The 98,149-nt window shown below is 64.9% G+C and carries 90 protein-coding genes, 2 pseudogenes and 1 riboswitch (1 of these 93 cut by a window edge); of the genes and pseudogenes, 63 read left to right on the top strand and 29 right to left on the bottom strand.

Going from position 1 to position 98,149, the window contains the following annotated elements; translation table 11 throughout:
• Positions 1–11: 11 nt before the first annotated feature.
• The 8 genes from eccCa (at position 12) to glmM (ending at position 9,380) form a co-directional block, all read left to right on the top strand.
• On the top strand, positions 12–4,010 hold the full coding sequence (gene eccCa, locus J1M87_RS21565) for a type VII secretion protein EccCa (protein ID WP_206491845.1): 3,999 nt from the start codon (positions 12–14) through the stop codon (positions 4,008–4,010).
• The gene (locus J1M87_RS21560) at positions 4,007–5,464 is read left to right on the top strand and encodes a type VII secretion-associated protein (RefSeq protein ID WP_206491844.1); all 1,458 of its coding nucleotides are present in this window, start codon (positions 4,007–4,009) and stop codon (positions 5,462–5,464) included. Before eccCa ends, J1M87_RS21560 begins: the two co-directional genes overlap by 4 nt.
• Before the next feature lie 159 nt (positions 5,465–5,623).
• Positions 5,624–5,989, top strand: a complete 366-nt coding sequence (locus J1M87_RS29090) for a WXG100 family type VII secretion target (protein ID WP_206491843.1) — start codon at positions 5,624–5,626, stop codon at positions 5,987–5,989.
• A 63-nt stretch (positions 5,990–6,052) separates the two neighbouring features.
• Positions 6,053–6,334, top strand: a complete 282-nt coding sequence (locus J1M87_RS21550; protein WP_206491842.1) for a WXG100 family type VII secretion target — start codon at positions 6,053–6,055, stop codon at positions 6,332–6,334.
• A 106-nt stretch (positions 6,335–6,440) separates the two neighbouring features.
• Positions 6,441–6,782 carry a TraR/DksA C4-type zinc finger protein gene (locus J1M87_RS21545; protein ID WP_206491841.1) on the top strand — a complete coding sequence of 114 codons (342 nt, stop codon included), beginning with the start codon at positions 6,441–6,443 and terminating at the stop codon, positions 6,780–6,782.
• A 167-nt stretch (positions 6,783–6,949) separates the two neighbouring features.
• On the top strand, positions 6,950–7,393 hold the full coding sequence (gene rplM, locus J1M87_RS21540; protein ID WP_027496344.1) for a 50S ribosomal protein L13: 444 nt from the start codon (positions 6,950–6,952) through the stop codon (positions 7,391–7,393).
• The gene (rpsI, locus tag J1M87_RS29085; protein WP_206491839.1) at positions 7,390–7,917 is read left to right on the top strand and encodes a 30S ribosomal protein S9; all 528 of its coding nucleotides are present in this window, start codon (positions 7,390–7,392) and stop codon (positions 7,915–7,917) included. The genes rplM and rpsI overlap by 4 nt, the downstream gene beginning before the upstream one ends.
• Before the next feature lie 107 nt (positions 7,918–8,024).
• The gene (gene glmM / locus J1M87_RS21530) at positions 8,025–9,380 is read left to right on the top strand and encodes a phosphoglucosamine mutase (protein WP_206491837.1); all 1,356 of its coding nucleotides are present in this window, start codon (positions 8,025–8,027) and stop codon (positions 9,378–9,380) included.
• A 4-nt stretch (positions 9,381–9,384) separates the two neighbouring features.
• Here the strand turns inward: glmM and J1M87_RS21525 are convergent, their stop codons facing one another.
• Complete coding sequence (locus J1M87_RS21525; RefSeq protein ID WP_206491834.1) at positions 9,385–10,425, bottom strand: LLM class F420-dependent oxidoreductase; 1,041 nt, start codon at positions 10,423–10,425, stop codon at positions 9,385–9,387.
• Between the two features lie 148 nt (positions 10,426–10,573).
• Between J1M87_RS21525 and J1M87_RS21520 the strand changes: the two genes are divergently transcribed.
• Genes J1M87_RS21520 through J1M87_RS21510 form a run of 3 tightly spaced genes read left to right on the top strand, consistent with a single transcriptional unit; the run spans position 10,574 to position 13,043 of the window.
• On the top strand, positions 10,574–10,879 hold the full coding sequence (locus J1M87_RS21520) for a hypothetical protein (protein WP_206491832.1): 306 nt from the start codon (positions 10,574–10,576) through the stop codon (positions 10,877–10,879).
• Positions 10,876–12,777 (top strand): hypothetical protein, encoded by a 1,902-nt coding sequence (locus J1M87_RS21515; protein ID WP_206491831.1) that lies wholly within the window; start codon positions 10,876–10,878, stop codon positions 12,775–12,777. The genes J1M87_RS21520 and J1M87_RS21515 overlap by 4 nt, the downstream gene beginning before the upstream one ends.
• Complete coding sequence (locus tag J1M87_RS21510) at positions 12,774–13,043, top strand: hypothetical protein (protein ID WP_206491830.1); 270 nt, start codon at positions 12,774–12,776, stop codon at positions 13,041–13,043. Before J1M87_RS21515 ends, J1M87_RS21510 begins: the two co-directional genes overlap by 4 nt.
• Before the next feature lie 10 nt (positions 13,044–13,053).
• Here J1M87_RS21510 and J1M87_RS21505 read toward each other — a convergent pair whose 3' ends face one another.
• A complete protein-coding gene (locus J1M87_RS21505; RefSeq protein WP_206491828.1) occupies positions 13,054–13,914 on the bottom strand; it encodes a hypothetical protein in 861 nt (286 codons plus the stop codon).
• 100 nt (positions 13,915–14,014) lie between these two features.
• On the opposite strand from J1M87_RS21505, the gene glmS reads away from it, so the two are divergent.
• The 8 genes from glmS to tsaD all read left to right on the top strand — a co-directional run bounded on the left by glmS (position 14,015) and on the right by tsaD (position 22,468).
• A complete protein-coding gene (glmS, locus tag J1M87_RS21500; RefSeq protein ID WP_206491825.1) occupies positions 14,015–15,877 on the top strand; it encodes a glutamine--fructose-6-phosphate transaminase (isomerizing) in 1,863 nt (620 codons plus the stop codon).
• Positions 15,878–15,955: 78 nt separating this feature from the next.
• A complete protein-coding gene (locus J1M87_RS21495) occupies positions 15,956–17,398 on the top strand; it encodes an NAD(P)H-hydrate dehydratase (RefSeq protein ID WP_206491967.1) in 1,443 nt (480 codons plus the stop codon).
• Between the two features lie 89 nt (positions 17,399–17,487).
• On the top strand, positions 17,488–18,660 hold the full coding sequence (alr, locus tag J1M87_RS21490) for an alanine racemase (RefSeq protein ID WP_307830898.1): 1,173 nt from the start codon (positions 17,488–17,490) through the stop codon (positions 18,658–18,660).
• Positions 18,661–18,663: 3 nt separating this feature from the next.
• A complete protein-coding gene (locus tag J1M87_RS21485; RefSeq protein WP_206491823.1) occupies positions 18,664–19,683 on the top strand; it encodes an alpha/beta fold hydrolase in 1,020 nt (339 codons plus the stop codon).
• A complete protein-coding gene (tsaE, locus tag J1M87_RS21480; protein ID WP_206491821.1) occupies positions 19,676–20,170 on the top strand; it encodes a tRNA (adenosine(37)-N6)-threonylcarbamoyltransferase complex ATPase subunit type 1 TsaE in 495 nt (164 codons plus the stop codon). Before J1M87_RS21485 ends, tsaE begins: the two co-directional genes overlap by 8 nt.
• 101 nt (positions 20,171–20,271) lie before the next feature.
• The gene (tsaB, locus tag J1M87_RS21475) at positions 20,272–20,946 is read left to right on the top strand and encodes a tRNA (adenosine(37)-N6)-threonylcarbamoyltransferase complex dimerization subunit type 1 TsaB (protein WP_206491818.1); all 675 of its coding nucleotides are present in this window, start codon (positions 20,272–20,274) and stop codon (positions 20,944–20,946) included.
• Positions 20,943–21,434, top strand: a complete 492-nt coding sequence (gene rimI / locus J1M87_RS21470; protein WP_206491816.1) for a ribosomal protein S18-alanine N-acetyltransferase — start codon at positions 20,943–20,945, stop codon at positions 21,432–21,434. The genes tsaB and rimI overlap by 4 nt, the downstream gene beginning before the upstream one ends.
• Positions 21,431–22,468, top strand: coding sequence for a tRNA (adenosine(37)-N6)-threonylcarbamoyltransferase complex transferase subunit TsaD (gene tsaD, locus J1M87_RS21465; protein ID WP_206491814.1), 1,038 nt, complete (start codon positions 21,431–21,433; stop codon positions 22,466–22,468). Before rimI ends, tsaD begins: the two co-directional genes overlap by 4 nt.
• Here tsaD and J1M87_RS21460 read toward each other — a convergent pair.
• Positions 22,453–24,105: an Hsp70 family protein gene (locus J1M87_RS21460; RefSeq protein ID WP_206491812.1), complete on the bottom strand. Its 1,653-nt coding sequence runs from the start codon at positions 24,103–24,105 to the stop codon at positions 22,453–22,455. The genes tsaD and J1M87_RS21460 overlap by 16 nt on opposite strands.
• A 532-nt stretch (positions 24,106–24,637) precedes the next feature.
• Between J1M87_RS21460 and groES the strand changes: the two genes are divergently transcribed.
• Complete coding sequence (groES, locus tag J1M87_RS21455; protein WP_008718149.1) at positions 24,638–24,937, top strand: co-chaperone GroES; 300 nt, start codon at positions 24,638–24,640, stop codon at positions 24,935–24,937.
• Between the two features lie 97 nt (positions 24,938–25,034).
• Positions 25,035–26,648 (top strand): chaperonin GroEL, encoded by a 1,614-nt coding sequence (groL, locus tag J1M87_RS21450; RefSeq protein WP_206491810.1) that lies wholly within the window; start codon positions 25,035–25,037, stop codon positions 26,646–26,648.
• A gap of 69 nt (positions 26,649–26,717) precedes the next feature.
• Here groL and J1M87_RS21445 read toward each other — a convergent pair whose 3' ends face one another.
• Positions 26,718–27,011: a WhiB family transcriptional regulator gene (locus J1M87_RS21445; protein ID WP_027496361.1), complete on the bottom strand. Its 294-nt coding sequence runs from the start codon at positions 27,009–27,011 to the stop codon at positions 26,718–26,720.
• A 745-nt stretch (positions 27,012–27,756) separates the two neighbouring features.
• On the opposite strand from J1M87_RS21445, the gene J1M87_RS21440 reads away from it, so the two are divergent.
• The 3 genes from J1M87_RS21440 to J1M87_RS21430 all read left to right on the top strand — a co-directional run bounded on the left by J1M87_RS21440 (position 27,757) and on the right by J1M87_RS21430 (position 30,308).
• Positions 27,757–28,584 carry a hypothetical protein gene (locus tag J1M87_RS21440; RefSeq protein ID WP_307830897.1) on the top strand — a complete coding sequence of 276 codons (828 nt, stop codon included), beginning with the start codon at positions 27,757–27,759 and terminating at the stop codon, positions 28,582–28,584.
• A 136-nt stretch (positions 28,585–28,720) separates the two neighbouring features.
• Positions 28,721–29,299, top strand: a complete 579-nt coding sequence (locus J1M87_RS21435) for a sigma-70 family RNA polymerase sigma factor (RefSeq protein ID WP_206491807.1) — start codon at positions 28,721–28,723, stop codon at positions 29,297–29,299.
• On the top strand, positions 29,292–30,308 hold the full coding sequence (locus J1M87_RS21430; protein WP_241257307.1) for an anti-sigma-D factor RsdA: 1,017 nt from the start codon (positions 29,292–29,294) through the stop codon (positions 30,306–30,308). Before J1M87_RS21435 ends, J1M87_RS21430 begins: the two co-directional genes overlap by 8 nt.
• 156 nt (positions 30,309–30,464) lie before the next feature.
• Here J1M87_RS21430 and J1M87_RS21425 read toward each other — a convergent pair whose 3' ends face one another.
• Positions 30,465–30,869: a DUF5319 domain-containing protein gene (locus J1M87_RS21425; RefSeq protein WP_206491805.1), complete on the bottom strand. Its 405-nt coding sequence runs from the start codon at positions 30,867–30,869 to the stop codon at positions 30,465–30,467.
• A gap of 300 nt (positions 30,870–31,169) precedes the next feature.
• On the opposite strand from J1M87_RS21425, the gene guaB reads away from it, so the two are divergent.
• The 4 genes from guaB (at position 31,170) to guaA (ending at position 37,449) form a co-directional block, all read left to right on the top strand.
• Positions 31,170–32,693 (top strand): IMP dehydrogenase, encoded by a 1,524-nt coding sequence (gene guaB / locus J1M87_RS21420; protein WP_206491803.1) that lies wholly within the window; start codon positions 31,170–31,172, stop codon positions 32,691–32,693.
• Between the two features lie 58 nt (positions 32,694–32,751).
• Positions 32,752–33,891, top strand: a complete 1,140-nt coding sequence (locus tag J1M87_RS21415; protein WP_206491801.1) for a GuaB3 family IMP dehydrogenase-related protein — start codon at positions 32,752–32,754, stop codon at positions 33,889–33,891.
• Between the two features lie 186 nt (positions 33,892–34,077).
• Positions 34,078–35,832, top strand: coding sequence for an FAD-dependent oxidoreductase (locus tag J1M87_RS21410; RefSeq protein ID WP_206491798.1), 1,755 nt, complete (start codon positions 34,078–34,080; stop codon positions 35,830–35,832).
• Positions 35,833–35,862: 30 nt separating this feature from the next.
• Positions 35,863–37,449, top strand: coding sequence for a glutamine-hydrolyzing GMP synthase (gene guaA, locus J1M87_RS21405; protein WP_307830896.1), 1,587 nt, complete (start codon positions 35,863–35,865; stop codon positions 37,447–37,449).
• A 5-nt stretch (positions 37,450–37,454) separates the two neighbouring features.
• Here the strand turns inward: guaA and J1M87_RS21400 are convergent, their stop codons facing one another.
• Positions 37,455–37,715: a hypothetical protein gene (locus J1M87_RS21400; protein ID WP_206491796.1), complete on the bottom strand. Its 261-nt coding sequence runs from the start codon at positions 37,713–37,715 to the stop codon at positions 37,455–37,457.
• On the bottom strand, positions 37,712–39,076 hold the full coding sequence (locus J1M87_RS21395) for a PspC domain-containing protein (RefSeq protein ID WP_206491794.1): 1,365 nt from the start codon (positions 39,074–39,076) through the stop codon (positions 37,712–37,714). The genes J1M87_RS21400 and J1M87_RS21395 overlap by 4 nt, the downstream gene beginning before the upstream one ends.
• Positions 39,077–39,213: 137 nt before the next feature.
• On the opposite strand from J1M87_RS21395, the gene J1M87_RS21390 reads away from it, so the two are divergent.
• The 4 genes and pseudogenes from J1M87_RS21390 to J1M87_RS21375 all read left to right on the top strand — a co-directional run.
• Positions 39,214–40,590, top strand: a complete 1,377-nt coding sequence (locus J1M87_RS21390) for a PspC domain-containing protein (RefSeq protein WP_206491792.1) — start codon at positions 39,214–39,216, stop codon at positions 40,588–40,590.
• Positions 40,587–41,234 carry a response regulator transcription factor gene (locus J1M87_RS21385; protein ID WP_206491790.1) on the top strand — a complete coding sequence of 216 codons (648 nt, stop codon included), beginning with the start codon at positions 40,587–40,589 and terminating at the stop codon, positions 41,232–41,234. Before J1M87_RS21390 ends, J1M87_RS21385 begins: the two co-directional genes overlap by 4 nt.
• 52 nt (positions 41,235–41,286) lie before the next feature.
• Positions 41,287–42,291 (top strand): MerR family transcriptional regulator, encoded by a 1,005-nt coding sequence (locus tag J1M87_RS21380; RefSeq protein WP_206491788.1) that lies wholly within the window; start codon positions 41,287–41,289, stop codon positions 42,289–42,291.
• Positions 42,292–42,315: 24 nt separating this feature from the next.
• Positions 42,316–42,435 (top strand): annotated as a pseudogene (locus J1M87_RS21375) (LuxR C-terminal-related transcriptional regulator); the annotation flags it as partial.
• Between the two features lie 8 nt (positions 42,436–42,443).
• Here J1M87_RS21375 and J1M87_RS21370 read toward each other — a convergent pair.
• Entirely contained in the window at positions 42,444–43,673 is a 1,230-nt protein-coding gene (locus J1M87_RS21370; RefSeq protein WP_206491784.1) for a serine/threonine-protein kinase, read from the bottom strand.
• 200 nt (positions 43,674–43,873) lie between these two features.
• Between J1M87_RS21370 and J1M87_RS21365 the strand changes: the two genes are divergently transcribed.
• Genes J1M87_RS21365 through J1M87_RS21350 form a run of 4 tightly spaced genes read left to right on the top strand, consistent with a single transcriptional unit; the run spans position 43,874 to position 47,583 of the window.
• Entirely contained in the window at positions 43,874–44,704 is an 831-nt protein-coding gene (locus J1M87_RS21365) for a hypothetical protein (protein WP_206491782.1), read from the top strand.
• The gene (locus tag J1M87_RS21360) at positions 44,701–46,275 is read left to right on the top strand and encodes a DNA polymerase Y family protein (protein WP_206491780.1); all 1,575 of its coding nucleotides are present in this window, start codon (positions 44,701–44,703) and stop codon (positions 46,273–46,275) included. The genes J1M87_RS21365 and J1M87_RS21360 overlap by 4 nt, the downstream gene beginning before the upstream one ends.
• Before the next feature lie 22 nt (positions 46,276–46,297).
• Positions 46,298–47,062 carry an alpha/beta fold hydrolase gene (locus J1M87_RS21355; RefSeq protein ID WP_374222411.1) on the top strand — a complete coding sequence of 255 codons (765 nt, stop codon included), beginning with the start codon at positions 46,298–46,300 and terminating at the stop codon, positions 47,060–47,062.
• Positions 47,063–47,073: 11 nt separating this feature from the next.
• Complete coding sequence (locus tag J1M87_RS21350) at positions 47,074–47,583, top strand: hypothetical protein (RefSeq protein WP_206491779.1); 510 nt, start codon at positions 47,074–47,076, stop codon at positions 47,581–47,583.
• Between the two features lie 14 nt (positions 47,584–47,597).
• On the opposite strand, the gene J1M87_RS21345 is transcribed toward J1M87_RS21350, so the two are convergent.
• Positions 47,598–48,557 (bottom strand): helix-turn-helix transcriptional regulator, encoded by a 960-nt coding sequence (locus J1M87_RS21345; RefSeq protein WP_206491777.1) that lies wholly within the window; start codon positions 48,555–48,557, stop codon positions 47,598–47,600.
• A gap of 55 nt (positions 48,558–48,612) precedes the next feature.
• Here J1M87_RS21345 and J1M87_RS21340 point away from each other — a divergent pair, with 55 nt between their 5' ends.
• A complete protein-coding gene (locus J1M87_RS21340; protein ID WP_206491775.1) occupies positions 48,613–49,377 on the top strand; it encodes a class I SAM-dependent methyltransferase in 765 nt (254 codons plus the stop codon).
• 8 nt (positions 49,378–49,385) lie between these two features.
• On the opposite strand, the gene J1M87_RS21335 is transcribed toward J1M87_RS21340, so the two are convergent.
• Together J1M87_RS21335 and J1M87_RS21330 are read right to left on the bottom strand one after the other, a co-directional pair.
• Positions 49,386–51,386, bottom strand: coding sequence for an SDR family oxidoreductase (locus J1M87_RS21335; RefSeq protein WP_206491773.1), 2,001 nt, complete (start codon positions 51,384–51,386; stop codon positions 49,386–49,388).
• A gap of 34 nt (positions 51,387–51,420) precedes the next feature.
• Positions 51,421–53,550 carry an MMPL family transporter gene (locus J1M87_RS21330; RefSeq protein ID WP_206491772.1) on the bottom strand — a complete coding sequence of 710 codons (2,130 nt, stop codon included), beginning with the start codon at positions 53,548–53,550 and terminating at the stop codon, positions 51,421–51,423.
• A 125-nt stretch (positions 53,551–53,675) separates the two neighbouring features.
• Between J1M87_RS21330 and J1M87_RS21325 the strand changes: the two genes are divergently transcribed.
• Together J1M87_RS21325 and J1M87_RS21320 are read left to right on the top strand one after the other, a co-directional pair.
• Positions 53,676–56,951 carry an error-prone DNA polymerase gene (locus tag J1M87_RS21325; RefSeq protein WP_206491771.1) on the top strand — a complete coding sequence of 1,092 codons (3,276 nt, stop codon included), beginning with the start codon at positions 53,676–53,678 and terminating at the stop codon, positions 56,949–56,951.
• A 34-nt stretch (positions 56,952–56,985) separates the two neighbouring features.
• On the top strand, positions 56,986–57,486 hold the full coding sequence (locus J1M87_RS21320) for a metallophosphoesterase (protein ID WP_206491769.1): 501 nt from the start codon (positions 56,986–56,988) through the stop codon (positions 57,484–57,486).
• Positions 57,487–57,501: 15 nt separating this feature from the next.
• Here J1M87_RS21320 and J1M87_RS21315 read toward each other — a convergent pair whose 3' ends face one another.
• Positions 57,502–57,792: an SDR family NAD(P)-dependent oxidoreductase gene (locus tag J1M87_RS21315; protein ID WP_241257305.1), complete on the bottom strand. Its 291-nt coding sequence runs from the start codon at positions 57,790–57,792 to the stop codon at positions 57,502–57,504.
• Between the two features lie 58 nt (positions 57,793–57,850).
• Here J1M87_RS21315 and J1M87_RS21310 point away from each other — a divergent pair, with 58 nt between their 5' ends.
• Together J1M87_RS21310 and J1M87_RS21305 are read left to right on the top strand one after the other, a co-directional pair.
• On the top strand, positions 57,851–58,690 hold the full coding sequence (locus J1M87_RS21310; RefSeq protein WP_206491767.1) for a helix-turn-helix domain-containing protein: 840 nt from the start codon (positions 57,851–57,853) through the stop codon (positions 58,688–58,690).
• 113 nt (positions 58,691–58,803) lie between these two features.
• The gene (locus tag J1M87_RS21305) at positions 58,804–59,733 is read left to right on the top strand and encodes an SDR family oxidoreductase (protein WP_206491765.1); all 930 of its coding nucleotides are present in this window, start codon (positions 58,804–58,806) and stop codon (positions 59,731–59,733) included.
• Positions 59,734–59,776: 43 nt separating this feature from the next.
• On the opposite strand, the gene J1M87_RS21300 is transcribed toward J1M87_RS21305, so the two are convergent.
• A complete protein-coding gene (locus J1M87_RS21300) occupies positions 59,777–60,721 on the bottom strand; it encodes a HAMP domain-containing protein (protein WP_206491763.1) in 945 nt (314 codons plus the stop codon).
• Between the two features lie 61 nt (positions 60,722–60,782).
• Between J1M87_RS21300 and J1M87_RS21295 the strand changes: the two genes are divergently transcribed.
• The gene (locus J1M87_RS21295) at positions 60,783–61,709 is read left to right on the top strand and encodes an amidohydrolase family protein (protein ID WP_206491761.1); all 927 of its coding nucleotides are present in this window, start codon (positions 60,783–60,785) and stop codon (positions 61,707–61,709) included.
• A 128-nt stretch (positions 61,710–61,837) separates the two neighbouring features.
• Here J1M87_RS21295 and J1M87_RS21290 read toward each other — a convergent pair whose 3' ends face one another.
• Complete coding sequence (locus J1M87_RS21290) at positions 61,838–64,141, bottom strand: HNH endonuclease signature motif containing protein (RefSeq protein ID WP_206491759.1); 2,304 nt, start codon at positions 64,139–64,141, stop codon at positions 61,838–61,840.
• Between the two features lie 113 nt (positions 64,142–64,254).
• Positions 64,255–64,545, bottom strand: coding sequence for a helix-turn-helix domain-containing protein (locus J1M87_RS21285; RefSeq protein WP_274611031.1), 291 nt, complete (start codon positions 64,543–64,545; stop codon positions 64,255–64,257).
• A 98-nt stretch (positions 64,546–64,643) separates the two neighbouring features.
• On the opposite strand from J1M87_RS21285, the gene J1M87_RS21280 reads away from it, so the two are divergent.
• Positions 64,644–65,390 carry an SDR family oxidoreductase gene (locus tag J1M87_RS21280; protein WP_206491757.1) on the top strand — a complete coding sequence of 249 codons (747 nt, stop codon included), beginning with the start codon at positions 64,644–64,646 and terminating at the stop codon, positions 65,388–65,390.
• 53 nt (positions 65,391–65,443) lie between these two features.
• Here J1M87_RS21280 and J1M87_RS21275 read toward each other — a convergent pair whose 3' ends face one another.
• The 3 genes from J1M87_RS21275 to J1M87_RS21265 all read right to left on the bottom strand — a co-directional run bounded on the left by J1M87_RS21275 (position 65,444) and on the right by J1M87_RS21265 (position 67,584).
• Positions 65,444–65,998, bottom strand: a complete 555-nt coding sequence (locus J1M87_RS21275; protein WP_206491755.1) for a DUF6764 family protein — start codon at positions 65,996–65,998, stop codon at positions 65,444–65,446.
• Positions 65,999–66,582: 584 nt separating this feature from the next.
• A complete protein-coding gene (locus J1M87_RS21270; RefSeq protein ID WP_206491753.1) occupies positions 66,583–67,050 on the bottom strand; it encodes a MerR family transcriptional regulator in 468 nt (155 codons plus the stop codon).
• 69 nt (positions 67,051–67,119) lie between these two features.
• The gene (locus J1M87_RS21265; protein WP_206491751.1) at positions 67,120–67,584 is read right to left on the bottom strand and encodes a tRNA (cytidine(34)-2'-O)-methyltransferase; all 465 of its coding nucleotides are present in this window, start codon (positions 67,582–67,584) and stop codon (positions 67,120–67,122) included.
• 33 nt (positions 67,585–67,617) lie between these two features.
• Here J1M87_RS21265 and J1M87_RS21260 point away from each other — a divergent pair, with 33 nt between their 5' ends.
• The 3 genes from J1M87_RS21260 to J1M87_RS21250 are packed head-to-tail and all read left to right on the top strand — an operon-like array spanning position 67,618 to position 69,469.
• Complete coding sequence (locus J1M87_RS21260) at positions 67,618–68,226, top strand: pentapeptide repeat-containing protein (protein WP_206491749.1); 609 nt, start codon at positions 67,618–67,620, stop codon at positions 68,224–68,226.
• Positions 68,227–68,282: 56 nt separating this feature from the next.
• A complete protein-coding gene (locus tag J1M87_RS21255; protein WP_206491747.1) occupies positions 68,283–69,140 on the top strand; it encodes a bifunctional methylenetetrahydrofolate dehydrogenase/methenyltetrahydrofolate cyclohydrolase in 858 nt (285 codons plus the stop codon).
• A gap of 11 nt (positions 69,141–69,151) precedes the next feature.
• On the top strand, positions 69,152–69,469 hold the full coding sequence (locus J1M87_RS21250; protein WP_206491745.1) for a DUF3017 domain-containing protein: 318 nt from the start codon (positions 69,152–69,154) through the stop codon (positions 69,467–69,469).
• Positions 69,470–69,518: 49 nt separating this feature from the next.
• Here J1M87_RS21250 and J1M87_RS21245 read toward each other — a convergent pair whose 3' ends face one another.
• On the bottom strand, positions 69,519–70,667 hold the full coding sequence (locus tag J1M87_RS21245; protein WP_374222413.1) for a homoserine O-acetyltransferase: 1,149 nt from the start codon (positions 70,665–70,667) through the stop codon (positions 69,519–69,521).
• Complete coding sequence (locus tag J1M87_RS21240; RefSeq protein WP_206491741.1) at positions 70,661–72,010, bottom strand: bifunctional o-acetylhomoserine/o-acetylserine sulfhydrylase; 1,350 nt, start codon at positions 72,008–72,010, stop codon at positions 70,661–70,663. The genes J1M87_RS21245 and J1M87_RS21240 overlap by 7 nt, the downstream gene beginning before the upstream one ends.
• Before the next feature lie 158 nt (positions 72,011–72,168).
• A riboswitch (SAM riboswitch) is annotated at positions 72,169–72,292 on the bottom strand.
• A gap of 355 nt (positions 72,293–72,647) precedes the next feature.
• On the opposite strand from J1M87_RS21240, the gene J1M87_RS21235 reads away from it, so the two are divergent.
• The 10 genes and pseudogenes from J1M87_RS21235 to yhjD all read left to right on the top strand — a co-directional run bounded on the left by J1M87_RS21235 (position 72,648) and on the right by yhjD (position 81,894).
• The gene (locus J1M87_RS21235; RefSeq protein WP_206491960.1) at positions 72,648–73,787 is read left to right on the top strand and encodes an MFS transporter; all 1,140 of its coding nucleotides are present in this window, start codon (positions 72,648–72,650) and stop codon (positions 73,785–73,787) included.
• Positions 73,788–73,937: 150 nt separating this feature from the next.
• Positions 73,938–74,612: a response regulator transcription factor gene (locus J1M87_RS21230; protein ID WP_206491739.1), complete on the top strand. Its 675-nt coding sequence runs from the start codon at positions 73,938–73,940 to the stop codon at positions 74,610–74,612.
• On the top strand, positions 74,609–75,583 hold the full coding sequence (locus J1M87_RS21225; RefSeq protein ID WP_206491737.1) for a HAMP domain-containing sensor histidine kinase: 975 nt from the start codon (positions 74,609–74,611) through the stop codon (positions 75,581–75,583). The genes J1M87_RS21230 and J1M87_RS21225 overlap by 4 nt, the downstream gene beginning before the upstream one ends.
• Before the next feature lie 88 nt (positions 75,584–75,671).
• The gene (locus J1M87_RS21220; RefSeq protein ID WP_206491736.1) at positions 75,672–77,102 is read left to right on the top strand and encodes a DUF4153 domain-containing protein; all 1,431 of its coding nucleotides are present in this window, start codon (positions 75,672–75,674) and stop codon (positions 77,100–77,102) included.
• 46 nt (positions 77,103–77,148) lie between these two features.
• Positions 77,149–77,433, top strand: coding sequence for a DUF6412 domain-containing protein (locus J1M87_RS21215; RefSeq protein WP_206491735.1), 285 nt, complete (start codon positions 77,149–77,151; stop codon positions 77,431–77,433).
• A gap of 61 nt (positions 77,434–77,494) precedes the next feature.
• The gene (locus J1M87_RS21210; RefSeq protein ID WP_206491975.1) at positions 77,495–77,833 is read left to right on the top strand and encodes a DUF6412 domain-containing protein; all 339 of its coding nucleotides are present in this window, start codon (positions 77,495–77,497) and stop codon (positions 77,831–77,833) included.
• A 63-nt stretch (positions 77,834–77,896) separates the two neighbouring features.
• Positions 77,897–78,787, top strand: a pseudogene (gene yidC, locus J1M87_RS21205) (membrane protein insertase YidC); the annotation flags it as partial.
• Positions 78,788–78,863: 76 nt separating this feature from the next.
• Positions 78,864–79,670: an exodeoxyribonuclease III gene (locus tag J1M87_RS21200; protein ID WP_206491732.1), complete on the top strand. Its 807-nt coding sequence runs from the start codon at positions 78,864–78,866 to the stop codon at positions 79,668–79,670.
• An 80-nt stretch (positions 79,671–79,750) separates the two neighbouring features.
• The gene (gene trpS / locus J1M87_RS21195) at positions 79,751–80,791 is read left to right on the top strand and encodes a tryptophan--tRNA ligase (protein ID WP_206491730.1); all 1,041 of its coding nucleotides are present in this window, start codon (positions 79,751–79,753) and stop codon (positions 80,789–80,791) included.
• Positions 80,792–80,874: 83 nt separating this feature from the next.
• The gene (yhjD, locus tag J1M87_RS21190) at positions 80,875–81,894 is read left to right on the top strand and encodes an inner membrane protein YhjD (protein ID WP_206491728.1); all 1,020 of its coding nucleotides are present in this window, start codon (positions 80,875–80,877) and stop codon (positions 81,892–81,894) included.
• Positions 81,895–81,922: 28 nt separating this feature from the next.
• Here yhjD and J1M87_RS21185 read toward each other — a convergent pair whose 3' ends face one another.
• The gene (locus J1M87_RS21185) at positions 81,923–83,239 is read right to left on the bottom strand and encodes a D-alanyl-D-alanine carboxypeptidase family protein (RefSeq protein WP_206491725.1); all 1,317 of its coding nucleotides are present in this window, start codon (positions 83,237–83,239) and stop codon (positions 81,923–81,925) included.
• 224 nt (positions 83,240–83,463) lie between these two features.
• Between J1M87_RS21185 and J1M87_RS21180 the strand changes: the two genes are divergently transcribed.
• Genes J1M87_RS21180 through J1M87_RS21170 form a run of 3 tightly spaced genes read left to right on the top strand, consistent with a single transcriptional unit; the run spans position 83,464 to position 86,417 of the window.
• The gene (locus J1M87_RS21180) at positions 83,464–84,510 is read left to right on the top strand and encodes a sugar ABC transporter substrate-binding protein (RefSeq protein WP_241257302.1); all 1,047 of its coding nucleotides are present in this window, start codon (positions 83,464–83,466) and stop codon (positions 84,508–84,510) included.
• A 29-nt stretch (positions 84,511–84,539) separates the two neighbouring features.
• Positions 84,540–85,598: an ABC transporter permease gene (locus tag J1M87_RS21175; protein WP_206491723.1), complete on the top strand. Its 1,059-nt coding sequence runs from the start codon at positions 84,540–84,542 to the stop codon at positions 85,596–85,598.
• 3 nt (positions 85,599–85,601) lie between these two features.
• A complete protein-coding gene (locus J1M87_RS21170) occupies positions 85,602–86,417 on the top strand; it encodes an ATP-binding cassette domain-containing protein (protein ID WP_206491721.1) in 816 nt (271 codons plus the stop codon).
• A 223-nt stretch (positions 86,418–86,640) separates the two neighbouring features.
• On the opposite strand, the gene J1M87_RS21165 is transcribed toward J1M87_RS21170, so the two are convergent.
• The 4 genes from J1M87_RS21165 to sdhC are packed head-to-tail and all read right to left on the bottom strand — an operon-like array spanning position 86,641 to position 90,052.
• The gene (locus tag J1M87_RS21165) at positions 86,641–87,420 is read right to left on the bottom strand and encodes a succinate dehydrogenase iron-sulfur subunit (protein ID WP_206491719.1); all 780 of its coding nucleotides are present in this window, start codon (positions 87,418–87,420) and stop codon (positions 86,641–86,643) included.
• 1 nt (position 87,421) lies between these two features.
• Entirely contained in the window at positions 87,422–89,173 is a 1,752-nt protein-coding gene (sdhA, locus tag J1M87_RS21160) for a succinate dehydrogenase flavoprotein subunit (RefSeq protein WP_206491717.1), read from the bottom strand.
• A 16-nt stretch (positions 89,174–89,189) separates the two neighbouring features.
• A complete protein-coding gene (locus J1M87_RS21155; RefSeq protein ID WP_206491716.1) occupies positions 89,190–89,642 on the bottom strand; it encodes a succinate dehydrogenase hydrophobic membrane anchor subunit in 453 nt (150 codons plus the stop codon).
• Positions 89,642–90,052 carry a succinate dehydrogenase, cytochrome b556 subunit gene (sdhC, locus tag J1M87_RS21150; protein ID WP_206491715.1) on the bottom strand — a complete coding sequence of 137 codons (411 nt, stop codon included), beginning with the start codon at positions 90,050–90,052 and terminating at the stop codon, positions 89,642–89,644. Before sdhC ends, J1M87_RS21155 begins: the two co-directional genes overlap by 1 nt.
• A 265-nt stretch (positions 90,053–90,317) precedes the next feature.
• On the opposite strand from sdhC, the gene J1M87_RS21145 reads away from it, so the two are divergent.
• Both J1M87_RS21145 and J1M87_RS21140 read left to right on the top strand, forming a co-directional pair.
• The gene (locus tag J1M87_RS21145; RefSeq protein WP_206491714.1) at positions 90,318–90,731 is read left to right on the top strand and encodes a cytidine deaminase; all 414 of its coding nucleotides are present in this window, start codon (positions 90,318–90,320) and stop codon (positions 90,729–90,731) included.
• Positions 90,724–92,007 (top strand): thymidine phosphorylase, encoded by a 1,284-nt coding sequence (locus tag J1M87_RS21140; RefSeq protein ID WP_206491712.1) that lies wholly within the window; start codon positions 90,724–90,726, stop codon positions 92,005–92,007. The genes J1M87_RS21145 and J1M87_RS21140 overlap by 8 nt, the downstream gene beginning before the upstream one ends.
• A gap of 4 nt (positions 92,008–92,011) precedes the next feature.
• On the opposite strand, the gene J1M87_RS21135 is transcribed toward J1M87_RS21140, so the two are convergent.
• Together J1M87_RS21135 and J1M87_RS21130 are read right to left on the bottom strand one after the other, a co-directional pair.
• Positions 92,012–93,379, bottom strand: coding sequence for an aspartate aminotransferase family protein (locus J1M87_RS21135; RefSeq protein WP_206491710.1), 1,368 nt, complete (start codon positions 93,377–93,379; stop codon positions 92,012–92,014).
• Positions 93,376–93,840: an Lrp/AsnC family transcriptional regulator gene (locus J1M87_RS21130; protein ID WP_206491708.1), complete on the bottom strand. Its 465-nt coding sequence runs from the start codon at positions 93,838–93,840 to the stop codon at positions 93,376–93,378. The genes J1M87_RS21135 and J1M87_RS21130 overlap by 4 nt, the downstream gene beginning before the upstream one ends.
• A gap of 142 nt (positions 93,841–93,982) precedes the next feature.
• Here J1M87_RS21130 and J1M87_RS21125 point away from each other — a divergent pair, with 142 nt between their 5' ends.
• Both J1M87_RS21125 and J1M87_RS21120 read left to right on the top strand, forming a co-directional pair.
• A complete protein-coding gene (locus tag J1M87_RS21125; protein WP_206491706.1) occupies positions 93,983–95,488 on the top strand; it encodes a gamma-aminobutyraldehyde dehydrogenase in 1,506 nt (501 codons plus the stop codon).
• Positions 95,485–96,906 carry an FAD-binding oxidoreductase gene (locus J1M87_RS21120; RefSeq protein WP_206491703.1) on the top strand — a complete coding sequence of 474 codons (1,422 nt, stop codon included), beginning with the start codon at positions 95,485–95,487 and terminating at the stop codon, positions 96,904–96,906. Before J1M87_RS21125 ends, J1M87_RS21120 begins: the two co-directional genes overlap by 4 nt.
• Before the next feature lie 72 nt (positions 96,907–96,978).
• Here J1M87_RS21120 and J1M87_RS21115 read toward each other — a convergent pair whose 3' ends face one another.
• Both J1M87_RS21115 and J1M87_RS21110 read right to left on the bottom strand, forming a co-directional pair.
• Positions 96,979–97,833, bottom strand: coding sequence for a universal stress protein (locus J1M87_RS21115; protein WP_206491701.1), 855 nt, complete (start codon positions 97,831–97,833; stop codon positions 96,979–96,981).
• Between the two features lie 19 nt (positions 97,834–97,852).
• Positions 97,853–98,149, bottom strand: the end of a protein-coding gene (locus tag J1M87_RS21110) for an APC family permease (RefSeq protein WP_206491699.1). Its footprint extends 1,206 nt past the window's final position; the window shows 297 of its 1,503 coding nt (coding positions 1,207–1,503); the start codon falls outside the window, past its right edge; it ends in the stop codon at positions 97,853–97,855.

Here is a 98,149-nt window from a genome sequence, read left to right as displayed (position 1 = left end):
GGGGCGGATCGATGAGTACTGTGCGCTTCGTTCGAGGCGCGCGGCGTGAAGTGCCCCGATCGCCGGGCGGCGAGGTCAACCTGCAGCCACCACCGGAAATTCCACGGGCCGTTCCCGGCAATCTGCTGATGAAGCTGATGCCGTTGGTGATGGTTGCAGCGATGGTCGGGATGGTCGCGCTGATGTTCACATCGGGTGCGGCGGCCAACCCGATGATGTTGATGTTCCCCGCGATGATGCTGATGTCGATGGTGGGAATGCTCGCCGGCGGCGGAAAGTCCGGCGGGGCACGCACGGCGGAGGCAAACGAGGATCGCAAGGACTACCTGCGGTATCTCGATCAGCTCCGCCGTGACGTCGCCGAAACCGAACGGGCGCAGCGCAAGGCTCTCGAATGGAGTCACCCGGATCCCGAAACTCTGTGGTCGGTCGCCGGAACCGAGCGAATGTGGGAGCGACGTCTATCGGATCCCGATTTCGCTCACGTGCGCGTCGGATGCGGGGATCAGCGACTGGCCACCCGTCTGGTACCGCCCGAGACCGGGCCGGTGGAGGAGCTCGAACCGGTCTCGGCCGTCTCACTGCGCCGATTCGTACGGGCGCATTCGGTGGTCGCCGCATTGCCCACTGCCGTGTCGCTGCGCGGATTCGCTGCGCTCTCGATAGCGGGGGATCGCGATTGCGCCCGGGCCATGACCCGGGCGATGTTGGCTTCGCTGTGCAGCTTTCACGGCCCCGACCACCTCGCGGTCGCGATCGTCTGCGGTCCGGACACCGTGGAACAGTGGGAGTGGACGAAATGGCTTCCGCACACACAGCACGAGAGCCTGCGCGACGGGGCCGGATCGGCACGGATGATCTTCGGAAGCTTCCTCGAACTCGACAGCGCTCTGGGGGAGGTGCTCGGCCTGCGCGCTCGATTCGCCCGCGGCGCAGTGCCGGTCGCCGGTGTCGTGCAGTTGGTGATCGTGGTGGACGGTGGGCTCCTCGACAACCGGTCGACCGATCTCACCGACACCGGACTCGATTCCGTCACGATCATCGACCTGTCCGGACTGTGCCCCAGACTCGCGGCCTCACGTGGTCTTCAGTTGCTCGCCGAGAACGGGACGATCGGCGCAGTCAGCGGAACGACGGTCGAGGTGTTCGCCGTCGCGGACTCGATGAGTACCACCCAGGCGGACGCCGTTGCCAGGCGCCTGTCGCCGTTTCGTGCTCCGGCGGCCTCGTCGGCAGTCGAGGTCGTCGACGACGACGGGGTCCGAGTCTCTGGATGGAACAGTCTGGTCGGGATCGCCGATGTCGGTACCCTCGACACCGACCGCGCCTGGACGATGCGTCGCGGACGCGACAGGCTGCGGGTACCGATCGGCGTCGCGCCCGATGGCAGTGCGGTGGAAATCGACCTGAAGGAATCCGCCGAGAACGGCATGGGGCCACACGGGTTGTGCATCGGCGCAACAGGTTCGGGAAAATCCGAGTTTCTCCGCACGCTCGTTCTTGGATTGGTGTCGACGCATGCACCGGAACAGCTGAACCTGGTGCTCGTCGATTTCAAAGGCGGTGCCACGTTCGCGGGCCTCGAGTCCGCACCACATGTCGCCGCGGTGATCACCAACCTGTCCGAGGACTTGGCCTTGGTCGATCGGATGCGCGACGCCTTGGCCGGGGAGATGAACCGTCGCCAGGAGCTGCTGCGCTCGGCCGGAAACTTCGCCAACGTCTCCGACTACGAGCGGGCACGCGCCGCGGGAGCAGATCTGGTGCCGATGCCTGCCCTGTTCGTGGTAGTCGACGAGTTCTCGGAACTGCTCAGTCAGCAGCCGGAATTCGCCGAGCTGTTCGTCGCGATCGGTCGGCTCGGACGTTCTCTGCACATGCATCTACTGCTGGCCAGTCAGCGCCTCGAAGAGGGCAAGCTGCGTGGGCTGGACAGTCACCTGTCCTACCGAATCGGCCTGAAGACATTCTCCGCGAACGAGTCTCGTTCGGTTCTCGGCGTTCCGGATGCCTATCACCTGCCTGCTCAGCCCGGCGCTGGCTACCTCAAATGCGATTCCGCTGAAATCGTCAGGTTTGCTGCGGCCTACGTGTCCGGTCCTTACGAGCCTCCGCGGGTGACCACCGGAGCGAGAACCGCGCTGGGAGTCGACATCCGCCCGAAGCCCTTCACGGCCTACGCGGTACCGCTCGACCCGCTCGACCTCCCTCGCGTCGATCCGGCCGAGGTACCCGTGGAGGAACCGCGTTCGGTGGACCCCGATGGCACGGGTGTCTCGGTTCTCGATGTCGTCGTCGGACGAATCCGTGGTCGCGGGACGCCGGCTCACGAGGTGTGGCTGCCCCCGTTGGACGCCGCTCCCACGTTGGCCCAGTTGTTACCGGGATCTGTCGTGCCCCAGCGCATCGATCCGCTCAGCAGACTGCGTGCCTCGATCGGCATCGTGGACCGACCGTTCGATCAGCGCCGCGATCTGTTGACTGTCGATCTGTCCGGTGCCGCCGGGCACGTCGCCATCGTCGGAGCTCCGCAATCGGGGAAGTCGACGGCTCTTCGATCGTTGATCCTGGCATTGGCGCTGACTCATACGCCTGCGCAGATCCAGTTCTACTGCCTGGATTTCGGCGGCGGAACGCTGGCCGGTCTGGCAGATCTACCGCACGTGGGCTCGGTGGCCAACAGGCTCGACGTCGACCGAGTTCGGCGGACGGTGGCCGAGGTCGCCGCTGTCGTTCGGCAGCGGGAGAAGACGTTTCGTGAGCGCGGGATCGACTCGATGGCAGAGTTTCGACGTCGACGTGCCGGGCAACCGGTCGATCCCGACGATCGATTCGGCGATGTCTTCCTGGTGATCGACGGATGGCCGTCCATCCGATCGGATTTCGAGAGCCTCGAACAGCAGATCGCAACGTTGACCACGCAAGGACTCGCTTTCGGACTGCATTTGATCCTCACTGCATCGCGCTGGGCCGAAGTCAGGCCCGCGACCAAGGACCTGATCGGTACCCGGTTGGAACTTAGGCTCGGGGATCCCTCCGATTCGGATATGGGGCGAGCCAAGGCGGCGAGCGTCCCGGAGGGACGACCGGGGCGAGGGATGACCAGGGACGGCTTGCACCTGTTGATCGCGCTACCGCGGGTGGACGAGCTGAACTCGGTCGAGGACCTGTCGTCCGCGGTGGGCGATGCGGTTGCGGCTGCCGCGGCGGCGTCGCCAGGACTGTCTGCACCTCCGGTTCGGATGTTGCCGGAATTGCTCGATCGATCCGACATTCTCGGGCGGCTCGGTGATACGTGGCCCCGATCGCGTGGGTCGATTCCCGAACTCGGGATTCCGATCGGCATCGACGAAGCCGAGCTGGCACCGGTACTGGTGGATTTCTCGGAGAATCCACATTTCGTGGTGTTCGGCGACAGTGAATGTGGGAAGACCTCGCTACTGCGGGGAATGTGCCGGTCGCTCGTCGCCGCGAATTCCGCCGATCGGGTCAAGATCATCATCGCGGACTATCGCCGAACCCTGCTCGGGACAATCGATTCCGGCCATCTTGCGGGATACGCAGCCTCCCAGCCTGCGCTGACCGCCATGATCGTCGACCTGGCCGGTCGCATGAGCGACCGCATGCCCGGTTCGGATGTGACGCAACAACAGCTTCGTGAGCGGTCCTGGTGGGACGGTCCCGAGGTATTCGTCATCGTCGACGATTACGATCTGGTGGCCACATCGTCGGGAAACCCGTTGGCACCGTTGGTAGAACATCTTCCGCATGCCCGAGACATCGGGCTTCACCTCATCGTGGCCCGACGCTCGGGCGGTGCTGGCCGGGCGCTGTTCGACCCGGTGATCGGGCGCTTGCGCGATCTCGTGACGCCGGGGTTGGTGATGAGCGGGAGCCGCGACGAAGGGAATCTGCTGGGGACGGTGCGGCCGAGTGCCATGCCGCCCGGACGCGGTGTGTTCGTCGACCGCTCCGGGCAGGTCCTCGTTCAGCTGGGGCATTCGAGTTGAGTACGTCGTGGCGTTATGCCGCAGTGCATCTGGGATACACCGAGATCTCCGTCGTCGCTACAAGCGGTCTGCTCGAGGGACCGAGGGAGAGCGTCGGCTCGGCGTTCGCTTCGGCCGAGGGCGGAGATCTGGTCTTCGGGTCCGCCGATGCGGGAGGGGAGATATCTCCTCTGCTGTGTATCGACGATCCGGCGATGGCGGTGGGTACCTCGGTATGGGACAGCGCGGATGTGCTGCTCGGAATCGTGTCCTCGGCGCTGCAGGGTGCCGGGGTGTCCGATCGACTCGACGTGTTGGAGATCGCGTATCCGTCGATCTGGGGTGAGCAGCGGTCGAGTTCGATACGTGCCGTCTTCGCAGGCACGGCGAGCGAGGTGGTGCTGGTGGAGACGGCCGAGGCCGCGGTGGCGTCATGGGGTGAACGGGCCCCGTCCGCGGCGATGGTCGTCGAAGTGGGGCCCTTGGACACGTCCGTGCTGGTCATCGATGAGACGGGGGACTGCGGCGGGGACACCGGTGCCGTTCTCGCCTTCGGTATCGATGACGAGTGGCGGCGAGCGGTCGACGAGTACGTTCGGTCGTCGGTGGACCCCTGTCCCGACGAGGTGTTCGTGGTGGCACCGTCGCGCGGCCGCCCAGAGCCCATTGCCGATCGCAGCACGCACTGGCTGACCGGACTCGATATTGCCCGGTCGCTGTATCGGCGAGCCGGTGCCGAGATCCACTCGGTGCCGCCGGTTCGAGCCGCGACGACGCGATCAGCTGCGTGGCTCGACGACGTCACATCATCGTCTACGAACCGTCGATCGAACCGGCGCACGGTGGGGCCTGCGGTTGCGGCCGTCACGGCGGTGGTCATCGCATCGGCTTGTGCGGCCCTGTATTTCGCATCCGCAGGTGCCGAGACCATCGGTGCTGCAGCAGTGCAACCGTCGTCGACGACCGAGGTTGCAGACGCACCGTCGTCGTCCGCGGCCGAGCCGCCGGCGCTTCCGACAGCCTCGCCCGAGGCATCCGGGCCGGCCGAATCGGTGACGTTCGTATCGGGGCGGGCCTCGGTGCGTCTTCCGGCCGGCTGGACGAGGCTCGACGACCCGGCCCGCATGGTGTTGATTCCGCCGACCCCGCCCGAACGGCGCATCGTGGTCACGGTGGCAGACCTGAACCCGGGTTCGACGCAGGCTCAGGTGGCCGCCGACCTCCGAGTGGCTGTCGATGCCCGTGGCCCGGACTCGACAATCGGATCCCTCGAACTCACCAAGGACTTCGGTTCTCGCATCGGGATCGCCTATCTGGAGTCGCCCGCCGACGACTCGACAGTGCTCTGGCGGGTCTTCGTCGAGTCCGATCTTCAGGTCAGTATCGGTTGCCAGTTCGAGGGGGACGATTCGGCCGTGATCGACACCGAATGCGGACAGGCCACCCAGACGCTCGAGATCGTCCCCTCGTCATGAGCAGCCGAGTCGGAGTATTTCCGGCCCGGTCGGAACCGAACCGAGGGGTCGCTGCGTCCAAGGAGATGTAGGGGAGTGAGAGGGCCGAACACGGCTACTCGGTCGAGCATCACGTGTACCGCGGGTGCACGGAATCGAACAACGAAACAAGGAGTCGAAGTGGGATATCCAGGGGGACCGGAATCTACGGGTTCGTCGAACGGCGTCACAGTCACACCACAGGAGCTGATGGCTGCCGGTGCCACGATCGAGGGCCTGAGCGTGTCGATCAACGCCTCCAATTCGGCGGTTCGCTCCATCGTCGAGCAGACCGCCCAGGCCTGGGTCGGTAAGGCGGGCAAGTCGTTTCAGGATGTCATGGCGCAATGGGATACCAGTGCGCAGAAGATGCGCAGTGCGTTGGAGCAGATCTCGGCGGATATCAAGACCAACGGCCACGGCTACTCGGACGCCGACGACGACAATGTCGCGGCCGTCAACCAGGTAGCCGGATCCCTGAACTCGGGACTGTCCAGCTTCAAATAGACCCTCGTATCCGGTGACCACACGTACCACCCGACCAAGCCCGACCTAGGAGACCGAACCGACATGAAATACGACTTCGCGCAGATCGCGGCGTTGACCGAGGCGATGAACAAGCAGGCGAACGTGACCAAGGACCTGCTGGCAGACGTGGACAGCACCGCTAAGCGGCTCTATCAGTCGTGGGAGGGCGACGCGATGACGTCGTACTTCGAGCTGCAGCGCCAGTGGAATTCTGCATCCGACGAGCTCAACCTCATCCTGTCGAGCCTCGTGGCGGCCGCCCGCACCGGTGGCGAGACCATGCACGGCGTCGAAATGGCCAACAAAGCGCGGATGGCGCGCTGACTTTTCTCTCTCGACGTTCTGAAACTGCCTGTGCCCCGGCCGAGGAATCGGTCGGGGCACAGGCAGTTTCACTCGATCCGACAGCTGTTCGGTGTCTACTGGTGTGATGATGGATTTCGGAACCGTCCTCGAGGGGGAACGGTCGCGTTCCGAACACCGGCTCGAGTCCCTTCGGGAGGAACTGGCGTCGGTGATCGAAGGATCGCGCTGGACCACCGACGATGACGAGCACGACCCGGAGGGGTCGACGATCGCTTTCGAGCGCGCGAAGATCGCCGCTCTGATCGACGACACCGAGTCCGAGCTCCGCGAGATCGACGCGGCCCGAGCGCGGCTCGCCGCCGGCACGTACGGTTCCTGCGAGCGGTGTGGCCGCGAGATTCCGCTGATGCGGCTCGAAGCGCTTCCCGCCGCTCGGCGGTGCGTGCTGTGCGTCCGACTGCGCTGAGGCGTTTTGACCTGGGCGAGCACTCCCGGTATCGTCTCCCGTTGGCGTGTATGGGCTCGCCGCGCATTGTCGATGCGTATCGAGCTCTTGTCCTCGGGTCTCAACTGGCCGCCGAGGGCACTCACTCGTCTTGGCCAGCAGCGACATCATGAAGACAGGAATTTTCTGTGTCTACTTACGCCCCGAAGGCCGGGGACACCACCCGGACGTGGCATGTGATCGACGCCACGGACGTCGTGCTCGGACGCCTCGCCGTCCAGGCTGCGACTCTGCTCCGTGGCAAGCACAAGCCCACCTACGCACCCAACGTCGACGGTGGCGACTTCGTCGTCATCATCAATGCCGAGAAGGTTGCCATCAGTGGCAACAAGCTCGACGGCAAGTTCCATCACCACCACTCCGGCCATCCGGGCGGTCTGAAGTCGCGCTCGACTCGCCAGGTGCTCGAGAACAACCCCGATCGTCTCGTGGAGAAGGCCGTCGTCGGCATGATCCCCAAGAACAAGCTCGGTAATGCCATCGCGAGCAAGCTGAAGGTCTACGCGGGTCCGAACCACCCGCACGCCGCTCAGCAGCCCGTACCGTTCGAGATCAAGCAGGTGTCCCAGTGACGGCGCCGGAGGGAAATGACGTGACGTCGCAGGAGAACATCGAAGAGATCGCCGCCGACGAGTTCGTGGCAGTCGAAGAGCCCGAGGTGACCTCGGACATCGAGGCTGCTGCCGCGGCTCCGGCTCCGATCGTGTTCGATCGCCCGATCCAGACCGTCGGTCGTCGTAAGGAAGCTGTCGCTCGCGTCCGGCTGTCCTCGGGTGGCGGTGGCTTCAAGCTCAACGGTCGCACCCTGGAGGACTACTTCCCCAACAAGGTGCACCAGCAGCTCATCAAGGCTCCGCTGGTGCTCGTCGACCGCGCAGAGTCCTTCGAGATCACCGCACTGCTGCATGGTGGCGGACCGTCGGGACAGGCAGGCGCGTTGCGTCTGGCCATCTCGCGAGCCCTCATCGAGGTCACGCCCGATGATCGCCCGGCACTCAAGGCTGCCGGCTACCTCACGCGTGACGCTCGTGCAGTCGAGCGCAAGAAGTACGGCCTGAAGAAGGCCCGTAAGGCGTCGCAGTACTCCAAGCGCTGACGCGTCTTACCCGTTTCATCCTCGAGGGCAGGCATCCAGCAGTATCGGACGCCTGCCCTCGAGGCGTTTCTCACGACTTTCTCTCCGCTCGAAGGAGTTCTTGGTTCATGGCGCGATTGTTCGGTACCGACGGGGTTCGGGGACTCGCAGGCGGGGTTCTGACCGCAGAACTGGCGATGAAGATCGCGCGAGCCGCAGCCAGCGTATTGGCACCGAACACCGACGCAGGCAGGTGCGTGGCAGTGGTCGGCCGAGATCCGCGCATCAGTGGTGCGATGCTCGGTGCCGCGGTATCGGCCGGTCTCACTGCCTCGGGTGTCGACGTGATCGACGTCGGTGTGCTGCCCACGCCCGCGGTCGCATACCTGACGGCCGAATACGGTGCGGCACTCGGTGTGATGATCTCTGCATCCCACAACGCGATGCCCGACAACGGGATCAAGATCTTTGCCGCAGGTGGCCACAAACTCGACGACGACGTGGAAGACCGAATAGAGGCGGCCCTCGATTCGACTGGCCCCTCCCGCGGAGACGGGCTCCCGCTCGACGTCACCGGTGCCTCGATCGGCCGTATCGAACTCGCGCAGGACGCGGGAGGCCGCTACACCGAGCATCTCGTGGCCTCGGTCTCCCATCGACTCGACGGCCTGCGCGTCGTGGTGGACTGCTCGCACGGTGCCGCCTCCGTCGTCGGACCGGAGATCTATCGACGGGCCGGTGCCACGGTCGTAGCGATCAATGCCGAGCCCGATGGCATCAACATCAACGACGGGTGCGGTTCGACGCACCTCGAGGGGTTGCAGAAGGCCGTCGTGGAGCACGGAGCCGACCTCGGCATCGCGCACGACGGAGATGCCGATCGATGCCTCGCCGTCGACGCATCGGGTGCAGTGGTGGACGGGGACGCGATCATGGCGGTGCTGGCCATCGCGATGCGCGATGCGGGTCAGTTGACCGACAACACGTTGGTCGCCACGGTCATGAGCAATCTCGGGCTCCACATCGCGATGCGTGAGGCTCGAATCACGCTGCGCACCACCGCCGTCGGGGACCGCTATGTGCTCGAGGAACTGCGTCGCGGGGGATTCGCGCTCGGCGGCGAGCAGAGCGGGCACCTCGTGCTTCCCGCGGTCGGAACTACGGGCGACGGAATCGCGACCGCGCTGCGGCTGATGGAACGGATTGCGCAGACCGGAAGTACTCTCGCCGATCTCGCGTCGGTGATGCGGACTTTGCCGCAGGTGCTGATCAACGTGCGCGTATCGGACAAGGCAGCCGTGGCATCGGCCCCGTCCGTCTCCGACGCGGTGGCCGTGGCCGAGCGTGAGCTCGGGGAGACGGGTCGAGTCCTGTTGCGTCCCAGCGGTACCGAACAGTTGGTGCGAGTGATGGTCGAAGCGTCCGAACTCGACCTGGCGACCCGGCTCGCCGAGGAGCTGGCGGGCCGGGTCGCGTCGGTCTGATCTTTCAGTCGGTGAGTTCGCGCAGTGCAGTCAACTGCGCGACGCGGCCCGCGGTGTTCTCGGCCAGCGGCGCGACATTGAGCGTGGTGACTCCCGCTTCGGCGAACGCGGCGACCCGCTCCTTGACGTAGCTTTCCGGCCCGATGAGATTGACCGAGCGGGCGAGCTCGTCGGGGACGGCGGCTGCAGCTTCTTCCTTCTTGCCGGCAAGGTAGAGGTCCTGGATCTTCGCGGCCTCGGCCTCGTAGCCGTACCGCTGAGCCAGCGAATTGTAGAAGTTCTTCCCCTTGGCTCCCATGCCGCCGATGTAGAGCGCCAGATGCGGCTTGACCCAGGGAAGGTACTTCTCCGCATCCTCGCCGATGGCCAGCGTGGGGCTTGCAAACACCTCGAGTTCGCCCAGTGAAGGATCACGCTTGGCCTTGCCTGCCTCGAGGGAATCGCCCCACACGTCGGCAGCTTTCTCGGGGAAGTAGAAGATGGGCTGCCAGCCTTCGGCGATCTCGGCGGTGAGCTCGACGTTCTTGGGGCCCAGAGCAGCAATCACAACCGGAATGCGGTCGCGCACGGGATGATTGATCAGCTTGAGGGGCTTGCCGAGCCCGGTGCCTCGGTCGGCGGGCAGCGGAATCTGGTAGTACTTGCCCTGATGTTGCACCTTTTCGCGTCGCCAGACCTGCCTGCAGATCTCGATGACCTCACGGGTTCTCGCGATGGGTGCGTCGTACTTGACCCCGTGGAAGCCTTCGACCACCTGCGGTCCCGAGGCCCCGAGCCCGAGGACGAATCGACCCTCCGAGACGTAGTCGAGCCCCGCCGCGGTCATGGCGGTCAATGACGGTGTCCTGGTGTAGATCTGGAAGATGCCCGACGCGATCTTGATGGTGCTCGTCTTGGCTGCGAGGAATCCCAGTTGGCTGACCGCGTCGAACGAGTAGGCCTCGGGCACGAAGATGATGTCGAGACCTGCCTTCTCGAGCTCGGCGACCTCGGCAACGGTCTCGTTGAAACCACCGCTGTAATTCAGCATCGTTCCGATGTGCATGGGACTCCTCGGTCGTTGAGCAGCTGGTGAAGCTACTTCAGGTACCTGTTACTGACATTTCACATCGGGACGTTACCGCTCCGTGCGGAACCGATGTGCGTCGGCGCACGTCATAGTCGGAAAGGGGCACGTGAAGGGGGCGGGACGTATGAGCGATGGATTCGTGGTGGACGTGGTCCGCGTCAGAGGAGTTGCGGATGCCCTGGCGGCATCGGCCGATGTCCTCGGCGGCGCTGCAGACAGCGTGGCCGATCCAGGCTTCGGTGCGGCGGGGGCCGGGCGGAACTACGGTGATCTCGGAGCCGCCTACACCCGCGCTCACCTGGGGCTCGGCCGCGCAGTCGGGGCGTGGAAATCCTCGGTCGACGACATTTCCGACGCCCTCACCGCGTCGATGAACGAGTACGAAAGCCAGGACGAGGCCACCGTCCGTGCGATCGAGTTTCCTCGATGACGCCTCCGCGCGACTCGTTGACGCCGGGCTCGTCGGTCGAGGACATTCTCGACGCGCACGCGATCGGTCTGCTGCATTTCGAGCGCTTCCTGCCTCTGGTCGGTCGAGTGCCCGGTAGGGGCGGTTGCCCGGAGTACGAGCAGGTGTGTGCGAGATACGACGAGCAGCGGGGCCTGAACCTGGCGGCGCTCGATGCCGATGCAGACGCGGTCGAGGCGATGTCTGCAGTACTCGCCGAACAACTCGAAGAACACATTCAATTGCGCCGAGTTCTGAGGTTGCGATGGCACGGCGACGCAGGCGATGCCGTGCAGAGCTACCTCGCAGCGGAGCAGCAGACCGCGGCGGACTTTCTCCTTGCGATCGAGGATTCCCATCAAACGATGTGCGCCGCCGTCGACGTTCTGCGCGAGGCTGTCACCGACAAGGCGGAACTGGTCGGAGGTCTGGATATCGAGACCGTCGATGGTAAAAACACCGATCAGATCGACGCGATTTTGCTGGCGTCCGGAATCGAATGCCTTCCGGTCGATCGGGAGACGGTGTTCCCCCGATTGGGTTCGGTATTTCCCGACCTCGCCGAGCGAGCGGGCAGCCCCGATCTCTCCGACGAGTTCGCGGCCGAGGTGGCGGCGCGTTGTCGGAGCTGGATCGACACCGAGTTCGTGCCACGGATGAAGGGCACATGCGACGCCGTCATGCATGCCTGCAGCTGCACCGATACCGCCGTGCGCGACTGTCTGGCGTTGGTCGTGAAGGCGCTGGACAGCGTGCACGAGCCCTCGTTCGCCGAGCTGGACGACCGAGGATGGACGATCACCCCCGGTGCGGCGGCACCAGCCGATCCATGGCCGGTGTTCGACGGGCCTGCGTCGCCCCCGGCAATACCTGCGGGATCTGCGGCACCGGAACCAGCGGGGCCGACGACGACAGGGTCGGCGAACGACCCCGCCACAGTCGCCACAGTCGGCGGTGGCGGCGCGGAACCCGGCGCACTGTTCGACGGGACGGCGCCCGGTGCCGTGCTCGGCCATGCACTGGACGGGCTGGTGGATCGGGTGGTGACCGAGATCGTCGGGCGGGTCGAGGACGCCTTGGATACCGGCGGCCCTGACAACAGTGCCGACCAGGACAACAGTGCCGACCGCGAGCCCAGTGGCAGTGCAGACCGAGCCCGTACCGAGGGTCCATCGGCACCAGGTCCTCGGGAGACGGACGGCGGGGCGTCGATGCCGGACGGCATCTCCGGTGCTGGATCGCCGTCGCGGCCTGTAGCTGTCGACGCGGATGAGCGCGGCCATCTCGAGGCGGAGCTCGATGGCCATCGGGCACGTATCGCGCTCGAGCACGATGGTGCGGTCTCGCTGGAACTCGACACCCCGGGGCTCGGGATTCGCTCGTTCGAGCTACGAATCGGTCCGTTGGGACTGCCCGAGGTCGTCGAGGTTCCCGGCAGTGACGCGAACTCACAGCAGGCTGCGGCGGCCGAACCAGTACCGGCCCCCGAAACTACCGACCCGATGACCCCGGACCCGGTAGCGCCGGGCCCGGTAGCGCCGCAACCGATGGCCCCGGACCCGATATCTCGGGACCACATGGTGCCGGAACCAGCGCCGACGGAACCAGTGCCGGCCGAACCAGCGCCGACGGAATCGGGTCTCGGCGATGTCTCGTCCGATCCGGGGGAGGACGCGCAGGAGCAGTGCCGGTCCGAGCCGGGCGGGGATGCCCCGCCCATCGGTGAGGACTCGGCGGGCGCACCTGCCGTGGACGCACCGCTCGCCGCTGCACATTCGGTATCGGCGGATCGCCCTGCATCCGACGATCAGCCCCACCTCGATGGACCGCAGCCAGGGCCGGGCACCGGTGCCGGCCTGAGCGAGGCGGGGACACTGTGAGCTCGGACGGCTGGTGGCGGCGAGAGCTGCATCGGATACGCGACGAACATCGACGGGGGCTGGCGGATGCAGCCGAGGTGATTCGTCGGGCCCGAACTCCGACCGCTGTTCGAGACCACCTCGACTCGGACATCGCGATCAGTCCCGATCACGACATCGATCCCCATCGCGGTTCGGTACTGCGGCCCGCTCATCTGGATCGTCGAGAGCCGTCATCGCATGTCGAGACCGAACCCGAACAGCGGCCCCGATCGTGGTTGGTCTGAAGGCCGGCGTTCAGCCGCGTCCGAGCAGAGCCTTGATCGACGCAGAGGCCTTCGGCTTGGGCTGCGCGTCGAGCGGCGAGTGTGGATCGACAGCCCTGGTGCCGTCGATCTCGCCGGTCGATCCGGCCAGCTCCTCGTAGTCGGAGTCACCGGTCAGGTGGAACAACAGGAACGCGGTCAGTACGGCTCGGGTGCGCTGCTGCGTCTTGCGATCGGGTTTGTTGATGCCGAGGGCACCGAGAATCCGCCGACCCTCGACGAATCCATCCGCTGACGAGCCGTCTACCCGTCGCAGGACGGGGTTTCCGGGCCAGGCCTGGGCAAGTGCGAGCGAGTTGTCGGTGAGCGAATCCGCGTTCGAGTTGTCGCCGACGACGAGCCCGGGCACGGTCAGACCGGCTGCGGCGTGCTCGGACGAGGGGGCAGTCGGTGCCGGGAACAGTGCTGCGACGGCTTTGATGTCGGACCGGGTCGAGGCGGCGAGGACAGCGGCTCCGGCACCCATCGCGTGACCGGCTGTGGCGAGTTTCTCCGGATGCACGCTGATGTTGCCCGGCCCGAGCCGCACTCCGGTCATGATGTCGAGCACAGTGCCCAGGTCGGTGGCGAGGCCCCGGTGCGAGGGAACGAGCCCGCGCTCGGAATCAGGTGCTGCAACGACGATGCCCCAGGACGCCAAGTGCTTCAAGGTGTCGGTGTAATGGCCAGGTCGGAGCATCCAGCCGTGTGCGAAGGCCACGCCGGGCAGGCCGAAGCCCTCGGCCGGGGTGTAGACGACGCCGGGTTGCCCGGCCAAGGCCAGGTTGCCTCGGAGTACCTTGTGCGGGCCGCGCTTGGAGAGAGCAGATGCCAGCTTCTTGGGTTTCGCCACGAGAGATGACGGTACCGAACCTTGGCTCGTGAGGGGGACACCGGACACGTTCACCTGAGCGAATGGGTCGTGCGGGTCGTGCCGAGTACCCTCAATCACCATGTGCGGAATCGTGGGTTACGTCGGCCACCGCCCAGCTCTGGGTGTGGTGGTCGAAGCGCTTCGGCGTATGGAATATCGGGGCTACGACTCGGCGGGGATCGCGATACTCGATGGTGCGGGCGCAAGCGCGATCGAGCGTAAGGCGGGTCGGCTGGCGAATTTGGAAGCCGAGCTCGACGACGTCGGCACCGACAAGTTCGTGGGCACCACCGGGATGGGCCACACTCGGTGGGCGACTCACGGACGGCCGACCGACCGCAATGCCCATCCACATCGTGATGCGTCGGGCACGGTCGCAGTGGTGCACAACGGCATCATCGAGAACTTTGCTCCGCTGCGCGCCGAGCTCGAAGCGGTAGGGGTGGAGTTCCTCTCCGATACCGACACCGAGGTCGCGGTGCACCTGGTCGCTCGTGCCTACGCAGACGGCCCGACCGCAGGCGACTTCGTTGCCAGCGCGAAAGCAGTACTGCGGCGACTCGAAGGTGCATTCACCCTGGTGTTCACCCATTCCGATCATGCGGACACGATCGTCGCGGCGCGCCGCTCCACGCCGCTGGTGCTCGGTGTCGGCGACGGCGAGATGTTCCTCGGATCCGATGTCGCTGCGTTCATCGAGCACACCCGCGATGCCGTCGAACTCGGCCAGGATCAGGTCGTCGTCATCACCGCCGACGGATACGACATCAGTGACTTCGAAGGAAACGAAGTACAGGGGCGTCCGTTCCGCATCGACTGGGATTTGGCAGCTGCCGAGAAGGGCGGCCACGACTACTTCATGCTCAAGGAGATCCAGGAGCAGCCTGCCGCAGTGGCGGATACGCTGCTCGGGCATTTCGCCAACGGTCGAATCGTGCTCGACGAGCAGCGCCTGTCCGATCAGGAACTGCGCGACGTGGACAAGGTGTTCGTCGTGGCCTGCGGCAGTGCGTACCACTCGGGTCTGCTCGCCAAGTACGCCATCGAGCACTGGACCAGGCTCCCGGTCGAGGTCGAACTGGCCAGCGAATTCCGCTACCGCGATCCGGTCCTGGATCGATCGACCCTGGTGGTCGCCATCTCACAGTCCGGCGAAACCGCGGACACGCTCGAAGCTGTGCGGCATGCCAAGGATCAGAAGGCGCGCGTTCTCGCGGTCTGCAACACCAACGGCTCGCAGATTCCTCGCGAGGCCGACGCTGTTCTGTACACCCGGGCGGGTCCGGAGATCGGCGTGGCCTCCACCAAGGCATTTCTCGCTCAGGTGACGGCCAATTATCTGGTCGGTCTGGCGTTGGCCCAGGCACGCGGCACCAAGTACCCCGACGAGGTCGCCCGCGAGTTCGCCGAACTCGAAGCCATGCCCGAGTTGGTGCAGCGGGTTCTCGAAACGGTGGAACCGGTGCGAGCGCTCGCGCGTGAATTGTCGACGGCCACGACAATTCTGTTCCTCGGCCGCCACGTGGGGTACCCGGTTGCGCTCGAAGGCGCGCTCAAGCTCAAGGAACTCGCGTACATGCACGCGGAGGGCTTTGCGGCGGGCGAGCTCAAGCACGGACCCATCGCGCTCATCGAGGACGGTGTGCCGGTGATCATCGTGATGCCGTCACCGAAGGGTCGCGCGGTGTTGCATTCGAAGATGCTGAGCAACATTCGCGAGATTCAGGCCCGTGGTGCGTGGACGGTCGTCATTGCCGAGGAAGGCGACGAGGCCGTCCGGCCTTTCGCGGACAATCTGATCGAGATTCCGGCCGCATCCACGTTGTTGCAGCCGCTGTTGTCGACGATCCCGTTGCAGGTGTTCGCCGCCGAGGTCGCGCAGGCGCGTGGCTACGACGTGGACAAGCCGAGAAATCTGGCCAAGTCCGTCACCGTCGAGTAGTAGTCGACCTGCCGGCGGCGGCACCCGGTCGTCTCGGGACGTAAGGGTGCAGCGGTGTTGCAACGAGAGGACGTGAACATGCGTGGCTACTACACACCCGAGCAGATTCGGAACGCGGAAGCGCCGCTGCTGAAGTCGTTGCCGAACGGTGTGCTGATGCGCCGCGCTGCGTACGGTGTGGCGACGATCGTGGCCCGCGAGCTGGCCGAGCGCACGGGCGGCGTCGCCGGTCGACGAGTGACGATTCTGGTGGGCACGGGCGACAACGGCGGCGACGGTCTGTGGGCCGGGGCGTTTCTGCGTCGGCGTGGCGTGGCGGTGTCTGCGCTGCTACTCGACCCGGCGAGGGCACATGCCGCGGGGCTGGAGGCGTTACGCGCGTCGGGCGGACGAGTGGTGAGCAGGTGCGGACCGGCCGATATCGTCATCGACGCCATCGTGGGAATTTCGGGAAAGGGCCCGCTGCGACCCGACGCCGCTGCGGTTCTCGGGCAGGTCACCGCACCGATCGTGGCTGTCGATGTACCCAGCGGAGTCGATCCCGAGACCGGTGCGGCACCGGGGCCTGCCGTGACGGCCGATGTGACGGTGACGTTCGGTGCCCGCAAACCGGTGCATGTCCTCGCCGTGCCTCGTTGTGGCCGCATCGATCTGGTCGATATCGGACTGGAGCTCCCGGCTCCGGCGATGACATCGTTCGAGCCGGCCGAGGTCGGGCGAATCTGGCCTGTTCCTACTGCCTCGGACGACAAGTACTCGCAGGGTGTCGTAGGTGTCCTCGCGGGCAGTGCGGAGTTCGCCGGTGCGGCGCTGCTGTGTGTCGGAGCCGCTGTCTCGGCGACCTCCGGCATGGTCCGTTACGTGGGCAGTGCAGGTAACGACGTTGTCTCGCACCATCCTGAGGTCGTCGTCGCCCCGGATCTCGAGGCGGCCGGGAGAGTGCAGGCGTGGGCGGTCGGTCCTGGCTTCGGAACCGGCGAGGATTCGGCAGAGATCGTGCGGACCGTGTTGGAGACAGATCTACCGGTGGTCGTCGATGCGGACGCGCTGACGATTCTCGCTCGCAACGAAAGTTGGGTCGCCGGGCGCACTGCACCGACTCTGCTGACCCCGCACGCCGGAGAATTCGCCCGTCTGACCGGAGCGGACCCCGGTCCCGACCGCGTGGGTGCTGTGCGGGATCTCGCCTCCCGGTGGGGTGTGACCGTGCTGCTCAAGGGGCGCGCAACGATCATCGCCGATCCGGACGGCACCACCGTGGTGAGCGACGCGGGTGGATCGGCCGCATCGACGGCAGGGTCCGGTGATGTGCTGTCGGGCATTGTCGGATCCTTGCTGGCATCGGGAATGACACCGTCGACGGCGGCGGCCTGTGGGGCGCGAGTTCACGCATTGGCCGCAGCGCGCGCTGCGCAGGGGTCAGGGGGAGAACTCGCGGCACCGGTGTCGGCGAGTCGTTTGTGCGCGGCCATCCCGGAGGCGATTCGCATCGTGCGCTCACTCACAGTGGGGTCCGGATAGTTTCTGCGTCGCTCGAGAGACCGAGTGTGTCATGTGTCGTGCCACCCTGGTCCGTCGTACGCGTGGCTCGGGTGGCACTATCGAACGTTGTGACTACCGGCTGCGGCATTGCGAGAACCGATTCGGGCGCGGTGGCGTCGATCGGTCTCGATGCGGTGGCCCACAACGTTCGCGTATTGCAGCAGTTCGCCGGACATGCCTCCGTGATGGCGGTCGTGAAGGCCGACGGATACAACCACGGCGGCGTCGAGGTGGCGCGTGCTGCGGTCGCGGCGGGCGCGCAGGAACTCGGCGTCACAACCATCGGCGAGGCCCTCGAACTGCGCGCAGCGGGGATCGACGTGCCGGTGCTGACGTGGTTGCACCGTGTGGATTCGGATTTCGCTGCTGCCATCACCGAGCGGGTGGGAATCGGCGTATCCACTTCGCGGCAACTCGACGCAGTGGTGGATGCAGCGGAGCGTGTCGGGGATACCGCCGACGTCTCGCTCAAGATCGATACAGGTCTGAACCGCAACGGGGTCGCGGAGGCAGATCTCGATGCCGTGCTCGATACGACGGCAGCGGCCGTCGCGTCGGGCAGTGTGCGGTTGACCGGAATGTTCTCGCACTTGGCCTGCGCCGATGAACCCGATCACCCGGCCAACGATGCTCAGGCCGAGCGTCTCCGCGATGCGGTCGCTCGCGCCACCAGGCGCGGAACGCCTCCGGCGGCTGTGCACCTGTCAAACTCGGCAGCCACCCTGACCCGGCCCGATCTCGGTTTCGACATGGTCCGTCCGGGTATCGCTCTGTACGGTTTGTCGCCCGTGCCGTCGTTGGGAATGTTCGGCTTGCGGCCGGTGATGACCCTGTCGGCGCAGGTTGTGAACATCAAGACGGTGAGCGAAGGTGAATCGGTGTCGTACGGCTATACCTGGACCGCGCCGACCGACACCGTGGTCGCCCTCGTCGCGCTCGGATATGCCGACGGTGTCGTCCGGAGACTCAGTGGTCGGTTCGAGGTGACGATCGCAGGTCGGCGCTATCCCTCGGTGGGACGAGTATGTATGGACCAGTTCGTCGTCGACCTCGGCGGTGACGGCTCGGGTGTCGCGCTCGGCGACGAGGCGTTATTGTTCGGCACAGGGGACAGGGGCGAGGCGAACGCTCAGGATTGGGCAGACGCGCTCGACACGATCAGCTACGAAGTCGTCACCGGCATTCGTGGACGTGTTCGACGACGGTTCGTCGACGCGCGCTCAGGGGAGGCGACACATTAGATCATGCTCGGATTTCTGGAGAGTCTTTCAATCGTAGTGCGCGAGACGGTGTTTCGGTCCAACAAGGATCCACTGGCAACCGAGAATCTCGACCTCATGGATGCCGACCGCGGCAGCATCGTCACCGCGGACGACGGTGTACCACTGGCGATTCGCGAGGTCGGCCCGTCGGATGCAGATCTGACCGTCGTCTTCGTGCACGGCTACTGCCTGCGCACCTCCTCGTGGCATTTTCAGCGCCGCGGGCTCGAACAGCAGTGGGGCGGGACGGTGCGCATGGTGTTCTACGACCAGCGCGGGCACGGACGCTCGGGTGTGCCCACCCCGGAGAGCTGCACTATCGGCCAGCTCGGTCTCGATCTCGACGCGGTGATCCGCGCGGTGGTACCCGAGGGACGCATCATCCTGGTGGGACACTCGATGGGCGGGATGTCGATACTGTCCATGGCACGGCAACGAGCGGATGTGCTGCGTCAGCGAGTGATCGGGGCGGTGCTGATCTCGACGACCGCAGCGGGTCTGGCTCGGTCCGGAGTGGGCCGGAGTTTGCAGAACCCGGCGGTCGACGCATTCCGGCTCGCGGTCCGTACGTCGCCGGGTCTCGTGCAATTCGGGCGTGGCGCGGTGCGCGCGCTCATCTCACCTGTGCTGCGCGCGGCCTCCTACGGCACCAGGGTCTCGCCTCGATTGGTGGAGTTCTCCCAATCGATGATCGACGACACCTCCGTCGTCACCATCGTCAACTTTCTCGAGACGCTCGAGCTGCACGACGAATCGGAGGCGCTGGCGGAATTCGAGAACATTCCGGTGGCGGTGGTGTGCGGCGACGAGGACTGGATCATTCCGTTCAGTAGTTCGCAGGCACTGGCCGAGTCCTTGCCGCGATCGGAGATGGTGCGTGTTCGCCAGGGTGGGCACCTGGTCCAGCTCGAATTTCCGGATCAGGTCAACGCCGCGATCGTGCGTCTGGTGGCTCGGGCGGTCGAGGCCGCAGGCAAGAAACGTCGGTGGGGCATTGTCTGAGGAGTCACTGACCTTGCCGGTGGAAGCCGACTTGGCCACCGCCGCAGAGACCGCCGAGTTCGGTGCGCGACTGGCGAACGTTCTGGTTGCGGGAGATCTGGTGATTCTCGACGGTCCGTTGGGTGCCGGTAAGACCGCCATGACCAAAGGCATCGCGGCGGGCCTCGGTGTGCAGGGGCGCGTGACCTCGCCCACCTTCGTCATTGCCCGTGAGCATCGGCCCGGGCCGAGGCCTCGTGGATTGCCGCCGGTGGCACTGGTGCACGTGGACGCTTATCGGCTCGGCCTGACGGGACAGTCCGCCCTCGACGAGCTCGATGCTCTCGATCTCGACACCGATCTCACCGATGCGATCGTCGTCGTCGAATGGGGCGAGGGGCTGGTGGAGAAACTCGCGGAGCGGCACGTGTCGGTCCGGTTGACGCGAGACCCGGATTCCGAGATCCGACGCGTGGTGGCGAGCCGAGTGGAATCTGTCGTCACGTAGGCGATGGTCGACGCGACCGACGATGTCACCGCCGCATTCCAACGGATCCATGCGCCACGGGAGTGACTCTGCTCGTCGGTGGGCGGGTACCCTGAAACCTCGTGCTGGTACTTGCCGTCGATACGTCGACTCCCGCCGTCACCGCAGGTGTGGTGCGCTTGACCGAGTCCGCCGACTCCGATGCCGCAGTGACGACTGTGGCCATGCGGGTTCGGGTGGACGCAAGGTCGCATGCGGAGATTCTGACCCCCAACATTCTCGAGTGCCTCACCGAATCCGGTATCACTGCTGCCGACCTCGATGCCGTTGTCGTCGGTCTCGGGCCCGGCCCGTACACCGGGTTGCGGGTGGGAATGGCGACGGCGGCGGCGTTCGGTGACGCGCTCGGTGCGCCGGTCTACGGCGTCTGCAGCCTCGATGCCATCGCTGCAGATGTCGCCGAACCTGGCTGCCTGCTGGTGGTGACCGATGCGCGTCGACGCGAAATCTATTGGGCACGTTACGAAGCCGGCGTTCGGGTGGGCGGCCCCGATGTCATTGCTCCGGCGGAGTTGGAGTACGGCGGAGTCGATGCGGTCGCCGGGTCCGCCCCGCATGCGGCGGCGTTCGGGCTTGCTGTTCGCGACGTGCAGGCACCGTCTCCGGCGGGTCTGGTCGCGGTCGCCGCCGCTGATGTCGAGGGCCGGGCAGTCCCGGGTCCGCTCGTTCCTCTGTACCTCCGCCGCCCCGACGCCAAGACGCTCGACGAGCGGGCGGCAGCGAAGGCACGGCAGTGACAGCATCCATCGAGCCGATGACGGTGCAGGACGCCCCGCGTTGTGCGTATCTCGAGACGGTGCTGTTCGAGGGCGACAGTCCATGGCCCGAGGATGCGTTCATCGCGGAACTGGCTGCGCCGCACAATCATTACGTCACGGCACGCGAGAACGGCGAGGTGGTCGGCTACGCCGGGGTTGCGTTGCTCGGGCAGCCCACCCGCGGCGCGTTCGCCGTCGGTGAGGCCGAGGTGCACACCATCGGCGTCGATCCGAATCATCACCGCAGAGGGATCGGGGGGCAATTGCTCGGGGAACTGCTTCGGGTGTCGGACGAACACGGTGGCCCGGTCTTTCTCGAGGTCCGCACCGACAACGAACCTGCCATCGAGTTGTACCGACGCGAGGGGTTCGAGATCGTGGGTACCAGGGCCAAGTACTACCAGCCGAGCGGAGCCGATGCCTTCACCATGCGTCGGCCGGAGAACACGGAAGGATCATCCCGATGATCGTCTTGGGTATCGAAAGTTCCTGCGACGAAACGGGAGTCGGAATCGTTCGGTGGGCCGATGCGGGTCACTGCGAGCTGTTGGCCGACGAGGTCGCATCGAGCGTCGACGAGCATGCGCGCTACGGCGGGGTGGTGCCGGAGGTCGCATCACGGGCACACCTCGAGGCCATCGTGCCGACCATGCGGCGGGCGCTGGCGGCCGCCGATATCGAGCGCCCCGATGCCGTCGCGGTGACGATCGGTCCCGGGTTGGCCGGGGCATTGTTGGTCGGAGTTGCCGCAGCCAAGGCGTATGCCGCCGCGTGGGGAGTGCCGTTCTATGCGGTCAATCACCTCGGTGGTCACGTTGCGGTCGACACGCTCGAACACGGTCCGATGCCGTCGTGCGTGGCGCTGTTGGTCTCCGGTGGGCACACTCATCTGCTGCACGTCGATGATTTGTCACGACCGATCGTCGAGCTCGGGACTACCGTCGACGACGCCGCCGGGGAGGCGTTCGACAAAGTCGCGCGATTGCTCGGATTGGGTTATCCCGGCGGGCCGGCTCTGGATGCGGCTGCGCGCGAGGGTGATCCGGCCGCGATTGCGTTTCCGCGTGGTATGACCGGACCGCGGGATGCGCGCTACGATTTCTCGTTCTCCGGAGTCAAGACCGCCGTGGCTCGGTTCGTCGAGGCCAGGCAACGCGCCGGTGATCCGATTCCCGTTGCGGACATCGCGGCGTCGTTCCAGGAGTCCGTCGCCGATGTGTTGACGATGAAAGCGGTCCGAGCGGCAACCGATGTCGATGTCGATACTATCGTTCTGGGTGGAGGTGCCACTGCCAACTCGCGGATTCGATCGTTGATCGAAAGTCGTTGTGCTGAGCAGGGTTTGACTCTGAGAATTCCGAAGCCGCGATTGTGTACCGATAACGGCGTCATGATCGCGGCCCTGGGCGCTCATCTCGTTGCGGGCGGCGCCGAGCCGTCCGCTCTCACCGCGGTGACCGATCCGGGGCTGTCGGTGGCGACCAGTCAGGTGCCTGGCTGACTGCCTCGGGTGGTGGAGCCGGAGGGTGTGCTCGGCGTCGATGATTCCGAGGTGCGCGGCTCGCTCGTCTGCGGGGACGCCTCGGGCGTCGTCACCGGGGGAGACCACACGGTCGGTGGCGGAGTCAGTTCCGGCGTCGATTCCGACGCGCTCGCGTCGGTGGTCGGCACGACGATCGATTCCGTCGGCACCTCGGTGTACTCATCGGTGGCGTCGGGTGTGTTTTCCGGCGTCGGCTCGGGGCTGACCGGGCTCGACCGGCTCGGTTCGGTGGCGTCGGCCGTGTCCGAGGGGTCGGCCGGAGCGGTGGTGATCGTAGGCCGAGGTCGGGTCGATTCCTCGCTGGTGGCTTCCAGGGACGTGCGTTCCGGTGCGGAGTCGACCGGCCATTCGATCGACGGCAGATCGGGGCCAGGACGCAGCGTCGGGGTCGTGGTGAGAGGTGCCGACGTGGTCGGCGTCGCCGAGAATTCCGAGGAGTCGATCGTGGTTGCGCTCGGACCGGGACGCTCGCCGGGGGTGCTGCCGGGTGTCGTCCGACCGTCGAGTGACGAATCCTGCGCGACCGGTCCGCCGTTGTCCGATCGAGCAGCTGATTGGGCGGCGCTTCCGGCAGGCGAGACATTGGGATCATCGGCCGGATTCATCGTCTGCACGCCGTAGGCGAGAACCAGACCGCCTGCGACGACGGCTGCGGCGATCGCACCGGCGTATCGGCTCACTTTTCCAGTGGCGTTCCGGGCTGCCGTCACCAGTTGGTACTCGCCGCAGACGGAAGATGCGGCAACGGTGGCTGCGCCGATGGCGAGAACGGCGTCGGGTTCGGGGAGTCGAATCACCGGAACGCGGAACTTCTCGGTGAGCGTTGCGGCGAGCAGAGGTATGTGTGCGCCGCCACCGATCGACACGATCGCCTCGGGTTCACGGGCACTGTTGTCGAACACCTCGCGCACGTACTGAGCGGCGGTGTCGAAGATCGGGGAGGCAGCGGCGTCGAACGCGTCCCGGGTCACGGTCAGCGGTACCCCGCTGTAGCGCTCTATCCGGACCTCGTCCACGCGGGAGAGCTGCTCCTTGATCGACCGGTACCGGGCCGAGCCGATTCCGCGGTCGTCGCGGATATCGTCTCGGAGGTTGTCGCGGGTCATGTCCTGGACGAGATTTTTGACCAGCGCGTTCAGTGCGTTGCCGTGGACGGTCTCCGAGCGGCCGTGGGAGAGCACTGTGCCGGTGGCTCGGTCGGTCACGGTGACCGACAGGCCCGATGCTCCGAGATCCACCAGGGAAATCGTGGCGTATCGGTCGATCAGACCGGTGGTCGTCAGGTGTGCTGTCGCGGCCGCAGATTCGGGAACCAGTCGAACGTCCCGGGTGGTGTGCGCGAGCGCGGCTCGGATACCTGCAGCGTGCTCCTCGGTACGGTAGGTCACGGCTATGGCGTCGGGTTCTCGGTGGCCGGGAATGAGCGAGGCCATGAGTTCGATGGCGGAAACGACCAGATCGCCCATGTCGGTATTGGCTTGGCGATCGGCCGAGACCGTGCGGTAGTCGACCTCGCGGCTGCCGTCGCTGTCGACGGAGACGAGAGCGGCGCACACGACCTCGGAGCCGGTGGAGATGCCCACGCCAATTCTCATCGTGAACCTCCCACCCTGTATGTGCGCGCTGAATCGACTGCTTCAGGTGCCTTGTCGCGGCACAGTTGTCGATCGTTATCGTTCGGACAGCTCCGTTATCGTAACGTTACTTCCAGCGTCGATGCGAGTCCGCGGCTTCGTTCGGTTGCTTGTCTTGCGGAATATCGAGATGTTCTACCTGGGGTTTCGGTGCAATTTCGGGTCCTCGAAAAAAACAAGAAAAAGGCGTCTGCTTTCGGCGATTCGGCTCCGAATCAGCACATCGCCTCCCGCGGCTGCCATGGAAATTCCGTGCGTTGTCCTCGACTCGGAATCGTTCGAGCGGGCCTCGATCCGAACCTGGCGAACCCAGCCCTTGAGTGCTGGCACTCTCGTGTATAGAGTGCTAGTTGGCACCGAGCGAAGTCCCGGCACCCGCGACGACGGGAACGAGTTCGTGCCGTGTTTGTCAGGACCGTACGAGAAGTACCTACACACAGCTGCCCGGGGATCCGACCTCGGGCGCGTACCCCATAACTTTGGAGGGCTCAACGTGGCGAGCGTGAAAATCAAGCCGCTCGAGGACAAGATCCTCGTCCAGGCCAACGAGGCCGAGACGACGACCGCCTCCGGTCTGGTCATCCCCGACACAGCCAAGGAGAAGCCCCAGGAGGGCACCGTCGTCGCCGTGGGCGAAGGCCGGGTCACCGAAAAGGGCAACCGCATTCCGGTCGACGTCAAAGAAGGTGACACCGTCATCTACAGCAAGTACGGCGGCACCGAGATCAAGTACGCCGGCGAGGAGTACCTGATTCTGTCGGCACGCGACGTGCTGGCAGTCATCGCCAAGTAGGCCACAACGCATCCCGCCCCGGTAGCCGATCTCGTGTCGGTCCCGGGGCGGTGTGCGTTCGATCGAGTTTCTTTACTCGAAGGAGTAACACCGAAACATGGCAAAGCAAATTCAGTTCAACGAGGAAGCTCGCCGAGCACTCGAACGCGGCGTCGACAAGCTGGCCGACGCAGTCAAGGTCACGCTCGGACCGCGTGGACGCCACGTCGTCCTGTCGAAGGCTTTCGGTGGTCCCACGATCACCAACGACGGTGTATCCATCGCTCGTGAGATCGACCTGGAAGATCCGTTCGAGAACCTCGGCGCGCAGCTGGTCAAGAGTGTCGCCACCAAGACCAACGACGTCGCAGGCGACGGAACCACCACCGCGACGGTTCTCGCGCAGGCGCTCGTGCGCGGGGGTCTGAAGAACATCGCGGCGGGTGCAAACCCGATCGCGCTCGGATCGGGCATCTCCAAGGCCGCCGACAAGGTTGCCGAGGCACTGCTCGCGGCCGCCACCCCAGTAGAGGGCAAGCAGGCCATCGCCCAGGTCGCCACCGTGTCCTCTCGTGACCCCGAGATCGGCGAGCTCGTCGGCGAGGCCCTCACCCGTGTCGGTGCAGACGGCGTCGTCACCGTCGAGGAGTCCTCGACTCTGCACACCGAACTCTCGGTCACCGAGGGCGTGCAGTTCGACAAGGGCTACCTCTCGCCGTACTTCGTCACCGACGTCGATACGCAAGAGGCCGTCCTCGAGGACGCGTACATCCTGCTCTACCGCGAGAAGATCACCTCGCTTCCCGACTTCCTTCCGCTGTTGGAGAAGGTTGCCGAGAGCGGTAAGCCGTTGCTCATCATCGCCGAGGACACCGAAGGCGAGGTGCTCTCGACGTTGGTCGTCAACTCCATCCGCAAGACGATCAAGGCCGTCGCCGTCAAGGCACCGTTCTTCGGAGATCGCCGCAAGGCGTTCCTCGATGACCTCGCGGTTGTGACGGCCGGTCAGGTCATCACCGCCGATGTCGGTCTCAGTCTGAAGGAAGCAGGCCTCGAGCTGCTCGGACGCGCCCGCCGCGTGGTCGTCACCAAGGACGAGACGACCATCGTCGACGGAGCCGGCACCCAGGACGACATCGATGCGCGTGTGGGGCAACTCCGCCGCGAGATCGACAACACCGACTCCGAGTGGGATCGCGAGAAGCTCGAAGAGCGACTGGCGAAGCTCTCGGGCGGTATCGCTGTCATCAAGGTCGGTGCCGCCACCGAGACCGAGCTCAAGGAACGCAAGTTCCGCGTCGACGATGCTGTCGCAGCGGCCAAGGCCGCCATCGAAGAGGGCATCGTTCCCGGCGGTGGTTCGGCTCTGACCCAGGCAGCGTTGGCTCTGGCCGACGATCTCGGACTGACCGGAGACGAGGCCACCGGAGTGGGCGTCGTACGCACAGCACTCAACGCTCCGCTGTTCTGGATCGCCTCCAACGCGGGCATCGACGGTTCGGTTGTCGTCAACAAGGTTGCCGAGCTGTCGAAGGGTCACGGATTCAATGCTGCGACTCTGACGTACGGCGACCTGCTGGCCGACGGCGTCGTCGATCCGGTGAAGGTGACGCGCTCCGCAGTGGTCAACGCGGCATCTGTGGCGCGCATGATCCTGACGACGGAGAGCGCGATCGTGGAGAAGCCGGAAGAGGATCCCGAGCCTGCGGCCGGACACGGACACGCTCACTGACCGTTCGGTGACAAGGGAGAAGCCCCCAACCCGCCCAGGGTTGGGGGCTTCTTTCTTTTGTCTGTCCGGCTACACCGCGATGCGGCGACGATTGTGCCGGGCGTGCAGTTCCCGTTCGGTCTCCGACATCCCGCCCCAGATGCCGTACGGCTCGCTGACGTTCAAGGCGTGCGTGCGGCACTGTGCGAGAACGGGGCAGCTTCGGCACATTTCCTTGGCGCGCATCTCGCGCTGTGCTCGGGCCCGGCCGCGCTCTCCGTCCGGATGGAAGAACATGGACGAGTCGACGCCACGGCACAAGCCGTGCATCTGCCAATCCCAGATGTCGGCATTCGGCCCAGGGAGGTGGTTCGGCTGCGGCATGAGAACTCCTAGGGTGGTGTGGCTTCTCGGATTCGTGATCCGAATGCCGACAACGTTATGTGGACCGACGAAAACGAGTCAACACTTCTCTGTCGTGGGCAAATGCATAGTTGTGGGGCGAAGAATTAACACTGGCGATATTTACTTGGAACCCCCGGCGTGCGTGCTCTTCCTGTTGAAGAAAGTGGAACGGCGGGAGAGTATGGGGAGGTAGCGGCGGTGCCTCTCGTGCCGTTCGGCTGCACTGCAACGCCCGTCGCCTGCCGATTCGCAGTACAGGAATGCACCACGTTCGCGTGTGTTCATGCAGGTCAAGGGTGGTTCAGTCAAGGTCGGTCGCGGTGCGGGACGCTGGAAAGAGTCCGATCGTTCCGATCCTCGACCCGACGCGCGGCCGCCGGCCGTGCATGCGCAGACCAGTCGGTACGAGTGAAGACCTCACCCGAAGGTGCGCCGCGCGCCTGCGTGCGATTCGAGTTCTCGTGATGGCAATTAACCTATTCGCCACACGGCGTTCAGATTCCTGTTTCCTGATCGCCCTTGGTCGACATTGTTAATTCCTTGAAAACTGCATTCGGACGGGAAAGTCACGGACGCATTCGCCAGTGGTGGTCGAAGGAGAACCGGCCCGAAACAATGATTGTCTGCTCGCCGATGATTGCCCGCTGTGCGAGGGCCATGGCTGATTCGAGCGGGGGCGGCAGCTACCGAAGACGAGCCTGTTCGAAGGTCCTACCCTTGCGTCGTGTCCTCGGAACAGAGCTCGTTGTTCGCCGCGTCGCAGTCCGCACTCTTCGATGCGGCATTCGGTGCGAACCCCGGCCGATTCCCGCTTCCTCCGGCGACCGATGCGCACGAGAGCTGGCACCGCAGTGTCGCGTTGGCAGGCCAGGGTAGATACAGCGCGGCGGAGATCGAACTGCAGCGGTATCGACCGCACAGCCCGGAACTGGCGTCGCTGCACGCCTCGACCAGAGCATCGTGGTTACGCCAGCAGGGCCGGCACGTGCGGGCGCGCCGTTTCGACGGGAGGGCTGTGTTCCTTGTCGGCCTCGTAGGGCCACCGAGGTCGAATGATGCGAGTCAGGCTCGCAGTGACGCGTTGACCGGACTGGCCGCGGATGCACTCGGCAGCGGCCGATTCCGGTTGGCGCAGACCCTGCTGGACCGTAGTGCAGAGCAGCGGCTGTTCCCGGTGGCTCGTGGCTCGTGGCGTCCGGCGTTGAGAGCAGCGTGGGTAGCGGCAGAGTTGGCGATGGTGCGCGGTGACGGCCCCGCGGCCGTCCGACACGCCGAATCCGCTCGAGCTCTTGCCGACGATGCAGATTCGTTACGCCACAGCATCAAGACGGATCTCGTTCTGGCCGCCGCGCTCAGCTGTGTCGGCGAGACCGCACGCGCTCGCGACTCGGCCGTGCACGTGGCCTGTACTGCGGCGATGCACGGTCTGCTGCCGTTGAGATGGGCCGCGACCATGCTGTGCGAAGGAACCGGAGGTACCGACACCGGGATGGTCTCGTCCGTCGATCTGGCTGCATCGATCCGTGCCAGAGGTGCGCTTTCGGTCGACTGACCAGGATCGCGATCGGACACGGACCGAGCGGTTCGGTTGCGCATGGGGGGTATCGCTATCCTTGGTCTCGTTCCACCACCACGTGGAAGCGCTCCCTGGCGGGTGCGTACCTGTAACGCGGGGAAATTTGTCGACGATGAACACAGCGGGTGAGGAGTTGGACTCTTTCGTCGTTGCCGCAGCGCAAGGCGATCGGCTGGCTCTGTCCCGGGTCTTGGAATTCATCCGTCCACTCGTCGTCCGGTACTGCCGGGCGCGAGTCGGTTCGGCTGAGCGCGGTCAGTTGTCGGCCGACGACGTGGCGCAGGAGGTCTGTTTGGCAGTCATGACCGCCTTGCCGCGTTACCAGGACCAAGGTCGTCCGTTCATGGCATTCGTGTACGGCATCGCGGCGCACAAGGTCGCCGATGCCCATCGCAGCGCCTCGCGTAACAAATCGGACCCGGCCGCCGAAGTACCAGATGTCGTGTCGATGGAACACGGACCGGAGCAACGTGCTCTCGAGTCCGAGTCGAGTCGGCAGATGGCTGCACTGCTGGACACCTTGCCCGCCAAGCACCGCGAGATTCTGGTGCTCCGACTCATCGTCGGATTGTCGGCCGAGGAGACAGCAGCAGCGGTCGGCAGCACTGCAGGCGCTATCCGCGTGGCTCAGCACCGAGCTATCGCAAAACTGAAGAACGAAGTTGTGAGAGCAGGTGAAATGTATGGCTAGGGACAATGGTCAGGGTGGCCCCGATGAGACGCCGCGTCGCGGCATCTCGCGTATCGGCGACCACATGAGCTCCACTGAACCGAAGCGGAACGATCCCTACGCCGACATCGGTGCGGACGGTGGTCCGGTGGACCTCGCCGCCGTACGTCGCGACGATGCCTTCATCGACGCGATAAGCGGAGACGGACCGATCGCCACCGATGATGCGGACGAGTATCAGCTCGCGCTTCTGCTGGCCAATTGGCGAACAGAGGTGATCACGCCGGCTATGCCTGCCGGTCCGCCCCTCGAGGTCGTGGTCGCCTCGGTCGAGCGCGAGAAGCTCGCCGCCGACATGGCTCGGTCGAACTCGGCGAAAACGGGTGGACGGATGCGATTGCTGCGTCCCATCGCCGGTGCCGCCGCCGCGATCGCCGTGGTGATGGGTGGCCTTGTTGTCATCTCCTACAACTCGACACCCGACGATCCGTTGTGGAGCGTCAAGTCCGTCGTCTTCTCCGACCAGGCCGATTCGACCGTCGCGCAGATCGACACGACGTCGAAGCTGAAAGAAGCAGAGACCCTGCTGTCCTCGGGAAATGCCGACGCCGCTCGCACTGTTCTCGACGGGGCATCGAACCTCAGCTCTGCCGTGCTCGACGACGGCCAGCGTGCCGAGCTCGATCAGTGGCTCGAGCGCCTGCTGCAGCAATTGCAGGCCCTGACCATGCCCCCGCCGCCGCCCCCGGCTCCGGCTCCGAGTGCGCCGGACGCTGCTTCGAGCCCCGACGTGTCCGCGGCTCCCACCACGGTGGACACGGTGGCACCGGAGACGAGTGCTCCGCCCGTGTCGCCGAGTCCGGTCACATCGACGCCGGAACAGCCGACGGCCACGACGAGCCCGGACCCGACGACCACCGCGGTGCAACCGACGGTATTGCAAGAGCCGGATCAGCCGACGGCAACTGCCAGCGGCAGCACCTCGCCTGAAATTCGGGATCGCACGTCGGTTCCGGCCGGCGGTAGCTGAGCGAGCATCGGACCGCGGCCTTCCGGACCGCAGTCACAGGATGCGACAGTCACTGCGAACGACAGTCACTCCGAACGACAGTCACTCCATACGACAGAAGAAGCCCGACACGATCATCGTGTCGGGCTTCTTCTGTCGTCGAGGTGTTTTCGCAGATCAGCTGTCGAATCCGTCACCATGCATGGCGTCGTTCATCGATGCATCCGCGAAGCCGCGGCAGTAATCCCAGGTCACGTACGCGTCGGGAACAGGGTCGTACGCAGGTTCGTGTGGCCGAACCGTTCCGTCGACCAGCAGCTGCAACAGGTTCGCCCGAAGCATGTCCCAGTCGTGGTAGTGATCCTGCTGGCAGTCCTCGCAGCACACGACCAGGCCGCGAATGCCGCGGTGTCCCAGCAATGCTTCGTAGACGGCCAGATCCGCCAGGTCCTCCTCGACAGCCAGTCTTTCCTGGGGATCGAGGGGCTGGCCTGGCTCGATAGCGTCGAGGGCGGCCGACGGGTCGGCTGGGTCTCCGGCGAAGGGATCCGGGGGTAAACCGGGAGGCAGTTGATCGCGCACGCCTCCACGGTACGCAGGATTGGTGGGTCTGCGCCAGCTGTTCGAAACCGACATGCCGGACGCACTCGCTCCGGGCCGTCGATTCGGGCCGGATTTCGGTGCCGCAGGTGAGCCGTAGTGGGAGGCGTTCGCACTGGTTGCGCACTAGCCGATACCATGGTTCACGGCGCTGAACAGATGAGTGCAGGTGCCGAAACTCCATCCGTTCTCCAAACACCGCACTGCGGTGCGCTTGCGAGGCTTTCTCCGCTCACAGGCCGCGCCCAGGTGCAACCAGGCTCTAGGGAGGGCCAGATTCGCATGAGTAGTCCCGGAGCCCACGTCCGCACTGGCGGCGACGATCCCAACAAGGTCGCGATGCTCGGCCTCACGTTCGACGACGTCCTGCTGCTGCCGGCCGCTTCGGACCTGATACCCAGCTCGGTCGACACGTCCAGTCAGATCACTCGTGAGATCCGGTTGCGGGTGCCTCTGGTCAGTTCGGCCATGGACACCGTGACCGAGGCGCGGATGGCGATCGCGATGGCCCGGGCAGGCGGAATGGGTGTGCTGCACCGCAATCTGTCGCTGCAGGATCAGGCGTCCCAGGTCGAAACCGTCAAGCGCTCCGAAGCCGGGATGGTCACCGATCCGGTCACCTGCAAGCCCACCGATTCTCTGGCCGAGGTCGACGCCATGTGCGCCCGGTTCCGTATCTCGGGGCTACCGGTCACCGACGAGACGGGCGCGCTCGTGGGCATCATCACCAACCGCGACATGCGTTTCGAGGTCGATCAGAACCGCCGCGTCGCCGATGTCATGACCAAGGCACCGTTGATCACCGCGCAGGAGGGCGTCACCGCGGAGGCGGCCCTGGGCTTGCTGCGTCGCCACAAGATCGAGAAGCTGCCGATCGTGGACGGCAAGGGTGCGCTCACCGGTCTGATCACAGTGAAGGACTTCGTCAAGACCGAGCAGCACCCCGACGCCACCAAGGATCGAGACGGTCGTCTGCTCGTCGGTGCCGCGGTGGGCGTCGGACAGGATGCGTGGGCCCGGTCGATGGCACTGACCGACGCGGGTGTCGATGTGGTCATCGTCGACACCGCGCACGGCCACAATTCGCAGGTGCTCGAGATGGTCAGCAAGCTCAAGGCCGAGGTCGGTGACCGGGTGCAGGTGGTCGGTGGCAATGTCGCGACTCGCGCTGGTGCGCTCGCTCTCGTCGAGGCGGGCGCGGACGCGGTCAAGGTGGGCGTCGGTCCGGGATCGATCTGCACGACCCGTGTGGTTGCCGGTGTCGGTGCCCCGCAGATCACCGCCATACTCGAAGCCGTGGCCGCGTGCAAGCCGCACGGTGTCCCGGTCATCGCTGACGGCGGGTTGCAGTTCTCCGGCGACATAGCCAAGGCACTCGCTGCCGGTGCGTCGACCGCGATGCTCGGATCGCTGCTGGCAGGCACCGCCGAATCTCCCGGTGAGTTGATTCTGGTGGGCGGCAAGCAGTTCAAGAGCTACCGCGGCATGGGATCGCTGGGGGCGATGCAGGGGCGTGGGGGAGCGAAGTCGTTCTCCAAGGACCGCTATTTCCAGGACGACGTCCTCGCCGAGGACAAGCTCGTGCCCGAAGGTATCGAAGGGCGGGTGCCGTATCGGGGCCCGCTGAATCAGGTGATCCATCAGCTCACCGGCGGTCTGCGGGCGGCGATGGGTTACACCGGTGCCACCTCGATCGAGGAACTCCAGCAGGCCCAGTTTGTGCAGATCACTGCGGCCGGACTCAAGGAGAGCCATCCGCACGACATCACGATGACTGCAGAAGCTCCCAACTACACCACCCGATAGTGGAGTCGGCCGGTATTCGGCCGACCCCGATTCGCCCTCGAAGTAGAAAGGTGCGCGCGTGCGCGACCTCGTTGAAATCGGCATGGGCAGAGAAGCTCGCCGCACCTACCAGCTGGACGACGTGGACATCGTGCCGTCGCGTCGTACCCGGTCGTCGAAGGAGGTGTCGACCGCCTGGCAGCTCGACGCCTATCGATTCGACATCCCGGTGCTCGCGCATCCGACCGATGCATTGGTCTCCCCCGAGTTCGCGATCGAACTGGGCCGCCAAGGTGGGCTCGGCGTCATCAACGGTGAAGGACTGTGGGCGCGCCATGCGGATGTGCAGTCCAAGTTGGAGCAGCTGATCGAGATTGCCGAGACCGATCTCGACCCGGACGCGCCGATCGCCTTTCTGCAGAAACTGCACGCCGCTCCGCTGCAACCCGATCTGTTGGCTGCTGCAGTCGGCCAGATTCGCGATTCCGGGGTGACCGTTGCCGTGCGGGTGAGCCCGCAGAGTGCTCGCTCGCTGACGCCTGCTCTGGTCGCCGCCGGCCTGGATCTGCTCGTCATCCAGGGCACCATCATTTCCGCCGAGCATGTTGCACACGGTGTCGACGAACCGCTCAACCTCAAGACGTTCATCGCCGAGCTCGACGTCCCGGTCATCGCCGGTGGCGTCAGCGATCACCGCACTGCGCTGCACCTGATGCGCACCGGCGCGGCTGGGGTCATCGTCGGTTACGGCTCGGTCGAGGGCGGCACGACCACAGGTGAGGTGCTCGGTATCGGCGTGCCGATGGCCACCGCGATCGCCGACGCGGCCGCGGCACGTCGGGACTACCTGGACGAAACGGGTGGACGCTACGTGCATGTCATCGCCGACGGCGACATCACCACGTCCGGTGCGCTGGCGAAGGCCATCGCGTGCGGGGCCGATGCCGCTGTTCTCGGTGCCCCGCTCGCGGTCGCGGCCGAGGCTCCCGGCGGCGGCTGGTACTGGCCGTCGGCCGCGGCGCATCCATCGATGCCGCGTGGTGCCTTGCTGCCGATGTCGGCGGGAGAGCGTCCCAGCCTCGATCAGGTGCTGCACGGACCGTCGCGCGAGCCGTTCGGCTCGATCAATCTCGTCGGTGGGCTGCGTCGGTCGATGGCGAAGTCGGGATACTCCGATCTCAAGGAATTCCAGAAGGTGGGTCTGAACGTCAGGGCTTGATCTGGTCTGTTTCAGCAGGGCGCGTACTCCTTTCGCTCGGGGGTACGCGCCCTTTCTGCTGCATGTCGTCCAGATAAGCCCACCCTGGGTTGGTGATACTTCTCGTAACAGCTAGAATCGCTTGTGGCGGTAGTCACACCCCGGTGTGCATACTGTTCGACAGCATCGGATGTAGCGGAGGTCACCATGGGTTCAGCTGTTCGCGCAACGGATTACGACGTCCTGATCGTCGGTTCGGGCTTCGGTGGAAGTGTCACCGCGCTCCGGCTCGTCGAGAAGGGGTACCGCGTCGGAATCCTCGAAGCCGGACAGCGCTTCGAGGACAAGGACTTCGCGAAGAACAGCTGGGATCTCAAGCGTTTCCTGTGGGCACCGAAGCTGGGTCTGTTCGGTATTCAGCGCGTACACCTGTTGCGTGACTGCCTGATCCTCGCCGGAGCGGGGGTGGGCGGGGGTTCACTCAACTACGCGAACACCCTGTACAAGCCTCAGGCGCCGTTCTTCGAAGACAAGCAGTGGGCACACATCACCGACTGGAGCAGTGAGCTCTCCCCGTTCTACGATCAGGCCAGCCGCATGCTCGGTGTCGTTCGCAATCCGCACATGACGCCGGCCGACGACGTGATGAAGTCGGTTGCCGAGGACATGGGCGTTGCCGACACCTTCATCCAGACGCCGGTAGGTGTGTTCTTCGGAGACGAACCAGGGAAAACCGTCGCGGATCCGTACTTCGGTGGCGCGGGACCCGAGCGCACCGGATGCATCGAGTGCGGTGAATGCATGACCGGATGCCGTCACGGTGCCAAGAACACACTGCTGAAGAACTATCTCGGCCTGGCCGAGCGAGCAGGAGCCGAGATCGTGCCGATGACGACGGTGACCGGTCTTCGGCCCCGGTTCGACGGCTCCTGGGACGTGGACACCGAGCGCACCGGTGCCCGACTTCGCAAGGGACGCAAGACCTACAGCGCAGCCAATGTCGTGCTGGCCGCGGGGACCTGGGGCACCCAGAATTTGCTGCACAAGATGAAGGACACCGGCGCGTTGCCTCGGTTGTCGGACACTCTCGGCGAGCTGACCCGCACCAACTCCGAGTCGATCGTCGGTGCCGCCAAGTTGGCGGTCGATCCGAACATGGATCTCACGCACGGAGTTGCGATCACGTCGTCGTTTCACCCCACCCCCAACACGCACATCGAACCCGTTCGATACGGCAAGGGGTCGAATGCGATGGGTATGCTCCAGACCCTGATGACCGACGGCGGCGGCCGAATTCCGCGGTGGGTCAAGTTCTTTCTCGCGGCGATCGCGCATCCGATCCAGTTCGTTCGCGTGGTCAACGTGCGGCACTGGAGCGAGCGAACCATCATCGCTCTGGTGATGCAGAACCTCGACAATTCGATCACCACCTTCACCAAGAAGGGCCCGTTCGGCCGCAAGATCTCCAGCAGGCAGGGACACGGCGAGCCCAACCCGACGTGGATACCCGAGGGCAACGACGCCACCCGACGCATTGCGAAGAAGATCGACGGCGTGGCAGGCGGAACCTGGGGAGAGTTGTTCAACATCCCGCTCACCGCCCACTTTCTCGGTGGCTGCGCGATTGCCTCGGACTCCGAGCACGGCGTCATCGATCCGTACCACCGCGTCCACGGTTACCCGACGCTCAGTGTGGTCGACGGAGCTGCCGTATCGGCGAACCTCGGAGTGAACCCGTCGTTGACGATCAGCGCGCAGGCCGAGCGTTCCGCCGCGCTGTGGCCGAACAAGGGCGAGCTGGATCTGCGTCCGGCACAGGGGCTGCCGTACCAGCGGCTCGAGCCCATCGCGCCGAACTCGCCCGTCGTTCCGGTGGATGCGCCGGGTGGCCTCAGGCTGCCGATCGTCCAGATTCGGTCCGGGTCGTCGGCGAGGCCCGTCGAGCATTCGGGCGTTGCATGAGTGGTGGAGCAGTCCCACTAGACTGACCCGGTGACCGACTCGATACACGATCCCGCACACGCACGCCCGGTTCTCGTTGTAGATTTCGGAGCCCAGTACGCGCAGTTGATCGCTCGCCGAGTGCGCGAGGCCAACGTCTACTCCGAGGTGATATCGCATACCGCGACCGCAGAAGAGATCGCGGCCAAGGATCCGGTTGCGCTGGTGCTCTCGGGTGGGCCCTCCAGCGTCTACGCCGAGGGTGCTCCCGAGCTCGATTCGGCGCTCCTCGACCTCGGCATCCCGGTGTTCGGCATCTGCTACGGGTTCCAGGCCATGGCCCAGGCCCTCGGCGGAACCGTCGAGCACACCGGAACGCGTGAGTACGGCCGTACCCAGCTCAGCGTCGACGGCGGTCGGCTGCACGACGGTCTGCCTACGACGCAGCCGGTATGGATGAGTCACGGCGATGCCGTCACCGCCGCTCCCGAGGGCTTCAGCGTCACCGCCACCAGTGCCGGTGCGCCGGTTGCAGCCTTCGAGAACGAGGGCAAGCGCATGGCCGGAGTGCAGTACCACCCCGAGGTTCTGCACTCGCCGCACGGACAGCAAGTGCTCAGCCGGTTCCTGCACGAGACGGCAGGTATCGCCCCCGATTGGACTGCCGCCAACATCGCCGACGCCTTGGTCGACGCGGTGCAGGAGCAGGTCGGACCTACAGGAAAGGCCATCTGCGGTCTGTCCGGGGGTGTCGACTCCGCCGTCGCCGCGGCACTGGTGCAGCGGGCGATCGGAGATCGGTTGACCTGTGTGTTCGTCGATCACGGATTGTTGCGTGCAGGCGAACGTGAGCAGGTGCAGCAGGACTTCGTCGCCGCGACCGGAGCAAAGCTCGTCACCGTCGATGCCGTCGACACCTTCCTCGGAGCACTCGAGGGTGTGTCCGATCCCGAGGAGAAGCGCAAGATCATCGGCCGTGAGTTCATCCGGAGCTTCGAAGGTGCCGTGTCCGAGGTGCTCGGCGAGAATGCCGAGCACGGCGATGCCGTCGAGTTCCTGGTGCAGGGCACGTTGTACCCGGATGTCGTCGAGTCCGGTGGCGGATCGGGTACCGCGAACATCAAGAGTCACCACAACGTCGGAGGCCTTCCGGACGATCTGCAGTTCGCCTTGGTCGAGCCGCTGCGCGCCCTGTTCAAGGACGAGGTGCGGGCGGTCGGCCGCGAACTCGGACTGCCCGAGGAGATCGTCGGACGGCAGCCGTTCCCCGGCCCCGGGCTCGCAATTCGCATCGTCGGAGAGATCACCCGCGATCGTCTGAACACGCTGCGTCACGCCGATTCCATCGTCCGAGAAGAACTCACGGTCGCCGGGCTGGATCAGCAGATCTGGCAGTGCCCCGTGGTGCTGCTGGCCGATGTACGCAGCGTCGGGGTACAGGGCGACGGACGCACCTACGGCCACCCGATCGTGCTGCGTCCGGTGTCGAGCGAGGACGCGATGACCGCGGACTGGACCCGACTGCCGTACGACGTGCTGGAAACGATCTCGACTCGGGTGACCAACGAGGTTCCGGAGGTCAACCGAGTCGTTCTCGACGTGACGAGCAAGCCGCCGGGCACCATCGAGTGGGAGTGACGCGGTCAGTTCTTTCTGCTGGGGCCCAGTAGCAGCACGACTCCGACGACGACCGCGACGATCACGAACAGCCAACGAAACTGCACGTTGCCCAGCGCCGTGACGGCGTCCTGACCGACGAGGGCCGCAATCGAGACGACCAGGGCGGCCAGGCCGGCGAGAAGCAGCAGCGCCGACGGGCCGCGTCTGCTCGCGTTGCGTTCCTCGGTGTCGGAGTCGCTGTCACCGTAGTCGTGGCCGATACCGTCGAACTTGTTCTTCTTCATCTCTGGGGCTCCACTTTCAGCTCGCCGAGTGCCAGATCTCCTACGACCGTCAATACCGGAGCATCGGTGCCGGCTCCCGGACCGAACCGCGTGTCCGTGGGGCAGGTACCCAACGCCGCCTCGCACTCCACGTTCACGTTCATCGAATCCGGTACCGTCACCACGGCCTGACCGAACATCACATCTATCTCGACGCGGCGGCTTTCGGTGAGATCGAGGCCCGTGAGGTCGAGATCGAGCTCACCGGCTCCGACTCTGTACGAGGTATCGAGATCGGCAACGGTGAGCGGGGCCACCCGTTGAGTTCCCGAGGTTCTGTTCTCCAGATCCGTCGGCCCGATCGCCGATGCCAGAAGGACGAACCCGGCCAAGGGCGCGGCGACCACCAACAGTCCGTAACCCTTGCGCAGAAACGCGCCGAGCACCAGACCGACCGCGATCACCGCCAAAGAGACAGCGCCGACCCGGCCTGGCGTCGCCCAGTCTCCGCCGCTTGCCGCTCCGACCGCCGCTGTGACGGCAGCCGCGAGCAGAGCCAAACCGAGAAAGCTTGCCGTCCAACGTGACCGGCGCTTGCGTGCGACTTTCGCGGGCAGCGAGCTGCCGGCAGGCTCGGGAAGATCCCAGGCGAACGGTGCCACACCGAGCGGATCCCACGAAGGGGGCGTGACAGAGGGTGTCTCGACGGACTCCGGTGTCTTGTTCAGATTCACCGTGTGCGCGTCAGCCGAGTCCCCGGTAGCGGGCTCCTCGGGGGTCTTCGGCGAGGGCACATAGCTCTTCGGCAGGGTCGTGTACGGGGTATAGCGCTCGTGTTGAAACTGCGGCGGCCGATACTGCGCGGCCGTCCACTGCTCCGCCGAGGTGGAGTGCGGGCCGAACGGCGTCGGCGCAGAACGGTTACCGGAGAACTCTGCCGCCCGCATGTACGGCGGCGGCTCCGGACAACGCTGATGAAGCAACCACAGTCCGCCGAACATCGCCACCAAACTGATCAATCCCGACCCGCCGAGACCGACGCCAACCGGGCCGATCGTCGACAACGCGATCACCAACGCCACCGCCACAACCACCAACTTGGTCGTCGAATCGGAACTGGTGCCGCGCCCCACCAACGACTCCGCACCCGACGCTGTATCACCGGCACGGCTGAGCACCAGCCACGCCGCCAGATACAGCACGATGCCGCTACCGCCGAACAAGGTGGACACGACGAAGGCGACCCGAATCAGAACAGGGTCGACGTCATAGCGATAGCCGATACCGGCCGCGACACCCGCCACATGCCCGCGTTGCGGCAAGCGGTGCGGGCGGGTGCGCCACATCTGCTGTAGTTGATCCGAGACGGTCACGTTGCTCATGACAACCATCGTGGTGGCCCGCATCGAGAAACACATCAGGGATACCCCTGATGTTCACCCCCGAACTCGACCAAGACAGCGAACATCAGGGCGAACCCTGATGCGACACCCACCCCCGCCGTGCCAGGATCGAAGGCGTGCACCCTGTCGACAATCCACCCGTTGACGCCGCCAGCACCACACCACACACAGCCGGCGACGCGTCGGCAACTCCTGTTACTTCGGTCGCTTCGGCAGGCTCCGCTCCTGTTACTTCGGTCGCTTCGGCAGGCTCCGCTCCTGCCCCCTTCCTGCGCCGCGGCGGCGGACGTATCGTCGGCGGCGTCGCAGGCGGACTCGCCGACCACCTCGGCGTCGACGTGTTCAAGGTACGAGTGGCCTTCGCGCTGCTCGCAGCGTCGGCCGGCGCCGGAATCGCCGCCTACGGCCTGATCTGGATGTTCACCCCCGCCGGGGACGACACGGCGCACCCGAGCGCCGCCGAACGCCAACGGGCGTTCGGGTTGGCCGCCATCGGACTCGGTCTGGCCGTGGGGCTTGCCTGGCTGCTCAGCGGCACCGCCGCGTCGGTCATCGTGCCCGTGCTCGTCGTGGTCGTCGGCGCGGCCCTGGTGTGGCGCGAGTTCGATTCCGACGGACCGCGTTCGGCGCTGGGGCTGCCCGAGCGACCGACGGTGCTGAGCTGGGCCAGGGTCGTCGGCGGAGCAACGCTGATCGTCCTCGGGTTGGGAGTGGTGGTCCTTGCCCGCGTCGACCTGGCCGCGCTGCGTTCGTCGCTGCTGGCGGTGGTGGTCACGCTCGTCGGCGTCGGCTTGTTGACGGTACCCATCTGGTTGCGCATGTGGCGGGCGCTCGGTGCCGAGCGCGCTGCGCGCATCCGCAACGACGAGCGCGAAGAAATCGCCTCGCACCTGCATGATTCGGTGTTGCAGACGCTGGCCTTGATCCAGAAGCAGTCCGATCGGCCACAAGAGGTGATGCGGCTCGCCCGCGGGCAGGAGCGCGAACTCCGCAAGTGGCTGTTCGACGGCGGCGACACCGACAACTCCAGCCTGGCCGACGCCCTCAAGACCATCTCCGGTGAGGTCGAAGACCAGCACGGTGTGACCGTCCGGCCCATCACCGTCGGTGACGTGCACCTGCTGCCCGACGACGTCGGATCCGGTTTGTCCCGGGAGAGTTTCACCGCGCTTCTGGGAGCCACACGTGAGGCGCTGGTCAACGCCGCCAAGCACTCCGGTGAGACCAATATCGATCTGTTCGCCGAAACCGAAGCCGAACAGGTCAGCATCTTCGTCCGCGACAGAGGAACCGGATTCGACGAATCCGAGATACCGGAGGATCGGCAGGGACTGACCAAGTCGATCCGGGGACGCATCGAACGCCGCGGCGGCACAGTGCAGGTACGGTCTACCGTCGGCAAGGGAACCGAAGTTCGCATCTTCATGCCCCGCACCGGAAACAACGTCACCACCGAATCGTCCGAGACCAACCAGCAGGAGCAGCCGACGTGACCGACCCCTTTCGTGTTTTCCTGGTCGACGATCACGCGGTGTTCCGTTCCGGCGTGCGAGCCGAACTCGGCCGCGAAGCAGACATCGACGTAGTCGGAGAAGCCGGAGGCGTCGCCGAAGCGGTCTCGGGGATCGACACGACCAAGCCCGATGTGGTGCTGCTCGATGTGCACATGCCCGACGGCGGCGGCGTGGCCGTGCTGAACAGGATTGCCGAGGGGCCGGTGTGTCTCGCGCTGAGTGTGTCCGACGCGGCCGAGGACGTCATCGCCGTCATCCGCGCCGGAGCCAGAGGCTATGTCACCAAGACGATTTCGGGTGCGGAACTGGCCGACGGTGTTCGACGCGTCGCCGGGGGAGATGCCGTGTTCAGCCCTCGCCTGGCCGGGTTCGTACTCGATTCGTTCACTGGCCGCAGTGCTGTCCCGGAGCCACCGCTGGATCCGGAGCTGGATTCGTTGACGCCCCGGGAACTCGAGGTGCTGCGGTTGCTGGCCCGCGGATACACCTATCGCGAGATCGCCGAGGATCTGTTCATCTCCGTCAAGACCGTCGAGACACATGCATCGAATGTGCTTCGAAAGACTCAGCAGTCCAACAGGAACGCGTTGACGCGCTGGGCGCACAAGCGTCGAATCGACTAGGCATCCGGGTCGCGCTTGACCTTCGACCAACCCGAAGCCTCAGGATTTGACCATGACTGATTCGGACGAAGAGTTCGTGACCATCGGTGTGTTCGCCCGCGCGAGTGGGCTGACCCCCAGTGCCCTGCGCTTCTACGACGACTGTGGGTTGCTCGTCCCGACGTCAATCGATGCCAAGTCCGGCTATCGCTACTACACCCGAGCGCAATCGAAGCGCGCCAACATCATTCGACAACTGCGCGAGATCGGCATGCCACTGGACAAGGTGGCCGCTGCTCTCGACGGCGACGCAGCTGCGGCGGTCGAGATCGTGGATCGACACGTCGAGGACCTGGCCGCGCACGCGCGCGCGGCCGCCGAGTCCGCAGTGGTGATCCGACGGTTGTTCGACGAAAAATACTGCACAGCATCGGTATCGGCAGCCGAGTTCGCATCGGCGGTGCGGCAGGTGTCCTCGGCCGCCGGGACGAGCGAGGACTTTCCGGTGCTGCGCGGGGTACTGATCGAGGTCGACGGCACCAGCGTCACTCTCACCGCGACGGATCGGTATCGACTGTCCACCCACAGCCTGGTGGCGCAGAGCTCGGCCGGCGGCTCCTGGTCTCGAATCGCAACAGTCGGCTCGCTCGGGACGGTGACCGCAACCGGCACCCTCGTGCTGAAAGCAACCGACGACGCGATGGTGATCGACTCCGACGGAGTTCGGGCCGAGGTGGATCTCGTCGACGGCGATTTCCCCGACTGGCAGGTGATCATGGACGGGCTGGCTCCGACCGCGACGAGGGTCGTGCTGCATCGAGATCTCGTCCCGCTGGGTGGCACTCTTCGGATCGAGGCAGGCCCGCACGGCCTGACGGTCGATGGCGTTCCCGTCCCCGCACGGGTGACCGGGACGGAGATGACGGTGTTCTTCGATGCAGCCGTTCTGCACGCCGCCGTGGCATCGGCGGTGGGGCCGGACCTGATGTTCGATATCGCTGCACCGGATCAGCCGATGCTGGTGCGCTCCGCGGTCGACGGGGCGCTGACGACACTGGTGATGCCTGTACGCGGTTGATCGGAAGATGATTGCTGTGGGTGGATCGGTGCGGACCTGTACATGAGTGTGGCGACCGTGAAGACCCATGTCTCACGAATCCTCGCGAAACTGGAGTGCAGCAACAGGGTTCAGATCGCAATCATCGTGCACGAGGCACGCTGAGGGCTCGGTTACAGCAGCAGGGCGATCAGCAGAATCAGAACGATGACGACGACGAGGACGAGTGCCGCGAGGATTGCGGTCGACGGAATCGACGTGCGGTCACCGACGGCATCTTCGATCCGCATCAGGACGTCGTCGATCGGATTCTTCTTCTTCTTGGGCAGATCGAACGGTGGTGGCGAGTAGGTCGACGGAACCGGATTCGCCGGGCTCTCACCGGGTTGTACTGCGGGTAGACCAGCGAGGGTGCTGCCGAATTCTCGCGACGGACGGCGAGATTCGGATACCGGTGTCGATCGCCTGGCCCAGGCGGGAACAACTCCGTCCGCCGACGTCAGTGGCACACCGCGCAGCTGAGCTATGGTGCCGCGTTTGCTGATCGCGGCAAGAATGATCTCGTCGCGGGCCTGCGCCATGGTGGGACGCCGAGCAGGATCTGGCTCCAGCATGTGCAGCAGCGGGCCGGTCAGATCTCCGCTGCGGGTGGGAGCGATGATCTGCCCCTTGGCAACTCGGTGCAGCAGTGCGATCGAATCGTGATCGATGTCGAACGGCGGTTTGCCTTCCATGGCGGTGTACAGCGCTGCGCCGAGGGAGAACACGTCGCTGGCTGCGGTTGGATCTTGTCCGCGGGCTACCTCGGGTGCGAAATATGCGGGCGTCCCGGTGATGACGCTGTCGTCGGATTCTTCGACGTCTCCCTTGGCACGGGAGATACCGAAATCGCTGATCTTGACGATGCCCAGATCTTTACCGCGATCGGCGATCAGGATATTGCCCGGCTTGATGTCGCGGTGCACAATTCCTGCCTCGTGCGCCTCGGTCAGCGCGTCGGCGATCTGCGCCCCGATCTGGGCGATCTCGAACGGAGGTAGTGAATCGGTGGTGCCGAGTGCCTGCGCGAGACTGCGCGAGGGCAGGTATTCCATGATCAACCACGGCTCACCGTCGACGAGGGCGACGTCGTGCATCGCGATGGTGTGTGGGCTGGAGAGGCGAGCTGCGATGCGTCCCTCTCGCATCGCCCGGTTGCGGACCTCGACGGCCTGCTGTTGGCTCAGCTCGATAGTGGACGTGACCTGCTTGACCGCCACCTCGCGGTGCAGAAGTGTGTCGGTGGCGAGCCATACTGCACCCATTCCGCCGCCGCCGAGCTTGCCGGCAAGGCGGTACCTGCCGGCCAGGAGATAGTCGGGCCCGACACCCCGTCGAACACGCTGCTGATCGGTCACGTCCACAGGTTAGTGGACGATGACCGGGTGTGCCCGTGGCCGCTGAGCGGAAGCCTTCACCAGGGGCTTCGTCACTGCCTTGACGAGGTGCCGTCCGAGCAGCTTTACTGGATGCAGATCGAAACTGTGTTCGAATACGCCACTTCCCGCGTTCGACGAACACCGATGTTTCGGCTCGATTTTCTCGCATCGCGAAGGGGAGTGACATGACTGTATCGGGAGCTTCTGTCACGCCGGATGCGCTCGACGGGTTGTCGCTCCCGGAGCGCGTGGCGTTGCTGCGTAGTCGGATGGCCGCTGTGCCCTCCCGCGGTGAAACAGCGTCGGTTCGCATCGACAATTCCGACGCCGCCCCCGCGCGCTCCGAACTCGACGATTCCGAGCCGTCGACAGCGTCGGAGAGTGCGGTCCGTCAGCGGCCGGTTCTTCCGGTGCCGTCCGCGCTGATCGAGGTGCTGCCGCACGGCGGACTGGTACGGGGAACGGTGGCCTCGGTGTCCGGTGCCGGCTCGCTTCTCATCGGTTTGGTGGCCGCGGTGACCGGTGCGGGTGGTCATGTTGCCGTTGTCGGGCAGCCTCGGTTCGGGATTCTGGCCGCGGTGGAGATGGGCGCGCAGTTGAGCAAGCTGGCCCTGATTCCCGATCCGGGCCCCGACCCGGTGGAAGTGGCGGCAATCCTGCTCGACGGTGTCGACCTCGTCGTCCTCGGTCTCGGTGGTCTGTCGGTATCGCCCACGCGGGCCAGGGCAGTGGTGGCCAGGGCGCGCAGCAAGGGTTCGACGCTGCTGGTGACCGATGGCCACTGGGACGGGGCAGAACTGCGACTGGACGCATCGGTGCACGGATACGACGGACTCGGGACGGGCCGGGAGCTGGGGCGCGGCAGGCTCCGCGGCGTCCGATTGTCGGTGTGCGCCCGCGGTAAGGCGATGCGGCCCCGCACCGTTCGACTCGACCTGCGTTCGGAGAACGGCCGCATCGAGTGGCATGCCGAGGAGCGCGAACAGAATCCACTGTCGATCGCGGTCTCGACATGAGTATCGACCGCTCCAGTCGTGTCCTGGCGCTGTGGTGTCCCGATTGGCCTGCCGTCGCAGCAGCTGCCCAGGCCGATCTCCCCGCGACGCATCCGGTGGTCGTCACCTCGGCGAATCGAGTGGTTGCCTGCTCGGCGACGGCACGAGCATCGGGCATCAAACGTGGCCTACGGCGTAGAGAAGCGCAGGCACGGTGCCCGGACGTGCACGTTGCTCTGGCCGATACCGATCGCGATGCGCGACTGTTCGAGCCCGTGGTCTCTGCTGTCGCCGCCATCGCGCCGGGAGTCGAAGTACTACGGCCCGGTTTGTTGGTTGTCGCGGCCCGCGGTGTCGGCCGGTATTTCGGCACCGAGCATCGGGCCGCGGAACGGTTGATGGACCAAGCGTCGGCTGTCGGTGTGGAATGTCAGATCGGTATCGCAGACGAGTTGTCCACTGCGGTCGTCGCCGCGCGGTACGCACAGGTGGTGCCGCGTGGTGGCGGTGCAGGCTTTCTCGCGCCGTTGCCGGTGGCAGAACTCTCGGCCGAGCCGAGTATGTCCGCTGCCGACCGCGGTGAGCTGGTGGACCTGTTGCGGCGCTTGGGTTTACGGACCGTCGGCGACTTCGCTGCACTGTCTCCGGGGGATGTGGCGTCGCGATTCGGTACCGACGCGGTGCTGGCGCATCGTAGTGCCCGAGGCGAGCCCGAACGTCCGCCGTCGGCCCGGGCTCTACCACCGGACCTCGATGTGGAGTATCTGTGCGATCCACCGATCGATCGGGTCGACGCCGCTGCATTCGCCGGGCGCGGGTTGGCCGATCAGTTGCACACCAAGCTCGCCGCCGCTGCCGTTGCATGCACTCGTCTGCTGGTGCATGCCAGTACCGGCAACGGCGAGAATCTGTCGCGGATCTGGCGCTGCGCCGAGCCGTTGACACCGGAGGGCACAGCCGATCGTGTGCGATGGCAACTCGACGGCTGGATCACCGGGCGCAGCGAGAACAAGCCGACGTCCGCTATCACCGTTCTGCGGCTCGAGCCCATAGAAGTGGTGGCAGCGGGAGAGCTGCAGCTGGGGCTGTGGGGCAGTGTGGGCGACGACGACGAGAGAGCGCGTCGGGCGTTGGTGCGCGTTCAAGGTCTACTCGGCGGTGACTCGGTGCTGGGTGGTGTTCTCAGCGGTGGCCGGGGGCCGGCCGAGCGGATCACGCTGCGTCCACTCGGAGACGAGTTGGTGCCGATGTCCGATCCGTCCCACCCCTGGCCGGGACGGCTACCCGAGCCTGCTCCGGCAGCAGTGATAGAGACCCGACCTACGGTGACGCTGATGAACCGGACGGGAACGGGAGTCGGCGTCACCGACCGCGGTGTGTTCGATGCGTCACCGGCCCGGCTGCGCTGGGGAACCAAGGAATGGGAACTGACCGGACTGGCCGGGCCATGGCCGGTGGACGAGCGGTGGTGGGACAGCGGTCACACGTCGACGGGGCCGACGGCGCGGGCACAGGTGGTGCTCGACGACGAGAGAGCGTTGCTGCTGGTGTTCGACGAAGGTCGATGGCGGGTGGAGGGGATCTACGAATAGCGACACCGCTACCGTCGATGCAATGCAGATGATGTCGGAGACGGTCGACCTCGATGGAGTCGATATCGCCTATCACTCGTTCGCCCCGGTGGAACACCGGAGTGCGACGCAGGTGCCGGTGATGCTGGTGCACGGCATGGGCGGGGACAGCAGTACCTGGGATCGGTTCGTCCGAGCACTGACCGACCACGGTCGTCACGTCATCACCGTCGATCTGCGCGGGCACGGCAAGAGCGCTCACACACCCACGTACGAGTTCGATTCCTTCGGAGACGACCTGCTCGGCCTCGTCGACCACCTCGCGCTCACCGAGGTCGATCTCGTCGGGCATTCCCTGGGCGGATATGCAGTCTCACTGCTCGCGCAGCGCCGCCCGACGCTCGTTCGCCGTCTGGTGCTCGAAGAACTTCCGATACCGATTCGGCCCGGGGACGCTCCGCCGACCCTGACCGGCAGAATGCCGTCGATCACCGAACTCTGGCACGCAGCGACCAGCGTCGTTCTTCATCCCCGCGCAGTACTCGCGTTCGACCGATCGATGACGGCAACTGCTCTGGATCAGTTTCGTCGGCCGAATCCGCAGTGGTGGAAATCGTTGGCCGACATCACTGCTCCGACGTTGATCCTCCGCGGTGGTCCCGGCGGAATGGTCGATCCGGATCGGCTCGACGCGATGGTCGCCGAGATTCCGACCTGCCGCGTCGAGGCGTTCCGCACCGGGCACAGCATCCATCGCGACGGATACTCGGCGTTCGAGGCCGCAGTTCTTTCGTTTCTGACGCACTAGGATTTTCAGGCATGTCACTGAGTGCGCTCGATCGTAGAATGCTCGGATGGTCGGCGCTGTTCGTGGTATCCCAGGCCAACATCGCCCGACTGCTCGGCCCCTCGGCCCCGAAAGTGCTTGCCGTGCAAACGGCGTGGTCAGCCCAGCGTTATCGGCAGATACTCGCGAGCATGGACGACACCGAGCTCGCTCGCTTCCGCAGCCACTATCTGCCCGACTTCGTCCATCCCCCTATCTATGCCGTTGCACTCAGGGCAGGCGCACGTAGCCTGGCGGCGAAGACTCCGCTCAGCCCTACGGCGACGACGGCGTTGGCCGTTGCGCCCGTCGTCTCCGCGGCAGGGGACTACATCGAGAACATCGTCGGACTGATACTGGTGGACAACCGGGAACAGATCACCGACACCGTCGTCCGCGCTACCACGGTCGTCAGCACCACGAAATGGGTGCTGGCCATCGGCACTGTGACGTACCTGAGTCAGGGATTCCTGCGGGTCTGGGGTAAGGCTCTGCTGCACTGAATCTCACGGCAGCACTACTGTTGCGCTCGAACCAACTCTTCCCCGAGCGTCGTGCGTACGTACAGCACCGACCGTCCCTGTCTGATACGGCGCACCAGTGCTCCCTCTCGCAGCACACGAAGATGCTGACTGGCCGCACTGGGTGAGACTCCCAGTGCGGTCGCAAGTGTGCCGGTGGTGGTCGGCACGTCCAGCGCGGTGAGGATCGTTGCGCGCTGGGGCCCGAGAAGATTCGTCAGCGCTCGGCTGGGGGTCTCGGGTGCGCTGTTCCACACAGCGCCTCGTCCGCGGGCCGGATACACCAGGGACGGGGCGCGCGTCGGGCTCGTCTGGGTGACAGCGCCGTGCACGAAGACCGACGGAATCAGCGGAAGTCCACGTCCCTCGACATCGACCCACACCTGATTTTCGAGCCGATCGACCCACAGCACGCCGTCGTCCCATCGAACTCGAGAGTCGAGTTGCTCGAACATCTTTCGTGCCCCGAAGTGTGAGAGCTGCTGCGCTCGGTAGTCGACATCGCCATCGAGAACCGCTCGAATCCGGGCCCAGTCGGGTTCGAGGCACGCCGTCCAATACCGAGACAGCGCGTGGACGACACGCGTGCGCACGGTGCGGGACGGGCCGATGAGGACCGCCGGAACGTCTGTGGAGAAGGCTGCGGCGATATCGCGTCGCATCTCCGTTGCCGGTGTCGCTCCGACAACCGCGATTTCGTCGGCGAAAGTAGGTGATGTGCTGGGCGGTCTGGGAGCGATGAAGTCCGGGATTCGCCCGTCGGGGGAGACCAATGCGGTCAGCATTTCGGTGTCACAGTGCTTCCATGCCGGCAGGACGCGTCGACGCCACGGTTCGTGCAGACGATGCCGGGCCGGCGAGGTCCACGCCCGCAGGCTCAGGACCGTCTCGAACAGCGGCGAGACGGTCAACGACGTGTCCGCCAGGTCGGCGGCCCTGAGGTGCAATGCGAGCATGTAGTCCCACACTAAATGGTGGTGTCGGGTAATTGTGCCCGGTGTACTTGTTCGTATGCCCATCGACTTCGCAGATCCAGCCAACGGCGACACCTATTCCGGCCGCGAGGCCGACTCCTCCTGGGTTGCCGCGATCACCGCCATCGTCGATCCGGCCGGCGCGCACGTCGTCGATCTCGGGTGTGGTGGAGGTACCTATGCCCGCGCATGGCGATCTCTGGGAGCGCATGTCACGGCCATCGATTCGAGTGCACCGATCTTGGAGTCCGCCCGCGCGTCGTCGCCCGCGGACATCGTTTTCGAGCGTGCACCCGCCGAGCACACGGGTCTACCCGACGGTCGTGCTGACATCGTGTTCGCTCGCGCACTCGTTCATCATCTGCCCGACGCCTCGGCGCTCGCGACCGAGGCGTTCCGGTTGCTGCGGCCGGGCGGCGTTGCGATCGTTCAGGATCGGACGAGCGAGGACGCGACCCGGGCAGGATCGCCTACGAACCCGCGTGGTTATCTCTTCGAGGCGTTTCCCCGGTTGACGGACGTCGAGGGTAGACGACGACACGACCTCGCGGCCGTATCGACCGCCTTGACTCTGGCGGGTTTCGGCGAGGTTGCAACGCAACCACTCTGGGAGACTCGTCGACGCTACGCCGATCGCGAGCAGTACCTGACCGAGATCGCCGGCAGGATCGGGCGTTCGATCCTGCACGAACTCTCCGGCATCGAACTTGCGGAGTTGGTCGAGTACCTACGCGATCGCCTGGCTCCCGGTGAGTTGATCGAACGTGATCGCTGGACTCTGTGGACGGCCGTCGCCTCATGACGCGCGCGTCACCAACTGGTGCCGGGAACCAATCTGCCGATACGGCGCACAACCTTGCCGATACGGGCACTCGGTGTCTTCGGGTCGTACGGCCGAACTCGGTAGGGCACTTTCCCAGTTTCGACGGATTCCGGCACTTCGCCTTTGGCAGCAGCGGATTCGGGGAACTTTCGGTAGTGCTGGTGCATCGTGCGGTCTTTGCCCTTGGGGGCGAAGATGGCACCGAACTGCCCGAGTGTCCCCAGCGGCGTGTCGATTCGTTTGGGTTTGTCGCTCAGCGCGCGGATCACCATCGCGGCGGCCCTCTCGGGTGAGAGCACCGGGCCGACGTTCTTGTCTCCCGTCGGGGTGATCATCGGAGTGTCCACCAGGGGCATGTGGATGGTGGTGTACGTGATTCCATCCGAGAGTGTTTCGGCCGCAGCAACATCGGTGAATCCGTCGAGTGCGGCTTTGCTGGCCACATAGGCGGAGAATCGAGGTGGATGTCCGAGAACCGCAGCGCTGGAGATGTTCACCACGTGCCCGAACTGACGTTCGTGCATGTGTGGCAGCAGCGCAAGCATCAATCTGATTGCCCCGAAGTAGTTGACGGCCATGGTGCGTTCGTAGTCGTGCAGCCGATCGGTCGACCGATAGATTGACCGGCGGATCGAGCGGCCGGCGCTGTTCACCAGCATGTCGACGTGACCGTGTTCGCTCAGAATGGTTTTCACGGTGTGGTCCACCGACTCGCTGTCGGTCACATCGCACGGATAGCCGTATGCCGTGCCGCCCGCTTCGCGGATGTGCTCGACCACCTCGTCGAGTTGATCCTGACCGCGTGCGAGAAGGATCACCACCGCGCCCTTGCGTGCGGCCGCTTCGGCACTGGCGCGGCCGATGCCCGACGAGCCACCGGTGACGATGATGTGGCGGCCGAACAGCGGTCCGCGCGGATCGTTTCGACGATTTCGCTTGGGATCGAAGTTCTCCCGCCAGTACGTCCATACCCGATCGGCATACGTACGCAAAGGAGGTGGGGTGATCGAGCTGCCCTGCAACGCCTGCTGAGTCAGCGCCGAGTCGAACACTGTCGGCAGGGTCAGGTGCTCGAGCATGACCGGGGGTACACCGACGTCGCGAAGGGCCGCGTCGCGCTGCTTGCGGACAGCCCTGGATTTGGGGGCAACGACAGGAGCGACAAGCGCGCCGGGGACGTCGACGATCTTCGCCCGGGAGCCGGCAGCCGAAGAGAATGCCGAATACACCTCGGCCATCGACTGCGGAGTCGGGTTCACCAAATGGAACACACTGTGGGGAGCAGTGTCTCGATGAACGAGTTCGACGATGGCCTCGGCCACGTAGTCCACCGGAACGAGGTTGGTGGCTCCCATCTTCGGCACCGTGATCGGCAGGATCGACGGTAGCTTGGCCAGTTCCGCGAAGAACGGGAAGAAGTAGTACGGGCCGTCGATCTTGTCGATCGCCCCGGTCTCGGAGTGACCGATGATCGCTGCGGGCCGGTAGACACGCCAGTCCACCGTGCTGTCCCGGACCAGCTTCTCGGATTCGAACTTGGTGCGGTGATACGCCGTCGGGAATCCCTGTCCGAGGTCGAAATCGTTCTCGGAGAACGATCCTCGATAGTCGCCTGCAACGGCGATCGAGGAGATGTGATGCAGACGGGCACCGGTCTTGTCGGCAAGGTCGATCACCGAGGCGGTTCCGGCGACATTGGTCGGTGTTTGCTCGTCGCCCGCCGTCAGGTCGTAGACGGCTCCGAGATGGAGTATGTGGTCGATGTCGGACGGGAGTTCGGAGAGCCCGAGCTCGGGTTCGGTGAGGTCGCCGATCAGGGGACGAATACGATCGCCGCCGTCGAGTTCTTTCGCCAACCGCTCGAGGCGGGCAACGGACTGTGAACGCACCAATACGTGGATCACGGCATTCGCATCGCGCTCGAGCAGTTGAGACAAGACGTTCTTTCCGAGAAACCCGGTACCGCCGGTCACGATAAAGTTCGCCATGCGAGCCGACCTTACTCCAAGGTAAGTTCCGGTGCTAGTGTCCGATACCGGCTTTCTCGTGCACCTTCTTCATCCATGCCGGTGCCCACCAATTTGCCTCACCCATGAGCTTGACCAACGACGGAACCAGCAGCATGCGGATGATGGTGGCGTCGATGACCAGGGCCAGAATCACGCCGACGCCGAGGAATTTCATGATCGACAGACCCGAGATGGTGAACGCTCCCGTCACGACGATCAAGATCAATGCCGCCGCAGTCACGATACGGCCGGTTCGTTGTGCGCCGAATATCACCGCGTCCTCGGTGGTGGCACCTGCAGCTCGAGCCTCCACCATGCGCGACATCAGGAACACCTCGTAATCGGTCGACAAGCCGAAGATGACGGCGAGAATGAGAACGACGAACGTCGATTCCAGCGGTCCCGGCGTCACTCCGAGCAGGCCGGTGCCGTGACCGTCCTGGAACACCCAGGTCAGTGCCCCAAAGGTCGCGCCCAAGCTCAGACCGGCCATGAGTACCGCTTTGATCGGTAGCACCAGCGAACCGAACGCGAGGAACAGCAACACCAGCGTCGAGACGACCATGATCGCGATCATCACCGGTAACCATTTCGCGATTGCTGCGTTGCCGTCGTCGATGTTGGCACGCGCACCGCCGACGAGAATCTCGGTGCCGTTCGGCGGGGTGATCGAGCGCAGTGCAGCCACCGCCTCGGATTGAGATTCGGCCTCGCTCAGCCCACCGGTGGGTTCACTGTAGGACGCCTGCAGCGTCACGAAATCGTCTTTGGAGCCGAGGAACTCGGCGCGGGCGATACCAGGGGTGGACTCCACGGCGGAGGTCAGTTCCGCGATGGGTGCACCCTGGGGTTTGACGCCGTCCAGGCCGCGCAGAACCACAGTGGCACCCTCGCCGGTCGACTCGAAGTCGGTGCCGAGGGTCTCGAATGCCATGCGTGCCGCATTGTCTTTCGGAAGCGCGGTGTAGTCGACCTCGCCCAGCGAGATCCCGCGTATCGGGGCAGCGAGGATCAACAGCCCGGCGACGATGGCGGTAGCGACGATTCCCGGGTGCTTCATCACTCGCGTGACGACGCCACCCCAGAACTTGTGTGCACGGGCATCGCTGCGATCGGACGCCGAGCGTGACCAGGTCCAGGAGTTGATGCGCGTACCGAGAATCGCGAGCAGTGCGGGAACTGCGGTCAAGGACAGGACGGCCGCGCTCGCCACTGCCGCCATGGCTCCGAACCCGAGTGATCGGATCACCGCCTGTGGGAATACCAGCATGCCCGCGAACGCGCAGATCAACAGCAAACCCGAGAAGACGACGGTTTTGCCTGCAGTGGACACGGTCCGGACGGTTGCGTCGATCGTCGTCGACCCACTGCGTAGTTCCTCGCGGAATCGACTGACGATGAACAGTCCGTAGTCGATCGCCAAGCCGAGCCCCAGCAACGAGGCGACGTTGACCGAAAACGAGCTGACGTCGGTGAACTCGGTCAGTACACGCAGGATGGCCAGGGAGCTGAGTACGCTCAGGATGCCGACGAACACCGGGACCGCCGCGGCGATCACCCCGCCGAAGATGAAGACCAGCAGTAGCAGAGTAATGGGGACGGCGATGATCTCGGAACGGATCAGGTCGCTTTCGAGGGTTTGGCTGAGCGAGACTCCCACCACGGACGCGCCGGCGAACTGCGATTCCACACCGGGTACGACGAGTTGGGGAGGGAGTTCTCCGAACGTGTTGAACGTGACGCCCGAGTTCGCTCCGAGGGAGATCGTCGCCAGGGCTTTGGTGCGGTCTTTCGAGACCAGAAATTCTTTGGTGACCGGGTCTGCTGTCCAGTAGGAGCTGATGTTGCCGAGGGTGTACCGACTGCTGAATGTGTCGAGGGTCGCCTGCACCTGTGGTCCGATGTCGTCGATCGACTCGCCCTCGGGTGCTGTGTAGATCGCGACGATGTCCGGGGTCGGCTGGCCGATGCCCTGTACCAACCGTGCCACCTCGGACGATTCACTGCCTGCGTCGGTGTAGCCGCCCTCGCTCAGTTTCGAGAAGACACTCAGTCCCACTGCGCCGCCGACAGCGACAACGGCGACGACGATCGCCAGCACCCATCGTTTGTGCAATGCGACGAACGAGGCCCAACGGGTCACGACGGTGCTCCGGCTCTGTGGAAGTGGTAAGTGGCGTCTCGACTGTAGTTGATCGATGTCGGACCCCCGTGCTCTCATTAGAACAAATGTTCGATCATGCGACGATGCGGTGTGGGGAGGGCTCGATGGGATGGAACGACGGACCACCTACCTGGTCGGAGATGGAGCGTGTCCTGTCCGGACGTCCCAAGCCGGTGGTCGAAGGCGACGGGGGCGACAGCCCGGCCTGGTCACGAAAACGGGATCTCTACGAGCGCAGCATCGACAGGCCCGCGCAGTCGGTGACGCCGTACGCAGAACTGCATGCGCACTCGGCGTTCAGTTTTCTCGATGGTGCCTCACAACCCGAGGAGATGGTCGAGGAAGCGGTACGCCTCGGCCTCGAATCCATTGCCATCACCGATCACGACGGATTCTACGGAGTGGTGCGTTTCGCCGAGGCGGCCAGAGCCCTCGGCATCGGAACCGTATTCGGTGCCGAACTCTCACTCGACACCGATCGAACGAGGGCCGGGTCGACCGACCCCGATGGAACTCATCTACTGGTGCTCGCTCGCGGCCAGGAAGGGTATCGGCGGCTGTCGCGTCGAATCGCTGCCGCACACCTGGCCGGTGGGGTCAAAGGCAAGCCACAGTACGACATCGACGATCTCACCGAAGCAGCGGGCGGGCACTGGCAGATTCTCACGGGCTGCCGGAAGGGCCATGTTCGGCGAGCACTCTCGCGCGGAGGTTCGGAGGCAGCCGAGGCCGCGCTGCGCACTCTCGTCGACCGATTCGGCCCCGATCGCGTCACCGTCGAACTCACCCGGCACGGCATCGCGGACGACGACGAGTGCAACGACGCGCTGGCGACCCTGGCTCGCAAGTTCGGCCTTCCGGTGATCGCCACCACGGCCGCGCACTACGCGACCCCGCGTAGTAGGAGATTGGCCATGGCAATGGCTGCGGTGCGGGCGCGAAGCAGCCTGGACGAGGCCGCCGGTTGGTTGGCGCCGACGGGCGGCGCGCATCTTCGGTCCGGGGCGGAGATGGCCGAACTGTTCGAGCACTACCCGGGAGCGGTGCGCGGTGCCGTCGAACTGGGTCGGCAATGCTCGTTCGATCTGACGTTGATCGCACCGCGACTGCCGCCCTTCGAGGTGCCCGACGGACATACCGAGATCAGTTATCTACGGCGGCTCACGTTCGAGGGCGCAGCCCGTCGGTACGGCCCGCAACCGGCGAATCCGGCGGCATACTCCCAACTCGAATACGAACTCGACATCATCGAACGGCTCGAGTTCCCCGGTTACTTCCTGGTCGTCCACGACATTGTCGATTTCTGCAAGACACACGACATCCTCTGCCAAGGAAGAGGTTCCGCGGCGAACTCCGCTGTCTGCTACGCCATCGGCATCACCAATGTCGACCCGGTGGCCAACAAGCTGCTGTTCGAGCGGTTCCTCGCACCCGAACGTGACGGGCCTCCCGATATCGACATAGACATCGAGTCGGATCGACGAGAAGAGGCGATTCAGCACGTCTATGCCAAGTACGGCCGCACTCATGCTGCTCAGGTGGCCAATGTCATCACCTATCGCGGCAAGTCCTCGGTGCGAGACATGGCCCGCGCGCTCGGCTTCTCGCAGGGGCAACAGGACGCGTGGAGCAAACAGGTCACCCGATGGTCCGGGATCGGTGAGCACGAGGGCGAGGGTATTCCCGAGTCCGTTCTCGAGCTCGCGCGTCAGATCGAGGGCTTCCCACGTCATCTCGGTATCCACTCCGGCGGCATGGTGATCTGCGATCGGCCGATCGCAGACGTCTGCCCGGTCGAATGGGCAACGATGGAGAACCGAAGTGTGCTTCAGTGGGACAAAGATGATTGTGCCGCAGTGGGTTTGGTCAAGTTCGACATGCTCGGGCTCGGTATGCTCTCGGCGCTGCACTACATGATGGACCTGATCGCCGAACACAAAGGCATCGACATCGACCTCGCCTCGATCGACCTGTCCGAGCCGCAGGTGTACGAGATGCTCCAACGGGCCGATTCGGTGGGGGTGTTCCAGGTCGAGTCGCGGGCGCAGATGGCCACGCTGCCGCGACTGAAACCACGCAACTTCTACGATCTGGTCGTCGAGGTCGCCTTGATTCGTCCAGGTCCGATCCAGGGTGGTTCGGTACACCCGTACATCAAGCGCCGTAACGGACTCGAACCGGTGACCTTCGATCATCCGTCGCTCAAGAAGGCGCTGGATCGAACGCTCGGAGTGCCGCTGTTCCAGGAACAGCTGATGCAGATGGCCATCGATGTCGCCGGTTTCAGCGCCGCCGACGCCGATCAATTGCGCCGCGCCATGGGATCGAAACGATCGCCGGAGAAGATGGAATTGCTGCGGGGCCGATTCTACGACGGGATGCGCGATCTTCACGGCATCACCGGTGCAGCAGCAGACCGCATCTACGAAAAGCTTTCGGCGTTTGCCAATTTCGGCTTCCCCGAGAGCCATTCGCAGAGTTTCGCCTCGCTGGTCTTCTATTCGTCGTGGTTCAAGTTGCATCATCCGGCTGCTTTCTGTGCGGGCTTGTTACGCGCACAGCCGATGGGGTTCTACTCACCGCAGTCCCTGGTCGCCGATGCCAGGCGACACGGTGTGCTCGTTCACGGTGCCGACGTGAACGCCAGTCTCGGTCACGCGAATCTCGAGGGAAACGGCCTCGAGATTCGCATGGGGCTGGCCGATGTGAAGTTCATCGGCACGGCGCTGGCTCAGAAGATCGTCGATGCGCGGGAAGCACACGGGCCCTACCTCTCGTTTCTGGATCTGACGGGCCGTGTCGAATTGTCGGTGGCGCAGGCGGAAGCGCTGGCCACGGCCGGTGCACTCGGATGCTTCGGTATCACTCGCCGAGAGGCACTGTGGGCCGCGGGCGCGGCGGCGGGAGAGCGGCCAGGTTTGCTCCCCGGCGTCGGCGCATCGACGAAAGCGCCTGCACTGCCGGGGATGACAGACCTCGATCTGGCCTCGGCCGACGTCTGGGCAACCGGGGTATCGCCGAATTCCTATCCCACTCAGTTCTTTCGAGATCGCCTCGATTCACTCGGGGTGGTTCCCGCGAATCGGCTGCTTCGGATCCCCGATGGAGACCGAGTCCTCGTCGGCGGGACGGTGACACATCGCCAGCGGCCGGCCACCGCGGGAGGTGTCACCTTCATCAACCTCGAGGACGAAACCGGGATGGTCAACGTCGTGTGCTCGGTCGGATTGTGGGCCAAGTACCGCAAGCTGGCGATCACCGCTCCAGCGTTGCTGATCCGGGGCAAGGTGCAGAACGCGGAAGGGGCGGTCACCGTGGTAGCAGACCATCTGCAGCTGATGGATCTGCGAGTCGCATCCAAGTCGAGGGACTTTCGTTGACGGAGTAGCACTGCTCGAGTGCACAATCGACGGTGTGAAACTGCTGCTGATTGCCGACACTCACGTCCCGAAGCGTGCACGTGACCTCCCCGACGAGGTCTGGACGGCCGTCTATGATGCCGACGTGGTCATTCATGCCGGTGACTGGGTAGATCTCGGGACGTTCGAGGCCCTGTCGCAGCGTTCTCGCTCTCTGGTCGCATGTTGGGGGAACAACGACGGTGACGAGTTGCGTGCACTGATGCCCGAGCGCGCAGATGTGGTGCTCGGCGAGGTTCGGTTCACCGTGGTGCACGAGACCGGTGCCGCAGCCGGCCGTGAACGACGCATGGCGGCCGCGTACCCGGAGACGGACGTACTCGTGTTCGGGCACAGTCACATACCGTGGGATACGTTCGCAGACAACGGGCTTCGGCTGATCAACCCGGGATCTCCGACGGACCGGCGTCGACAACCGTTCTGCACGTACATGACGGCTGTGGCCGAGGACGGCGAACTGAAAGAGGTCGAGCTGCACCGCCTCGCACCTCGATAGTTCACACCGGCGCGCTCACATGCCGCCGCCACCCTGATGACGGTTCCGGTGGAAGTCGGTCTCGATGATTCCCGGTTCCACGGCGTTGCCGCGAATACTCTGCGCTGCAACCTCTTGGGCAGCAACCTCTTTGGATAGTCCCACGGGCAGTGTGTCCACGGCGGCCTTGGCCGCCGCGTAGTGCACGTACATGCCGGGGCTGCCCAAGGTCGCTGCGGCACCAGCCGCCGCGACACCGCGGCACCGATCCCACGGCTTCCGCCGGTGACGAGGGTCAGTGGAGCGCCATCGTTCGACAATAGTCATCACGGACAGGGCACAATCGAGGCAGCATCGACCGAGCTCGATGGTGAGGAGGTTCGTCGTGATCGATCGTCCTGAGTTGGCAGCATTTCTTCGGCAGCGGCGTGAGTCGCTGCAGCCCGAGGACATCGGCCTTCCGAGAGGGCAGCGGAGGCGAACTCAGGGTCTTCGTCGTGAAGAAGTCGCCGAACTGTGCCACATGTCGACCGACTACTATGCACGGCTCGAACGGGGAACGGGCCCTGCTCCGTCGGCGCAGATGATCGCGTCGATCGCGCAGGGCCTGCATCTGTCGCTGGACGAGCGCGACTACGTTTTCAGGCTTGCCGGTCACACTCCTCCCATGCGTGGGGCGTCGAGCGAACACGTCAGCCCCGGCCTGTTGCGCATCATGGATCGCCTGCACGACACTCCTGCCGAAGTCCTGTCCGAACTCGGAGAAACGCTGCGTCAGACACCACTGGGGGTGGCACTGACCGGCGACGCGTCGTTGCGCACCGGCCCGAACCGGAGTCTGGGCTATCGCTGGTTCACCGACCCGGCTGCCCAGCAGTCGTATCCGGCGCAGGAGCGTGCCCTGCTGTCTCGGGCGTATGCGTCGGGGCTGCGTGAGATCGTCGCTCGTCGCGGACCCGACTCCACAGCAGCGCACCTGTCCGCCGAGCTGCTCGAGGTCAGCGAGGAATTCCGAATCCTCTGGGCCAAACGCGAAGTGGGTGTCCAGCCACCTGAGTCCAAGCGATTTCTGCACCCGACGGCGGGCATGTTGCAGCTGAACTGCCAAACCCTTCTCGACCCGGAGCAAGCGCATCGCCTGCTGGTGTACACAGCAGTCCCTGGCAGCGACAGTCACGCCAAGCTGGAACTGCTCGCGGTGGTGGGAACCCAGGTCCTGTCCTGACTCGGTGCAGGGTGTCGGTCTTATCAGTGGATCGGGAAGTCCTGGATACGCCCGGCAGGTTCGTCGAACATGGATTCTGTACGCACACAGACACCGCAGCCGAGGAGCTGGACATGAGCCGTATCTCAGATTTATCCGTCCCTGACCTGACCGGGAAGCTCGTCGTCGTCACGGGAGCCAGCGACGGGATCGGGCAGGTCATCGCAACCCGGGTCGCTCGCGCCGGTGCAGAGGTCGTCATGCCGGTACGCTCAGCGGCCAAAGGCGAGCGGGTGGCCGAGGGCATTCGCTCCGCGGTGCCGGGCGCGAAGGTGAGCATCAGGGCGTTGGACCTGTCTTCTTCGAGTTCCGTTGCAGAGCTTGTGGACGAGTTCGTCTCGGACGGCCGCGCGATCGACGTACTCGTCAACAATGCCGGCGTCATGCAGCCACCCGAGCGGCAGGTCACCCAGGACGGATTCGAGCTGCAATTCGGTACCAACCATCTCGGTCATTTCGCGCTCACCCTCGGTCTGCTCCCGCTTCTTCGGGCAGGTAGGGCACGCGTCACTCATCAGACGAGCATCGCGGCGCGATCGGGGACCATCAACTGGGACGACCTGAACTGGGAGCGCTCCTACGACGTCATGAAGGCCTACACCCAGTCGAAGATCGCGGTGGCTCTGTTCGCTCGCGAACTCGACGCGCGAAGCAGGGCCGGTGGATGGGGGATCACCAGCAACCTGGCCCATCCTGGGGTTTCGCCGACGAATCTGCTTGCGGCCCAACCAGGTCTGGGGCGTCCGAAGGACTCTGCGGGTCGAACATTGGTCGGCATGCTTGCCCGTGTCGGCATTGCAGGTTCCGTCGACAGTGCTGCGCAGCCAGGATTGATCGCAGCCGTGGGCAGCGCGTCGCGCGGTGATCAGTTCATCGGTCCCACACGATTGATCAGCGGACCGCCCGCAGAGGTCGCATGGTGGAAGCCGCTGCGCGAGATGGACGAGGCGCGCCGACTGTGGGAGGTATCAGAAGCGCTGACCGGGGTAAGCCTCAAGTCCTGAACCAGCAGGTGCCGCAAGTCTTCGACTGGCCCCCAAAGGGTCGTCATCGAGGTGTCGGTGCGGGATCTCTGGCGTGGTCGACCAAATCGTGAACCAGGCCGATGATGAGGTCCATTTGGGCGATGACGTCGACGCGCAACTGGTTTTGTTGTTCTTCGGTCATGTCCGGTGCGTCCGGACGGTCCAGGGACATCAGCAGGTCGATGTTGGTGCGCAGTGCCGTCAGGGGCTCCATCAATTCTGCGCCCGCATCGATGATCAGTTGTCCCTGCCGTTCTCTCGATCGGGACAGGGACGCCAACATTTCGTTGAAACTGGTGGCGAGTGAGGCGAGTTCGTCGTCTCCGTTGACGTCGATCGGCTCGAAATCTGCGGTTCTGGCGACTCGTTCGGTGCCCGCTCGCAGGCGTCGGACCGGACGGAGTCCGGTCCGGGCAACCGCGGCACCGGCGACACCTGCCAGTGCGACGAGAAATCCACCGACGAGAACGAGAGCCAGTGTGAGTTTGGCGAGCAACCGTGACGCTCCACCGAGCGATTCGGCCACCATGATCGTTCCGCCGGATTCGATGCTCTGGGCGGAGATGTAGTAGCCGCGTACCTCTCGCAGCGACCGGTCCGCGTCGCCGTCCACTACCGCCTGCTCCGGGGCGTCCAGAACGCCGTCGGAGTTGGTGAAGGGATCGGTACCGTTCGAGGAGGTCATCAAGTCTCCTCCGGCAGAGACCAACGCGACCTTCGCATTGGTTCCCTCCGTTGCGAACCCGAACAGGTACGGCGAAGCGCCCGAGGCTGCGCTGGCCATCAGTGCGTCGCTGTTTCGGCCGACGCGGTCGATGACCTGCGAACGAAGGGCCTGCTCGGCAACGAGATAGATCGCGAGAGCGCTCACCGCCACGGCCAGGGCGGCCACAGTCATCGTCAGAAGTCGTATTCGTCCGTGCAACGTCAGCGCCCTCGGGCGCAGGGTCGCACGTGCATTGCTCATTTCTCGAGTATGCCGGTCGGCGAGACGAGGCACGTCCGCAGGTTCCTGTGCACGAAGTCGAATGGCGCAGAGCTACCCGAGCGGTCCCAACCATTCGTCGGTCAGTGCGGCCATTCGGGAAGCGTCGACGTCCATCAGCGGCGATATCGGTCCGCTGAGAACGTCGGTGATGGACGAGCAGGGTATCGACATGCACGTGTTGTCGCTTGCGCCACCTGGTGCACAGGGCGTCAGCGTCGACTCGGCCGTGTCGCTCTGCCGCGAAGCCAACGACGCAGCCGCCGACGCCGTTCGCGCCCGACCCGACAGAATTCGGGCGATGGCAACGCTGCCTCTGGCCGCGCCGAAGAAGGCAGTCGAGGAACTCGAACGGGCCACAGCTCTCGGCCTGACCGGAGTGATGGCCTACGGCAGGGTCGCAGACGTGCCTCTGGACGATCCTCGGTTCGAAGATCTGTGGGAGGCAGCTGAGCGGTTACGGCAGCCGATCTTCATACACCCACAGATTCCGTCGTCCGCGATCCGCGATGGGGCCTACCGTGGTCTTGGACCGACCGAGGATCTTGCACTGTCGACCTTTTCGTGGGGTTGGCACCTCGAGGCCGGTACCGCAGCGCTCCGCCTGATGGCCCGTGGTGTCCTGGACCGGCATCCTCGGTTGCAGCTGATTCTGGGACATTGGGGCGAGCTGTTGGTGTTCTGGCACCGACGTGCGGACGGGCTGGCTCGCGTCGCAGGGCTGGACAGGACCATCACCGAGTATCTGCAGCAGAACGTGTGGATCACGGCCTCGGGGATGCTCGATGCGGCCATGCTTCGACACGCGCTGACGATCACCACCCCGGACCGGATTCTGTTCTCTACCGACTATCCGTTTCAGTCGCCGACTCGAGGCGAGATCGACACGTTCATGCGGGAATTTCCGGACGATGATTCGAGGATCGCTTTCGCGTCCGGGAACGCACGAACACTGTTTCGTATCGACTAGCGAGAGTGTCTCCGGCGCACGACGATCGACCAGTGCCGGCCGAACGCTGCTGTGGTCGGCTGCTCGGTTCGCCTATCCGGAGTGGGTGAACAAGGTCGGCGACGGCCGCGTCGACGAGCGCATCGAATTCACCCGCGATCACATTCAGCACCTGGTCTGATCGAGGTTGGTTGGTGACTCGAGTCCGCATGGCAGCACCTTCTAGAACGCGTGGCAGCACCTTCTAGAACGGTGGTGTTGTTGTGTCGTCTGTGTCGAGCTGTTCGTTGTCGGGTGGGGATGTCCGGCCGCAGGTCGTTGCCGAGGATCGGGATGGTGGTTGCGTTGGCGGGCAGGGTGATTCGGGTGGTCTTCGAGGTGGAGGTCCAGAGGATGGCGCCGCCGGGGAGCATGGTGGCTTTCCAGTAGCCGGCGGTTTTGACGGTGTGGTGGTATTCGCAGAGGCATTGGAGGTTGCTCAGGGTGGTCCAGCCGCCGGCGAGTGGGTTGGTGTGGTCGAAGGCGGTGATGTGGTCGAGTTGGCAGTGCGCGGCGGGTCGGCGGCAGTCGGGGAAGCGGCAGTGTCGGTCGCGGAGGCGGACGGCGGCGGTGGTGAGGGCGTCGGGTCGGTAGATCAGGGCTCGGTCGGTGAGCGGGTCGCGTCCGACGGAGCGTCCGAGGGTGGGGTCGGCGGCGATGGCCGCTTCGAGGGCGGCAGCGAGGGACGCGTGACCGAGGTAGATGCCGGTGGGTGTGCGGCTTGTTGTGTGAGCCGGGTGATTGCTTGTCGCCGCTTCGAGGATGGGCAGGTCGAGGGCGGGCAGGTCGAGGGCAGAGCTGTGCCGTGTGCCCTTGCCGACGGGTGTGTGGGTGCAGAACCGTGCTGCGGCGGAGGTCAGCGATTGCAGGCGATACTGGCGTGAAGTCTCGCTGACTGTCGCGGCCGTCGAGTCTGGTGCTGGTGCTGGTGGTGTTTCTGGTGCTGGGTCGTTGACTGGCGTCGGGTCGGATGGCGCGGAGCTGAATGTTGTTGTGGACGAGTCCGATTCCGAATACTTCGGTGAAGCTGACGCGGATTCAGCTGATGTGGGTTCGGACGCCGCATCTGCCTCAGGGCCGGTGGCCGATGGTGCTTCCGCTAGCGGGTCGGGTGCAGGTACCGCTACGCGTGTTGCCGCGTGCTTCCGGACAGGATCGGCGTCTGGGGCGGGAGTTGCGGACGGATCGGTCGCACATGCGGGTGTCGACTCGCCGTTCCCCTCGGTCTCGCCTTTCCGCTCGGCCTCTTCGGACTCATCTGCGGACTCGCTGTTCTCCTCGGTCTCGTCTGCCGGTGCCTCCGGTGTTGGTCCGGTTGCCGGGGTGTTCCCCGCTGCAGGTGTGCTGGCCGATGCGATCCCCTCATCAGCATCAGCATCATCGGCCGAGTGCGTGTCCGGTGCTGCTTCCGTCACGGGGTCTGCGTCTGTGTCCGTCGCTGTCTCGGGTGATGGTGCGGCCGGTGTTTTTTCGCTGTCGGTGTGTCGTTCCCATTGTCCGGTTTCCGGGTTCTGGTGTGCGAGTCCGAGTTGTTCGGCGAGGGTGACGGCGTCGGTGAGCAGGATCTGCCAAGTGCTGTTGCGTGCGAGTTCTCGCGCCAACTCGGGGTCGATGCAACCATGCCCAGCCAGGTAGGCGGGGTTGGCGAGGAGTCCGATGAGGGTCGCGATGTCGACGGTGATCATCGTCAACGGCCGTCGCCGATCCGCCGGTACCGCTCCCGCTTTGGGGCAGTCGGTGCGCTGACACAGGCACTCCAGGCGCGGTTCACCGTGCATCCGCGCCATGAACGCATCGCACAGTCGTTCTTGTCTTCCGCGTGGGTCTTTCGGGCAGACGGTGTCGGCCATCTCGGCGAGCAGCTGCCACGCGGCGGCGGCCTCGGGGGCGGTGAGCTCGGCCCGGATGCGGGCGAGCTCACCGGCGGGACTGTAGGTGACGGTGCGGAATCGTTTCGCGAACTTCCGTAGTGCTGCTGCCTCCTGCGGTGCGACGCGCAGCAGGATGTCCCAGATCTGTGTCTCGAGTGGGCCTGGGGACGAGCGGCGGGCCGCGTCGACGACCTCGCTCTCGACGGCGGCGACGATGGTGTCGGAGAGGTTGTCGAGGATCCGGCACGCGGTCCGCACCCGCGGGAAGTCGATCTCGCCTGCCTCGAACGCGTCCTTGATCAGCGGAAGGCGGGTATGCAGGGCCACTGCGACCGAGATGTACCCCTCGGCGACGGTCGCCGAGCATCCCAACGCCAACGCCATCTCGGAGCGCCCGTAGCGGCTGTAATGCTTGTGCTCGGTATCGCGGGTGATCCAGTTGGTGTGCACGCGGTAGCAGACGGCGATCTTGCGGGCCGCGTGCCGATTCTCCTCCCGCGCGGCAGCAGTCAACGCCTCCAACGACACCGTCGGTACCGCCATGATCTTCACCCCCCAGTGAACCGAACAAGAACGTATGTTCGAACTAGAAGGAAGAGTAAACGACACCACCGACACAAACGGGTTGATGATTCGAAGGGGTGTTATCTAGCTGGTCAGGCGCTGTCGGTGCGAGTGTCGTTGGCCTCGTCCCATCGTTGCGCCCAGTGCCATAGCGGTTCGAGTGCAGGTCTGAGTTCGTCCCCGAGTTCGGTCAAGCGATAGGAACCGTCGGAGTCTTTGATCAGTACTCGAGCGTCGATGAGCGTGCGCAGACGAGTAGCGAGCACGCTGGACGAGATATCGTCGGTTCGTCGTCGGAGTTCGAGGAACCCGAGCGGGCCGCCGCGTAGTTCCCACAGAATGCGCATGTTCCATCTCTGGCCCAATAGATCGAGCACATTCATCATCGAGCGGTGGGATGCACTTGCCATTTCCATTGCGCTTCATCATAGTGGTTCGAAAATCGAAGCAGTTCGAATATCGAAGCGCAGGGAGGGTGGCGATGACGCAACGTTTGGTAGGTAAGTCGGTCCTGATCACGGGCGGGTCACGCGGCATCGGAGCGGAGACCGCGGAACAGCTCGGTGCCGAGGGAGCCTTGGTAGCGGTGAATTACCGAGAAAAGAAGCGTCGCGCCGACGCGGTGGTGCGCGCGATCGAAGACGATGGAGGTCGCGCGCTCGCCATCGGAGCCGACATCACCGACCCGGCCGCAATCGATGCGATGCTCAGCTGCGTCGTTACCGAGTTCGGTGCCCTCGACGTGCTGGTGCTCAATGCGTCCGGCGGGCTCGAGCTCGGTGCCGAACCCGGCTATGCGATGGCCATCAACCGAGACGCTCAGGTTGCTCTGGCCAGGGCGGCCGCAGAACGAATGAGCCGCGGCTCACGGGTGGTATTCCTGACCAGTCATCAAGCGCACTTTCACGGTCGCAGACCGGTACCCGCCGAGTACGAGCCTGTAGCAGCGAGCAAGCGCGCGGGAGAGGACGCACTGCGGGCTCTGATCCCCGAACTGAGCTCCCGAGGAATCGAATTGGTCGTCGTCTCGGGAGACATGATCGAGGGCACCATCGTTGTCACTCTGCTGGAGCGTCGAAACCCGGACGCTGTGGCTGCCCGCACCGCGCACGGCTCGCTCCCTACCATTGCCGAGTTCGCGTCTGCAGTGGTGGATGCAATTGTCGAGCCGATCGCCGAAGCCGGCCATACCGTCTACGTCGGCGGAGCCGACTACCTCGACGAGTAGCGATCGAGGTAGTCGGCTCCGCCGACTTGTGTAGCGGTCGTGCGGCCGACGAATCAGCTACCGAGTACGCAGAACTGACCGCTCGTGAGGTTCAGTGCCAGGGACAGCGGGCCGACGCAATCGACACCGCGGCCTTCGGACGTGGCACCGGATCCCCAGCCTGCGACCGCGAGGGTCGTCTGGCCGGCATCGGCCCACGAATGCGCGATTCCGCCGCCGAGCGCGAACGCGTAGGCGGTGCCCGCATTCTTGCTCGCTCCGAGTGCGACTCCGTACCCGTTGGCGTAGGTGGTGGTCGCGCCGGGTCCGTCGTTGACGCTCACCGCGGTACCGCTGTCCGCTGCCCCCGCGGTGGCATGACCGGTGCCGTTCGACGTAGCGCCACAGCTCGCGGTGTCGTCGACCTGGATGTCGTTGGCCGAGGGCGGAGACACGCAGTTGACCGGCGCTGCCGATGCGGTTGCGGTGCCGGCGAGGGCAATGCCGGTCATTGCCGAGCCGAGGGCGAATACTGCTGCGGTGCGGGCAATTCGGTTACCGAACCGACTCGACGTGCGCGTGGAGGAGGAGAAGGGCGAAGTCGGGCGGGGGAGGGAAACAGAGAACAACAGAAGGCTCCTTCACGAGCGAAACGGGTCGGTGCGGCACACGGTACCCCGCTCGAGCAGTTCTCGGCAGCAAGCTGGTGCAGTTTGTGTAACGGTGCCGCCGGCATCGGGGAACGATTCGTCGTGGAAGTCCGGCTTTTTCTGTTTCCTGGCAGCTGCCGTTGCCCTCGGATTCGTGTTCGGGTCGGTGTTCGACTCTGCGCCCTGTGTATCGAAGTAGACTCCATCGCTTGATGATTCGGTGTCGCCGTCAGGGTTCGCGGATGCGTCCGGGTCGGTCTGCGACGCGTCGGTCCGGCTCGCTCACGCGCTCGCTGGACGCAAGAAAATCGTTACCTGCCGCAAGTGGATCGACGCTGCCGATCCGAGCGCACCGCACGTGCGCCGCAGAGTGCCGCAGTGCGGGGTTGACGTGTCACAAAAGAACTGCATCTCGGACAGGATCGATTTGTCGACGCTCACAATTGATTTCAGCTCCGACGAGGGGGCGGGCGACGGGCAGGTGCCTCGCACCGTGGACATGTCAGGTGAACCGATGTGCGAGCCGCGGTGACTGCACTGAGTTGGCCCGACGCGCCCCGATCTCAGGGACCGGTGGCACCGCCGTACGTCGCAATTTTGTATTCGGTTGCCGCGAGCGAGAGTTGTAGTTCGCGAATACGACGCCGAACGGTGTCTCGATGTTCGACGAGCAGATCGAGGCGTTCGGGAACGGTCTGTTCTCCACCGTCTATCAGTTCGACGTAATGCTGCAGATCGCGCATCGGCATCCCCGACAGCCGCATCCGGGTGAGGAAGACGAGCCTGCGTACCGCCGCCTCGTCGTAGCGGCGGTGGTCGAGGCTGTCGCGGGCCACCTCGATCAACCCAGACCGTTCGTAGTAGCGGAGAGTGTGCGCGGAAATGTCGAGTAGCTCGGCGACCTCGGCAATGCTCAAGGGCTCCGAGAGTGCTCCTGGCTCGATCAGATCGTGCAGCAGCTCGACCGTGATCGGTGCCTCCGAATCGATGACGGCTGCCAGCGCCTTGTTCATCAAGTCCATCGTCGCCATGAGTACCGACGATAGTCCGCTCTCTCGGATACTTCTGGGTGTGCTTCGAGCGCATTCGAAGCCGATGCGTCAGACGCTGCCCTGGTATCCGTGCTGCCGCCAGGCCTCGTACATCGTGACCGCCGCTGCGTTGGCGAGGTTGAGTGATCGCCGTCCCGGAATCATCGGAATGCGTAGTCGATCGCTGACATGCGGGTCGTCGAGAACCTCGTCGGGCAGACCGGTGGGTTCCGGTCCGAACAGCAGGACATCGCCGGGTTCGTAGGCGACATCGGCGTAGGAACGAGTGGCGTGCGCTGTGTAGGCGAACACCCGCGTCGGTGCCAGCGCAGCCCAGGCCGAGGGCAGGTCTCGGTGCACGGTGACCGACGCGAGGTCGTGATAGTCGAGCCCGGCACGTTTGAGCTTGGGCTCGGACATGTCGAAGCCGAGTGGGCCCACCAGGTGCAGTTCGCATCCGGTGCCCGCGACCAGGCGAATCGCGTTGCCGGTGTTCTGGGGAATCCGGGGCTCGAAGAACATCAGTCGAAACACCCGGTTCACTTTGCCACCCCGAACCGGGGAAGTATGGGGCAGGTGGACGACGAACAGATCATCGGTGAAGATTTTTCCGACTCGCGACTCGACGGGAAGGAATGGACGGGCAAGCATTTTCTTCGGTGCACTTTTCGCGATGCAGACATGAGTGGAGTGCGAACCGAGGCGGTGGTGTTCACCGAATGCGACTTCACCGGCACCGACCTGACCGAATCGATCCACACGAACTCGGCGTTCCGCTCCTGCACCTTCACCCGGACGAATCTCCAGCACAGCACCTTTCGGCACTCGACCATGATGGGCTCGACGTTCGTCGACAGTCGGATGCGACCCGCGACGTACGACGAGGTCGATTTCACTCTCACTGCACTGGGGAAAGCCGATCTTCGTGGCCTCGACCTGACGGGGTGCCGGATGCGGGAGGCGAATCTCGTCTCCACGGATTTTCGGAAGGCCACCGTGAACTCGGTCGATTTCTCGGGTGCACGCACCGTCGACGCCACGTTCGACGAGGCTGACCTTCGCGGAGCCCTCGTCGATTCGTCGCTGTGGGTGAGCGCAAGCGTACGAGGCGCAAAGATCGAGCTGATGCAGGCGGTTGCGTACGCGGGCGCTCAGGGTCTTGTCGTCGAGGGCTGACGCGCCCGCCCGGACCGGCGCGCCGCAGCCGACCTCGAGCCTGGAACAATGGCCGAGTGACTGCAACGATCCTCGATGGCAAAGCGACCCGCGACGAAATATTCGTCGATCTCACCGCCCGCGTGGCGGCACTGCGTGAGAAGGGGGTCACCCCGGGGTTGGCGACGGTGTTGGTCGGTGACGACCCGGGCTCGGCCGCATACGTTCGGGGCAAGCACAACGATTGCGCGAAGGTCGGTATCACCTCGATTCGCCGTGATCTGCCCGCGGACATCACCCAGGCGGATCTCGAGGCCGTCATCGACGAACTCAATGCCAACCCGGAGTGCACCGGGTACATCGTCCAGCTGCCCTTGCCGAAGCATCTCGACGAGAACGCTGCGCTGGAGCGAATCGATCCGGACAAGGACGCCGACGGACTGCACCCGATCAACCTGGGTCGGCTCGTGCTCGGCAAGGATGCCGCCCTGCCGTGCACACCCCGCGGCATCGTGCACCTGCTCAGGCGCTACGACGTCGCTCTCGACGGTGCCCATGCTGTGGTCATCGGCCGCGGTGTCACCGTGGGCCGGCCGCTCGGGCTACTGCTCACCCGGCGTTCGGAGAACGCCACAGTCACGTTGTGTCACACCGGAACGCTCGATCTCGCGGCCGAGGTCTCCCGTGCCAACATCGTCATCGCTGCCGCCGGAGTGCCGGGATTGATCACCGCAGACATGGTCAAGCCGGGCGCTGCGGTGCTCGATGTGGGGGTGAGCCGTACCGAGGACGGGCTGCGCGGGGACGTCGCCGACGGTGTCTCGGAGGTGGCCGGTTTCGTCTCGCCCAACCCCGGTGGCGTCGGACCGCTGACGCGAGCGTTCTTGCTCACCAACGTGGTCGAGCGCGCGGAACGCACTGCGGCGCAGGGCTGAGCGTACCGACGATGAACGCCGCGGAGGATGCCCGAGACGAGCCCGAACCGGGGTTCCGCGCAGCTGTGGCGCGCAATCTGCCGATCCTCGCGGTCTCTGTCGTCGTGCTGGCCGCACTGATCCTGGTGTTGGCAGATCGTTGGCGACGCGGGTCGTTCATCTTCGGATGTGCCGCGCTACTGGCCGCAGTGCTCAGACTGTGCCTGCCGGAATCGCGCGTCGGCATACTGAGCGTGCGCAGTCGAGGATTCGATGTGCTGGCGCTGGGCGGGGTCGGGGGAGCGATCGTCTTCTTGTCGCTGTCGATCGACCCGCTGGGAACGGACTGACGCCTGCCAGGAGCAGTCTGCAGGGGCAACCGGACAAGCACGTTCGGTGTCAGCGCCGTCCCAAGCGGGCCAGCTCCATCGTCTCGGCGAGCAGCTTCGCCACCGAATCGGCCTCGGTGAGAAAGCCGTCGTGGCCGTCGCGGGATTGGATTACTTCGAGTCCGCGGCACTGCGGGAGTTCGCGGGCGATCTCCTTCTGCAGCCGCAACGGATACAGGCGATCGGAATCGACGCCGCCGACGATCGTCGGAACCGGTACGGACGCAAGAGCTTCGGCGACACCGCCGCGGCCCCGACCCACATCGTGGCGATTCATGGCCTCGGTGAGCAGCACATACGTCGCCGCATCGAATCGGTTGACCAGCTTCGCTGCCTGATGCTCGAGGTAGCTCTGCGCGGAGTATCTGCCACCGGCCCAGGGGTCTTCGTCGTTCTGCGGCGAGTTGCCGAACCTGATGTCGAGTTCGCTTTCGGTTCGGTACGTCAGGTGCGCGATGCGCCGCGCGATGCCGAGACCGGCCTTCGGTGAGGTACCGGTGTCGTGGTAGTTGCCGCCGAGCCATCCCGGATCGGCCTTGATCGCGGCGATCTGTGTTGTCTGAGTGCCGATCTGGTCGGCAGTTGCCCTGGCACCGACCGCGAGTACCAACGCGGCCGCCACTCGGTCGGGATGGCCCACGATCCATTCCAGGGTGCGCATTCCGCCCATGGAGCCGCCGACGACGGCCGCGAACCGCTCGATTCCGAGGACGTCGGCCACGGCAACTTCCGCGGCCACCTGATCCCGGATCGATATTTCCGGGAAGCGCGACCCGTACGGCGAGCCGTCGGGAGAGATGCTGCTGGGGCCGGTGGTGCCTCCGCAACCGCCGAGGACGTTGGTCGCCACGACGCACCACTCGTCGGTGTCGATGGGGCAACCGGGACCGACCATTCCGTTCCACCAACCCGGCAGAGCGTGATCGGCGTCCGACGGACCGGACACATGCGAGTCCCCGGTCAGTGCATGTTCGACGAGGACCACGTTGCTGCGGTCGGTGGCGAGTTCGCCCCACCGTTGCACCGCGACGGTGACCTGGGGGATTCGAGCGCCGTTCTCGAGATCGAGACTGCCGATGTCGATGGTTCCCAGCCGCCCGTCCGGAGACGGAAGAACCGCCTCCGGACGAACGCCTGTGTCGCAGCTGTGACTCAAGATGCCGCCGCGCTGAATCCGGCCTCGAGATCGGCGATGATGTCGTCGATTCCTTCGATGCCTACGGCAAGACGCACCAGGCCTGGAGTGACGCCCGAAGCCAGCTGCTCCTCCGGAGTCAGCTGGGAATGCGTGGTGGATGCGGGATGGATGACGAGTGAACGCACGTCTCCGATGTTAGCGACGTGGCTGTGGAGTGTGAGTGCGTCGACGAACTTCTTGCCCGCGTCCACTCCGCCCTTCAACTCGAACGCGATGATCGCGCCCTGCCCCTTCGGCAACAGTTCCTGCCCACGTTGGTACCACGGCGAGGATTCGAGTCCGGCGTAGTTGATGGACACCACGTCCTCGCGCCCGGCGAGGAACGCGGCAACCTTGCGCGCGTTCTCCACGTGCCGCTCGATCCGAAGGCTCAGCGTTTCCAGGCCCTGGCTGATGAGGAAGGCATTGAACGGCGAAACCGCAGCACCGATGTCACGCAACAGCTGGACGCGTGCCTTCAACGCGAAGGCGGGCGCACCGAGATCGGCGAACACGACGCCGTGGTAGCTCGGATCAGCGGTGGTGAAATTGGTATGACGGCCCTGCGTCCAATCGAACGTGCCACCGTCGACGATGACGCCCGCGATGGCTGTTCCGTGGCCGCCGAGGTATTTCGTCGCGGAGTGCACCACGATGTCGGCACCGTGCTTCAACGGCTGCAGCAGGTACGGCGTCGCCACGGTGTTGTCCACGATCAGCGGGATGCCGTTCTCGTGGGCCACCGCCGAGATACCGGGGATGTCGAGAATGTCGTTCTTCGGGTTCGAGATCGACTCGCCGTAGAACGCCTTGGTCGACGGGGTGATTGCGGCACGCCACTGCTCGAGGTCATCGGGATCGTCGACGAACGAGACGGTGACGCCGAGCTTGGGGAGTGTGTAGTGGAACAGGTTGTACGTGCCGCCGTAGAGCCGCGGGCTCGACACGATGTGGTCGCCGGCCTCCGCGAGGTTGAGAATGGCGAACGTCTCGGCGGCCTGACCCGACGCGAGCAGCAATGCCGCGACTCCGCCTTCGAGGGCGGCGATGCGCTGCTCGACGACGTCCTGCGTCGGGTTGATGATGCGGGTGTAGATGTTGCCCGGCTCGGCCAGGCCGAACAGCGCGGCCGCGTGATCGGTGTTGTCGAACGTGTACGAGGTGGTCTGGTAGATCGGCAACGCGCGAGCGTTGGTGGTGCCGTCGGGGGTTTGGCCCGAGTGGATCTGCTTCGTCTCGAAGCTCCAGTTGGCGGCGGGGTCGGTGAAGGGATCTTCGGTGGGTGCTCCGGAGGCGTCGGTCGGGTCCGGGGTCGAATCGGTCATGGCTGGTGATACTCCGTTTTCGAAGTCGAGTGCGAGGTCGAATGAAGCTCGAGAAGTCGAGCGTTACGGGGCGTATCGGTACAGCAACACATGAGAGAACCTCCTGACTGGCCTCGGTCCATTTCAGGGCCGAGGATTCAGTGGGTCCGCTGCCTGCGGACCCGCGCTTGTCGATTCGGCACTCGGCGTGCCGGATCGGCCCGGTCGTTCACCCGGGGCACCCCACCGCGGTTGGAGGGTTGCCGGCCAGCAAGCCGGGGCTCGATGCTGGCACTCATGACCTGGCGCAGATTCTAGCGGGTGCGACGGGCCTACCGGAACAAGGGCTCGGGCTCGGGTGCGCGGGCGATCACGCTCGAGCAGATGCTCAGGTGAGGACTATCACGGCGCGAGGAGACGAAAACAGCACTCCACGAGGAAGACAATGGGAAGGTTGGATGTTGCCACGTCAGGTGGATGTGTCGAACCCATCCTCCGAACGTCCATCCTGCTTGTTCTGTCTTCGATCGAAAACGAAAGTTGTACCGCCGTGACTGTCACCGATTCTGCTCGTTCCCGTGTCAGCGCTGTGCGCGGCAAGGTGTCGAGCGGCCTGAGTGTCAGCCATCGACCGCACTCCACCCGCCGCAAGCTTGCGATGTTGGCGCTGTCGATCGGCGGGTTCGGGATCGGCACCACGGAATTTGCGTCGATGGGGTTGCTACCGGACATCGCCACGACGATGGGGATCTCCGAGCCCTCGGCCGGACACATGATCTCCGCGTACGCGCTCGGCGTGGTCGTGGGTGCACCGACCATCGCCGCTCTGGCCGCGCGCCTTCCGCGCCGGATGCTGTTGCTGGCGCTGATGGTGGCCTTCACCCTCGGCAATCTCGGCACCGTCTTCGCACCCAGCTTCGACGAGCTGGTGGTCTCCAGATTCGTCGCAGGACTGCCGCACGGTGCGTACTTCGGGGTAGCGGCGCTGGTCGCTGCGCACCTCGCCGAGCCGGGCAAACGAGCCAAAGCCGTCGCGATGGTCATGATGGGCCTGTCCGTCGCCAACGTCGTCGGCGTCCCGGTGGCCACGTGGATCGGGCAGGCCCTCGGCTGGCGAAGCGCCTTCGCGCTGGTCGCCGTGATCGGTGCCCTGACCGTCACCGCCCTCGCGCTCTGGATGCCACGTCTGGACGCCATGCCGACCACCAGTCCTGTCACCGAACTCGGCGCGTTGCGGCGCAGCCAGGTCTGGATGACGTTGTTCGTGGGCATCGTCGGTTTCGGTGGCATGTTCGCCGTCTACACCTACATCGCGTCGACGCTGACCGACGTGGCCGGTCTCGCCCGTGCGTTGGTGCCGATCGCGCTGATGATCTACGGACTCGGCATGGTCGTCGGAAACTACGCAGGCGGTTGGCTGGCCGATCGATACAAGCTCAAGGGCACGTTCGTCGGGTTGGCCGCCACCGCGGTGAGTCTGGCGGTGTTCGTCGTGGCAGCACACAACCCGATCACGGCACTGTTGCTGGTGTTCTTGATCGGCGCTTCCGGTTCCTCGGTGGTTCCCGGCCTACAAACGAGATTGATGGATGTGGCCGAGGACGCCCAGACACTCGCGGCATCGCTCAACCACGCAGCGTTCAATCTGGCCAACGCCATCGGAGCTGCGGTCGGCGGTGCCGTGATCGCCGCAGGCTTCGGCTACACCGCCCCCGCCGCCGTGGGCTCGGGGCTGGCTGTGGCCGGTCTCGGTGTGCTGGCCACCGCCATGTGGATGGACAAGCGCACCACGGGGTGAAGATGCTGCTGCGGTGTATCGGCGGGTGATCGTCGCCGCGGCACCCGGATCAGGCACGCGGCCGGGTCGACGGTTGGGCGGTCGAACCTTCACCGAACCTCCACATTTCCCGACGGACTCCTGCACGTGCGCCCTCTAGGGTCAGTTCTCATGAGCCGCACAGTTCTCGTCGTGGACGACGAGCCCACGATCTCGGAGGCCGTTGCCGCTCGGCTGCGCGGCGAAGGGTACGAGGTCGTCACTGCCGCCGACGGCCCGTCGGCAGTCGAGGAGTGCGCCCGGATCGATCCCGACGTGGTGGTGCTCGACCTGATGCTGCCCGGGTTCGACGGGCTCGAAGTCTGCCGCCGGATCCAGGCGTCCCGTCCGGTCCCGGTGTTGATGTTGACGGCGAAGTCGGAGGAGACCGACATGCTCGTCGGGCTCGGTATCGGCGCGGACGACTATCTGGGCAAACCGTTCAGCATGCGGGAGTTGGTCGCTCGCGTACACGCCCTGATTCGCCGCGCCGAGCGGTCGGTGTCCGCCGAACCCAGCGCGGTGCGAGTCGGTAACGTGCAGATCGACCATCGTGCGCGGCGGGTATCGAACCACTCCGGCGACATTCACTTGACCAGAACAGAATTCGACATCCTTTCCTATCTCGCGGCACGGCCCCGGACCGCCGTCTCGCGGGAGACTCTGCTCTCGCAACTGTGGGGCTGGGACGATTCGGCGAGCAGCAGAACCGTCGACTCGCATGTGAAAGCGCTGCGCCGCAAGCTCGGTGGCGACCTGATCCGTACCGTGCACGGCGTCGGATATGCCCTGGAGTCGCCGCGATGACCCCGATGTTGCCACGCCCGTTGGATCCGCTTCGGTCGTTCAAGCTCAAGGTTTCGCTCATCGTCGGCATCGTGCTGGTGTTGGCCAGTGTCGTCTTCTGGATCGGGGCCGGTTGGCAATTTCGCTACACGCTGCTCGCGGCGCTCGTGGTGTCCTTGGCTGCAACGCAATTCGTCGCTCATGGGATGACGTCGCCGTTGCGCGAGATGACCTCGGCGGCGACGGCGATGGCGCGAGGCGACTATTCGACGCGAGTTGCGGCCACCTCGCGGGACGAAGTGGGCAAGCTCGCCGTCGCATTCAACACCATGGCCGGCGATCTGGAAGCAGCCGAGAAGTATCGCCGTGAACTGATCGGCAACGTCGCGCACGAGTTGAAGACGCCGATCGCTGCCCTGCGTGCCGTACTCGAGAACATGGTCGACGGGGTGACCGAGGCCGATCCCGAGAGGCTGTCGGTGGCGCTGCGTCAGACCGAGAGGCTCGGTGATCTGGTCAGTGAGTTGCTCGATCTCTCGCGGGTGGAGGGCGGGGTACTCACCATCGCCCCCGAGGAATTCCCCGTGCGGCAGTTCCTCGAGGACGCCACCGACGCCCATCGGGACCGAGTGTCGATTCTCGTCTCGCCCGAAGAGGCAACAGTGGTGGCCGACCGCTCTCGCATGACCCAGGTGATCACCAATCTCGTGGACAACGCGATTCGTCATTCCCAGCCGTCGACCGCGGTGACACTACGAGCCCACCGAACGGACGAGGCCTTCGTGTTCGACGTGCTCGACGAGGGACCGGGCATTGCGCCTGCCGATCGCCGTGCGGTCTTCGATCGATTCACCCGTGGCGGATCCACCGACGGCGGAACAGGTCTCGGGCTCTCCATCGCTCGCTGGGCCACCGAACTGCACGGCGGAACCATCGAAGTGCTCGACAGCGAAGTCGGCTGCCACATCAGAGTGGCCATTCCCGAGCACTGACCTCCACGATCGATCAGAACCGCGACTGCACGTCCCCGGACCACAGTCGCCGACCTTCCATGCCCGAAACACAGAAAAGGGAAGCGCCATGACCACGATCGACACTCCGATTCATTCGAGAACGAAGCACGGTCACTCCTTGTGGGGGCCTCGCACCTGGCCGGTGCTGCGGTATGGGCGGGCTCCCCGAACGGTGCTCCTCGGGTCCGCTGCTGCCGGACTGGTCGGTTCGGTGACGTTGGTGGACAACACGTTCGGTGTGTTGCTCACCGCCCTGGCTTTCGTGGTCGTCGTACTCGCAGCGCGCAGCGGCAGGCTGTCGCGTTGGGAGTGGGCAGGCGTGGCTGCAGTGCTGGCCCTGGCGAGCGTGTCGGCACTGCGCGCGGCCGAGTGGATCGTGACGATGTCGACGACGCTCGGGGTTGTGGTCGGAGTCGTGGTGCTCTCCCGGGCCTGGACGTGGACGGGAATTGCACTCGGCGCTCTCCTGCCGGTGTTGCTGCCGGTGCGGGTCGCTCGGTGGACTCGACGCGGAGCCGGTTCGGTCGATCTGGAGGGGCCTCGGCCGGTGCGCATCGCCATGGTGGCCGCCGTGACTCTGGGGCTCTGCATCGTGTTCGCGGCGTTGTTCGGTGCCGCCGACAAGCGCTTCTCGGATGCGCTGGGCGCAGTGACGCCCGAGCTCGATGCCGCAACGATTCTCGGACGCACCCTCGTCTTCGTGCTCACCACGGGAGCTGCGCTCGCTGCGTGCTACGTCGCGCTGCATCCGCCCAGGTTCGATCGCCTCGCACCGTCGCCGCGTCGATCAGTGCAGTTGTGGGAGTGGATGGTTCCCCTCGGGGCGGTGGTGGCCCTGTTCGCCGTGTTCGTCGGGTTCCAGATTCCGGTGCTCTTCGGCGGCCAAGACCACGTGCAGACCACCGAGGGCCTGACCAACGCTCAGTACGCACGGCAGGGCTTCTGGCAATTGCTCGCGGTCACAGTACTGACGCTGCTCGTCATAGCGGTCACGCTCGCACAGGCTCGACGCGCGGATCGCCGCGATCGAAGCGCATTGCGGGCGTTGCTCGGAGCGCTGTGCCTGCTGTCGTTGGTGATCGTTGCGTCGGCCCTGCATCGCATGTCGTTGTACGAGGAGCAGTACGGGTACACCACCCTCCGGTTGTTCGTCACGGCTGTCGAGTGGTGGCTGGGATCGGTGTTCGTGCTCCTGCTCGTCGCTGGTGTGCGGATGTCGGGGCGCTGGCTCCCGCGCGCAGTGGGCGTCGGGGCGGTACTGACCGTGCTCGCCTTGGCTGCCCTGAATCCCGATGCGTACATCGCGCGGCACAACGTGGAGCGCTTCGAGGAGACCGGCCGCATCGATGTCTTCTACCTGGGTGGGCTCTCGTCCGACGCCGACGCGGAACTCGAGCGACTGCCCGAGCACGTGCGTCCCTGCGTCGAAGCCCGCGGTCCGGTGTTCGTCGGCGATACCTGGCACCTGTGCACGGACCCTTCGGTATCTGTACCCTGAGCAACGACTCGAACCATCGGGTAGGCGTCGGAACGGGAGGTGCGCGATGAGATACCAGAGCCTTGTCGTCACCTCGCTGCTGCTCGTGTCGCTGTACCTGACGATGCCGGTCGCCACCGCAGACGTGGCACTGATCCTCGTCGCGGCGCTGGCAACGCTGATGCTGCTCGCGCACCGTGTCGACGTCCCGGCACTGATGCGCCTGCTGCCGAATGTCGGCCCCACCGCGGAGGGACGCCACCTTCGAGGGTCGTTCCGACGTCAGCATCGCCCGGACGCTCCGGGCCGCCCACAGCCACGCGCACCCGGTGCGCTGGTGGGGGCGCTGTAGTTCGAAAGTTCCCCCACACCTTCGCAACCCATTGTCTGCGAGGCTGTCCGAGGAACTGAAGATGCTCGATTCTCGAACCTTTCACCTGTCGATTCGACGCTACGCCGGAACACTGTTCGGCGTCCTTGCCGTCCTGCTCGTCGTCGTCACCGCCGTCGACGCACAACCCGCCGCACAGATAGCGATGTTCGGTGCGCTACTCGCGGCGTCCCTGCTGGTCCTCGGTGCGCCGTCCGACCTGGCAGTGATTGCGCTGCTGCCGTCGTGCGCTGCCGGTGCGGATGGTCGGCGACTTCGGGGATCGTTCCGCAGACAACAGCAACCCGATGCGCCAGGTCGCCCCATGCCGAGAGCCCCCGGTCGGTCTTCCGACCGGACCGGTGGCTCCAGATCCCTCTGAGCCACTGCGAGATCCGGTCGAGACGCCATCCGACCGACTTCTCTCACAGTGAGGTGCTCCACCATGCTCGATTTCGTCTACTACCCCGTCTCCGCAGTGCTGTGGTTCTGGCACCGCGTGTTCGGAGCCGCGCTCGGCCCGGACAACGGCTTCGCCTGGGCATTGGCCGTGATATTTCTCGTCTTCACTCTGCGGGTGGTGCTGATCAAACCGTTCGTCGGTCAGATCCGCTCTCAGCTGGTCATGAAGAGGCTGAAACCACACATCGAGGCCGTACAGAAGAAGTACCCCGGAGACCGTGCTCGACAGGCGACCGAGATGCGGAAGTTGCAGCAGGAACACGGTGTCAATCCCTTGATGGGGTGCCTACCTCTGTTGGCGCAGGGCCCGGTTTTCCTCGGTCTGCTGCACGTGCTTCGCTCGTTCAACCGAACCGGCACCGGGTTCGGTCATCTCGGTATGACGGCGCAGGACAATGCGAACACCGCGAACTACGTCTTCAGCGCTGCCGATGTGCAGTCCTTTCTCGGGGCACGGCTCTTCGGTGCGCCGATCTCTGCTGCGGTGAACAGCTCCCGAGAAGTGTTGGAGGCATTCGGCCCGTTCGGAGGAGTGCCGTCGGTGTCGAGTATCGCGCTGGTTGCGATCCCGCTGGTGATCACCGCTGCGGTGGCCACCCATCTCAATTCTCGGGCGTCGATCGCCCGTCAGGATGCAACGGCAGCGGCCAACCCGCAGACGGCGATCATGAACAAGCTGACGCTCTGGGTCTTCCCGGCCGGAGTACTCGTCGGTGGTGCGGTGCTCCCGGTCGCGGCGCTGCTCTACTTCACCAGCAACAACATCTGGACCTACCTACAGCAGCACATCGTCTACCGGCGCATCGATCGTGAACCGACTCCGGTACCGGAGGTGACATCGGTGGTCACCGCGCCGAGACCAGGCGCGAAGCCTCGACGGCGATAGCGGAAGCGACCTCGATCGGGAGGCCGCCCTGGCTCTGTCGGTGGTCTCCGTTACCGTCGTCGGCGTGCCGATCACAATTTCCACCGTCAACGTCAACGGAATTCGCGCAGCTGTTCGCAAAGGCATGCTGCCGTGGCTCGAGGCCACCGATGCCGACGTCATCTGCCTGCAGGAAACCCGCGCCAACGACGGGGAGCTGACCAAGGCGTTGGCCCCGGCGCTCGACGCGGGCTGGCATCTGGCCTCGGCCGAACCGTCTGCGAAAGGACGCAACGGTGTGGCGTTGCTGTCGAAAGAGGCCCCCGCCGCCATACGTACCGGGATCGGCGCTGCGGAATTCGCCGAGGTCGGCCGCTACATCGAAGGCGATTTCGGAGATGTCACCGTGGCGAGCCTCTACCTGCCTTCGGGGGAGGTGGGCACCGAACGCCAGGACGAGAAAGAACGCTTCATGACGGCGTTCGCGAAGTACCTGGCCACGGCGGCCGAGGCTGCCAAGGCCGACGACCGGGACGTGGTGGTCTGCGGCGACTGGAACATCGCCCACACCGAGGCGGATCTGAAGGCATGGAAGACCAACCGCAAGAATTCGGGGTTCCTGCCGGAGGAGCGTGAGTGGGTATCGCAACTGCTCGCCGAGAATTCGCCGTGGACCGATGTGGTGCGCGAGATGCACCCGGGCGTCGAGGGCCCGTACAGCTGGTGGTCCTACCGCGGTAAGGCGTTCGACAACGACGCAGGATGGCGCATCGATTATCAATTGGCCACCCGTGTGCTCGCCGAGCGCGCCAAGGAAGCGATCACCGAGCGGGCCGAGGCCTACGACCAGCGCTGGTCCGATCACGCGCCGGTGACGGTGCGCTACCGCTAGAGCAGAGCCCGCGGAGCGGACCCGGGTGCGATAGGCAAGGCACGCCACCCGCCTCGGTCGGGTCGTGAAAAGATTGCCCTATGTCTTCTCCCGACCCCATCGACACTCCGCAGGGCCCGCGCCGACGGGTGCTCTCCGGCATCCAACCGACGGCCGATTCGTTCCATCTGGGCAACTATCTGGGTGCGGTGCGGAACTGGGTGGAGTTGCAGAACGAGTTCGACGCGTTCTACTTCATCCCGGACCTGCATGCGATCACCGTTCCGCAGGATCCCAAGGAACTACGTCGGCGTACGCGCGTGGCCGCGGCGCAGTTGCTCGCGGTGGGCATCGATCCGGAAAAGTCGACGCTGTTCGTCCAGAGCCAGGTGCCCGAGCATGCTCAGTTGGCGTGGGTTCTCAACTGCATCACCGGGTTCGGTGAAGCCGCACGGATGACGCAGTTCAAGGACAAGTCGGCCAAGCAGGGTCGCGAGCACACCAGCGTCGGGCTGTTCACCTACCCCGTCCTGCAAGCGGCCGACATTCTGCTCTACCGGCCCAATCTGGTGCCGGTGGGCGAGGACCAGCGTCAGCATCTGGAATTGACCCGAGACCTGGCGCAGCGTTTCAACACGCGATTCAAGAAGACGTTCGTCGTCCCTGATGCGCACATCATCAAGGGCACCGCGAAAATCTTCGATCTGCAGGATCCCACTGCGAAGATGAGCAAGTCCGCGTCGAATCCGGCGGGCATCGTCAATATTCTCGACGATCCGAAGGTGTCGGCGAAGAAGATTCGCTCGGCGGTCACCGACAACGAACGCGACATCGTGTTCGATCCGGAGAACAAGGCCGGCGTCAGCAATCTGTTGGTCGTGCAGTCCGCGTTGTCCGGCACGAGTATCGACGACCTCGTCGCCGGGTATGCGGGCAAGGGATACGGCGACCTCAAGTCCGACACTGCCGACGTTCTCACCGAATTCGTCGTCCCGTTGCGTGAACGGATGGACGGGTACATGGCCGACGTAGCCGAACTCGACCGCATCCTGTCCGCGGGAGCGGATCGGGCCAGGGAAGTGGCGAGTCGAACGCTCGCCCAGGTCTACGACCGAGTGGGCTTCCTGCCACCCGGCACATAGCATTTTCGACGTACCGGGTTTCGCTGCGCAGCGATGCGGCAAACCGACGCGATAGGGCCGACGACAGCGAGAAGGTGAGTGCCATGCCCGACTTCAAGGCCATGCTCGACGACCGGCGCGCCCGGTGGCCCTGGCTCGATCACACCGTCGTTGCGGCGCAGCGATATCAAGGCCAGAAGGGCGATTACTACGCCGCCGGAATGACCTATTTCAGTGTGCTGGCGCTGTTTCCGCTACTGATGGTCGCGTTCGCGGTGGCCGGCTTCGTGCTGGTCAACCAGCCGGGGTGGCTGGCAGAGATCCAATCTCAGATCACCGAGAATGTGCCGGGCAGCTTCGGTGAGACGATCAATTCACTGATTCAGACGGCGATCGATTCGCGCGCGAGTGTCGGCATCATCGGTCTGGTCGGCGCGTTGTACGCCGGTCTCGGCTGGGTCGCGAACCTGCGTGCGGCACTGACCGCCATGTGGGAGAGCCACCGCGAACCGGCGGGCTTTCTGGCGACCAAGGCCAAGGATTTCGCGGCGCTGCTCGGACTCGGTGCCGCGCTGGTCCTGTCACTCGCGCTGTCGGCCTTGGCCGGCGCCGGTGTCATGCGCCGCATTCTCGAGTGGGTGGGACTCGATGCCGTCCCCGGAGTGGATCTCGCTCTACGTGTGTTTTCGATCCTTCTCGCCCTGGCGGGCACATGGGCATTGTTCACCTGGGTCATCTCACGGCTGCCGCGCGAGCCGGTGTCGTGGCGCAGCGCAGCCAAGGGGGCACTGCTGGCTGCAATCGGATTCGAGATCTTCAAGCAACTCGGTGCCCTCTATCTGGCATCGGTGACGAGCGGTCCTGCGGGTGCGGTGTTCGGCCCCATCATCGGTCTGCTGGTGTTCGTGTTCACGACCTCGCGGCTGGTGCTGTTCTCCACGTCGTTCGCCGCGACGACGCGTGAGAGTCTCGCTGCAGCCCACGTTCCGGCACCGGAGCCGGCAGTGATTTCCACGCGGGTCGAGGTGAGCGAAGGCCCAGGCGTCGGCGGTGGCCTGGCGCTGGTGGGTGCCGGCGCACTGGCAGCGCTCGGTGTCGCAGGGCTACGTCATCGTCGCCGGTAGAACTCCACGGTGACGACCTGACGCAGCCTCAGCGAGTGCGGGAGAGTCTGCGAGCGCCCCACAGCAAGCCCAGCACCACGATCGTGCCGATGACCCCGATCGCGATACGAACGACTGTGTCGCCCTGCGCTTGCAGATCGGACTGACGACTGCCGGACGCGGACGAGGACGGCACCGATGACGGTGGCTGAGCGAGAGTCGGAGTCGGTCCGCTCGACCGCGTGCTCGTCACCGCGGACGTCGACCGCGGCTCGACGAGATCGCCGACGCTGCTACTCGAATCCATGGCGAACCCGTAGTCCAACAGGCGGGCCGCCTGCTCCCACGGACGGATCGGGAGCACATCGCCCTGCATGATCGTCACCACCAGCCGTCTGCCGTCGCGCTCGGCTCCGGCAACGAATGTCTGGCGGGCATCGTCGGTGTACCCGGTCTTGCCGCCGAGTGCACCCTCGTAGTTGTAGAGCAACAGGTTGTCGTTGGACAGGGTGAATCCGGGCCGGTCCTGATCCTCGGGGATCGCGGGATCCTTCGGGTAACCGGGAAACTGCACGGTCTGCGTCGAAATCAGTTGCGTGAAAGTCGGATTGCGCATGGCCTCGCGGTAGATCAGTGCGAGGTCGTAAGCGGAACAGGCCATCCCTGGTCCGTCGAGACCGGATGGCGTTGCGGTGCGAGTATCGAGCGCGCCCAGCTCCACGGCCTTGGCATTCATCTTCGCGACGGTGGCACCGTCGCCGCCCATTTGTCTCGACAGGGCATGTGCTGCATCGTTTCCCGACGCCATCACCAGCCCCTGCATCAGTTGCAGATTGGTGTAGACCCCGTTCTTACCGATGCCGACGGCGCTGCCCTCGGCGGCGGCGTCCTCGGCCGTGGCGGTGACCTGTGTGTTCAGATTCAGCTCGTCCAGCGCCACGAGCGCCAGCAGTACCTTGATCGTGCTCGCGGGCCGATATCGGCCGTGCGGATCCTTGGCTGCCAGCACCGCGCCGGAGTCCATATCGGCTACGACGAACCCGGTGGCCGAGATATCCGCGGGTAGCGGGGGAGCGCCGTCCGGGACCACCGCTCCGCACTCGGCCAGCCGATCGCCGCCGACGGCCTCGGCAGGAATCGGAAGAGGTTGTGGGACAGTGCTTCCAGGAGCCGGGACCTCGGACAGGTCGATCGCGGGCGGTGGTGACGCCGCGAACGGGCAATTGTCGGTGTAGGGCGTGGTGAACGGCGGGGTGGTCGTCACCGGCGGTTCGAGGGCAGGCTGCGCCGAAGCTGGTGCGGCACCCACGCCGACCACGGCCATCGACACCGCACACACGACGGCGAAGCTTCTGATCCTTGTCATCGCGAATCACCCTATGCGCTGGGCCGCTCCTTGCTGAAACGACTCGCTTCGTCGGCCGACCAACCGGGTCCGTCGAGGCTCGACAGATGCGACGATGAATGCGGCCGAGGGGTGCGCTCGGGCTGAGGAGAAGTGGGCAGGTACGTGCACCGTATATTTCAACTTTCAACGTAGCGACCGGCCCGGCCGTGTCACGATCGTTCGGTCGTTGGAGAGGATTGGCAATGAAGTTTCGACGGTGGCCCGACGCCGATGGGCTCGGCAGAGCCCGCAGCCTGGCGGGTCGCAGGCCGACCGCTGTGTGCGTGCTGGGTGCCGTCGTGGCACTGGCCGTCGCTGCCTGCTCGAGTACCGGGGGTGCCCCGCGTTCGTCCGACGAGGGCACCAACGCGGGGGTCGCCGATACACCGGTCGCGACGGTAGCGATGATCACGCACGAGGTTCCCGGCGACACCTTCTGGGACCTCGTCCGCAAGGGTGCCGAAGCGGCCGCAGCCAAGGACAACATAGAACTGCGTTACTCCGCCGATCCCGAGGCACCGAACCAGGCCAACCTCGTCCAGAGTGCGATCGATTCCAAGGTCGACGGTATCGCTGTCACCCTCGCCAAGCCCGATGCGATGGCCCCTTCCGTCGAGGCCGCCACCGCCGCAGGCATTCCGGTGGTCGCTTTCAACTCCGGTTACGACTCGTGGAAAGGCATGGGAGTTCAGCAGTACTTCGGCCAAGACGAGACCATCGCCGGTCGGGCGGCGGGTGAGCGCCTCACCGAGGACGGTGCGCGGAAAACGCTGTGCATCATCCAGGAGCAGGGCGCGGTGGCTCTCGAAGCTCGCTGCGCAGGCGTCACGCAGGGCTTCACCGGGGGCACCACCGAGATCCTGAACGTCAACAGCAGGGACATGCCGTCCGTGGAGGCGACGATCACCGCCAAACTGCAACAGGACCCGAGCATCGATCACATCATTGCTCTCGCCGCTCCGATCGCCCTGACGGCGGTGCAGTCGACGAACAATGCCGGAAGCGACGCTACCGTCGTCACCTTCGATACCAACGCTGCACTCGTCGATGCGATCGAGTCCGGTGACGTCGCGTGGGCGATCGATCAGCAGCCGTATCTGCAGGGCTATCTGGCCATCGACTCGCTGTGGCTCTATCTCAACAACGGAAACACGATCGGCGGCGGCACCCCGGTTCTGACCGGCCCAGCGTTCATCGACTCGTCCAACATCGACGCCGTCGCCGAGTACGCCCGCAACGGCACCCGGTGAGTGCACCGATTCGGCGCGGAAGGAACCTCATGCCCACATCGGCCGATTCGGCTCTGCCGACACACGCCGTCGCGGTGAACGAGCGGGCCGCAAGGCGCAGGCCGTTGCGGCGCTTGTTGATTCGTCCCGAGGTCGGCTCCCTCTTCGGTGCGATCGTCATCTTCGTCTTCTTCTGCATCGTCGCGCCACCGTTTCGTTCCCCCGAGGCCCTCACCACGGTGCTGTATGCATCCTCGACCATCGGGATCATGGCGATCGGTGTCTCGCTGCTGATGATCGGCGGTGAGTTCGACCTGTCCACCGGTGTGGCGGTGACGTTCTCCTCGTTGATGGCCTCGATGCTGGCCTACAATCTGCATCTGAACGTCTGGGCCGGGTCGGCATTGGCGTTGATCCTGGCGCTGTCGGTGGGTGTGTTCAACGGATATCTGGTGATGCGCACCAGAATTCCGTCGTTCCTGATCACGCTGGCCACGTTCCTGATGCTCACCGGCATCGATCTCGCGGTCACCAAGCTCGTCACCGGCCAGGTTGCCACCCCGTCGATTTCGGACATGGAGGGCTTCGATTCGGCCAAGGCCGTCTTCTCGTCGTCGTTCTCACTGTTCGGAGTTTCCGTCCGCATCACCGTCGTGTGGTGGATCATCCTGACACTGGCCGCGACCTGGGTGTTGATGCGAACCCGAATCGGCAACTGGATCTTCGCAGTCGGCGGCAACCAGGAATCGGCACGCGCGGTCGGTGTCCCGGTCACGAGGGTCAAGATCGGCCTGTTCATGTTCGTCGGCTTCTGTGCCTGGTTCGTCGGCATGCATCTGCTGTTCGCGTTCGACACGGTGCAATCCGGCCAGGGTGTGGGCAACGAGTTCCTCTACATCATCGCTGCCGTGATCGGCGGTTGCCTGCTCACCGGCGGATACGGAACCGCCGTCGGCGCTTTCATCGGGGCGTTCATCTTCGGTATGACCAATCAGGGCATCGTCTACGCCGGGTGGAATCCCGACTGGTTCAAGTTCTTTCTCGGCGCGATGCTGCTCTTCGCGGTGATCGCGAACAGCTCGTTCCGCAACTTCGCGGCGAAAAGGTGAACGATGACATCCCCTGACTCAACGCCCGATGACACCTCGTCCACCGAGGCGTCGGTGCCGCTCATCGAACTGCGCGGGGTGGGTAAGAGCTACGGCAACATCGCGGCGCTGCACGGAATCGATCTGCGCGTCGGGGCCGGTGAAGTCGTCTGCGTTCTGGGCGACAACGGTGCCGGGAAATCAACCCTGATCAAGATCATGGCCGGACTGCACGGGCAGTCCGAAGGTCAGCTGCTCGTCGACGGCGAACCGACGTCCTTCGGCTCGCCCAAGGACGCGCTGGACAAGGGCATCGCGACGGTCTACCAGGACCTCGCAGTGGTATCCCTGATGCCGGTGTGGCGCAACTTCTTCCTCGGCCAGGAGTTGCGCAGAGGCAGAATACTCAAATCCCTCGATATCGACGCCATGCGCGCAACGACCATCGACGAACTCGGCAAGATCGGCATCGATCTGCCCGACGTCGACGCCCCGATCGGCACCCTCTCCGGCGGACAACGACAGTGCGTGGCCATCGCCCGCGCCATGTTCTTCGGTGCCCGCGTTCTCATCCTCGACGAACCGACCGCCGCACTGGGAGTCAAGCAGTCGGGCATGGTTCTGCGCTACATCGCAGCAGCACGGGAGAAGGGCCTCGGCGTCGTGTTCATCACGCACAATCCACACCACGCGTACCTCGTCGGAGATCACTTCGTCCTGCTCAACCGCGGCAGACTGACACTCGACCGTGCACGCGGCGACATCACACTCGACGACCTCACCACCGAGATGGCCGGGGGCCAGGAACTCGCTGCCCTGACCCAGGAACTCGGTCGCTGAGCGTCGGGGAAGGGTGAGAAACCGGCACGAGCGGTAGACCAGCGGTAGCGGTGCCCGAGGGTGGCACCGGACGAAGGGGTCATCGGATTCTTCGCCGCGCAGATCGACAGTCTCATCGTCGGCCGCGGTGTGACGGGTTCGAGCGCGTTCGTCCGAGCGGTGAAACGACAAGCGCCCCATCGCATTCGCGAAGGGGCGCTCGTCGACTTTCGGGCAGTGAGTGCTAGCGAGCGAACAGCAGTGCGCGCTTGACTTCCTGAATCGCCTTGGTCACCTGGATGCCACGAGGGCAGGCGTCGGTGCAGTTGAAGGTGGTGCGGCACCGCCACACACCCTCGACATCGTTGAGGATGTCCAGACGTTCGGTTGCACCCTCGTCACGGCTGTCGAAGATGAACCGGTGGGCATTGACGATGGCGGCCGGACCGAAGTAACTACCGTCGCTCCAGTACACCGGGCACGAGGTGGTGCAGCATGCGCACAGGATGCACTTGGTGGTGTCGTCGAACCGGGCACGGTCCGCTGCGGACTGGATCCGCTCGCGGGTCGGCTCGTTACCCGTCGTCATCAGGAACGGCTTCACGGCGCGGAACGCGTCGAAGAAGGGTTCCATGTCGACGATGAGATCCTTCTCCACCGGCAGGCCCTTGATGGGCTCGATGGTGATGTTCAGCGTCTTCGACGAGTCCTTGGGGAGCATGTCGCGCATGAGCACCTTGCAGGCGAGACGGTTGACACCGTTGATACGCATCGCGTCACTGCCGCAGACACCGTGTGCGCAGGAACGGCGGAACGTCAGTGTGCCGTCCAGGTAGCCCTTCACGTACAGCAACAGGTTGAGCAGTCGGTCGGTTGGCAGGGTGGGGACCTGGAAGGTGTCCCAGTGCTGGCCTTCACCGCTCTCGGGGTTGAAGCGCGCGATCTTGAGGTTCACCATCACCGCGCCGTCGGGGACGGGAGGCAGATCGGACTCGGACTTCTTGTCCAGTGTGGGTGCGCTCATATCAGTACTTCCGCTCCATCGGCTCGTAGCGGGTTTGGATTACCGGCTTGTAATCCAGGCGAATCTCGGTGAGCAGACCTTCGCCCTCTTTGTAGGCCATGGTGTGCTTCATGTATTCGGCGTCGTTGCGGTCGGGGTAGTCCTCGCGAGCGTGACCGCCGCGCGATTCCTTACGGTTGAGTGCACCGACCACCGTGACCTCGGCCATCTCCAACAGGAAGCCGAGTTCGATGGCTTCGAGCAGGTCGCTGTTGTAGCGCTTGCCCTTGTCGGTGACCGTGATGTGGTTGTACCGCTCCTTGAGGGCCCGGACGTCCTTCAGGGCAGTCTCGAGTCGTTCCTCCGTACGGAACACCGACGCGTTGTTGTCCATCGACTGCTGCATTTCGGAACGGATGTCGGCTGCGCGCTCGTGACCGTGGTCGGAGAGGATGAGCTCTAGCCAGTCCTGCACCATCTTCGCCGGCTCCTCGGGGAGCGGGGTGAAGTCGACCGAGTTGGCGTACTCGGCGGCTGCGATGCCGGCCCGGCGCCCGAAGACGTTGATGTCGAGCAGCGAGTTGGTGCCGAGACGGTTGGCCCCGTGCACCGACACGCAGGCACATTCGCCTGCGGCATACAGACCCGGAACGGTATCGGTGTTGTTGCGGAGCACCTCACCGTGAATCTTGGTGGGGATGCCGCCCATCACGTAGTGGCACGTGGGGTAGACGGGCACCGGCTCCTTGACTGGGTCGACGCCGAGGTAGGTTCGCGAGAACTCCATGATGTCGGGGAGCTTCTCGTCGAGCACTTCCTCGGGGATGTGCGTGACGTCGATGTAGACGTAGTCCTTGTTGGGGCCGCCGCCGCGTCCCTCCAGTACCTCGAGCACCATCGAGCGCGCCACGATGTCGCGGGGCGCGAGGTCCTTGATCGTCGGCGCGTAACGCTCCATGAAGCGCTCACCCGACTCGTTGCGCAGGATGCCGCCCTCGCCGCGGACCGCCTCGGAGATGAGGATGCCCAGACCTGCGAGGCCGGTCGGGTGGAACTGGTGGAACTCCATGTCTTCCAGGGGAAGTCCCTTGCGGAAGACGATGCTCATTCCGTCGCCGGTGAGGGTGTGTGCGTTCGAGGTGGTCTTGTAGATCCGGCCCGAGCCACCAGTGGCGAAGATGATCGACTTGGCGTGGAAGATGTGCAACTCGCCGGTGGCGAGCTCGTACGCGATGATGCCGGTGGCGACGGGACCGTCCTCGGTCTCGGTCAGGCACAGGTCGAGTGCATAGAACTCGTTGTAGAACTCGACGTCGTGCTTGACGCAGTTCTGGTAGAGCGTCTGCAGAATCATGTGGCCGGTACGGTCGGCGGCGTAGCAGGCGCGACGCACAGGTGCCTTACCGTGATCGCGGGTGTGACCACCGAAGCGTCGCTGATCGATCTTGCCCTCGGGCGTGCGGTTGAACGGCAGGCCCATCTTCTCGAGATCGAGAACGGCGTCGATCGCTTCCTTGGCCATGATCTCCACGGCGTCCTGATCGGCGAGGTAGTCGCCGCCCTTGACGGTGTCGAACGTGTGCCACTCCCAGTTGTCCTCTTCGACATTGGCCAGAGCGGCGCACATGCCGCCCTGAGCGGCGCCGGTGTGCGAGCGCGTGGGGTAGAGCTTGGTCAGTACGGCCGTGCGAGCGCGAGGTCCCGCTTCGATCGCGGCACGCATACCGGCACCGCCTGCGCCGACGATCAGTACGTCGTAACGATGTTCCTGCATGTAAGCGTCAGTGTCCTTAGCTCGCCGAGATGTTGGGATCGAAGGTGAAGATGACGTAGGTGCCGACGCCCATGATCAGGATCATCGACAGCACCAGCAGCGTGGTCAGCCAGAATCGCGTCGAATCCTTGCGTGAGTAGTCCGCGATGATCGTGCGAAGGCCGTTGCCGCCGTGGAGCTGAGCGAGCCACAGCATCGTCAGATCCCAGAACTGCCAGAACGGGCTGGCCCAACGGCCGGCCACGAATGCGAAGTTGATGCGGTGCACGCCGTCGTCGAGCATCAGCATGATGAACATGTGTCCGAGCACGAGCACGATCAGTGCCAGTCCGGAGAAGCGCATGAACAGCCATGCGTAGAGCTCGAAGTTGCTCTTGCTCTGGCGTCGCGGTGAACGCGGGTTGGCCAAGCTGGCCGGACGGTCGTAGTTCGTGCCGAGGACCTTGGCCTCGGGACCCTGCGTCGACATCAGTGACCACCCGCCGTGAACATGTTGTAGAAGATTCGTCCCGCGCCGGGGATCATGACGACGAGCCAGATGATTGCGATGACCCACAGCATCGGCTTCTGGTACTGCGGTCCCTTGGACCAGAAATCCACCAGCATCACCCGAATGCCGTTCAATGCGTGGTAGAGGACTGCGGCGACGAGGCCGATCTCCATCAGGCCGACCAGGGGCGTTTTGTACGTCTCGATGATGGAGTCGTACGTTTCGGGGTTGACCCGAACCATCGCCGTGTCGAGGACATGGACGAACAAGAAGAAGAAAACCAAGACGCCTGTGATTCGGTGTAGGACCCAGGACCACATGCCCGGATCCCCGCGGTACAGGGACCGCTTGTGCTCCTTGACCGGAGCGGCTTCCGTCGTGCTACTCATCGAGTGCAATGCCTCCAACGTCGTTGGTGGACGCTTCGAGCCCGGTAGCCGGTGTTGCCCTGGCTCGATTTGTCGCGATTCGGCCCTAGTGCTGGTTGTACTAGCCGCTTGACAGAAACTGTAAACCCATTCGAAACGCGGAACTAATTCGACTCGAGGTTCGTACGCGATCGAAATTCGGTATTAGGTTTGCCTTCCCAATTCGGACACCAGGATCGGGGCAGTTCTCTGCATCAATTCAGACAGCGTGATTGGATGGGGAACCATGGACGAAATCGACTGGAATGCGTTGCGCGACAGTGCCCATGATGCGATGCGTCATGCCTACGCCCCCTATTCGAACTTTCCGGTCGGTGCGGCAGCACTCGTGGACGACGATCGAATAGTCACTGGGTGCAATGTGGAAAATGTCTCATACGGATTGGGCCTGTGCGCCGAGTGTGGGTTGGTCTCGAACCTGCACTCCACCGGCGGTGGCACACTCGTGGCCTTCTCCTGCTGCGATTCTCGTCGTGAGATCCTGATGCCGTGCGGTCGGTGCCGTCAGCTGCTGTTCGAGTTCGGTGGCCCGGACCTGCTCGTCGACACCACCTCGGGACCACGTCGGCTGGCAGAGTTGCTCCCGGACGCATTCGGTCCCGACAACCTCGACGAAGGACGCGTGAACAACCATGCCTGACGCAGTATCGATCATCAGCGCCAAGCGCGACGGTCGCGTTCTCGACGACGAGCAGATCCAGTGGGTGATCGCGGAGTTCACCCGCGGAACTGTCGCACCGGAACAGATGTCGGCACTGGCGATGGCAATCCTGTTGCGCGGGCTGTCCCGTCGGGAGCTCGGTACGTGGACCGAGGCGATGATCGCGTCGGGTTCGCGGATGGACTTCTCCACGTTGCCGCTGCCCACCGTCGACAAGCACTCGACGGGTGGGGTGGGAGACAAGATCACGTTGCCACTTGCTCCCCTCGTCGCGGCGTGCGGAGCGGCAGTTCCACAGTTGTCGGGTCGAGGGCTCGGCCACACCGGAGGAACGCTCGACAAGCTCGAGTCCATCCCCGGGTGGCGAGCAGATCTGACCGGCGAACAGATGCACCGCATCCTGGCCGATCCGGCGGTCGGGGCGGTGGTGTGCGCCGCCGGTGCGGATCTGGCTCCGGCCGACAAGAAGCTCTACGCCCTGCGCGATGTCACCGGAACCGTCGAGTCGATTCCGTTGATCGCCAGCTCGATCATGAGCAAGAAGATCGCCGAGGGCACCGGCGCATTGGTGTTGGACGTCAAGGTCGGTGCCGGTGCGTTCATGAAGAACATCGAGGACGCGCGCGAACTCGCCACCGCGATGGTCGAGCTCGGAACCGATGCCGGCGTGCGCACTCTGGCGGTGCTGACAGCGATGGACACCCCGCTCGGACTCACGGCGGGCAACGCGCTCGAAGTGCAGGAGTCGGTCGAGGTCCTCGCCGGAGGCGGTCCCGCCGACATCGTGGAGCTGACGATCACGCTGGCACGAACGATGCTCGCAGCAGCAGGCATCGAGGGCATCGACCCGGCCGACAAGCTCGCCGACGGTTCGGCGATGGACCGGTGGCGGACGATGATCGCCGCGCAGGGCGGCGACCCCGATGCCGCACTGCCGACTGCCCGTGAGAGTCAGGATTTCACCGCAACCACGGACGGCGTCGTCACGGGCGTGGACGCGATGGGCGTCGGACTTGCGGCGTGGCGGCTCGGGGCAGGCCGCGAGCGGCAGGGCGAACCGGTGCAGAGTGCAGCCGGTGTGCGGTTGCATGCCAAGCCCGGCGATCGAGTGCGGGCAGGCGACCGGCTGGCGACGCTCTACACCGATACCCCCGAGCGGTTCGAGTATGCGCAACAGGCCCTGGAGACCACCTGGGAGATCGGTGCCACGGCCCCCCAGGTGCGACCTCTCGTGATCGACCGCATCGGGCAGTAGCGGCTCAGATCAGGTTGCCCGCCTCGGTCAGTACGCCGCGCAGAATCTGTTCCATGTCGTCGAACTCCTTCTGCCCGCAGATCAGCGGCGGTGCCAGCTGCACCACCGGGTCGCCGCGGTCGTCGGCGCGGCAGTACAGCCCGGCGTCGAACAGGGCGGTGGACAGGAAGCCTCGCAGGATGCGTTCCGATTCGGCGTCGCTGAACGTCTCCTTCGTGGTCTTGTCCTTCACCAGCTCGATACCGTAGAAGAATCCCTCGCCGCGCACGTCACCGACGATCGGCAGGTCGTGCAGTTTCTCGAGCGTCGCGCGGAACGCCGGTGCGGTCTCCGCGACGTGCGCGTTGATGCCCTCGCGCTCGAAGATGTCGAGATTGGCCAGGGCAACGGCAGCGGAGACGGGATGGCCGCCGAAGGTGTAACCGTGCGCGAAGCTGGAGGTGCCGTCGTCGAACGGCTCGAAGAGCTTGTCGGAGGCGATCAGTGCGCCGATGGGTGAGTAGCCCGAGGTCATCCCCTTCGCGCACGTGATGATGTCCGGTACGTAGCCGAAGTCGCTACAGGCGAACATCGATCCGATCCGACCGAAAGCGCAGATGACCTCGTCGGAGACGAGCAGAACGTCGTAGCGGTCGCAGATTTCACGGACCCGCTCGAAGTATCCGGGCGGGGGAGGGAAGCAGCCGCCTGCGTTCTGAACCGGCTCGAGGAACACTGCGGCAACCGTATCCGGTCCCTCGAATTCGATGGCCTCCGCGATCCGGTCCGCAGCCCAGATTCCGAACGCCTTCGGATCGGTGTCCAGGGGCGCGGCGGCGCGGTAGATGTTGGTGTTGGGCACTCGGAACGCGCCGGGAGTCAGCGGCTCGAAAGGTTCCTTGAGCGCAGGGATTCCGGTGATGGCCAGAGCGCCCTGCGGGGTGCCGTGATACGCGATCGATCGCGAGATCACCTTGTGCTTGCCGGGCTTGCCGACCTTCTTGAAATACTGCTTGGCGAGCTTCCATGCACTCTCGACCGCCTCACCACCGCCGGTGGTGAAGAAGACGCGATTGAGATCGCCCGGGGCGTAACCGGCGAGCCGCTCGGCGAGCTCGATCGCAGGTTCGGTGACGTACGACCACAACGGGAAGAACGCCAACTCCTTCGCCTGCTTCGCGGCAGCCTCGGCCAATTCGTCACGGCCGTGTCCCACCTGCACCACGAACAGGCCGGAGAGACCGTCGATGTAGCTCTTGCCGTTGGAGTCCCAGATGGTCGAGCCCTCACCGCGGGTGATGATCGGGGGAGTGATCCCTGCCCCGTGGCGAGTGAAGTGGCCCCACAGATGCTTGGCTGCGGAGGCGTCGAGTTCGGCGGTCGTTCTTGTCATCGGGTTCCCCAATTGTATTGCTGCTTGACGAGTTTGAGATAGACCAGCGTTTCGGTGCTGGTGACACCGTCGAGACTTCGGATCTGTTTGTTCAGGATCTGCAGCAGTTGTTCGTCGTTCTCGCACACCACTTCCACGACGACGTCGAACGAGCCTGCGGTGAGGACCACGTAGTCGATGGCGTCGATCGCCGACAACTCCTCGGACAGCGCGTAACTGTCGCCGGTGCATTTGATGCCGATCATGGCCTGTCGCTCGAATCCGACCTGCACCGGATCGGTCACCGCGACGATCTGCATGACGCCGGAGTCCGTCAGGCGCTGAACTCGTTGGCGGACAGCCGCTTCCGAGAGTCCGACGGCTTTGCCGATGGCGGCGTAGGAGCGACGCCCGTCCTCCTGAAGTTGTTCGATGATCGCCTTCGAGACGTCGTCGAGTGCGATGGGCGGTTGCTCGGGCATGGGTCGATCTTGTCACTGTCCCGGTGGAAAACACAACCCTTCGACGATGAAAAACGTATTGATTGTCGACCTGTACAACAGAATCAGTTGTTCAAGTGCCGAAAAACGAGAGAATCAGTGGACTGGCCGGTACTGTGCAGGCATGGCGAAAATACCCGGATGTTGGATCGCTGGACGCGCGGTCGACGGCAGTGGTCAGCGATATGCAGTCGACGATCCAGCGACCGGCGCTGTCGTCGCCGAGCTCGGTCTGGCTACGGCTGACGATGTCGATTCAGCGCTCGCCCAGGCGCGTTCGGCCCTGTCGAGTTGGTCCACCGCCACGCCCGCGCACCGCAGTACGGTACTGGCGGAACTGGCTCGGCTGGTCGCCTCCGAGGCCGAGAACTTCGCAGCGGAAGAAGTGGCGCAGACCGGTAAGGCAATCCGGCTGGCGACGGAATTCGACGTTCCGGGCAGCATCGACAACATCGAGTTCTTCGCCGGAGCGGCGCGGCACCTGGACGGCAAGGCCGCAGCGGAGTACTCCGGTGAGCACACCTCCGCCGTTCGCCGCGACGCCGTCGGAGTGGTCGGGTCGATCACCCCGTGGAACTACCCGCTGCAGATGGCGGTGTGGAAGGCGATGCCCGCGCTGGCGGCCGGGTGCGCAATCGTCCTCAAGCCCAGCGAACTCACCCCGCTCACCACCTTGCGGTTGGCGCGCTTGGCCACCGAAGCAGGCGTGCCCGACGGGGTCTTCAACGTCGTCACCGGAACCGGGATCGACGCAGGCGTCGCGCTGTCCTCGCATGCGTCCCTTGACCTGATGACCTTCACCGGTTCCACTCCCGTCGGCAGGCGCGTCATGGCCCAGGCCGCCGAGCACGGCACGCGGGTGCAGCTCGAGCTCGGCGGCAAGGCACCGCTGGTGGTGTTCGAGGACGCAGACCTCGAGGCCGCCATCCACGGAGCCGTCGCGGGGTCGTTGATCAACGGCGGTCAGGACTGCACGGCCGCCACTCGCGCCATCGTTGCCGAATCCCTGTACGACGATTTCGTCGCCGGAGTCGCCGAGTTGATGGACCGCGTCGTCGTGGGAGACCCGACCGATCCGGCAACCGACATGGGCTCGCTGATCTCCATTGCACACCGAGATCGGGTGGCGGCGATGGTGGATCGCGCTCGCGACAGCGGAGCCAGGATCGTCACCGGAGGTCGCGTCCCGGCGGGCTCTGGTGCCTTCTACCCACCTACTCTGATCGCCGATGTCGGAGAGCAGGACGAGATCTATCGCGAGGAGGTGTTCGGTCCGGTGCTCACGGTGTCGAAGCACCACGGGGACGACGATGCGATCCGGCGCGCCAACGACACCGAGTTCGGTCTCGCTGCCTCGGCCTGGACCAGGGACGTGTACCGCGCGGGCCGGGCGACGCGAGAGATCGCGGCAGGGTGCGTGTGGATCAACGATCACATCCCGATCATCAGCGAGATGCCGCACGGCGGGTTCGGTGCGTCGGGATTCGGCAAGGACATGTCGAGCTATTCGCTCGACGAATACCTCACCGTCAAACATGTCATGACCGACATCACGGGTGTGGCCCGAAAGGCCTGGCATCGAACGGTGTTCGCTGCGGCCGGTCCCGACGTCGAGGAGGGCGTCCGATGAGTGGGGTATGGGCAACCGCACCCACCGCTCGCGGCGTGGCGATGGTGGCGAACGCACAGCCGGAGTCCTACTGGCTCGACCGTCCCGAACGCCCCGCACCGCGGACCCGGCACACCGGCTCGACGTCGGCGGATCTGGTGATCGTCGGCGGCGGCTTCACCGGCCTCTGGGCGGCACTGCACGCGGCCGAGGAGAACCCGGACCGATCGATCGTGGTACTCGAGGGTGCCCGCATCGCCGACGGCGCGAGCGGACGTAACGGCGGATTCTGCGCCGCCAGCCTGACCCATGGGTTCGGGAACGGGCTCGATCGTTACGCCGACGAGCTTCCTGAGCTGCTACGCATGGGAACCGAGACACTCGATGCGATCTGCGCGACCGCGGCAAGGTACGGGATCGACGCCGATATCGAGCGCACCGGGGAGCTCGATATCGCCAACTTCGACTGGCAGGTCGGCGAACTGCAGGAACTCGCCGTCGAGGCCGAGCGGTTGTCGCAGCCGATGGAGTACCTCGACGCGGCCGCGGCGCAGTCCCGGATCACCTCACCGATGGTGCGCGGTGCACTCTTCGATCCAGATGTCGCGATGATCGACCCGGCCAAGTTGGCCTGGGGCCTGGCCGATGCGGCCGAGTCGCTCGGCGTTCACCTTCACGAGAACACCCGAGCGCTGTCGATCGGCAAGTCCAGCAACGGCATTCGAGTGAAGACGGGCTACGGCACGATCGAGGCCGCCAAGGTGCTGCTGGCCACTTCGGCATCGAAATCGTTGCGCCGCAAACTCCGCCATTGGATCGTTCCGGTGTGGGACTACGTGATCATGACCGAGCCGCTGACGCCCTCGCAGCTCGCCGACATCGGCTGGTCCGGCCGCGAAGGGTTGGCCGATTCCGGCAACAGATTCCACTACTTCCGGTTGACGGCAGACGACCGCATCCTGTTCGGCGGCTGGGACGCGCACTACTTCTACGGCAGTGACACAGACCCACGCCGAACCCAACATCCCGAAGAATTCGCATTGCTCGCCGAACACCTGCTGCAGATGTTCCCGAGCCTCGAGGGCATCCGCGCCACCCATGCCTGGGGCGGAACGATCGATACCTGCTCGCGGTTCAGCGCGTTCTGGGATCTCGGCATGAACGGACGGGTGGCCTCGGTGGCCGGGTTCACCGGACTCGGCGTCGGCGCGTCGCACTTCGGGGCCCGCACCGCCCTCGATCTGCTCGATGGCAAGGACACCGACCGGACACGCCTGAACATGGTGCGCAGCATGCCACTGCCGTTCCCGCCCGAGCCTTTCAAGTCGATCGGCATCAACATCACTCGCGCAGAGCTCGCCCGAGCCGATCGCAACGGTGGCCGAAAAAGTCTGTGGCTCAAGGGGATGGATGGGCTGGGTCTCGGCTTCGACAGTTAGAGCGGCCGCGCCGCACGTGCACGGAAACTCGACCTCTGCTACGAGCTTCTGCTCACGTGCGGCGAAGCCGCTCTAATCGTGCGGAACGACGACCACCGGCACCGGAGCGGCCCGCAGAATTTTCGCTGCACTCGATCCGAGAAACACCCGCTTGGGAGTTGCCAGTCCACTCGAGCCGAGGAACAGCACATCGCCCGGTGCCCACTCGAGATTTCCCATCGCCTCGTCCAGCGTCGACCCGTCGGCGACCACCGACTGCAGTCCCTCGATATCGGGGAGACTGCGCACTGCGAGATCGAGATTGTGCTGCGCGACAGCGACCTGTCGTCGCCGGGTGTCCAGCGCTGTCTCGTCACTCGGCACGGCGGTCGACTCGAGCGAGACCAGTGACACCAACCGCACCGGCACGTGCGCCGCGCTGGCAAGAGTGATGGCGAACGGCAGCGGATTGGAGGCGGAGTCCCGAGTGGGGACGGCTACGGTCAGGTCGGTGACCGGTGCATTCGAGAGCCGGTAGCCCCGAGGAGCAAGTGCCAGCGGCACCTGCGACGCATGCAGCAGTTGACTGGCGACCGACCCGATCGAGTGCCGGTTCAGCAGGCCGTCACCGGCACCGCCGACGACGATCATGTCGGCATCGGTGTTCACCGCGAAGTCGATCAGGGCGCGAGCGAACGACTCGTCGGTGAGCACGTGCGTGGTCACCTCGATGCCCGACGGCACCTGGGCGGCTGCGTCGTCCACCCAGCCTCGCGCCTGGGCGTGGAGAACTTTCCGGTACGGCCCGCTTCCTTCCATGACAGGGTCGTCGACCGACATGACCAGCACGATGTCGATGGAGGCGTCGAGCGCACGGGCGAGGGCGGTGGCCAGGGCTACGCCGTCGTCGCCGCTGGGAGTGGCGAGGTAGCCGACGGTGATATTCATCAGGTGCGGTCCTTCTCTTCTAGTAAGTGTCCGGAACCTTGACTTCGGTGGACGCGGTGAGTGTCTTGCCTTGGAAGAAGTCCCGGTTGCCCACGAAGCACAGCAACATCAGCGGAATGCCGAGTACCAGCATGCCGACACCGAGGACGAACACACCGCCGATCGGTCCGTAGACGGTGTAGCCGTAGTCGGGTTTGATCATGTCCACTGCGCTCTGCACGAACGCCCACGTCATGGACAGTCCGCCGAGAAGAGGAAAGATGCCGCGCATGAACAGGTTTCGGGCGGAGGAGAACAAGGTCCGGCGGAAGTACCA

The sequence above is a fragment of the Rhodococcus sp. KRD162 genome (genome assembly GCF_017168335.1).
Lineage (GTDB): Bacteria > Actinomycetota > Actinomycetes > Mycobacteriales > Mycobacteriaceae > Rhodococcoides.
Note: the sequence above shows the minus strand (reverse complement) of the source record. Positions and strands in the feature narration are given on the sequence as shown.

Excerpts from the sequence above, each read along its gene's own strand:
- eccCa (WP_206491845.1), top strand. The coding sequence starts at position 12 with ATGAGTACTGTGCGCTTCGTTCGAGGCGCGCGGCGTGAAGTGCCCCGA.
- J1M87_RS21550 (WP_206491842.1), top strand. The coding sequence starts at position 6,053 with ATGAAATACGACTTCGCGCAGATCGCGGCGTTGACCGAGGCGATGAAC.
- J1M87_RS21545 (WP_206491841.1), top strand. The coding sequence starts at position 6,441 with ATGATGGATTTCGGAACCGTCCTCGAGGGGGAACGGTCGCGTTCCGAA.
- glmM (WP_206491837.1), top strand. The coding sequence starts at position 8,025 with ATGGCGCGATTGTTCGGTACCGACGGGGTTCGGGGACTCGCAGGCGGG.
- J1M87_RS21525 (WP_206491834.1), bottom strand. The coding sequence starts at position 10,425 with ATGCACATCGGAACGATGCTGAATTACAGCGGTGGTTTCAACGAGACC.
- J1M87_RS21520 (WP_206491832.1), top strand. The coding sequence starts at position 10,574 with ATGAGCGATGGATTCGTGGTGGACGTGGTCCGCGTCAGAGGAGTTGCG.
- J1M87_RS21515 (WP_206491831.1), top strand. The coding sequence starts at position 10,876 with ATGACGCCTCCGCGCGACTCGTTGACGCCGGGCTCGTCGGTCGAGGAC.
- glmS (WP_206491825.1), top strand. The coding sequence starts at position 14,015 with ATGTGCGGAATCGTGGGTTACGTCGGCCACCGCCCAGCTCTGGGTGTG.
- J1M87_RS21495 (WP_206491967.1), top strand. The coding sequence starts at position 15,956 with ATGCGTGGCTACTACACACCCGAGCAGATTCGGAACGCGGAAGCGCCG.
- J1M87_RS21485 (WP_206491823.1), top strand. The coding sequence starts at position 18,664 with ATGCTCGGATTTCTGGAGAGTCTTTCAATCGTAGTGCGCGAGACGGTG.
- tsaD (WP_206491814.1), top strand. The coding sequence starts at position 21,431 with ATGATCGTCTTGGGTATCGAAAGTTCCTGCGACGAAACGGGAGTCGGA.
- J1M87_RS21460 (WP_206491812.1), bottom strand. The coding sequence starts at position 24,105 with ATGAGAATTGGCGTGGGCATCTCCACCGGCTCCGAGGTCGTGTGCGCC.
- groL (WP_206491810.1), top strand. The coding sequence starts at position 25,035 with ATGGCAAAGCAAATTCAGTTCAACGAGGAAGCTCGCCGAGCACTCGAA.
- J1M87_RS21445 (WP_027496361.1), bottom strand. The coding sequence starts at position 27,011 with ATGCCGCAGCCGAACCACCTCCCTGGGCCGAATGCCGACATCTGGGAT.
- J1M87_RS21435 (WP_206491807.1), top strand. The coding sequence starts at position 28,721 with ATGAACACAGCGGGTGAGGAGTTGGACTCTTTCGTCGTTGCCGCAGCG.
- J1M87_RS21430 (WP_241257307.1), top strand. The coding sequence starts at position 29,292 with ATGGCTAGGGACAATGGTCAGGGTGGCCCCGATGAGACGCCGCGTCGC.
- guaB (WP_206491803.1), top strand. The coding sequence starts at position 31,170 with ATGAGTAGTCCCGGAGCCCACGTCCGCACTGGCGGCGACGATCCCAAC.
- J1M87_RS21410 (WP_206491798.1), top strand. The coding sequence starts at position 34,078 with ATGGGTTCAGCTGTTCGCGCAACGGATTACGACGTCCTGATCGTCGGT.
- J1M87_RS21400 (WP_206491796.1), bottom strand. The coding sequence starts at position 37,715 with ATGAAGAAGAACAAGTTCGACGGTATCGGCCACGACTACGGTGACAGC.
- J1M87_RS21395 (WP_206491794.1), bottom strand. The coding sequence starts at position 39,076 with ATGAGCAACGTGACCGTCTCGGATCAACTACAGCAGATGTGGCGCACC.
- J1M87_RS21380 (WP_206491788.1), top strand. The coding sequence starts at position 41,287 with ATGACTGATTCGGACGAAGAGTTCGTGACCATCGGTGTGTTCGCCCGC.
- J1M87_RS21365 (WP_206491782.1), top strand. The coding sequence starts at position 43,874 with ATGACTGTATCGGGAGCTTCTGTCACGCCGGATGCGCTCGACGGGTTG.
- J1M87_RS21360 (WP_206491780.1), top strand. The coding sequence starts at position 44,701 with ATGAGTATCGACCGCTCCAGTCGTGTCCTGGCGCTGTGGTGTCCCGAT.
- J1M87_RS21355 (WP_374222411.1), top strand. The coding sequence starts at position 46,298 with ATGCAGATGATGTCGGAGACGGTCGACCTCGATGGAGTCGATATCGCC.
- J1M87_RS21350 (WP_206491779.1), top strand. The coding sequence starts at position 47,074 with ATGTCACTGAGTGCGCTCGATCGTAGAATGCTCGGATGGTCGGCGCTG.
- J1M87_RS21345 (WP_206491777.1), bottom strand. The coding sequence starts at position 48,557 with ATGCTCGCATTGCACCTCAGGGCCGCCGACCTGGCGGACACGTCGTTG.
- J1M87_RS21340 (WP_206491775.1), top strand. The coding sequence starts at position 48,613 with ATGCCCATCGACTTCGCAGATCCAGCCAACGGCGACACCTATTCCGGC.
- J1M87_RS21335 (WP_206491773.1), bottom strand. The coding sequence starts at position 51,386 with ATGGCGAACTTTATCGTGACCGGCGGTACCGGGTTTCTCGGAAAGAAC.
- J1M87_RS21325 (WP_206491771.1), top strand. The coding sequence starts at position 53,676 with ATGGGATGGAACGACGGACCACCTACCTGGTCGGAGATGGAGCGTGTC.
- J1M87_RS21315 (WP_241257305.1), bottom strand. The coding sequence starts at position 57,792 with ATGACTATTGTCGAACGATGGCGCTCCACTGACCCTCGTCACCGGCGG.
- J1M87_RS21305 (WP_206491765.1), top strand. The coding sequence starts at position 58,804 with ATGAGCCGTATCTCAGATTTATCCGTCCCTGACCTGACCGGGAAGCTC.
- J1M87_RS21300 (WP_206491763.1), bottom strand. The coding sequence starts at position 60,721 with ATGAGCAATGCACGTGCGACCCTGCGCCCGAGGGCGCTGACGTTGCAC.
- J1M87_RS21295 (WP_206491761.1), top strand. The coding sequence starts at position 60,783 with ATGGCGCAGAGCTACCCGAGCGGTCCCAACCATTCGTCGGTCAGTGCG.
- J1M87_RS21290 (WP_206491759.1), bottom strand. The coding sequence starts at position 64,141 with ATGGCGGTACCGACGGTGTCGTTGGAGGCGTTGACTGCTGCCGCGCGG.
- J1M87_RS21285 (WP_274611031.1), bottom strand. The coding sequence starts at position 64,545 with ATGAATGTGCTCGATCTATTGGGCCAGAGATGGAACATGCGCATTCTG.
- J1M87_RS21280 (WP_206491757.1), top strand. The coding sequence starts at position 64,644 with ATGACGCAACGTTTGGTAGGTAAGTCGGTCCTGATCACGGGCGGGTCA.
- J1M87_RS21270 (WP_206491753.1), bottom strand. The coding sequence starts at position 67,050 with ATGGCGACGATGGACTTGATGAACAAGGCGCTGGCAGCCGTCATCGAT.
- J1M87_RS21260 (WP_206491749.1), top strand. The coding sequence starts at position 67,618 with ATGGGGCAGGTGGACGACGAACAGATCATCGGTGAAGATTTTTCCGAC.
- J1M87_RS21250 (WP_206491745.1), top strand. The coding sequence starts at position 69,152 with ATGAACGCCGCGGAGGATGCCCGAGACGAGCCCGAACCGGGGTTCCGC.
- J1M87_RS21240 (WP_206491741.1), bottom strand. The coding sequence starts at position 72,010 with ATGACCGATTCGACCCCGGACCCGACCGACGCCTCCGGAGCACCCACC.
- J1M87_RS21235 (WP_206491960.1), top strand. The coding sequence starts at position 72,648 with ATGTTGGCGCTGTCGATCGGCGGGTTCGGGATCGGCACCACGGAATTT.
- J1M87_RS21230 (WP_206491739.1), top strand. The coding sequence starts at position 73,938 with ATGAGCCGCACAGTTCTCGTCGTGGACGACGAGCCCACGATCTCGGAG.
- J1M87_RS21225 (WP_206491737.1), top strand. The coding sequence starts at position 74,609 with ATGACCCCGATGTTGCCACGCCCGTTGGATCCGCTTCGGTCGTTCAAG.
- J1M87_RS21220 (WP_206491736.1), top strand. The coding sequence starts at position 75,672 with ATGACCACGATCGACACTCCGATTCATTCGAGAACGAAGCACGGTCAC.
- J1M87_RS21215 (WP_206491735.1), top strand. The coding sequence starts at position 77,149 with ATGAGATACCAGAGCCTTGTCGTCACCTCGCTGCTGCTCGTGTCGCTG.
- J1M87_RS21210 (WP_206491975.1), top strand. The coding sequence starts at position 77,495 with ATGCTCGATTCTCGAACCTTTCACCTGTCGATTCGACGCTACGCCGGA.
- trpS (WP_206491730.1), top strand. The coding sequence starts at position 79,751 with ATGTCTTCTCCCGACCCCATCGACACTCCGCAGGGCCCGCGCCGACGG.
- yhjD (WP_206491728.1), top strand. The coding sequence starts at position 80,875 with ATGCCCGACTTCAAGGCCATGCTCGACGACCGGCGCGCCCGGTGGCCC.
- J1M87_RS21185 (WP_206491725.1), bottom strand. The coding sequence starts at position 83,239 with ATGACAAGGATCAGAAGCTTCGCCGTCGTGTGTGCGGTGTCGATGGCC.
- J1M87_RS21180 (WP_241257302.1), top strand. The coding sequence starts at position 83,464 with ATGAAGTTTCGACGGTGGCCCGACGCCGATGGGCTCGGCAGAGCCCGC.
- J1M87_RS21175 (WP_206491723.1), top strand. The coding sequence starts at position 84,540 with ATGCCCACATCGGCCGATTCGGCTCTGCCGACACACGCCGTCGCGGTG.
- J1M87_RS21170 (WP_206491721.1), top strand. The coding sequence starts at position 85,602 with ATGACATCCCCTGACTCAACGCCCGATGACACCTCGTCCACCGAGGCG.
- J1M87_RS21165 (WP_206491719.1), bottom strand. The coding sequence starts at position 87,420 with ATGAGCGCACCCACACTGGACAAGAAGTCCGAGTCCGATCTGCCTCCC.
- sdhA (WP_206491717.1), bottom strand. The coding sequence starts at position 89,173 with ATGCAGGAACATCGTTACGACGTACTGATCGTCGGCGCAGGCGGTGCC.
- J1M87_RS21155 (WP_206491716.1), bottom strand. The coding sequence starts at position 89,642 with ATGTCGACGCAGGGTCCCGAGGCCAAGGTCCTCGGCACGAACTACGAC.
- sdhC (WP_206491715.1), bottom strand. The coding sequence starts at position 90,052 with ATGAGTAGCACGACGGAAGCCGCTCCGGTCAAGGAGCACAAGCGGTCC.
- J1M87_RS21145 (WP_206491714.1), top strand. The coding sequence starts at position 90,318 with ATGGACGAAATCGACTGGAATGCGTTGCGCGACAGTGCCCATGATGCG.
- J1M87_RS21140 (WP_206491712.1), top strand. The coding sequence starts at position 90,724 with ATGCCTGACGCAGTATCGATCATCAGCGCCAAGCGCGACGGTCGCGTT.
- J1M87_RS21135 (WP_206491710.1), bottom strand. The coding sequence starts at position 93,379 with ATGACAAGAACGACCGCCGAACTCGACGCCTCCGCAGCCAAGCATCTG.
- J1M87_RS21130 (WP_206491708.1), bottom strand. The coding sequence starts at position 93,840 with ATGCCCGAGCAACCGCCCATCGCACTCGACGACGTCTCGAAGGCGATC.
- J1M87_RS21125 (WP_206491706.1), top strand. The coding sequence starts at position 93,983 with ATGGCGAAAATACCCGGATGTTGGATCGCTGGACGCGCGGTCGACGGC.
- J1M87_RS21120 (WP_206491703.1), top strand. The coding sequence starts at position 95,485 with ATGAGTGGGGTATGGGCAACCGCACCCACCGCTCGCGGCGTGGCGATG.
- J1M87_RS21115 (WP_206491701.1), bottom strand. The coding sequence starts at position 97,833 with ATGAATATCACCGTCGGCTACCTCGCCACTCCCAGCGGCGACGACGGC.